Origin of the sequence: Enterobacter cloacae complex sp. IR5458 (genome assembly GCF_049238025.1) — a bacterium.
Lineage (GTDB): Bacteria > Pseudomonadota > Gammaproteobacteria > Enterobacterales > Enterobacteriaceae > Enterobacter > Enterobacter kobei.
The window spans coordinates 1-83,659 of sequence record NZ_JBMKIF010000025.1 but is presented as its reverse complement, the minus strand read 5'-3'; the positions used below and the strand labels follow the sequence as shown (position 1 = coordinate 83,659).

At 56.7% G+C, this 83,659-nt stretch carries 70 protein-coding genes and 1 riboswitch; of the genes, 32 read left to right on the top strand and 38 right to left on the bottom strand.

The window, feature by feature from the left end; all coding sequences use genetic code 11:
- From ACOTYN_RS19140 to fdnG, 7 genes are all read right to left on the bottom strand, one after another.
- On the bottom strand, positions 1-7,247 hold a 7,247-nt coding region (locus ACOTYN_RS19140; protein ID WP_421634770.1), incomplete at its 3' end, for a hemagglutinin repeat-containing protein.
- 13 nt (positions 7,248-7,260) lie between these two features.
- Positions 7,261-7,779, bottom strand: coding sequence for a toxin-activating lysine-acyltransferase (locus ACOTYN_RS19135; protein WP_023331620.1), 519 nt, complete (start codon positions 7,777-7,779; stop codon positions 7,261-7,263).
- Positions 7,780-7,781: 2 nt separating this feature from the next.
- A complete protein-coding gene (locus ACOTYN_RS19130; protein WP_250128352.1) occupies positions 7,782-9,476 on the bottom strand; it encodes a ShlB/FhaC/HecB family hemolysin secretion/activation protein in 1,695 nt (564 codons plus the stop codon).
- A gap of 171 nt (positions 9,477-9,647) precedes the next feature.
- Positions 9,648-10,577, bottom strand: a complete 930-nt coding sequence (fdhE, locus tag ACOTYN_RS19125) for a formate dehydrogenase accessory protein FdhE (RefSeq protein WP_014885738.1) — start codon at positions 10,575-10,577, stop codon at positions 9,648-9,650.
- Positions 10,574-11,209, bottom strand: a complete 636-nt coding sequence (gene fdoI, locus ACOTYN_RS19120; RefSeq protein WP_008501832.1) for a formate dehydrogenase cytochrome b556 subunit — start codon at positions 11,207-11,209, stop codon at positions 10,574-10,576. The genes fdhE and fdoI overlap by 4 nt, the downstream gene beginning before the upstream one ends.
- Entirely contained in the window at positions 11,206-12,108 is a 903-nt protein-coding gene (gene fdxH / locus ACOTYN_RS19115) for a formate dehydrogenase subunit beta (protein ID WP_008501831.1), read from the bottom strand. The genes fdoI and fdxH overlap by 4 nt, the downstream gene beginning before the upstream one ends.
- Before the next feature lie 12 nt (positions 12,109-12,120).
- Positions 12,121-15,171: a formate dehydrogenase-N subunit alpha gene (gene fdnG, locus ACOTYN_RS19110; RefSeq protein ID WP_086527813.1), complete on the bottom strand. Its 3,051-nt coding sequence runs from the start codon at positions 15,169-15,171 to the stop codon at positions 12,121-12,123.
- A 371-nt stretch (positions 15,172-15,542) separates the two neighbouring features.
- Here fdnG and fdhD point away from each other — a divergent pair, with 371 nt between their 5' ends.
- Together fdhD and ACOTYN_RS19100 are read left to right on the top strand one after the other, a co-directional pair.
- The gene (gene fdhD, locus ACOTYN_RS19105; protein WP_014885735.1) at positions 15,543-16,379 is read left to right on the top strand and encodes a formate dehydrogenase accessory sulfurtransferase FdhD; all 837 of its coding nucleotides are present in this window, start codon (positions 15,543-15,545) and stop codon (positions 16,377-16,379) included.
- 114 nt (positions 16,380-16,493) lie between these two features.
- The gene (locus tag ACOTYN_RS19100) at positions 16,494-16,706 is read left to right on the top strand and encodes a DUF1471 domain-containing protein (protein ID WP_014885733.1); all 213 of its coding nucleotides are present in this window, start codon (positions 16,494-16,496) and stop codon (positions 16,704-16,706) included.
- A gap of 40 nt (positions 16,707-16,746) precedes the next feature.
- Here the strand turns inward: ACOTYN_RS19100 and ACOTYN_RS19095 are convergent, their stop codons facing one another.
- The gene (locus tag ACOTYN_RS19095) at positions 16,747-17,712 is read right to left on the bottom strand and encodes a hypothetical protein (RefSeq protein ID WP_332958466.1); all 966 of its coding nucleotides are present in this window, start codon (positions 17,710-17,712) and stop codon (positions 16,747-16,749) included.
- Positions 17,713-17,917: 205 nt separating this feature from the next.
- Between ACOTYN_RS19095 and ACOTYN_RS19090 the strand changes: the two genes are divergently transcribed.
- Complete coding sequence (locus tag ACOTYN_RS19090) at positions 17,918-18,130, top strand: DUF1471 domain-containing protein (RefSeq protein ID WP_014885733.1); 213 nt, start codon at positions 17,918-17,920, stop codon at positions 18,128-18,130.
- A gap of 41 nt (positions 18,131-18,171) precedes the next feature.
- On the opposite strand, the gene ACOTYN_RS19085 is transcribed toward ACOTYN_RS19090, so the two are convergent.
- Positions 18,172-18,495, bottom strand: coding sequence for an AzlD domain-containing protein (locus ACOTYN_RS19085; protein WP_032635181.1), 324 nt, complete (start codon positions 18,493-18,495; stop codon positions 18,172-18,174).
- A complete protein-coding gene (locus ACOTYN_RS19080) occupies positions 18,495-19,154 on the bottom strand; it encodes an AzlC family ABC transporter permease (protein ID WP_014885731.1) in 660 nt (219 codons plus the stop codon). The genes ACOTYN_RS19085 and ACOTYN_RS19080 overlap by 1 nt, the downstream gene beginning before the upstream one ends.
- A 103-nt stretch (positions 19,155-19,257) precedes the next feature.
- On the opposite strand from ACOTYN_RS19080, the gene ACOTYN_RS19075 reads away from it, so the two are divergent.
- From ACOTYN_RS19075 to ACOTYN_RS19060, 4 genes are all read left to right on the top strand, one after another.
- Positions 19,258-19,806: a helix-turn-helix domain-containing protein gene (locus tag ACOTYN_RS19075; protein ID WP_014885730.1), complete on the top strand. Its 549-nt coding sequence runs from the start codon at positions 19,258-19,260 to the stop codon at positions 19,804-19,806.
- Positions 19,807-19,823: 17 nt separating this feature from the next.
- Entirely contained in the window at positions 19,824-20,819 is a 996-nt protein-coding gene (locus ACOTYN_RS19070; RefSeq protein WP_014885729.1) for a LacI family DNA-binding transcriptional regulator, read from the top strand.
- Between the two features lie 103 nt (positions 20,820-20,922).
- Positions 20,923-23,046, top strand: coding sequence for an alpha-galactosidase (locus ACOTYN_RS19065; protein WP_332958468.1), 2,124 nt, complete (start codon positions 20,923-20,925; stop codon positions 23,044-23,046).
- 44 nt (positions 23,047-23,090) lie between these two features.
- The gene (locus tag ACOTYN_RS19060; RefSeq protein ID WP_014885727.1) at positions 23,091-24,368 is read left to right on the top strand and encodes an MFS transporter; all 1,278 of its coding nucleotides are present in this window, start codon (positions 23,091-23,093) and stop codon (positions 24,366-24,368) included.
- Here the strand turns inward: ACOTYN_RS19060 and rhaM are convergent.
- The 4 genes from rhaM to rhaB all read right to left on the bottom strand — a co-directional run bounded on the left by rhaM (position 24,356) and on the right by rhaB (position 28,326).
- Positions 24,356-24,670, bottom strand: coding sequence for an L-rhamnose mutarotase (rhaM, locus tag ACOTYN_RS19055; RefSeq protein ID WP_045134867.1), 315 nt, complete (start codon positions 24,668-24,670; stop codon positions 24,356-24,358). The genes ACOTYN_RS19060 and rhaM overlap by 13 nt on opposite strands.
- 27 nt (positions 24,671-24,697) lie before the next feature.
- Entirely contained in the window at positions 24,698-25,528 is an 831-nt protein-coding gene (gene rhaD / locus ACOTYN_RS19050) for a rhamnulose-1-phosphate aldolase (protein ID WP_071922774.1), read from the bottom strand.
- A 72-nt stretch (positions 25,529-25,600) separates the two neighbouring features.
- Positions 25,601-26,860, bottom strand: coding sequence for an L-rhamnose isomerase (gene rhaA, locus ACOTYN_RS19045; protein ID WP_063614521.1), 1,260 nt, complete (start codon positions 26,858-26,860; stop codon positions 25,601-25,603).
- Positions 26,857-28,326, bottom strand: a complete 1,470-nt coding sequence (gene rhaB, locus ACOTYN_RS19040; RefSeq protein ID WP_332958472.1) for a rhamnulokinase — start codon at positions 28,324-28,326, stop codon at positions 26,857-26,859. Before rhaB ends, rhaA begins: the two co-directional genes overlap by 4 nt.
- 301 nt (positions 28,327-28,627) lie before the next feature.
- Between rhaB and rhaS the strand changes: the two genes are divergently transcribed.
- A complete protein-coding gene (gene rhaS, locus ACOTYN_RS19035; RefSeq protein ID WP_250128350.1) occupies positions 28,628-29,461 on the top strand; it encodes an HTH-type transcriptional activator RhaS in 834 nt (277 codons plus the stop codon).
- A gap of 72 nt (positions 29,462-29,533) precedes the next feature.
- A complete protein-coding gene (gene rhaR, locus ACOTYN_RS19030; RefSeq protein ID WP_332958476.1) occupies positions 29,534-30,382 on the top strand; it encodes an HTH-type transcriptional activator RhaR in 849 nt (282 codons plus the stop codon).
- Here rhaR and rhaT read toward each other — a convergent pair whose 3' ends face one another.
- Positions 30,383-31,417 carry an L-rhamnose/proton symporter RhaT gene (gene rhaT, locus ACOTYN_RS19025; protein ID WP_014885719.1) on the bottom strand — a complete coding sequence of 345 codons (1,035 nt, stop codon included), beginning with the start codon at positions 31,415-31,417 and terminating at the stop codon, positions 30,383-30,385. It lies immediately after the preceding gene.
- 289 nt (positions 31,418-31,706) lie between these two features.
- Here rhaT and sodA point away from each other — a divergent pair, with 289 nt between their 5' ends.
- Together sodA and yiiM are read left to right on the top strand one after the other, a co-directional pair.
- Entirely contained in the window at positions 31,707-32,327 is a 621-nt protein-coding gene (gene sodA, locus ACOTYN_RS19020) for a superoxide dismutase [Mn] (RefSeq protein ID WP_004203668.1), read from the top strand.
- Positions 32,328-32,398: 71 nt separating this feature from the next.
- Positions 32,399-33,073: a 6-hydroxyaminopurine reductase gene (gene yiiM, locus ACOTYN_RS19015; protein WP_014885718.1), complete on the top strand. Its 675-nt coding sequence runs from the start codon at positions 32,399-32,401 to the stop codon at positions 33,071-33,073.
- A gap of 53 nt (positions 33,074-33,126) precedes the next feature.
- Here yiiM and cpxA read toward each other — a convergent pair whose 3' ends face one another.
- Together cpxA and cpxR are read right to left on the bottom strand one after the other, a co-directional pair.
- Complete coding sequence (gene cpxA / locus ACOTYN_RS19010; RefSeq protein WP_014885717.1) at positions 33,127-34,500, bottom strand: envelope stress sensor histidine kinase CpxA; 1,374 nt, start codon at positions 34,498-34,500, stop codon at positions 33,127-33,129.
- On the bottom strand, positions 34,497-35,195 hold the full coding sequence (gene cpxR / locus ACOTYN_RS19005; RefSeq protein WP_006179159.1) for an envelope stress response regulator transcription factor CpxR: 699 nt from the start codon (positions 35,193-35,195) through the stop codon (positions 34,497-34,499). Before cpxR ends, cpxA begins: the two co-directional genes overlap by 4 nt.
- A gap of 150 nt (positions 35,196-35,345) precedes the next feature.
- Here cpxR and cpxP point away from each other — a divergent pair, with 150 nt between their 5' ends.
- The 6 genes from cpxP (at position 35,346) to ACOTYN_RS18975 (ending at position 41,484) form a co-directional block, all read left to right on the top strand.
- Positions 35,346-35,852, top strand: a complete 507-nt coding sequence (gene cpxP / locus ACOTYN_RS19000) for a cell-envelope stress modulator CpxP (protein WP_047027628.1) — start codon at positions 35,346-35,348, stop codon at positions 35,850-35,852.
- 153 nt (positions 35,853-36,005) lie between these two features.
- Positions 36,006-36,899, top strand: coding sequence for a CDF family cation-efflux transporter FieF (fieF, locus tag ACOTYN_RS18995; RefSeq protein WP_014885715.1), 894 nt, complete (start codon positions 36,006-36,008; stop codon positions 36,897-36,899).
- 174 nt (positions 36,900-37,073) lie between these two features.
- Positions 37,074-38,036, top strand: coding sequence for a 6-phosphofructokinase (gene pfkA, locus ACOTYN_RS18990; RefSeq protein ID WP_045268704.1), 963 nt, complete (start codon positions 37,074-37,076; stop codon positions 38,034-38,036).
- A gap of 229 nt (positions 38,037-38,265) precedes the next feature.
- Positions 38,266-39,255, top strand: coding sequence for a sulfate ABC transporter substrate-binding protein (locus ACOTYN_RS18985; protein ID WP_071922777.1), 990 nt, complete (start codon positions 38,266-38,268; stop codon positions 39,253-39,255).
- A 107-nt stretch (positions 39,256-39,362) separates the two neighbouring features.
- Positions 39,363-40,106 carry a CDP-diacylglycerol diphosphatase gene (locus ACOTYN_RS18980; protein WP_071922778.1) on the top strand — a complete coding sequence of 248 codons (744 nt, stop codon included), beginning with the start codon at positions 39,363-39,365 and terminating at the stop codon, positions 40,104-40,106.
- Between the two features lie 73 nt (positions 40,107-40,179).
- Complete coding sequence (locus tag ACOTYN_RS18975; protein ID WP_071922779.1) at positions 40,180-41,484, top strand: SLC13 family permease; 1,305 nt, start codon at positions 40,180-40,182, stop codon at positions 41,482-41,484.
- Positions 41,485-41,565: 81 nt separating this feature from the next.
- Here ACOTYN_RS18975 and tpiA read toward each other — a convergent pair whose 3' ends face one another.
- Together tpiA and ACOTYN_RS18965 are read right to left on the bottom strand one after the other, a co-directional pair.
- The gene (gene tpiA, locus ACOTYN_RS18970) at positions 41,566-42,333 is read right to left on the bottom strand and encodes a triose-phosphate isomerase (RefSeq protein WP_003862019.1); all 768 of its coding nucleotides are present in this window, start codon (positions 42,331-42,333) and stop codon (positions 41,566-41,568) included.
- A gap of 111 nt (positions 42,334-42,444) precedes the next feature.
- Entirely contained in the window at positions 42,445-43,041 is a 597-nt protein-coding gene (locus ACOTYN_RS18965; protein WP_014885710.1) for a DUF1454 family protein, read from the bottom strand.
- A gap of 112 nt (positions 43,042-43,153) precedes the next feature.
- Between ACOTYN_RS18965 and ACOTYN_RS18960 the strand changes: the two genes are divergently transcribed.
- The gene (locus ACOTYN_RS18960) at positions 43,154-43,573 is read left to right on the top strand and encodes a DUF805 domain-containing protein (RefSeq protein ID WP_023331602.1); all 420 of its coding nucleotides are present in this window, start codon (positions 43,154-43,156) and stop codon (positions 43,571-43,573) included.
- Here ACOTYN_RS18960 and fpr read toward each other — a convergent pair whose 3' ends face one another.
- From fpr to ACOTYN_RS18940, 4 genes are all read right to left on the bottom strand, one after another.
- Complete coding sequence (fpr, locus tag ACOTYN_RS18955) at positions 43,574-44,320, bottom strand: ferredoxin--NADP(+) reductase (RefSeq protein WP_014885708.1); 747 nt, start codon at positions 44,318-44,320, stop codon at positions 43,574-43,576.
- 96 nt (positions 44,321-44,416) lie between these two features.
- A complete protein-coding gene (gene glpX / locus ACOTYN_RS18950) occupies positions 44,417-45,427 on the bottom strand; it encodes a class II fructose-bisphosphatase (protein ID WP_023331601.1) in 1,011 nt (336 codons plus the stop codon).
- Between the two features lie 117 nt (positions 45,428-45,544).
- On the bottom strand, positions 45,545-47,053 hold the full coding sequence (gene glpK, locus ACOTYN_RS18945) for a glycerol kinase GlpK (protein WP_014885706.1): 1,509 nt from the start codon (positions 47,051-47,053) through the stop codon (positions 45,545-45,547).
- A 21-nt stretch (positions 47,054-47,074) separates the two neighbouring features.
- Positions 47,075-47,920, bottom strand: coding sequence for an MIP/aquaporin family protein (locus ACOTYN_RS18940; protein ID WP_014885705.1), 846 nt, complete (start codon positions 47,918-47,920; stop codon positions 47,075-47,077).
- Between the two features lie 399 nt (positions 47,921-48,319).
- Between ACOTYN_RS18940 and zapB the strand changes: the two genes are divergently transcribed.
- Entirely contained in the window at positions 48,320-48,559 is a 240-nt protein-coding gene (gene zapB / locus ACOTYN_RS18935) for a septal ring assembly protein ZapB (protein ID WP_008501806.1), read from the top strand.
- 584 nt (positions 48,560-49,143) lie between these two features.
- Here the strand turns inward: zapB and rraA are convergent.
- The 7 genes from rraA to priA all read right to left on the bottom strand — a co-directional run bounded on the left by rraA (position 49,144) and on the right by priA (position 57,106).
- On the bottom strand, positions 49,144-49,629 hold the full coding sequence (gene rraA, locus ACOTYN_RS18930; protein ID WP_014885702.1) for a ribonuclease E activity regulator RraA: 486 nt from the start codon (positions 49,627-49,629) through the stop codon (positions 49,144-49,146).
- A 92-nt stretch (positions 49,630-49,721) separates the two neighbouring features.
- Positions 49,722-50,642 (bottom strand): 1,4-dihydroxy-2-naphthoate polyprenyltransferase, encoded by a 921-nt coding sequence (gene menA / locus ACOTYN_RS18925; protein ID WP_071922781.1) that lies wholly within the window; start codon positions 50,640-50,642, stop codon positions 49,722-49,724.
- Between the two features lie 68 nt (positions 50,643-50,710).
- Positions 50,711-52,045 (bottom strand): HslU--HslV peptidase ATPase subunit, encoded by a 1,335-nt coding sequence (gene hslU, locus ACOTYN_RS18920; protein WP_010436948.1) that lies wholly within the window; start codon positions 52,043-52,045, stop codon positions 50,711-50,713.
- A gap of 9 nt (positions 52,046-52,054) precedes the next feature.
- On the bottom strand, positions 52,055-52,585 hold the full coding sequence (gene hslV / locus ACOTYN_RS18915) for an ATP-dependent protease subunit HslV (RefSeq protein WP_008501802.1): 531 nt from the start codon (positions 52,583-52,585) through the stop codon (positions 52,055-52,057).
- 94 nt (positions 52,586-52,679) lie between these two features.
- Positions 52,680-53,672 (bottom strand): cell division protein FtsN, encoded by a 993-nt coding sequence (ftsN, locus tag ACOTYN_RS18910; protein WP_332958484.1) that lies wholly within the window; start codon positions 53,670-53,672, stop codon positions 52,680-52,682.
- 93 nt (positions 53,673-53,765) lie between these two features.
- Complete coding sequence (gene cytR, locus ACOTYN_RS18905) at positions 53,766-54,791, bottom strand: DNA-binding transcriptional regulator CytR (RefSeq protein ID WP_014885699.1); 1,026 nt, start codon at positions 54,789-54,791, stop codon at positions 53,766-53,768.
- 119 nt (positions 54,792-54,910) lie between these two features.
- Positions 54,911-57,106 (bottom strand): primosomal protein N', encoded by a 2,196-nt coding sequence (gene priA, locus ACOTYN_RS18900; protein ID WP_023331599.1) that lies wholly within the window; start codon positions 57,104-57,106, stop codon positions 54,911-54,913.
- A 200-nt stretch (positions 57,107-57,306) separates the two neighbouring features.
- Here priA and rpmE point away from each other — a divergent pair, with 200 nt between their 5' ends.
- Entirely contained in the window at positions 57,307-57,519 is a 213-nt protein-coding gene (gene rpmE, locus ACOTYN_RS18895) for a 50S ribosomal protein L31 (RefSeq protein ID WP_003862040.1), read from the top strand.
- Between the two features lie 48 nt (positions 57,520-57,567).
- On the opposite strand, the gene metJ is transcribed toward rpmE, so the two are convergent.
- Positions 57,568-57,885 carry a met regulon transcriptional regulator MetJ gene (metJ, locus tag ACOTYN_RS18890; protein ID WP_006179183.1) on the bottom strand — a complete coding sequence of 106 codons (318 nt, stop codon included), beginning with the start codon at positions 57,883-57,885 and terminating at the stop codon, positions 57,568-57,570.
- A gap of 275 nt (positions 57,886-58,160) precedes the next feature.
- Between metJ and metB the strand changes: the two genes are divergently transcribed.
- The 4 genes from metB to katG all read left to right on the top strand — a co-directional run bounded on the left by metB (position 58,161) and on the right by katG (position 65,198).
- Entirely contained in the window at positions 58,161-59,321 is a 1,161-nt protein-coding gene (gene metB, locus ACOTYN_RS18885) for a cystathionine gamma-synthase (protein WP_014885697.1), read from the top strand.
- A gap of 2 nt (positions 59,322-59,323) precedes the next feature.
- Positions 59,324-61,756, top strand: a complete 2,433-nt coding sequence (locus ACOTYN_RS18880; RefSeq protein WP_023338878.1) for a bifunctional aspartate kinase/homoserine dehydrogenase II — start codon at positions 59,324-59,326, stop codon at positions 61,754-61,756.
- 225 nt (positions 61,757-61,981) lie between these two features.
- Positions 61,982-62,869: a methylenetetrahydrofolate reductase gene (metF, locus tag ACOTYN_RS18875; protein ID WP_023331596.1), complete on the top strand. Its 888-nt coding sequence runs from the start codon at positions 61,982-61,984 to the stop codon at positions 62,867-62,869.
- A 148-nt stretch (positions 62,870-63,017) separates the two neighbouring features.
- The gene (gene katG / locus ACOTYN_RS18870) at positions 63,018-65,198 is read left to right on the top strand and encodes a catalase/peroxidase HPI (protein ID WP_059373616.1); all 2,181 of its coding nucleotides are present in this window, start codon (positions 63,018-63,020) and stop codon (positions 65,196-65,198) included.
- Positions 65,199-65,290: 92 nt separating this feature from the next.
- Here the strand turns inward: katG and gldA are convergent, their stop codons facing one another.
- The 5 genes from gldA to argE form a co-directional block, all read right to left on the bottom strand.
- Entirely contained in the window at positions 65,291-66,394 is a 1,104-nt protein-coding gene (gene gldA, locus ACOTYN_RS18865; RefSeq protein WP_014885694.1) for a bifunctional L-1,2-propanediol dehydrogenase/glycerol dehydrogenase, read from the bottom strand.
- Between the two features lie 12 nt (positions 66,395-66,406).
- The gene (gene fsa, locus ACOTYN_RS18860) at positions 66,407-67,069 is read right to left on the bottom strand and encodes a fructose-6-phosphate aldolase (protein ID WP_071922783.1); all 663 of its coding nucleotides are present in this window, start codon (positions 67,067-67,069) and stop codon (positions 66,407-66,409) included.
- A 128-nt stretch (positions 67,070-67,197) separates the two neighbouring features.
- Positions 67,198-67,959 carry an AraC family transcriptional regulator gene (locus ACOTYN_RS18855; protein WP_063944104.1) on the bottom strand — a complete coding sequence of 254 codons (762 nt, stop codon included), beginning with the start codon at positions 67,957-67,959 and terminating at the stop codon, positions 67,198-67,200.
- Positions 67,960-68,014: 55 nt separating this feature from the next.
- Positions 68,015-70,666, bottom strand: coding sequence for a phosphoenolpyruvate carboxylase (ppc, locus tag ACOTYN_RS18850; protein WP_014885691.1), 2,652 nt, complete (start codon positions 70,664-70,666; stop codon positions 68,015-68,017).
- Between the two features lie 271 nt (positions 70,667-70,937).
- Complete coding sequence (gene argE, locus ACOTYN_RS18845) at positions 70,938-72,089, bottom strand: acetylornithine deacetylase (protein WP_014885690.1); 1,152 nt, start codon at positions 72,087-72,089, stop codon at positions 70,938-70,940.
- 88 nt (positions 72,090-72,177) lie between these two features.
- On the opposite strand from argE, the gene argC reads away from it, so the two are divergent.
- The 4 genes from argC to oxyR all read left to right on the top strand — a co-directional run bounded on the left by argC (position 72,178) and on the right by oxyR (position 76,659).
- Positions 72,178-73,182, top strand: coding sequence for an N-acetyl-gamma-glutamyl-phosphate reductase (gene argC / locus ACOTYN_RS18840; RefSeq protein WP_023331592.1), 1,005 nt, complete (start codon positions 72,178-72,180; stop codon positions 73,180-73,182).
- Between the two features lie 6 nt (positions 73,183-73,188).
- Positions 73,189-73,965 (top strand): acetylglutamate kinase, encoded by a 777-nt coding sequence (argB, locus tag ACOTYN_RS18835; protein WP_086527814.1) that lies wholly within the window; start codon positions 73,189-73,191, stop codon positions 73,963-73,965.
- Positions 73,966-74,042: 77 nt separating this feature from the next.
- Positions 74,043-75,416: an argininosuccinate lyase gene (argH, locus tag ACOTYN_RS18830; protein ID WP_014885687.1), complete on the top strand. Its 1,374-nt coding sequence runs from the start codon at positions 74,043-74,045 to the stop codon at positions 75,414-75,416.
- A 325-nt stretch (positions 75,417-75,741) separates the two neighbouring features.
- On the top strand, positions 75,742-76,659 hold the full coding sequence (gene oxyR, locus ACOTYN_RS18825) for a DNA-binding transcriptional regulator OxyR (protein WP_014885686.1): 918 nt from the start codon (positions 75,742-75,744) through the stop codon (positions 76,657-76,659).
- Here oxyR and sthA read toward each other — a convergent pair.
- On the bottom strand, positions 76,642-78,042 hold the full coding sequence (sthA, locus tag ACOTYN_RS18820) for a Si-specific NAD(P)(+) transhydrogenase (protein WP_014885685.1): 1,401 nt from the start codon (positions 78,040-78,042) through the stop codon (positions 76,642-76,644). The genes oxyR and sthA overlap by 18 nt on opposite strands.
- A 196-nt stretch (positions 78,043-78,238) precedes the next feature.
- Here sthA and fabR point away from each other — a divergent pair, with 196 nt between their 5' ends.
- Both fabR and ACOTYN_RS18810 read left to right on the top strand, forming a co-directional pair.
- Positions 78,239-78,877: an HTH-type transcriptional repressor FabR gene (fabR, locus tag ACOTYN_RS18815; RefSeq protein WP_008501784.1), complete on the top strand. Its 639-nt coding sequence runs from the start codon at positions 78,239-78,241 to the stop codon at positions 78,875-78,877.
- Between the two features lie 9 nt (positions 78,878-78,886).
- Positions 78,887-79,246, top strand: a complete 360-nt coding sequence (locus tag ACOTYN_RS18810; RefSeq protein ID WP_008501783.1) for a YijD family membrane protein — start codon at positions 78,887-78,889, stop codon at positions 79,244-79,246.
- 56 nt (positions 79,247-79,302) lie between these two features.
- Here the strand turns inward: ACOTYN_RS18810 and trmA are convergent, their stop codons facing one another.
- On the bottom strand, positions 79,303-80,403 hold the full coding sequence (gene trmA / locus ACOTYN_RS18805; RefSeq protein ID WP_071922784.1) for a tRNA (uridine(54)-C5)-methyltransferase TrmA: 1,101 nt from the start codon (positions 80,401-80,403) through the stop codon (positions 79,303-79,305).
- 104 nt (positions 80,404-80,507) lie between these two features.
- Positions 80,508-80,683, top strand: a riboswitch (cobalamin riboswitch).
- Between the two features lie 66 nt (positions 80,684-80,749).
- On the opposite strand from trmA, the gene btuB reads away from it, so the two are divergent.
- Together btuB and murI are read left to right on the top strand one after the other, a co-directional pair.
- Complete coding sequence (gene btuB, locus ACOTYN_RS18800) at positions 80,750-82,600, top strand: TonB-dependent vitamin B12 receptor BtuB (protein WP_071922785.1); 1,851 nt, start codon at positions 80,750-80,752, stop codon at positions 82,598-82,600.
- Complete coding sequence (murI, locus tag ACOTYN_RS18795) at positions 82,545-83,396, top strand: glutamate racemase (RefSeq protein WP_014885682.1); 852 nt, start codon at positions 82,545-82,547, stop codon at positions 83,394-83,396. The genes btuB and murI overlap by 56 nt, the downstream gene beginning before the upstream one ends.
- The last annotated feature ends 263 nt before the right edge of the window (positions 83,397-83,659 follow it).

Sequence of the window (83,659 nt, the reverse complement as noted above, 5' to 3'; positions counted from 1 at the left end):
TCCTTATCGCGAACCACCACCGTGCCGTTTTCAATGGCCGCACGCGTGGTGCCCTCCGCACTGCCGCTGCTGTCCGCCCCGACCAGCAGGTTGCTCGCCATATTCCCGGTGAACTGCCCCGCGATGCTGCCGCCGGTGCTGCCCCCGGTGCTGATGCCCGCGCTCTGGTGCTCCACCTCGTATTCAGCGGTGTTATGGATATCCCGCCAGCCGAGCGTCCCGGTGTCGAGGCGGTTATTATCCGCCGTGGCGGTGGAGGCGATAACCGCGCCGTCGAGCTGCGTGTGGCCGCCGACGGTGATGTCGAACCCGCCGGAGCCTGCGAAGATGCCGGTCTGCTCCTTCACGGAGGCATAGTCGCTGTTCATGCTGTCGCGGCTGTAATTAACGCTGGCCGAGCCGCTCATGGTGCCGAAGGTAAAGCTGCCGCCCGCGCTGGCGTTTTGCTGTTTGCTGTCGTAACGGTCGGTGTCCTGTTCACTGGTAATGGTCAGGTTACGCCCGATATCGGCCAGCACGCTCTCCCCGCTGACCTGCGCCCCGGTTAGATTCGTATCGCGGCCGCTGACGATTGTGAGCGTATCCCCTGCGTTAACCGTGGTTTCGGTGCGGGTGGTGCCGTTGCCGCGCTCGGTTCCTTTGCCGCTGTTCACGCTGGCGGAGACGGAGATGCCCGCGCCACCGGAGCCGTAGCCGATACCGATGCCCGCGCTGCCGCCGTGGCTCTCGTTTTTGCCGTCGAGCGTGGCGGTGTTCAGCGCGGATATCAGGTTCACGTCCCGGCTGGCCTGTAGCCACAGGTCGTTCTGCGCATCAAGCTGGCTGCCGTGAACCAGCAGGTCGCCGTCGGTTGCCACCACGGTGAGGTTATTCCCGGCGGTGAGGCTGCTACCTTTTGCGGTGGCCTGCGTGCTGGTCTGGGTGGATTTTGACGACTGGCTGCCGTAAGAGAGGCTGATGCCGACGGTGTTGTCGTTGCCCTTCTGGTTGCCGGTGGCCTGGTCGAGCATGACGGACTGCGCGCCCTGTCCGAGGGTCAGTGCGCCTTTCACCGCCTGCAGTGCGGCGAGGCGGTCGTTATCGGTCTCCCTGGCCTGCTTAAGGGTGCTCACGCTGCTGTCGAGAGCACCACCCGCCGCGCCGGAGATCGCAAGGGTCAGGCCGGAAGATTTTTGCTCCACGGTGTGGGTCTGCGTGCCGCTCTCCGTGGCGGCGGTGATGCTGACGTTTTTCCCGGCGAGCGTCATATCCTGCGCGGCAATCAGGTCCGAGCCGTGGACGCTCAGGTCATTGCCCGCGCTCAGCGTGACGCTGCCGTTCACGGATCCAATGGTGCTGCCGCGATGGGTGGTGTCCTGTGCGGTGTCGGTGACCTTCAGGCTCTGGCTGCCGTAGCTGACACCGATGCCGCCCGTGCCGGAGAAGCCGGATTTTTTCTCCTGCCGCTGATGACTCTCCTGGCTGTGCTCCTCCGCCGTAGTCACGGTCAGGCTGTTGCCTGCCGCCAGCCGGACATCGTTATCGCCCACGATATCGCTGCCGTGTACCCGCAGGTTATTGCCCGCCTGCAGGATGACGCTGTCGCCGCTGAACAGGGCTCCCTGTGCGGTCTCACTGTTCACCACATCGTGCGTGGTCACGGTTTTTTTCGACAGCGCGCCGCTGCTGCCGGTGGACTGATGGTGCGACTCAAACATGCTGCTGTCAGTGGCGGCGGTGACGGCGATGTCGCGCCCCGCGCTGACGGCTAGGCTGCTGCCCGCCTCCACGGTTGCGGCCTGCGCACTCACGTCGCGGCCGGCCATCATCAGAATATCGCCTCCGCCGGCCACCTCGCTGCCCGCCTGCTGGGTGACGGACTGCTTCAGCCAGTTATTTTTATCCCACGTCAGGTTATCGCTGGCGGAGGTAGTGACGGTGGTGAGGTTCAGATCCCGCCCGGCACTGAGCACCGTCTGGCTTCCACTGCCGCTGTTAACGACCTGCGCGCCGGTCAGGGTGAGATCGCGCCCGGCGTTCAGCACCAGCTTACCGTCATCGCCCTGGACGTAGATCCCCGCCACGCGCTCTACGGTGGTGCGCTCAAAACTGTTTTTCCCGCTGCTGCTCTGTGCGCTGCGGGTGGTGGTGGTGAGGCTGATGTCGCGCCCGGCCGTGGCCAGTACGGCATTTTTGCCCGAGATCGTGCCGCCGGTGTTGTTGATGTCCGTGCGGGCGAACAGGCTGACGTCAGCCCCCTGTATCGTTCCTGCTTTGTTGGTGATGTTGTCGGCACTGAGCTGCACCGCGTCACGCCCGTGCAGGGTGCCGCTGTTGACCAGGTCGCGGTTCAGGTTCATGACCAGATTCTGGCCCCCCATCAGCGCGCCGGAGCCGTCGATGTCGCCAGGCTGTACGCGCACATACACCTGCGGCACCATCACCGTCTGCCAGCTGCCGTCGGCAAGCTGAACGCGGGTGTTGACCAGCCAGACCATGTCCTCCGTCAGCAGGCTCATCTGTTCTGCGGTGAGCGCTACGCCCGGTACAAGCTGATGCGTCTGCCCGAAAGCAATGCCCGCATCCATCAGCGCCCTGAACTGGGTCTCATCGTCGCGGTAGTCGCCGAGGTAGCGGCCGCCGGTGAGGGCGATGATCTGCTCGCGTACCAGGCGCTGCTCGTAATAGCCGTCGCCAAGGCGCTTGTGCACGTTATCCGGATCTGTCGTGAACGCATTCTGCATATAATCACTGCCGAGCCACGTCTTGTTGTTGGTGAAGCGTGGATCGGTTTCGATCAGGTAATGCGCATCCGGATCCGGCAGGGTGTTAAACAGGCTGCTGTCCGGCAGACGGATGTCCGGCCCTGCGGCACGTACCACCACGCCCTGCGCATCGCTGGTGGGCGTTTCAATCCATTTGCCAGGCGCATTGCCGGAGGGCAGGGCAGCGGAACCCGGTGAGGTGGTGTCCACACCTACCGCCAGGCTACCCGTCCCGCTGAGCGTGGCATCTGTTTTGTGGGCGCTGGCGGGGGAAAGGGTCATGCCGCTGCCATCGGCCTGGCTGTTGCCTTCCATTTTGCCCGGCGACAGGGTGATCGACTGGATAACCACAGGCGGGGCGTAGTCCGAGGTGCTTTTTCCCTGCGAGTCGCCACCCTTTCTGGATTTACGGCTGTAGTGTGTAACCGAGCCTGCATCGGTGATCCATCGGCTGCCTTCCGGCATCACGTTATCCACCGAATCGGCGAAGATCCCGAGCGTTCCCCCCGCCACAATCTGGCTTTTATCGTTCAGAACCTGATTTGCCGTAATCAGCATATTGCCGCCGGCGAGGATTTTGCCCGGGTCACTTTCGGCAATCACCTCTTCTTCAATGGTACGGGTGTAGGTGTACTCGTAAAAGTTGTCGTTGTTGGCCCCGGTATCGTCCGGGGTGTTGAGGTTAAGCAGGTGGTCGGCCGAGTTGTGGTCGACGAACACGCCGTCAGCATCCGCATCCCAGCGGGTGGGCGATCCCTTTTGCTGGTACTCGTGGATCTGCTCCGTGGAGATGAGCGCCACTTCGGTGCTGAAATGGTCGTTGATGTTGTTGAGCTGGCCGACGGAGAGCGCCATGTCGCCCGCGGACTCAATGGTCGCGCTGTGGTTGTTGAGGGTTTGCGCCTGCCCGATGGCAAAGCCGTTGTCGTCCACGCGCCCGCCGATGGCCATCGCCCCGTCGCTGTAGATCAGCGCGTGGTCGCGGTTGTTGATTGTCTGTGCCCCGATGTCCACGCGCTGGCGTCCGGCGAGGGTCGCTGCCGTTCCGTCTTGGGCGAGGTTATTGAGCGTTATCGCCTGAATCGACAGATGATCGCCGTAGATGCGGCCGGTACCCGCGTTCGTTAAGGTTTCGGCACGCAGCCACGTCTGGCTGCCGTCGATAAGACCGTAATTACTCAGACTTGAGGAGAGGGTCAGCCAGGTCGCGCCGGCGGCAATCTCGCCGGACGCGGCATTGAACAGACTGGCGGCGCTGAGATCCAGTTTTGCGCCCGCCAGCAGGTTACCGCTGTTGGTCACGCTGCCCGGCGTGGTGAAGGTCATGCTGCCGTTGGCAATCACATCACCCGCGTTGTTAAAACTCTGCTGCGTGTGAATCGTCATATCGCCGAGCGACATAAGCTGACCGTCTCCGGTTAGCGCGTCGGCTTCAAGCGTGACGTTCTCCCCGCCAATAACGACCCCGTCAGCGTTGAGAAGCCGCAAAGCCGCGCCGCTCAGCGACAGCGCCCCCTCGGCGGACAGCTCACCCTGCGTGTTATCCAGGGTTCCGGCATTGGCGACCGATAACGTATTGCCTGCCCGCGTTGTTCCCAGAGCATTATCGAACTGCTGGCTGTTGATTTTCACATCCAGCCCTTCAATGCCCTTATCTTCAGCCTGCGTATTGCGATTGATCAGCGAGGCTGCGTTGAGCGTCACCGTTGCGCCACTGCGTATCAGGCCCAGCGTGTTGTCGATCGCCCCCGTTACGGCGTTCACCGCCAGTTCACCGAGAGACTGGATCTGCCCGTCCTGGTTATCAAGACGCTCGAGGTTGAGGGTCATCTCCTGCTCACCCACCAGACGCCCGCCGGAACGGTTATCCAGCGAGGTTGCCCGCAGCGTGAACTCCCCTTCTGCGCCCAGCGTGCCGTTCTGGTTGTTCAGCGCGGCGGTGGCGAGCTGCATTTCCGCCAGGCTGTAAATCGTCCCCTCGCGGTTATCCAGCTGCCAGCCGTGCGTATCAAGAACGAGCCCGCTTCCCTGAATGACCCCCTGACGGTTGTCGGTATCGCTGCGCGTGGCAAGCGTCAGCGTATCCAGGGCATACAGCGTCCCGGCGATGTTGCTAAAGCGCGCGGCGTCCAGCGTGGCCCGTTTTTCGGCGAGCAGTACGCCCGCATCATTTTGCAGATCGGTCGTGGTTATGCTCAGGTTTCCCTGGCTAACGATGCCGCCCGTGTCCCCGCTGTTGCGGTTGCTGATACCGTCAACGGCCAGCGTGAGATCCCCTCCGCTCTGGACCAGCCCGCAGCTGTCGTTATCCAGACGCTGTGCCGTGACGGCAAGATCGCCCTGGGCGACAATCATCCCTTTCTGGTTGTCTATCCGGGAGGCGTCTATCCGCGCATCGCCGCCGGATACCAGCGTGCCTTGCGTATTCTCCAGCGACCCCACATGCAGATTCAGCGAACCTGTGGCGCTCAGGGTACCGCTGCGGTTGTCCACGTCCGTGGCCGTTACGACGGTTTCTTTCGCGCTGGCCAGCATGCCGTGCTGATTGCTGATGCTGCCGGCGTTGACGTTCAGGGTGCCGAAGCTGACGATGCCGCCAGTCGTCAGGGTCGTGTTGTTTGACAGGCGGTTCCCGTGAGTGTCGACGATCATGTCCGCCCCGGACTGAATTAACCCTTCGTCGTTGTTCAACCCGGCGCTGTCGAGCGTCAGGGTATCGTGGGCGGCAATTGTCCCGCCGACGTTAGCCAGCGCGTTGCGGCTGGTTAGCCCGACGCGGCCGTGTTCCGCGCTGATAAAGCCGCTGCTGTTGTTCAGAGTGTCGGCGCTCAGGCTGATACTGCCTGCTGCTGCCAGTTCACCCTCGCGGTTGTCCGTCAGGCCAGCCGTTTTTATCGTCAGGGCGCTGCCGGTATCGGCGGCAACGATCTGGCCTTTACGGTTATCCAGCGACGCGGCGTTGACGCTTACCGTGGCGTTGGCGGCAATCATGCCTTCGCGGTTATCAATGCCGTCCTGATGGTTCAGCGTCAGACCCCGCGTGCCGCTCTGGCTTATCTGGCCTTTCTGATTTTGCAGGCGTTTTGCCGTGAGCGTGAGCTGGTCGGCGGCGAGCAGGCCGCTGCTGTTATCCAGCGTGCCGGTTGCCGTGACGCTGAGGGCGTCATTCGCGATGACTTCCGCACCGGCGGTGCTGAGGTCGCCTTGTCCGGCGTTAAGGGTAATGGCGTTGGCCTGCGTCACGCTGCCTGATGCATCCAACCCCTGTCCCGTGGACCTGATGTTGCCACCCGCCACATTCAGTCCATGCATCTCAAGTTTGCCGCTGGCGTTGAGCGTCAGATCGCCGTCGCGGCCCGTGGTGCCATCGGGCTGCACGCCTGCTGCCAGCGTGCCGGTGCTGGCAATCGTTTTGCCCGTCAGGCTGACGTTGCGCTGTGCAGCGAGGGAGCCGCTGTTTTGTATGGCGTCGGTGCCAGAAAGGGCGACGTCAGCGGAAGACCAGACCGTGCCGCTATTCTCAATACGCCCGTCGGCGGAGAGGGTGACTGTTCCGGCTTCTGCGCCAATATTGCCCGCGTTGCGCACGCCGACGCCTTTTTCCGTCCCGATCAGACGGATTTTCCCGGCGTACATGCCGCCGACCTGGGAGACATCCAGCGCCATGACGGGTTTTGCCGCACCGTTATCCGCAAGGGCGGTCACCTTTTCATGCGCCGCATCCACCGTGTTGCGCCCGGTAGTGACGCGTAAATCCTGCGCGTGAATCGCCGCATTCACCTGAACCGCCCGGGCGATGATATCGGTGTGCGCCTGCCCGGAGGTATCCAGCCCGTTGCCGTTCACGGTAATCTCACCGCGCTCCACCTGATACCCGGTTATCCGGCCATCCTGCATCTGCGCGGTACCGGTCGTCAGCGTGGCGCGCCCGGCGTTGATAAAGCCGCAGCCGTCACAGGTAATGCCCGACGGGCTGGCAATGATCACGTCGGCCTTTTGTCCAGCCACCTCAATGTAGCCGTTGAGCTGGCTCGGGTTGCGTGCGTTCACCTCGTTGAGGATGACTTTAGCCTCGCCTTTCGCCAGCCACGGGTTGGCGGTCACCATTCCGCCGAGTTCGGTTGAGGTATTTTTATGGGCGTTATTGAGGATGGCCCCGTCCCGGCCAACGTCGAACTGACTGTAGGTGTTGCGGGACACGCCGCCTGCAGACGGGGTCTGGATATTCACCTGCGTCGTGCCGTTAGCGGTGCTGATCACGGTGGGCTGCTGTTTACCGGGCGCGGAGGCGTCCGCCACAATCCCGGCGGCCTGCACCGTGACGGCACCAGAGGCCAGCCACAGCGCAAGGCTGAGTGCGCCGACGCGACAGACAAGACGCTGAAGCGCGTGCCCGATCCCGGAGGAAGACGATCCGCCCGAACAGCCGCGCGCCAGCTCGGAAACGACCATCAGCATGCCGCGGGCTTTATTAAAGACGATACGGTACAGACGTTTATTCATGGTGAAATCCTTTTTATTTTTGTCCGTGCAGCGGGTGCGTGTGTTTCCAGTTCAGCAGCGCTTCGCGCGTGACCTGCCTGCCATAAAACGTTTTGATACGACGGCCTTTCTCATTGCCGCGATGCCACAGAAAGCGCGCAACGTGATGCGGAAAAATCTCCTCGCGTACCAGGCGAAACAGGGCTTCCGCGTGCCCAAAGGGGGCAATAAAATCGCGAAACCACATCCGATCGCCGTTACACCAGTCTTCTTCCGGCAGGACGACCGTCTCCTGGGTGAGATAGCGGCGTTCGGCTTCTTCGCTCATCCATGCCCAGCTCAGGAAAAAGATCGGGCGTCCTTTCTCCTCTATCAGCACGTACTGCTGGCGTTTAATGATGGGCAAGAGCACCACGGGCAGGACGTGCAGCGGCGCGTCACGGTGGTTGAGGGAATGCATCCAGAGCCAGACCGACGCGCCCAGCACTTCGGCTTCACTTAGCGCGACGTCCTCGAGCTGCGGACAATGAACCGTCAATTCGCCATAGCGCATACTCAGAAATCCATGTTGAGGTTGAAGCCGAAGGTTGCCGGGCTGGTTTTAAAACCGTCCGGGTGGGAGAACGGCACGCCCGCGAAGGCGTCGTATCCCACTTTCCAGAGCGCACCGCGCAAGCCCGCCGCGCCACCCGCAAGATGGTTGCCCGCCAGGTATTCCGTACCGTTGCCAGCGACCTCGCCATAGTCGGCAGCCAGATAGAGCTCGGTTCCGGCAAGCGGGGTCTGCCAGGAGAGATCGTTTCGAACCAGCCAGCCGCGATCGGCGTTGAGCGTGCGTTCGCCGTCGAAGCCGCGCACCGTCCAGCGCCCGCCGATGGCGAACTGATCCTGTGAAGTGAGCGGCGTGTTGCTGGTCTGACGCTGCCAGGCTACGTCGTAACGCAAGTGCTGCGTGCTGAGTGCGAACGGCAGGCTCAGGCGTGCGTTGGTGCGAAGAATTCGGCCCAGCGCGGTGGCTTCATCGAACGTTTCTTCGGGGGCTGGCTGGGCGCCAAACCATCGCGTGCCGCGCTGGTAGCTGATGCCAGCATCAACCGTGGCGGGGCCGATATAGTGGCGATGCTGAAGCCCGGCCTTCCATGAAGAGACGTGGCGGCGCTGAACTTCCACTTCCGTGTCGTTGATGTAGTTTTTCGTTGTCCGGCTCTCCACGTCCCAGGTGAACGTGGTTTTTTGGGCGCTGCTGCGGTGCAGAACCCGGCTGGCCTGCGCCACCAGACTCTGGCTTTTGCCGCTGTACCGAATGTCGCCGTTTAGCCCCGCCACGGTCTGGTGATAGTGGTAATCGCTGCCGGTAACGGAAAATGCCCACCAGCCCACGGGAACAGACCAGTGGGCGCTGAGGTTTTGGTTGCCTTTTTCCGGCCCGGTTTGAAGGTCATGGTTAATGGAAAACCAGAAGAGATCGCTCAGCGCCAGCGGGTTATCCAGCGACAGCGTTAGCCCACCCTGATAGCGGCCCGTTGACGACGAGCCAGAATCATCAAGCGACAGGCCAAGCCGCCAGAATTTGCTCTGCTGGCGGGTAATCACGATATCGCTCTCACCCGGCTGTTCAGCCGGAACGATATCCATCTCAACCTGGACGGTGGGCAGACGCTGAAGGTTCTCCAGACCCTGCTCGATATCCCGCAGGTCGAGCAGATTACCGTCATGTGCCGGGAAGGCGCTGTAAAGCCATAACCCGCGACGGCTGTTATCGGTCAATGTGACGTGGCGTATTTTCCCCGGAATAACGGCCAGTGTTAAATGGCCGCTTTTTAAATCCTGAGCGGGAGCCAGCACGCGTGCGGTTGTCCAGCCGTGGGCGATCAGCCGGTTTTGCAGCAGGCTCATCACGTGGTTGATACCCCGTGCGCCGAGGCACTTCCCGACGGACTGATTCGCGATGCGCTGCAGCGGTACCCAGTGCGGGAGGGCGTTATGCCCCGTCAGCGTCACGTCATGGATGGTGAAGCAGGGCGTTTCGGCGGCAAATTCGCCGCTTTCGTTACGTGTTGCCGAAGATTGCAGCCGAACGTCAGGCGCCTGGGGCGTCAGTTGGGTTTCCAGCGCCTGCTGACGCTGCTGTTGCAGGATAAACGGTTCATCACCCGGTGCGGCGCTGGCACCCGATGAAAGGCTGAGAACAGCACAGATAAAAAAGCCGGTGCGCTTCGTTGCGACTGGTCGAAATTCCCTTTTCAACATTTTCCCTTACAAAATGTAATGTTTTATTGCAAGGGATCGTGACGAAGTCACAGCGACTTTTCTACGCGTAGCGGCTAAATAAAATCTGAAAGTGGGGGAAAGTACGGAAGCGGATTAAAGCGGGTATGACTGGCCGGGCAAGCTTGCGCCGCCCGGCACGGTTACGGGAGATTACTCCCCTTCACCCGGGAACAGGAACGGGTTGATTGAGCTGCGGGCGAAGCCCTCCTGCTCCATTTTGGCATCCAGAATCAGCGAGGCGAGATCGTCGGCTACCGCTTCGACTTTCGGGTCTTTTTCCTGATACAGAATCTTCAGGTAGGTCCCACAGTCGCCGCAGCTTTCAGCTTTCACTGCCGCTTCTTCATTTTCCAGCGACCAGTAGTTGAGATCGCGGGTCTGCTCGCAGTTGCTGCACTTCACGCGCACGACGTGCCATTCGGTTTCGCACAGGTTGCAGTGCAGGTAGCGCAGCCCCTGGGTGGTGCCAATCTGTACCATGCTGGAGACCGGCATGGAACCGCACACCGGGCAGAACTGGCGCGCTTCACCGTACTCGGCGCGGGCTTTGCCGGGGATCAGGCTTGCCATCTGCGCCCAGTAGAGCGACAGTGCCGCCCAGATAAACGGCGCTTTATCACTGCTGACCAGCGAGAAGTCGGAAGCAAACAGCGCACTCGCCATCTCTTCCAGCTCCTGTTCGGACGCTTTTTCCAGGTTCTCAATGACCGCCAGCGCAGTACCACTCATTTCGGGCTTCAGCTCGGCAATCAGCGAATGCAGCAGTTTGTGCCAGTGCTTGTCGCGCGGCAGGACGTGAATATCCAGCGGCGGCTTGCCCTGCTCATTGGCTTCTTTGATGCGCGCAGTCAGGTCCATTTGCAGTGGGTGGTCGTACAGCACCACTTCCTGCGCGTGGGCGACAAGCGCAGCAAAACGCAGAAAATCGCCCAGCGGGTTGTTCTCTGCCAGCTCGCGCAGACGCTCTGCGCGGCGGTTGTAGAGGTTCTTGAGTCTGGGGAATAACAACGGCGGAATATACTCCGCCGTACGTTTCTCGCTCGACCCCAGCTCATCTTGCGGGATTATGCGAATACTCATTCAGATGACTTTTCCTGTTTCTGGCGGACTTCACGGTACCAGCGCGGGTGATGTTTCTTCGCCCACGTACTGGTTACCCAGCCTTCCACCATCGCGGTAATGGTGCCTTTCACCCAGAGGGCGGCGTAAATATGCACCATGATAACCACAATTAGCGCCACTGCGGCAAATGAATGCAGCATCAGCGCGAATCGGATCACCGGGATTGAGAAAGCAGGCGCAAAATACGGACGCCAGATGATCACGCCGCTGACCAGCAACAGGACCAGGAAGATAATCGCCGCCCAGAATACGCATTTCTGACCGAAGTTATAACGCCCGGTATCACCTACTTCCTCGTTGACGACGATCTTACGAATATTCTTCGCCCAAAAGATATCATCCCGATTGATTAGGTTATGGTGCCAGTAGCGGAAAAACATGATGATGAACGACGCGAACATGATGACGCCAACAAACGGGTGCAGTATACGCGCCAGTTGTGGTGTCCCCATGATCTGCATCAGCCAGTTGAAGGAGGGGAAGAAGAACCCCAGCCCGCTTATCGCCGCCAGCATGAAGCAGAAGGCGGTGACCCAGTGGTTGATGCGTTCCGGCGCGGTGTAGCGCACGATGGTGTCACGTTTTCTCATTTGCGCACCTCGTCTTTCTCTTCATGCAGGTTGTCGTCTTCCTCTTCCGCACGGTTCGGACCGACGCCGACGTAGTGGAAGATGCTCGCTGCGAAGGTGGCAGCAAAACCTACCGCGGCCAGCGGTTTCCAGATGCCTTTCCAGAACTTCACGGTGGCGCTGATTTCCGGGTTCTCCGGCAGGCCGTGATACAGATTCGGCTTGTCGGCATGGTGCAGCACATACATCACATGCGTACCACCAACACCGGCCGGATCGTACAGGCCCGCATTGTCGTAACCACGGGTTTTCAGCTCGCCCACGCGCTCTGCCGCCAGCGTTTTCATATCCTCTTTAGAGCCAAAGTGGATAGCGCCGGTTGGGCAGGTCTTCACGCACGCGGGCTCCTGGCCGACAGTGACGCGGTCAACGCACAGCGTACATTTGTAGACGCGGTTGTCTTCCGGGTTCAGGCGCGGTACGTCGAACGGACAGCCCGCAATGCAGTAGCCGCAGCCGATGCACTGCTCGGACTGGAAGTCGACGATGCCGTTGGCATACTGAATGATAGCCCCTTCTGACGGACATGCCTTCAGGCAGCCCGGATCCGCGCAGTGCATACAGCCATCTTTGCGGATAAGCCATTCCAGTTTGTCGTTCTGCTCCACTTCCGAGAAACGCATCACCGTCCAGGACTTGGCGGTCAGGTCCGCAGGGTTGTCGTACACCCCAACGTTGTGACCCACTTCGTCACGCAGATCGTTCCACTCAGAGCAGGCCACCTGACAGGCTTTACAGCCGATACAGGTGGTCACGTCGATAAGTTTCGCCACTTCCTGCTGGTGGTCCCGCGCCTGAGGCGCGGGCGTGAAACCGTTAGTCGCGGAACGACGGATAATGTCTTGAGATTGATAAGCCATAAGTCGTCTCCGTTACACCTTTTCCACGTTCACGAGGAAGGCCTTAAACTCCGGCGTCTGCGTGTTCGCATCACCGACGAACGGCGTCAGAGTATTCGCAATGAACCCTTTCTTCGCCACGCCCTCATAACCCCAGTGAATTGGGATACCGATGGTATCCACCTGCTGACCATGAACGTTCAGCGTGCGAATACGCTTGGTCACCACCGCCTTGGCTTTAATGTAGCCGCGGTTAGAGGAGACCTTCACGGTATCGCCATGGGCGATGCCGAGCTTGTTCGCCAGCTTCTCGCCGATCTCCACAAACTGCTCCGGCTGCGCGATGGCGTTAAGCAGCGCGTGCTTGGTCCAGTAGTGGAAGTGCTCGGTCAGACGATAGGTGGTGCCCACGTACGGGAACTTGTCTTTTTTACCCAGCGCTTCAAAGTCGCCCTTGAAGATACGCGCTGCCGGGTTAGAGACCACGTTCGGGTGCAGCGGGTTAGTGCCCAGCGGCGTCTCAAACGGCTCGTAGTGTTCCGGGAATGGCCCTTCTGCCATCTTATCAATGGCAAACAGACGTCCCATCCCTTCAGGCTGCATGATAAAGGGTCCGACATCGCTGCCTGGTGCGGCAGTGCTGTAGTCCGGAATATCCACGCCGCCCCATTTCGCGCCGTCCCACTTCAGAAGCTGACGCTTCGGATCCCACGGGTTGCCCTGCGGGTCTGCGGAGGCACGGTTATAGAGGATGCGACGGTTAAGCGGCCACGCCCACGCCCAGCCCAGCGTATTGCCGAGGCCCGACGGGTCGGCGTTGTCGCGGTTGGCCATCTGGTTGCCTTTCGGCGTCCAGCTACCAGCGAAGATCCAACAGCCGCTTGACGTTGTACCGTCATCGCGCAGATGGGCGAAGGTACTGAGCTGATCGCCTTTCTTCGCCAGCACGGTGCCGGTGGTCGGGTCGATAACATCCGCCAGCGCCTTACCGTTGCTCTCCATCGCCACTTCTTCCGGCGCAGGATTTTCAGGCGTCGAGTAGTTCCAGGTCATGTTCAACACCGGTTCCGGGTTCGCGCCACCTTCAGCCGCGTACATCTTACGCAGGCGTAAGAAAATACCGGCCAGGATCTCGCCGTCGTTCATGGCGATGCCCGGGGCGTCCGCACCTTTCCAGTGCCACTGCAGCCAGCGGCCGGAGTTGACAATAGACCCGTTCTCTTCCGCGAAGCAGGTGGATGGCAGACGGAACACTTCAGTCTGAATCTTCGACGGATCGACGTCGTTCGATTCGCCGTGGTTCTGCCAGAAGGTCGAGGTTTCAGTATTGAGCGGGTCAATCGTCACCAGGAACTTCAGTTTCGACAGGGACTCAACAACCTTGTTCTTGTTCGGGAACGAGGCCACCGGGTTAAAGCCCTGGCAGATATAGCCGTTGACCTGACCCTGATGCATCATCTCGAAGTACTGAAGCACGTCGTAGCCTTTGTCCCACTTAGGCAGCCAGTCAAAGCCCCAGCTGTTTTCCGCCGTCGCCTTGTCGCCGTAGAAGGCTTTCATCAGCGAGACGAAGAACTTCGGATAGTTGCCCCAGTAGTTCACCTGGCCTTCGAGCAGCGGTTTTGGCGTGCTGGCCGTCAGGTAGGTTTGCAGGTCGGTTTGTTTCTCGCTTGGCAGGTTCATATAACCTGTCAGGCTTTGAGACAGCAGGCCGAGGTCGGTCAGACCCTGAATGTTGGAGTGACCGCGCAGGGCGTTCACGCCGCCGCCTGCCATGCCCATGTTGCCGAGCAGGAGCTGAACCATCGCCATGGTACGGATGTTCTGCGCACCGATGGAGTGTTGCGTCCAGCCGAGGGCGTAGAGGAACGACGCGGTTTTATCTTTCGCGCTGGTTTCGGCGATCAGCTCGCACACCTTCAGGAAGTCCGCCTTCGGCGTACCACAGATGTTTTCAACCACCTCCGGCGTATAGCGGGAGACGTGCTCTTTCAGCAGGTTCCACACGCACCGCGGGTGTTGCAGGGTGGTATCGCGTTTCGCAAAGCCTTTCTCATCCAGCTCGTAGTTCCAGCTGGTTTTGTCGTACTTGCGTTTTTCGGCGTCGTAACCGCTGAACAGGCCATCTTCGAAGTGGTAATCCTCACGCACGATCAGGCTGGCGTTGGTATAGGCTTCGGTGTATTCGCGGTTGTATTTTTCGTTGGTCATCAGGTACAGCAATACGCCTGACAGGAAAGTGATGTCAGTACCTGAACGAATAGGGGTGTAGAAATCCGCCACTGACGCTGTACGCGTGAAGCGGGGATCGATCACAATCAGTTTCGCACCGTTGTGGATTTTGGCTTCCATCGCCCAGCGGAACCCGACAGGGTGCGCTTCAGCGGCGTTACCGCCCATCACCACAATAAGGTTGGCGTTCTTGATGTCGACCCAGTGGTTGGTCATCGCACCGCGACCAAATGTTGGAGCAAGACTTGCTACCGTTGGTCCGTGTCAGACACGCGCCTGGTTGTCGACCGCGAGCATACCGAGTGCGCGCGTAAATTTCTGGGTTAAATAGCCGGTTTCATTACTGGACGCTGAAGCACACAGCATCCCGGTGGAGAGCCAGCGGTTGACCGTCACGCCGTCGGCGTTCTTCTCAATGAAGTTCGCATCACGGTCTTCTTTAATATGTTTAGCGATGCGGTCAAACGCCTCTTCCCAGCTGATTTGCTGCCATTTGTCGGAGCCAGGCGCACGATATTCAGGGAACTTCAGGCGGCTTTCAGAGTGGATAAAGTCCACCAGACCGGCCCCTTTCGGACACAGCGCGCCGCGGTTGACCGGGTGATCCGGGTCACCTTCGATATGGAAAATAGACGCTTTGGCGTTTTTAGCACCGTCGCCGAGGCTATACATTAACAGCCCGCAACCGACAGAGCAGTACGTACAGGTATTACGGGTTTCACGGGTGCGCAGCAGTTTATACTGCCGCGTTTCCGCCAGCGCGACGCCGGGCGCAAAGCCCAGTGCTGCTGCCGTTGTGCCTGCCATACCGCCAGCGCAGATCTTAAAGAACTGCCTTCTGCTGACCTGCATGGGTCACTCCTTGTTTCGACATTGCTTACATATGTAGTTTTGACTTCGCGGTTGAAGAATGACCGCAAAGGAAAAAATTTGCGTTAATCCCTCATTTCTCCGAGGGATATCATCAGAATACCACAATGTCGGTACACCTGTTCTAATGGCGTTAATACAAAGTGAACGTATTATCACCATGTTGATTATAAAGTGTGATACAGATCACGCTATTGCTTCTGCATGTTAAAGCGGTGTAGCGCTGGCCGGGTTGCACCCCTTCTAAATGAGTAGGAGAATGATTGTCGAAAAGTTGATCCATACTATGCGTAAGGCCTGTTGTTTATGCTGCAATAGCAGGCTCACCTCCGTGGTTGTTCAGGAATACCGCTGTGTCTAAACAAAACCGTGCTACCCACTCGTCGCCACTGCCTGCAGGCATTGTGGAACTGTCGGTACGCAGACCGCCCCACATTACCCACGCCACGCCCGATTTGCTGGCGGAAGAAGTGCCTGTTGCGCTTGTTTACAACGGTATTTCGCATGTGGTGATGATGGCTTCGCCGAAAGATCTCGACCTGTTCGCCATTGGCTTTTCTCTCTCGGAAGGCATTATTGCGCATCCGCAGGAGATCTACGGGATGGACGTGGTGAAGGCGTGTAACGGTCTTGAAGTGCAAATCGAACTCTCCAGCCGTCGCTTTATGGGGTTGAAAGAGCGCCGCCGCGCGCTGGCCGGACGCACCGGCTGCGGCGTGTGTGGCGTTGAGCAGCTCAATGATATCGGCAAGCCCGTTGCGCCATTGCCGTTTACCCAGACCTTCAATCTGGCACACCTTGATCATGCGCTTGAGCATCTCAACGACGTACAGCCCATCGGCCAGTTGAGCGGTTGTACGCATGCGGCGGCGTGGGTGTTGCCGTCGGGCGATATTGCCGGAGGGCATGAAGACGTGGGCCGCCATGTCGCGCTGGATAAGCTGCTGGGACGCCGGGCGCGAGAAAGCGAGGTCTGGCAACAGGGCGCGGCGCTTGTTTCCAGCCGTGCAAGTTATGAGATGGTGCAAAAGTCCGCAATGTGCGGTGTGGAAATCCTGTTTGCGGTATCGGCGGCCACAACGCTGGCGGTGGAAGTGGCGGAGCGCTGCAACCTGACGCTGGTCGGGTTCTGCAAGCCGGGAAGGGCAACAATCTATACCCATCCACAGCGATTAATAGTTGATCAATAATTTTGAATGTTTCAGGCAAAACCTTCCGCTTTTAGTTGTTCGGGATGAGGTCTAGTATTTATCTCATCAAGGCACGGTGCCTTATCAAAACAACTTAACGAAAGGGTTTATATCATGAAAAGCATCAAAACTTTTGTCGCTGTAATCGCTCTGGCTGCTTCTTTCGGTTCTTTCGCTGCACAGACTGTGACCGCAACCGCCTCTACCATTGACGGTGCAGAAGCTAAAATCGCGGCACAGGCTCAGGAAGCGGGTGCATCATCCTACAAAATTACCCAGGCATTCACGGGTAACCGCGTACACATGACTGCTGAACTGAATAAATAAGCCAGTCACACCGTCGAAAGAGCGCCCCCGGGGCGCTTTTTTATTTTTTCTCTTTTTTAACAATATCTTTTCTATCCTGAACCTCTACCAGGGAATAAAAAGGCGCGAAGTTTTTACAGGTCAGACGCCAGATCCCGTAATCCCGCTTTTTTGGCGTAAACACGCGATAATTACCTTCACCTACCATCATAAAGCGCGCATTGGGATAGTCGTTGAGAATTCGATATTCATTGTTACAGTAAAACGTATCCCGAGTGTCGTAATCGATTGTCACATTGAGGACGTATTCAAGCACCCGGTTGGTATTGACGTTATAGGCAATAAAGAAGATATAGCCAGCGCAGAAAAGGGGGGCAGAAATCGCCATGACGTTAAACTGAACCGATGAATTCTGCAACAAGGGAAGCGCCATCGTGAATAGCAGAAATACCATGGAAAAGAATAAGGTGCAGAAGATTAAAAAGAATCCAAACGACGTAATTTTATTGAAAGTCGCCTCGTAGGTGACATCCGTGACGTCCATAAAGACCTTTCGCGCCAGTATGTAGCAGATGAAGGAAATTAACAGCCATACACCACGTGTAAGGGTGAAAGCCTTTTTCGCAATTTTCTTTCTGTCATCATCCACGGCGTCCAGATAGAGGGTGATGGAATAGTAGATACATCCCACCGTCCCGATCGCGAGCGTGACGGGTAGCTCCAGGCCATTTCCGGCGAAATATTTAAATGCCACGCACGATGTTAAAAACAGCAGAGAAGACATCAGCGTCGAGCCCGCTATTTTTTTGTATTCACCCCATTCCATTTGGGACAGCTGCAACAGCGTGAGGGGTTTTATGCGTGAGGAAATGATGATAGCGCAGGCTATCAGCATGGCCATCCAGACGAAGACGGGCATCGCTTTACTGTTAAAGGGCGTTATGACAAAAATGGCGCCCGCATAAGCGATAAAATGGACGGCAGTACTATGTCTGATGAGGAATGAGGGTTGTTTTCTGCTTTGCATCGGCGTTTTTCTCCCTGAAAAAGGCTGACGTTCAGGACATCAGGAAACAGATATCAGCGCAATGCATAACGTTTTTTTTTGAGTTCAGTAATTTTGAATGATAATAGCAAATCCTTCCGCTTTTAGTTGTTCGCGATGAGGTCTAGTATTTATCTCATCAAGGCACAGTGCTTTACCTGAACAACTTAATGAAAGGGTTTATATCATGAAAAGCATCAAAACTTTTGTCGCTGTAATCGCTCTGGCTGCTTCTTTCGGTTCTTTCGCTGCACAGACTGTGACCGCAACCGCCTCTACCATCGACGGTGCAGAAGCTAAAATCGCGGCACAGGCTCAGGAAGCGGGTGCATCATCCTACAAAATTACCCAGGCATTCACGGGTAACCGCGTACACATGACTGCTGAACTGAATAAATAAGCCAGTCACACCGTCGAAAGAGCGCCCCCGGGGCGCTTTTTTTAGTTTATACCCGCCACGCGCAGTAGCGCCGTCACTACTGCCGCCGCGATGATCACCACAATCAATGGCATTTTTCGCCACGCCAGAAATACCGCAAACGCCACGCCCAGCACGCGCGCCATCCCGGCGAAATGTTCCCCTTCATAAAATGTGGTCGCCAGTGCCACAGAAAACAGCAACACCGTTGCCGCATCTGACAGCAGTGCCTGAGATCGTTCAGAGAGTGCCAGTCGGTTGCCGAGTTTTGCTCCGCCGAGACGCATCAAATAGGTTCCCGCAGACAAAATGGCGATGCCGAGAATAAAAATCGTCATATTTCCCATTATTTCTTCCTCGCAGCGAGACCGAGTAAAGAGAGCAGCACCGGTAATCCCACCGGGGCAAACGGTACGGCAGCCAGGGATAGCACGGCACCGCTACAGGCGCGGATTAACGTGGTACGGTTTTTAAACGCGGGAACCACTAACGCCAGCAGAATGGCCGGAAAGACCGCATCCAGCCCGATGGTTTCCGGGGCCGGGAGCAGCTTACCGACCATGGCGCCCAGCAAGGCGCCCACCGGCCAGATAATTGCAACGCCTAAACCACATAACCAGTACGCCGCCTTACGCTGCTCGGGCGTTTTTTGCGACAGGCCAAACACCACGCTTTCGTCATTCATAATGTGGCAGCCCAACAGGCTCAGGCCGCGCTTGCCTACCAGTTCACGCACCGTCACGCCAAACGGCACATGGCGTGCGTTGACCAGCAAACCGGCTGCCGCCGCCGCCAGAGGGTTACCGCCGCTGGCCACAATGCCGATAAACATAAATTCCGATGCGCCCGCGAGGACGGTGAGCGAGAGAACAAACGGCACCCAAAGCGGGAAACCGTAGGCCATCGCCAGTGAGCCGTAAGACATCCCGACCACGCCGACCGCGAGGCAAACCAGGATGATTGCTTTTATCGTGTCGCCTTTCAGGCAGGAGAGATGATGCTTCATACAATTTTAGCCATATCGAACGTGTATCCATTATAATGAACGCAACAGAACCGTTTTTCAAGACGAACGATTCGTTCGATTTATAGAACAAAAGGGCCGTTATATGACGCAGCCAATTAGCGTAATCGCCAAAAGCCTGGTGCGAGAACGCCTGCGAACCGGGCTTTCACTGGCGGAAATTGCCCGCCGTGCCGGGATCGCTAAATCCACGCTTTCCCAGCTGGAATCCGGCAACGGCAACCCCAGCCTGGAGACGCTGTGGTCGCTCTGCGTGGCGCTTGATATTCCCTTCGCCCGTTTGCTGGAGCCACAGTTGCCGAGCACGCAGGTGATCCGCCGTGGTGAAGGAACGAAAGTGGTTGCCGGACAGGCAAACTATGAAGCCATACTGCTGGCTGCGTGCCCGCCAGGCGCGCGACGGGATGTCTATCTCCTGATGACCCAGCCGGGTGCAGACCGCATTTCTCAGCCGCATTCGCCTGGCTCGGTAGAACATATTATCGTCATGCAGGGAAGGGCCCTGGTCGGCCTGCTGGATGCGGCAGAGGAGCTCGCCGCCGGGGATTACATCTGTTACCCCGCCGACCAGCCGCACATTTTTAAGGCGCTGGAGCCAGACACGCATGCGTTGCTGGTGGCGGAACAAAATTAACGTAGATACGGAAAATCATGTCGCTTAAAGCCATTGCCAAAGAGCTGGGACTCTCCATTACGACCGTCAGCCGCGCCCTCAACGGCTATGACGACGTCTCTGCTGAGACGCGCGCCCGCGTGGAAGCCGAGGCTCAGCGCCGTGGTTACCGACCTAACACCTTCGCCCGTCGCCTGAAGATGGGCAAAATTGACGCGGTCGGGCTGGTGTTTCCCGTACATCCTGTTCCGCTCAATAACAGCGTATTTATGGACATGGTCGGCGAAATTAGCCACGAACTGGCGCGACATGAGATCGACTTACTGCTCATTGCCGATGACGATCTGGCGGATAAGCACAGCTATATGCGCATGGTACAGAGCCGGCGCGTCGACGCGCTGATTGTGGCGCATACGCTGGATCGCGATCCGCGGCTTGAGCAGCTGCAGGCCGCTGGGTTCCCTTTCCTGGCGCTTGGGCGCAGCCAGCTGCCGCAGCCTTACGCGTGGTTTGATTTCGATAACTATGCCGGTACGTACAATGCTACCCGTTGGCTGATTGAGAAAGGCCATCAGCGTATTGCGCTGCTCGGCGAAAGCAATAATCAGGCATTTATCACCCAGCGCCGTCAGGGCTATCTGGACGCTCTGCGGGAAGCCGGGCTTTCCAGCGAATGGCTGCGCGCCATGCCGCCGTCGCGCCGCGTGGGATATGCCACCACGAAAGAACTGCTTGCCCTGCCGCAACCGCCCACGGCGATCATTACTGACTGCAACACCCACGGCGACGGGGCGGCGATGGCGCTCGAACAGCTGGGGCGTTTATCCGGCGACAACGCCGTGTCGCTGGTGGTCTACGACGGACTGCCGCAGGACAGTATCGTCGATACCGACGTGGCGTCGGTGATCCAGTCCACCCGTCAGGGTGTCGGAAAACAGATTGCCGACATGGTCCGCCGGCTAATTAACGGCGACGATATTGCGCAGCTTCAGGTGCTCTGGCAACCGGAATTCTCCCCCGGCCAGACGGCCTGAATATCTCCATTTTCTAAACCCGATCACAAATCCGAAACGTTTTGGTTTGTATCCGAAACGTTTCGGATCAAAACTCAAGGCATCCCATGACAGGAGATGTCTGATGCAAGATTCTATTTTACGACTTGAAAGCGCGACGGTAGATGTGGTGATAAAAACGCGCCCGTTTGCCGAAATTATTTACTGGGGGCCGCATCTTCAGCACTTTTTGCCGCAAAATGCTGAAACCCTTTCCCGGCCCGTTGCTAACGGCAGGCTGGATGTCGATTCTCCGGTTACGCTGATGGCTGAACTCGGGCATGGCCTGTTTGGCTCGCCGGGTATTGAGGGGCACCGACAGGGGCTGGACGGTTCCCCGGTATTCAGAACTACGCGGGTACAGCAGGAATTAAACACCCTGACGATTACCGCTGAAGATGACTATGCGGGCCTGCGTCTGACCAGCGAGCTGGCGCTGGACGACAGCGGCGTGCTGGTGGTTCGTCACGGTTTAATGAACCTGAAAGCACGTCCCTGGCAGGTTGACCGCTTTGCCGTCACGCTGCCGGTGGCCGAGCGCGCCCGGGAGGTGATGGCCTTCCACGGACGCTGGATCAGAGAGTTCCAGCCGCACCGCGTAAACCTTGAGCACGACAGCGTTGTGATTGAAAACCGCCGGGGTAAAACCTCCCACGAACACTTTCCTGCACTGATAGCCGGTACGCAATCGTTCAGCGAAATGCAGGGTGACGTCTGGGGCGTGCATCTGGGCTGGAGCGGGAACCATCGCCTGCGCGCGGAAGCGAAAACCGACGGTCGCCGTTATATTCAGGCCGAAGCGCTCTACCTGTCGGGGGAAATGGCGATAGAAGAGGGCGATACGCTCTGGACACCGCGCCTGTATGCCAGCTACTCCCCGCGGGGCCTGAACGGCATGAGCCAGTCTTTCCATCGCTACCTGCGCGACAACGTCATCCGCTTCCCGGAAAATAAACCGCGTCCGGTACACCTCAATACCTGGGAGGGGATCTACTTCAACCACGATCCGGATTACATCATGCGCATGGCCGACGAGGCCGCCACGCTGGGCGTGGAGCGCTTTATTATTGACGACGGCTGGTTCAAAGGCCGCAATGACGACCACGCCGCGCTGGGCGACTGGTATCTGGATGAGAAAAAATATCCGAATGGCCTGACGCCGGTGATTGACCACGTCAAACGGCTCGGCATGGAGTTTGGTATCTGGGTTGAGCCGGAGATGATCAACCCGGACTCCGATCTGTATCGCGCGCATCCTGACTGGGTGCTGGCGCTGCCGGGCTATGCCCAAGCGACCGGGCGTCATCAGCTGGTGCTCAACCTCAACATTCCGCAGGCTTTTGATTATCTTGTGGAACGCATGAGCTGGCTGCTGGGCGAGCATGCGATCGACTACGTGAAGTGGGACATGAACCGCGAGCTGGTGCAGCCGGGACACAACGGTAAAGCCGCCGCCGACGCCCAGACCCGTCAGTTTTACCGGCTGCTGGACGTGCTGGGCGAGCGCTTCCCGCATATTGAATTCGAATCCTGCTCTTCCGGCGGCGGGCGCATTGATTACGAAGTGCTGAGCCGGAGCCATCGCTTCTGGGCGTCCGACAACAACGACGCACTGGAGCGCAGCACCATCCAGCGTGGCATGAGCTATTTTTTCCCGCCGGAGGTGATGGGGGCGCATATCGGTCATCATAAATGCCACGCTACCTTCCGCCAGCACAGCATTGAATTCCGTGGCCTGACGGCGATGTTTGGCCATATGGGGCTGGAGCTGGATCCGCTCACCGTGGACGCGCAGGAGCGCGAGGGGTACCGACATTACGCCGCGCTGCACAAGCAGTGGCGAGAGGTGATCCACCACGGCACCCAATGGCGGATTGATATGCCGGACGCCACCACGCTGGCGCAGGGGATTGTGAGCGAAGACAAGGCGCAGGGGCTATTTATGGTCAGCCAGCTCGCGATGCCGGATTATAGCCTGATGATGCCGCTGCGCATGCCGGGGCTGGAGGCCAGCGCGCAGTACCGCGTCGCGCTGCTCGATCACCCGAATATTCAAATTACGGGCGAAGGCGGGCACACCATGCGCAAGCTGCCGGCGTGGATGGAAACACCGCAAACGGTGAGCGGTGAGTGGCTGATGCAGGCGGGCATTGCGCTGCCGATTCTCGATCCGGAAACCGCCATTCTGATTGGCGTGGAACGCGTGTAAAGGTGATGGGCCGGGAAACTGGCCCTCCGTTGAGGATAAAAATAATGAATACAACAACCTGTACCCACAAAGACAACCCCAATTTCTGGATCTTCGGGCTGTTCTTCTTTCTCTACTTCTTCATCATGGCCACCTGCTTTCCGTTCCTGCCGATCTGGCTGTCGGATATCATCGGCCTGAATAAAACCCATACCGGGATTGTTTTCTCCTGCATCTCGCTGTCGGCCATTGCGTTCCAGCCGGTGCTGGGGGTGATTTCGGACAAGCTGGGGCTGAAAAAACATCTGCTGTGGATAATCTCGGTGCTGTTATTCCTGTTCGCACCGTTCTTCCTGTACGTCTTCGCGCCCCTGCTGAAAACCAGTATCTGGCTGGGGGCGTTGAGCGGCGGGTTATATATCGGTTTTGTCTTCTCGGCGGGATCGGGCGCAATCGAGGCCTACATCGAACGCGTGAGCCGCAACAGTTTCTTCGAATACGGCAAGGCGCGCATGTTCGGCTGTCTCGGCTGGGGGCTATGCGCGTCTACGGGCGGCATCCTGTTCGGCATCGATCCGTCGTATGTATTCTGGATGGGATCAGGGGCCGCATTGCTGTTGATGCTGCTGCTGGTGGTCGCGAAGCCGAAGCCCAACCAGACGGCGCAGGTGATGAACGCCCTGGGAGCCAACCAGCCGCAGATCACTGCCAGAACCGTCTTTAAGCTGTTCCGCCAGCGCAGAATGTGGATGTTCATTCTGTACGTGATTGGCGTTGCCTGCGTGTATGACGTTTTCGATCAGCAGTTTGCCACCTTCTTTAAAACCTTCTTCGCCACGCCGCAGGAAGGCACTCGCGCCTTTGGCTTTGCCACCACGGCGGGGGAAATCTGTAACGCCATCATCATGTTCTGCTCGCCGTGGATCATTAACCGTATCGGCGCGAAAAATACGCTGCTGATCGCCGGGGTGATAATGGCGACGCGTATTATCGGCTCGTCGTTCGCCACCACCGCCGTGGAGGTGATTGCCCTGAAGATGCTGCACGCGCTGGAAGTCCCGTTCCTGCTGGTGGGCGCCTTTAAGTACATCACCGGGGTGTTTGATACCCGACTGTCGGCGACTATCTATCTGATCGGCTTCCAGTTTGCCAAACAGTCGGCGGCGATTTTCCTTTCTGCCTTTGCCGGAAATATGTATGACCGGATCGGTTTCCAGGAGACGTATTTGATGCTGGGCTGTTTCGTACTGGCAATTACGGTAGTGTCGGCGTTTACGTTGAGCAGCAGGCAGGAGATTGCTGCCGCCTCGGGGGCAGCAGCGTTAACACATCAGTCCAGGTAAAACACTTCGGTAAGCTCCGTACTCACCGGGCTGTTATCCGGGTTTGACGGCATAACGTCGCCCATATGTTCCCACCAGCGCTGGCAGACGTCGGTATTCGCTACCGCGCGCCAGCGCTCCTCCGATTCAATCTCCACGGTCGCAAACAGCAGGTTGCGTGCTTTGTCGAGATAAATGGCGTAGCGGTGCGCGCCGTGGTCTTTCAGCACCGCTTCAAGCTCGGGCCATATGGGGTTATGGCGACGCGCATACTCCTCGTGCGCGTCCGGGTTTACCTGCATCACAAACGCTTTGCGGATCATCATGCCTCCAGTCGCTTTCGCGGACGGCTATGGGTACAAATCCAGTGCCGACTGCATCGGCGTAACGCCAAAGCGTTTACCGAGTGCAATCAGCTCTTCCCGGGTAATGGTCTGCTTCATACCGCCCATGGAATAGACCTTCACCAGCACTTCAGCTGATTTTTCAGCGGTATCGATCAGGCCGAAAGTTTCATCCAGCGTCGGGCCGCTGCCGAAAACGCCGTGGAACGGCCACAGCACCAGAGAATGCTTTTGCATCTCTTTGGCGGTTGCCTGGCCGATCTCGTCGGTACCGGGCACCATCCACGGCAGAATGCCGACACCGTCCGGGAAGACCACCAGGCACTCGGTGCTGCCTTCCCACAGCTTGCGGGTGATGAGATCGGCGTTGTTTTCCAGCACGTAGGTCAGGGCAATCAAATTGGTGGCGTGGCAGTGCATGATGACGCGGTCTTTACCGTGGGTCGCCTTGATGCGCTGGCAGTGCGAGAGGAAGTGCGCTGGCAGTTCAGAGGTGGGCACTGCCTCGTCCGTGAGCCCCCAAAGAATGTGGTAGCCCGCGCCGTCGCTGTCCACCCTCACGACGCCGAGATTGGCCTGCGGGTCGAGCTGGACGTTGCGAAAGAACTTGCCGGATCCGGTGACGATAAACGGCGTGTTAGCGAGCAGCGGCATCGGCTGGCTCAGGGCGATATAGCGCGGTTTTTGATGGAAATCAGCGGTGTACGGCTCGATGTCGGCATCGTCCAGGCGCAGCGTCAGGTTGCCGCCGTTACGCTCATCCCACCCTTTCAACCAGGCGTCAGAGGTGGCTTTAATCATGCCCTGGACGAACCAGGAATGGGTGATGGTCTGCATACTGTGGTTCCTTTGAAAATGCCGGGTGGCGCTATGCTTACCCGGCCTACTTATACTGCGGGGAGGGTTGAATCACCCGCGTGTGCTCAACACGTCTTTCTCATACGCCCGCACGTTCTCCAGCCACTGGCTGCCTGTTGGTACGTCGTTGCGCTGACAGTACATTTCCCACACGGCCTGCCACGGCAGCGATTTCTGCTCTTCCAGCAGCGCCAGGCGGGCCGTGTAGTCACCTTCCTGCTCCAGCTGTTTCAGTGCTTCAGTGGGCTCCAGCAGGGCACGAAGCAGCGCTTTCTTCATGTTGCGGGTGCCGATAACCCACGCCGCGATGCGGTTGATGGAGGCGTCAAAGAAGTCGAGGCCAATATGAACGCGGTCGAACAGGTCGTGGCGAACGATCTCGCTGGCAATGGCCTGCGTTTCGTCATCCAGCAACACCACATGGTCGCTGTCCCAGCGCACCGGACGGCTGACGTGCAGCAGCAGGCGCGGCACGTAGAGCATGGCGGCAGAGATTTTGTCGGAGATGACCTCCGTCGGGTGGAAGTGCCCGGCATCCAGACACAGGGCAGTCTGGCGGCTGGTGGCGTAACCCATATAGAACTCGTTCGAGCCGACGGTATAACTCTCCGCGCCAATGCCGAACAGCTTGCTCTCCACGGCATCAATATGGTGGGCCGGGTTAAGCTTCTCGCTAATGGCTTCATCCAGTGCAGCCAGCAGGCGCTGGCGCGGGGCGAGGCGGTCAATGGTGACGTCCTTCATGCCGTCCGGGATCCAGATATTCATCACCGACGGGGTGCCAAGCTGTTCACCAAACCAGGCTGAAACGCGGCGGCAGGCCTTCACGTGGTCGATCCAGAACTGACGGATCTCGTGACTGGCATGGGCGAGGGTAAAGCCGTCAGCGCTGAGCGGGTGCGAGAAGCAGGACGGGTTGAAGTCCAGGCCCAGACCGTTGGCTTTTGCCCACGCCACCCAGTTTTTAAAGTGTTTCGGCTGGATTTCATTACGCGCGACCGGCTCGTCGGATTCCAGATAAATCGCGTGCAGGTTCAGGCGCTTCGGACCGGGTATCAGGCTGAGCGCCAGCGTCAGATCGGCGCGCAGTTCGGTCGCGTTGCGCGCTTTCCCGGGATAGTTACCGGTTGCCTGAATACCCCCCGTCAGGGAACCGCCTGGGTTTTCGAAGCCGGCGACGTCATCGCCCTGCCAGCAATGCATGGAGACCGGCAGACGGTCGAGCTGACGCAGTGCCGCTTCGACATCCACGCCGACGGCGGCGAAACGCTGTTTAGCCAGGTTCCAGGCTTGTTCAAGTTGAGTGGTCATGCGCAAAGCTCCTTAGTCAGTCGGTTTTGCTGAAACTGCGTCCGGTAGCGGGCAATTTCATGGCAGGGATCGGGAAGGAACGTGGTCAGGCTGCCGCTGGCGGTGACTACCGAGCGGAAATCGTCCACGCTGGCCAGTTCGTCAAGGGTCATCAGCTGAATGCCGATATTGCCGAGCGTGGAGGCCTCGACCGGGCCCGCCACCACGGTGATGCCGCAGGCATCGGCACAAAGCTGGTTTAACAGCGCGTTCTGGCAACCGCCGCCAACAATATGCAGCGTGTTGAACGGTCTGCCGCGAAGGCTGGCCAGCTCGCTCAGCACATCCGCATAAAGCAGGGCAAGGCTGTCAAAAATACAGCGCGCCAGTTCGGCCGGGCTTGATGGTACAGGCTGTCCGGCCTCGCGGCAGGCGGCCTGGATCTCGGTGCTCATGTGCGCCGGATTGATAAAGCGATCGTCATTGGGATGAATCAGGAACGTACAGGCTTTGCGCTTTTCGGTGTCGGCGATAAGCCCGGGCAGATCGGTAATTTTCTGCTCCTTAAGCACCCGCTGGAGCAGCCACAACCCCATAATGTTCTTTAACACCCGATAGCGCCCTTCGGCCCCGCCTTCGTTGGTGATATTTGCGGCCATTGCCTCCTCGCTGACGTAAGGCGTTTTGCTTTCAAAGCCCATCAGCGACCAGGTGCCGGAAGAGAGATAGGCGGCATCTTTACCGCAAAGCGGCGAGGCAATAACCGCGCTGGCGGTATCGTGGCTCGCCACGGCAACGACCGGGATCGCATTCCCCTGCGGGCACACCCACTGGCCGATGACGTTGCCGGGATGGGTCGGCGTACCGAACCACGCCGGGGATGCGCCCGTCCAGGCCAGCAGGTGCTCATCCCAGTTATCCGAGTTGATGTTGACCAGCTGGGTGGTGGTGGCGTTGGTATATTCCCAGTTCATGTTGCCGGTCAGGCGATAGCTCAGATAGTCCGGGATCAGCAGCACATGGGCAACGTCTGCTGCCAGCCCTGGCTGCTGCTCGACCAGCGCGCGCAGCTGATACAGCGTGTTAAACGGCAGAAACTGTATGCCGCTGCGCCCGTAGATATCATCCTTACCGAGCCGGGCGATGGCGTGCGCCATCAGGCCATCCGTGCGGCTGTCGCGGTAGGAGACGGGCAGGCCAACGCGAGCGCCGCTGCTGTCCAGCAAGACATAATCGACGCCCCAGGTATCTATGCCGATGCTGTCGATGAGGATCCCGCTATCGCAGACTTTTTTGAGCCCGGTACGGATCTCCGTCTCAAGTTCATCAATGTTCCAGGTATCAAAGCCGTCCTGTTTTTGCAGGCAGTTCGCAAAACGATGCATCTCGCGAAGGGAAAGGGTGTGCTGGTCGCAGTCCCAGGTGGCGAGCATTACACGGCCGCTGGATGCGCCTAAATCCACAGCGACACAATGGCGAAAGGTCATGGTCGGATCCTTCTTGAAATCATTAGCGCTGAGTGTAAAAAAGGGGCGAAAAGACCACCTTCTCGCCACTGACAGTCCGCAACCCGCGCTGGCAAGAAAGCAAAGATGAACGTGAGGGGGTTCACACTTTTCCGCGAAGGCGCGCCGTTCAGCCACTGTGACGTTGACCGCAATTCCGGATCTTTCCCGCTTATTCTTGAAAAACAGGCAGGTTTTGCGGCGTTTGCTGTCGAAAATTTAAGGTGAGGGTGAGAGGCCTTATTTACTATTTTGAGAACATTTCTCATTGGTGGGGGGCGTTATGACCATACTGCACAGCGTGGACTTTTTTCCGGCGGGTGGCTCGCCTGTGGCGATAGAGCCGCGGCTGCCGCAGGCGGCTTTCCCGGAGCATCATCATGATTTTCATGAAATCGTGATTGTTGAGCATGGCACGGGCATCCATGTCTTTAACGGTCAGCCCTACACCATCAGCGGCGGCACAGTCTGCTTTGTGCGCGACCACGATCGGCATCTGTATGAGCATACCGACAACCTGTGCCTGACGAACGTGCTCTATCGATCCCCGGACGCGTTCCAGTTTCTCGCGGGGCTTCATCAGCTACTGCCGCAGGAGAAGGAAGGACATTATCCGTCGCACTGGCGCGTGAATCAGGCCACGCTGCAGCAGGTTCGCCAGATTTTGCTCCAGATGGAGCAGAGTCAGGACGGACAGGAGATGCATGCGCTCGCCACGCGCGAGATGTTGTTTATGCAGCTGCTGGTGGCGTTGCGCCGCAGTAACCCGGTGGAGGGGGAGAGCAGCGAAGCCCGCCTGAACCAGCTGATGGCCTGGCTGGAGGAACATATTGCCGAGGATATCTGCTGGGAAATGCTGGCGAGTCATTTTTCACTCTCCCTGCGCACCCTGCACCGCCAGCTTAAGCAGCGAACCGGGCAGACGCCCCAGCGTTACCTTAACCGTCTGCGGCTGATAAAAGCGCGCCACCTGCTTCGCCACAGTGATGAAAGCGTCACGGATATCGCTTATCGCTGCGGTTTCGGCGACAGTAACCACTTTTCGACGCTGTTTCGTCGGGAATTCAGCTGGTCTCCGCGTGATATTCGCCAGGGGAGGGACACCTCACTACAGTAACGCGAGCCCAGTCAACGTTTTGCTGCCGTAAAGCGGGTAATAATGTCAGGTTTTCGCCGTTGAGGTGGTGATGTGGCCGCACCGTTAATTCTTCGCAAAGATGACTTTTTTGCCTCCGCTGAACAAGCTGTTGCGGTGGCGGATCGCTATCCGCAAAACGTCTTTGCTGAACACACGCACGAATTTTATGAGCTGGTGCTGGTGTGGCGCGGCAACGGTCTGCACATTCTCAACGATCGGCCTTACCGGATTACCCGGGGGGATCTGTTTTACATTCGTGCCGAAGATAAACACGCCTACGCCTCGGTGAATGACCTGGTGTTACAGAACGTTATCTACTGCCCCGATCAGCTCAGCCTTAACGTTGACTGGGCAGCATGCATTCCCGGCTTCAACGGTGCGAAAGGCTCGCCGCACTGGCGTTTAAGCAGCAGCGGCATGACTGCCATCCGTCAGGCCATTTCCCTCCTTGAACAGGAGAGCTATAAAATCGATCCGCTGGCTAACCCGATGGCGGAGATCCTCTTCGCACAGCTGGTGATGATGCTTAAACGGCATCGCTACGAGACGGATAACCCCTCCGCCACGCAGCAGGAGACCCTGCTCGATAAGCTGATTGCCACGCTGGCGGCCAGCCTGAATAAAAGCTTTGTTCTGGAAAAGTTCTGCGAGCAGGAGCAGTGCAGCGAACGTGCCCTGCGTCAGCAGTTCCGTACCCAGACGGGCATGACGGTAAATCACTATTTGCGCCAGCTGCGCATTTGCCACGCCCAGTATTTGCTCCAGCATACAGAGTTCATGGTCAGTGATGTGGCAATGCGCTGCGGCTTTGAGGACAGTAACTACTTTTCGGTGGTCTTTAATCGCGAGGTAGGGATGACGCCGGTGCAATGGCGTCATCACAGTCGCAGGGCGGCGTAATCAGTTCGCCATACCGAGGCCGACAATGTTGGCCGCAATGATAATCACCACGCAGCCCAGGCTCAGAACGCCCACCGGTCGGCGTCCGGCATTGTTCCACTCCCTCAGGATGAGACCCACCAGTCCGCCGCACAGCACGTAGAAGCTCATGTGCAGCATCCAGCTCATATAGTCATATTGTGCCGGGATGCTGGCGTGTCCCCAGGCGTAGAAAAAGAATTGCAGGTACCACATCAGTCCGCCGAGCGCCGAAAGCAGTACGTTGGTGATGATGACCCGTTTTGCCAGTGAGAAGTCGGCTTTTAGTGACAAACTCTCAACTTTTGCCAGACGAATTACGCAATAGCCGAGGTTAACCAGTGCACCGCCGCCCATGATCACCACGTAGCTGGGCAGCGCCACGTACAGCGGGTCGACGCCCAGCGCGGCTGCCGCCTCGTGCATCGGTTTGGCGGCGTTCATGGCAAACGACATTCCGGCGGAGAAGATGCCGCACATTACCGCCAGCAGCAGACCCTTTTTCAGGTTAAAGTCCTCGGCTTTAATGCCCATCTTGCGCTCTTTCAACTGGCCCGCGCGGGTCACTATTCCGACGCCAATAACCGCTACCAGCACGCCCAGCAGCGTCATTCTGCCGCCTTCGGTATTCAGTAACACGTCGAGGTTACCGTTGAGGATGGGCGTCATCAGAGTGCCGACAATCAGCGTGATGCCAATCGCGATGCCGATCCCCATCGACATGCCGAGATAGCGCATGGTGAGGCCATAGTTAATATTGCCGATGCCCCACATGGCACCAAACAGAAACACTGGCAGCAGAGTGGAGGCGTTAAAAGAGGAGAAGTAGCCCCAGAAATCCGGGAGTAGCATGGCGCTGATGGCCCAGGGAAGCAGGATCCAGGAGACCACACCGCCAACCGACCACATGGTTTCCCATGACCACTGCCTGACTTTTTTAAACGGAGCATAGAAGCAGGCTGCACTGGCCGCACCTATCAAATGCCAGAAAATACCCATCGTAATCGCATGATTCATGTTTACGTCCTCATCGTTTTTATCGGTCAATGGCATCCCACCGACCCGATGAGTGTAAAAATTAAGCAGAACGACCACCTTCGGGAGGCTGCCGCACTTTGGTTTTAAATGGCAATCAACGCGTTAAGCGCGTGAGCAGATTCACATTTTCACGCTTCATCAGAAAAGGAATGACCTTACAAAAACTACGGCATTGATAATCATTTTCAATATCATTTAATTAACTATAATGAACCAACTGCTTACGCGGCATTAACAGCTGTGCCGCCCGACAATAATGGAGAGGATTATGAGTTATACACTGCCATCCCTGCCGTATGCCTACGACGCACTGGAACCGCATTTCGACAAGCAGACGATGGAAATCCATCACACTAAACACCACCAGACCTATGTGAACAACGCGAATGCTGCGCTGGAAAGCCTGCCAGAGTTCGCTAACCTGTCTGCTGAAGAACTGATCACTAAACTGGACCAGCTGCCAGCGGACAAGAAAACCGTTCTGCGTAACAACGCGGGCGGCCACGCTAACCACAGCCTGTTCTGGAAAGGCCTGAAAACCGGTACCACCCTGCAGGGCGACCTGAAAGCGGCTATCGAGCGCGACTTCGGCTCCGTTGACAACTTCAAAGCGGAATTCGAAAAAGCCGCTGCAACCCGTTTCGGCTCTGGCTGGGCGTGGCTGGTTCTGAAAGGTGACAAACTGGCGGTGGTTTCCACTGCTAACCAGGACTCCCCGCTGATGGGTGAAGCGATCTCTGGCGCATCCGGCTTCCCGATCCTGGGTCTGGACGTGTGGGAACACGCTTACTACCTGAAGTTCCAGAACCGTCGCCCTGACTACATCAAAGCGTTCTGGGATGTGGTGAACTGGGACGAAGCAGCAGCGCGTTTCGCCGCTAAAAAATAAGGTTGCATTGACGCCTGTGAGAAGCGAGTCTGATGACTCGCTTTTTTTGTATCTGCGTAATGGAGGCAGCGATGCATTACCCGGTGAATGTGTTTACAGGCAAGGTAAGGGAGTACGACGGCAGCCGCCCGAGCGCCATCGCGAAAGTGCAGGTTGACGGTGAACTGACCTTAACCGACCTTGGGCTGGCAGGCGATGAGCAGGCCGAAAAGAAAATCCACGGCGGGCCGGATCGCGCGCTGTGTCACTATCCTCGCGAGCACTATCAGCACTGGAAAACCGAATTTCCTGACCAGGCGGACCTCTTCGTCGCGCCTGCATTTGGTGAGAATCTCTCGACGGAAGGGCTGACGGAAAAGAATGTGTTTATCGGCGATATTTATCGCTGGGGCGACGCCCTGATTCAGGTGACGCAGCCTCGCTCGCCGTGCTTCAAGCTCAACTACCACTTCGGCATTCAGGATATGTCGGCCCAGCTACAAAGCGCGGGTAAAACCGGCTGGCTGTACCGTGTGGTGCTGGCCGGGCAGGTTTCGGCGGATGCGCCGCTTGAGCTGGCTTCGCGCCTGAGCGACGTGTCGGTGTATGACGCCTGCGCCATCGCCTGGCATATGCCGTTTGATGATGAACAATATCATCGGTTGCTGTCTGCGGCGGGGTTATCGACCAGCTGGACCAGAACGATGCAGAAGCGGCGGTTAAGCAACAAGATCGAAGATAATTCGCGGAGATTGTGGGGAAAATAGTGCTCCGCAGAAAGTAGGCCGGGTAAGGCGAAGCCGCCACCCGGCACATACCGTTACGAACGCTTATACAACGGCAGCCACAGCGTTAACCGCAACCCGCCCAGCGGGCTGTCGTCAGCTTTCACCCAGCCGCGATGCTGTTGCATGGCGGTTTCAACAATTGCCAGACCCAAACCTGTACCGCCGGATTCACGGTCGCGCGCTTCGTCAGTACGGTAGAACGGACGGAAAATCTGCTCCCGATCTTCAGGGCTGACGCCAGGACCGTCGTCATCCACGATAACGGTGATCCCGTCTTTATCTACCGAGAACGCCACCTCAATCTTGGTATGCGAGTAGCGCAGAGCATTACGCACAATATTCTCCAGCGCGCTTTCCAGCGTGTTGGGGTTGCCGTACAGCGGCCATGGACCCGGCGGGAAGTTGACGGTGAACGATTTGCCCATCTGTTCCGCTTCGAACGCCGCGTTGTCCAGCACCTCATGCCACAGGTGATTGGCTTTCACCGTTTCGCTGACCAGCGCGTTTTTCTGCTGGTTGCGTGACATCACCAGCAGGTCATTGATCATGCTGTCCAGGCGGTGAGCTTCCGTTTCAATACGTTCCAGCTCTTTACTTTCCCCACTGCGGCGGCGCAACAGCGCGGTGCCAAGCTGCAAACGCGTAAGCGGGGTGCGCAGCTCGTGCGAGATGTCCGATAACAGACGCTGCTGTGCGGTCATCATTCGATCGAGCGCGCTGACCATCTGGTTAAAACTGGTCCCGGCGGCAAGGAATTCCTGTGGCCCCGCTTCCAGCTCAGGGTGTTGTCGCAGGTTACCCTGCGCCACTTCATCGGCGGCGTTTTTCAGCTTACGTGCGGGTTTTGCCAGACTCCACGCCAGCCATAACAGCAGCGGCGAGCTGACCAGCATGGTAACAATCAGCAGCAGGAGCGGACGGTCAAACAGCAGGTTGATGAAATCGGACTGGGAACTGCTCGCAGGGCGAATCAAATAGAGCTGGTAATTGTCTTCCCCATCCCGTACCGAGAAAGGACCGACCATCTCTACCCGACCATATTTCTTTTTCTGTGGGTGATCGGCATTATCCGCCTGGCCAATAAAGTTACGGATAATCTGCATTTCATTGCGATCGGCCCCAATGACGCGGCCTTCGCTGGTGACCAGCAAAAGGCGTTGCCCGGGCGGCGCCCACTTGTCGATAGCGCGAAACAGCCTGCGCCACCACATCAAATCGTTCGGCGGATCGTTTGCCAGCTCCGCTTCAACATGCTGCTCGATCATCACGCCCTGACGTTGCTCGCTGTCAAGAAGCTCCGTCATCTGGCGTGAGTCGAGTTTTGGCAACATCAACACGAGCATTAAAACCAGGGCCAGCGTCAGCCAGAAGATGGCAAAGATGCGGGCGGTTAAGCTGCCTATCATGAAGCGGAAACCATCAGATAGCCGCGACCACGCAGGGTTTTAAACCATGGGTGACCGTCTTTACGCTCCGGCAGCTTGCGGCGCAGGTTAGAGATGTGCATGTCGATGGCGCGGTCAAACGGGGTAAGACGTTTGCCCAGCACTTCCTGACTCAGGTGTTCACGCGATACCACCTGGCCGAGGTGCTGCGCCAGCAGATAAAGCAGGGTGAACTCTGTGCCGGTCAACTCCAGGGTCTGACCGTCGAAGCTCGCTTCCTGACGACCTGGGTTCAGGCTAAGGGAGTCCACTTCCAGCGTGGGTGAGCTGTTGTCGGTATTCTGCTGCTGCTCGCTCCAGTGGGAACGGCGCAGGATAGCGCGAATACGGGCCACCAGTTCACGATCGTTGAACGGTTTCGGTAAATAGTCATCCGCACCCAGCTCAAGGCCGAGAACGCGGTCAAGTTCGCTGCCGCGGGCGGTCAGCATGATAACGGGGGTCTGGTGTGTCTGGCGAAGCTCTTTCAGCGTATCAATACCGTTTTTCTTCGGCATCATGACGTCGAGCAAAAGTAAATCGATGCTGTCGTCAAGGAGACTCAGCGCCTGCTCGCCATCATGGGCAACCAGGACGTTGAAACCTTCCATGTCGAGCAACTCCTTTAAAAGGGATGTGAGCTCTCGGTCATCATCAACTAACAGGATTTTATTCATTGTTTAAATACCTCCGAGGCAGAAATTACGACATCAAGGCTATCTAATCCATGACTTTACGTTGTTTTACACCCCCTGACGCATGTTTGCAGCCTGAATCGTAGACTGTCTCTCGTTGAATCGCGACACGAAAGATTTTGGGAGCAAGTGATGCGCAAAGTTACCGCTGCCGTCATGGCCTCAACGCTGGCGTTCAGTGCGTTTAGCCAGGCCGCTGTAGCTATCAACGGCGATACCGGTCCCTCACCAGAGGGCGCAACGCAGCTCAGTAGCCAAAGCCATATGTTTGACGGCATAAGTTTAACCGAACATCAGCGTCAACAGATGCGAGATCTGATGCAGAGGGCACGACACGACCAGCCCCCTGTTAATGTTAGCGAAATGGAGACAATGCACCGCCTTGTCACCGCAGAAAATTTTGACGAAAGCGCTGTACGCGCTCAGGCCGAAAAAATGGCAGAGGAACAGGTTGCCCGCCAGGTAGAGATGGCGAAGGTCCGTAACCAGATGTTCCACCTGCTAACGCCCGAGCAGCAAGCGGTTTTGAACACCCGACATCAGCAACGAATGGACCAGTTGCGTGAGGTTGCACGGATGCAGCGAAGCCTGGATGCGACGCTTTTCAGTAGCAATAGCAGTACCCGTAGTAACCAGTAAACCCTGTTTTCCTTGCCATAGACACCATCCCTGTCTTCCCCCACATGATGTGGGGGTTTTTTTTGCCCCGCATTCTGATTTGTTAACCGTTTATTCATCCTCCGTCCCCCTATGCTTCCGTTATACTAGCGGCAAGACATGACAGGAGCGTTTATGAATCAATCCTATGGAAGGCTGGTAAGCCGGGCCGCTATTGCGGCAACCGTTGTGGCGTCTGGCCTGTTACTGATTAAAATCTTTGCCTGGTGGTATACCGGTTCGGTCAGTATTCTGGCGGCGCTGGTGGATTCGCTAATGGATATTGCCGCCTCGCTAACCAACCTGCTGGTGGTGCGCTATTCACTGCAGCCCGCGGATGAAGAGCACACGTTTGGGCACGGTAAAGCGGAGTCGCTGGCCGCGCTGGCGCAAAGCATGTTTATTTCCGGTTCTGCACTGTTCCTGTTTTTGACCGGCATTCAGCATCTCGTCTCGCCGACACCGATGAACGATCCCGGCGTGGGCGTAGTGGTGACGGTCGTTGCACTTATAAGCACACTTGTTCTGGTAACGTTCCAGCGCTGGGTGGTTCGCAAAACGCAAAGCCAGGCTGTACGGGCGGATATGCTTCATTATCAATCTGATGTTATGATGAATGGGGCAATTCTTATTGCGCTGGGCCTGGCCTGGTATGGCTGGCACAGGGCCGATGCGCTATTTGCGTTAGGTATCGGCATCTATATTTTGTATAGCGCCTTACGGATGGGGTATGACGCGGTGCAATCGTTGCTTGACCGGGCCCTTCCGGACGCAGAACGCAATGAAATTTTTTCTCTTGTGACCTCCTGGCCTGGCGTCAGCGGTGCACACGATCTTCGAACGCGGCAGTCAGGGCCGACCCGCTTTATTCAGATTCATATTGAAATGGAAGACAACCTGCCACTGGTACAGGCTCACGTGATTGCTGAGCAGGTCGAGCAGGCAATTTTGCAGCGTTTTCCTGGTTCAGACGTCATTATTCACCAGGATCCCTGCTCGGTTGTACCCGGACACGTGGGGCTTTCGTAATTGGTTGTAAAAAAGTGAGCCAGGCCAGCATTTTGTGTATAAATTACCGCCATTTGGTCTGACCTGAATCAATTCAGCTGGAAGGGATTGATATACTATTTGCAGTATTCGTTGGTCGATAAGTTTCTTCCGGCAACAGATTTCAATTTTGCATTCCTAAGTTCAGAGGTAGTCATGATTAAGAAAATCGGTGTGTTGACAAGCGGCGGTGATGCGCCGGGCATGAACGCGGCAATTCGTGGTGTTGTCCGTGCAGCGCTGACGGAAGGTCTGGAAGTTTTTGGTATCTATGATGGTTACCTGGGTCTGTATGAAGATCGTATGGTTCAGCTCGACCGTTACAGCGTGTCCGACATGATTAACCGTGGCGGTACCTTCCTTGGGTCTGCGCGCTTCCCGGAATTCCGTGACGAACACATCCGTGAAGTGGCTATCGAGAACATGAAAAAACGCGGTCTGGACGCGCTGGTGGTTATCGGCGGTGACGGCTCTTACATGGGTGCAAAACGTCTGACCGAAATGGGTTTCCCGTGCATCGGTCTGCCGGGCACCATCGACAACGACATCAAAGGTACTGACTACACTATCGGCTTCTTTACTGCACTGGGTACCGTTGTTGAAGCGATCGACCGTCTGCGCGATACCTCGTCTTCTCACCAGCGTATCTCTATCGTTGAAGTGATGGGGCGTTACTGCGGTGACCTGACCCTGGCCGCGGCGATTGCCGGTGGTTGTGAGTTCGTGGTGGTCCCGGAAGTGGAATTCAGCCGTGAAGATCTGGTCGCTGAAATCAAAGCCGGCATCGCGAAAGGTAAAAAACACGCGATCGTGGCTATCACCGAGCACATCTGTGACGTTGACGAGCTGGCGAAGTACATCGAAACCGAAACCAAACGCGAAACGCGCGCGACGGTTCTGGGCCACATTCAGCGTGGCGGTTCCCCTGGCCCTTATGACCGTATTCTGGCGTCCCGCATGGGTGCATACGCTATCGAGCTGCTGCTGCAGGGCCACGGCGGCCGTTGCGTCGGTATTCAGAACGAAAAACTGGTTCACCATGACATCATCGACGCGATTGAAAACATGAAGCGTCCGTTCAAAGGTGACTGGCTGGACTGCGCGAAAAAACTGTACTGATCGGCTCTGTTGCCCGGTGGCAAGGTAAATGCAAAACGGTAACCCTTGGGTTACCGTTTTTTATGTTTGCTCCCTCTCCCGTGGGAGAGGGTTGGGGTGAGGGCATCTGGCTGCTCACATTCTTCTTTTTATTCCTCTACGTTATAGCCAATCTTTTTTTATTCTTTAATCATCGAATCGCTTTCTGGCACGCTGCATTCATCAAAACACTACACAAGAGAGCCGGGCGATGAATAAATGGGGCGTGGGTTTAACATTATTGCTGGCATCGGCCAGCGTTCTGGCGAAGGACATCCAGTTACTGAACGTGTCTTACGACCCGACGCGTGAGCTGTACGAGCAGTACAACAAAGCATTTGCGGCGCACTGGAAACAGGAAACTGGCGACAATGTCGTGGTTCGCCAGTCTCACGGCGGCTCCGGTAAACAGGCGACCTCCGTCATCAACGGTATCGAAGCCGACGTGGTGACCCTTGCGTTGGCCTACGATGTCGACGCCATTGCCGAGCGTGGTCGTATCGACAAAAACTGGATCAAACGCCTGCCGGATAACTCTGCGCCATACACCTCGACCATCGTCTTCCTGGTACGTAAAGGCAACCCGAAACAGATTAAAGACTGGAACGACCTGGTAAAACCGGGCGTGTCAGTGATTACACCAAACCCGAAAAGCTCCGGCGGCGCTCGCTGGAACTACCTGGCGGCCTGGGGTTACGCGCTGCATCACAACAACGGTGACCAGGCCAAAGCGCAGGAGTTCGTGAAAGCGCTGTACAAAAACGTCGAAGTGCTGGACTCCGGCGCGCGTGGCGCCACCAACACCTTCGTCGAGCGCGGTATCGGCGACGTGCTGATCGCATGGGAAAACGAAGCCCTGCTGGCCACCCACGAGCTGGGCAAAGACAAGTTCGAGATCGTCACCCCCAGCGAATCCATCCTGGCAGAGCCGACCGTTTCCGTGGTCGACAAAGTGGTTGATAAGAAAGGGACAAAAGCGGTGGCGGAAGCCTACCTGAAATATCTCTACTCGCCTGAAGGCCAGGAAATTGCGGCGAAAAACTTCTATCGTCCACGCGATGCGGCTGTTGCGAAGAAATACAATGGTGAATTCCCGAAACTGAAGCTCTTCACCATTGATGATGTGTTCGGCGGCTGGACCAAAGCGCAGAAAGAGCACTTCTCTAACGGTGGCACTTTCGACCAGATTAGCCAGCGCTAAGTGTTATCAAACGGCACGGTGACCCGGTGTGAGAAATCCACCGGGTTTTTTATTTGGTCATCATTTTGCGTTACTCTTTCGCCTCTATCGAAAACAGGGAACGCGTTGTGAAAAAAATTATCTTATTGATCCTTATTATCATCGCCCTTGCCGCTGGCGGCGTGTACTGGATAAAAGCGGGTAATCCGAATGCGTTGCGTCATATCGTTCTCGATCAGTGCCTGCCTAATCAACTGCAACACCGTAACCCGGCACCCTGCGCACAGGTGAAGCCTGATGCGGGCTATGTCGTATTTAAAGACCGCAACGGGCCGTTGCAGTATCTGCTGATGCCGACATACCGCATTAATGGAACCGAAAGCCCGCTCCTGACCGAGCCTCACACGCCAAACTTTTTCTGGCTGGCGTGGCAGTCGCGCAACTTTATGACCCTGAAGCGGGGAGCTGAGGTGCCAGACAGCGCCATTTCACTGACGATTAACTCGCCGACTGGCCGTACGCAGAACCATTTCCATATTCATATCTCCTGTCTGCGCCCGGACGTACGTGAGAAACTCAATGCGGCACAGGGCGACATTAGCACCCAGTGGCTACCTCTGCCCGGTGGGCTGGAGGGGCACGAGTATCTTGCCCGACGGGTAACGGAGAATGAACTGGTCCAGCGCAGCCCGTTTATGATGCTGGCGGAAGAGCTACCCGAAGCGCGCGACCACATGGGGCGCTTTGCGCTGGCGATGGCGCAGCAGTCGGATGGTTCGTTTGTTTTGCTGGCGACCGAGCGAAACCTGCTCATGCTTAACCGCGCCTCGGCTGAGGAATTGCAGGATCATCAATGCACTATCCTGAAGTGACCCCACCATAAATAGCGTTTACTCGTTCTGCCTGTCGCCGTAGACTTGCTGAAAAAATCTACAGGAGACAGGTATGTCGCTCTGGTTATCTCATCCTCTGCTGCTGCCTTCGTTGATTGTTGGCGTCACCATCGTGCTATGGGCGACGTCGCTATTGCCAGAATTTATCACCGCGCTGCTGTTTTTCACGGCAGCGATGGCCGCCAGAATCGCCCCGCCGGAAGTCATTTTCGGCGGCTTTGCCTCGTCGGCTTTCTGGCTGGTATTCAGCGGTTTTGTACTGGGGGTGGCGATCCGTAAAACCGGTCTGGCTGACAGGGCCGCCCGGGCGCTGTCAGCAAAGCTTACCGATTCCTGGATATTGATGGTGGCGAGTGTGGTGCTGCTGAGCTATGCGTTGGCGTTTGTGATGCCGTCAAATATGGGGCGTATTGCGCTGCTGATGCCGATTGTTGCGGCGATGGCGAAACGTGCCGGCATCCCTGACGGTTCCCGCGCCTGGTTTGGTCTGGCGCTGGCTGTGGGGTTCGGCACTTTCCAGCTCTCGGCAACTATCCTGCCTGCTAACGTCCCTAACCTGGTGATGAGCGGTGCGGCGGAAGGCTCGTACGGCATCCACCTGAACTATGTTCCGTATCTGCTGCTGCACACCCCGGTGCTGGGCATTCTCAAAGGGCTGATCCTGATTGGCCTCATCTGCTGGTTATTCCCCGGCAGCCCAAAACCGCCAAAGGATCTGGCGCCATCTGAACCCATGGGGCAGGATGAAAAGCGCCTCGCCTGGCTGCTGGCGGTGGTGCTGGTGATGTGGGTCACGGAGAGCTGGCATGGTATTGGGCCGGCATGGACTGGGCTGGCGGCGTCCGTCATCGTTATGCTGCCGCGCGTTGGTTTTATCACCGGGGAAGAGTTTTCTGCGGGGGTGAATATGCGTACCTGTCTCTATGTTGCAGGTATTCTTGGGCTGGCCATCGTGGTGACGCAAACCGGTATCGGTACGGCGGTGGGCGAAGCGTTGCTCCGCATTATGCCGCTGGACTCAGACAAACCGTTCACCAGTTTCCTGGCGCTGACCGGTATCACCACCGCGCTCAACTTCATTATGACTGCCAACGGCGTTCCGGCGCTGTATACCACCCTGGCACAGAGCTTCTCAGATGCCACCGGCTTCCCGCTGCTGTCGGTGATTATGATTCAGGTACTGGGTTATTCCACGCCGCTGCTGCCGTATCAGGCGTCGCCGATTGTTGTGGCGATGGGGCTAGGGAAGGTGCCTGCAAAGGCGGGGATGATGCTCTGTCTGGCGCTGGCCGTTGCGACGTACCTGGTGCTGCTGCCGCTGAATTATCTGTGGTTTAGCTTGCTGGGGAAAGTGTAGTCCGCCCAACCCTCTCCCGAAGGGAGAGGGAGGAGAAGAGCGTAGGGCGGGTTAGCGAAGCGCCACCCGCCGCAAAGGCAATTACGCCTGTTTAGCCGCTTCTGCCGCTTTAACGATCACCGCGAAAGCGTCAGCCTTCAGGGATGCACCGCCAACCAGTGCGCCATCGATGTCTGGCTGGGTGAACAGCTCAGCAGCGTTGGAGGCGTTTACGGAACCGCCGTACTGGATAATCACTTGCTCAGCCACTTTCGCATCAGCTTTAGCAATGTGGTCACGGATGAATTTGTGCACGGCCTGAGCCTGCGCTGGCGTTGCAGATTTGCCGGTACCGATCGCCCAGACTGGCTCGTAAGCAATGACTGCACCTTCGAACGCTGCTGCGCCCTGCGTTTTCAGAACCGCGTCGATCTGACGTGCGCACACTTCTTCGGTTTTGCCCGCTTCGTTTTCTGCTTCGGTTTCACCGATGCACAGAACCGGGATCAGACCCTGCTCTTTCAGCACAGCGAATTTCTTCGCGATGAACTCGTCGGATTCTTTGTGGTAGGTGCGACGCTCTGAGTGGCCGATGATGATGTATTTTGCGCCGATATCTTTCAGCATTTCAGCGGAAGTTTCACCGGTGAACGCGCCAGACAGGTTAACGTCAACGTTCTGTGCACCCAGAATGATGTGGCTGCCGTCAGCGGCGCGTTTAGCCAGATCCAGGTACATATCCGGCGGAGCGATAGCAACCGCGCAGCCCGTTACGCCAGCCAGCTCTTTACGCAGGTTCGCAACCAGTTCGTTTACCATGTGGCGGCTGCCGTTCAGTTTCCAGTTACCCATCACTAAAGGATGTCGCATTTCAATTCTCCACGCTAAATAAGCGAATTAAGGAATATGGCCGCCCTGTCGGGCAGCATGGTCTGTGAATCAGTATAGAGATTTTCCCTCGAAAGGCTTTGCTTTTTGTCATTAATTCGCCCCGCCGAGGGTGTCAGATAGCGCCAGCTTAATCGGTTCAACTGCGAAGGTCAGTCCTTTTTCGCCGTTATCCGCCACCACATAGCGAATTGCCCCTTCAGTTGTGGCGTAGTACCGCTTGTTTTTACCCGCGGCCAGCAGCTTTTGCAGCTTTTGCTGGCTTTGCTTTTTCGTCAGCGCGGGCGTAAACGCCTGTAATACCGCGCTCATGTACTCCTGCGCCTTCGTTTTTGCCGCTTTCTGCTCTGGGCCCTGGATCGGTAGCCAGGTGATTTGCATGCTTTTGATTTTTAACGTCCCACGCTCCAGCGCCGTGGAGGCATACAAGTTTTCGTTTATCTTGCTCGCCGCGCGGGTCAGGGTTGGGGTATCACGAGAGCTATCAATTGCGCGAAACTCATCCAGCGGCAACGTAGGGTTGGTCTGATTGAAGGTTTCACGAAACTGACTGATGGATTGATCGAACGACGGCGCGCCTGCCAGCAAATAGGGTGCCGTGGTAGGGGCCGACGTGTCGGCGGCGTGCAGCGGAAAACCCGCGCCAAGCATCGCTATACACAGGAAGAGAGTGTGTGCCGAACTTTTCATCAACATTGCCCCTGGCCGTAAGTGCTCATGATTAAAACGATATCTGCCCGGCTTGTCAAAAGGTCACAACTCCAGGGTAAAATGCGGACTAAATGATAATAAGGAACCTTACATGACCATACAGCAGTGGCTGTTTTCATTCAAAGGGCGTATCGGACGCCGTGATTTCTGGGTCTGGATGGTGACGTGGGTTGTCGCCATGCTGCTTCTGTTTTTCGTTGCGTACAATGCCTGGTTGAGCACGCAAACGGCGGCTTTTGCGCTGGTCTGTTTGCTGTGGCCAACGGCGGCCGTGGTGGTGAAACGTCTTCACGATCGTGGCCGTTCCGGCGCGTGGGCCTTTCTGATTATTCTGGCGTGGATGCTGGTCGCAGGGAACTGGGGGATGCTGCCGTCCATTCTTCCCTGGGTGGTGGGCAGGCTGCTGCCGTCCGTTATCTTCGTGATGATGATTGTCGATCTGGGCGCGTTTATCGGCACCCAGAGCGAAAATAAATACGGTAAAGACACCCTTGAGGTGAAGTACCGCTGATCACCAGTAGTGTTCGGCAGTCATATGACCCGGTCGGCGGCGAAGATGTTTCGTCATCTGCCGGGTATCCTTCAGAAGCTGTTGCGTATCCCGAACCATCTGCGGGTTACCACACAGCATGACGTGGCTGGTGTCTGCAGTCATCGGCAAACCCACTGCGTTTTCCAGCACACCACTCTCAATTAACGCCGGCACGCGACCGGTCAGCGTACCTGCTACGGTTTCGCGGCTGACGACGGTCTGAATTTTCAGCTTCCCGCCATATCGCTGTTCCAGCGCCTGCATCTGCGGCAAGTAGCTCAGGTCTGCGGCGTAGCGCGCAGCATGCACCAGCACGATGTTTTTAAAGCGCTCAAGGTCTTTGCCATATTGCAGAATGGAGAGGTAGGGGCCAATGGCCGTGCCGGTTGCCAGCATCCAGAGCGTGTCACAATCAGGGATCTCTTCGAGTACAAAGAAACCTGCAGCTTCACTCACAATTTGCACATCGTCGCCGGGCTTAAGGGCGGCAAGGCGCGGGCTGAGTTTGCCGTCCGGGACGGTCACCAGATAGAACTCAAGATCCGGATTATCCGGCGCGTTAACGTAAGAGTAGGCGCGCTGCACGCGTTCGCCGTCGACATCCAGCCCCAGCTTCGCAAATTGCCCGGCCTTAAACGGGTGAACGGGAGCATGCAGGGTGAGACTAAATAGCGCATCGGTCCAGAACTCTATCTTTGTGACTTTACCTGTTACCCAGTCCGCCATGATCTTCTCCTGTGCTGTTTCTCTGTTCTATCTTCCGTACTTGTGGGAAACATTTCCAGCCCCTTCGGGCCGGAAAGCTCTATCGATCAAACGGTTTTACAGAATGTGCGTCTGTACGTCCGGGTCTTTACGATCGAGATAGTGGATGGACTGAATGCGGCGAATGGTGCGCGATTTACCGCGGATCAGCAGCGTTTCGGTGGTCGCCATATTGCCCTTGCGGGTGATGCCGTCCAGCAGGTCACCTTTGGTGATGCCGGTGGCGGAGAAGACAACGTTGTCGCTGCGTGCCATTTCATTCAGCGCGAGAACCTTATTGGCTTCGATACCCATTGCTTCGCAGCGTGCCAGCTCGTTTTCACCGATACGGCGGTTCTCGTCGCTGTCGCCTTTCACCTCATGGCGGGGCAGCAGGCGCGCCTGCATATCGCCGTCCAGCGCGCGGATCACCGCCGCCGAGACCACGCCTTCCGGCGCACCGCCGATGCCGTACAGCACGTCTACTTCGCTGTCCGGCATGCAGGTCAGAATTGAGGCGGCAACATCGCCATCCGGAATGGCAAACACGCGCACGCCGAGCTTTTGCATCTGCGCGATGGTGGCGTCGTGGCGCGGTTTTGCCAGAATCGTCACGGTCAGTTCACTCAGGGGTTTGCCCAAAGCTCTGGCGATGTTGCGCAGGTTCTCTTCCAGCGGCAGGCTGAGGTCGATTGCGCCCTTCGCACCAGGACCGACTATCAGCTTTTCCATGTACATATCCGGTGCGTTAAGGAAGCAGCCTTTATCGCCCACGGCCAGAACCGCAAGCGCGTTGGCCTGGCCCATCGCCGTCATGCGGGTGCCTTCAATCGGGTCTACGGCGATATCCACCGCATCCCCTTTGCCGGTACCGACTTTTTCACCGATATAGAGCATTGGCGCTTCGTCGATCTCGCCTTCGCCGATGACGATAGTGCCGTCGATGTTGACCTGGTTAAGTACAATGCGCATGGCATGGACAGCAGCACCGTCCGCGGTATTTTTGTCGCCACGCCCCAGCCATTTATAGCCTGCGAGGGCGGCCGCTTCGGTGACGCGGGAAAACTCGATAGCAAGTTCACGTTTCATGAGGTACTCGTGCAATCAAAAGGAATTGCACGAAGTTTATCACAGAGTGGGGAGGGGAGAGGGGACCGGTGCTGTCTGGGCCCCTCTCCCTCTCCTCATGGGAGAGGGAATATAGGATTACTCGTCGTGCTCTTCCCACGCCAGGGCGCGCTTCACTGCTTTCTTCCAGCCGCTGTAGCGGAAGTTGCGCTCGGTGGTTTCGATGCCCGGGCGGAACTCGCGTTCGATAACCGCTTTTTCCTGCAGCTCGTCCAGGTTCTGCCAGAAGCCTACCGCCAGACCGGCAAGATACGCCGCACCCAGCGCCGTGACTTCACGCACTTCAGGGCGCTCAACGCGGGTACCCAGAATGTCGGACTGGAACTGCATCAGGAAGTTATTCGCTACCGCGCCGCCGTCCACGCGCAGGGCGTGCAGACGAATGCCCGAGTCTGCCTGCATCGCTTCCAGCACGTCGCGCGTCTGGTAGGCAATGGATTCCAGAGTGGCGCGAATAATGTGGTTCGAGTTCACACCACGCGTCAGACCGAAAATCGCACCGCGTGCATAGGGATCCCAGTACGGTGCGCCCAGGCCGGTGAACGCTGGCACCACGTACACACCGTTGGTGTCCTTCACTTTGGTCGCAAAGTATTCGGAGTCGAAGGCATCGCTAATCAGCTTCATCTCGTCACGCAGCCACTGAATAGATGCACCCGCCATAAACACCGCACCTTCCAGGGCGTAGTTCACTTCACCGCGAGGGCCGCAGGCGATGGTGGTCAGCAGGCCGTTTTCTGATTTCACCGCTTTCTCACCGGTATTCATCAGCATAAAGCAGCCGGTGCCGTAGGTGTTCTTCGCCATCCCTTCTTTGACGCACAACTGGCCGAACAGTGCCGCCTGCTGGTCACCGGCGATACCGGCGATAGGAATACGGGTGCCGCCTTTACCGCCGATGTTGGTCTGACCGTAGACTTCTGAAGACTTGCGCACTTCAGGCAGCATCGCGCGTGGGATATCCAGCGCGTCCAGCATCTTGTCATCCCACTCCAGGGTGTTGATGTTGAACAGCATGGTACGCGAGGCGTTGGTGTAGTCGGTGACGTGAACACGTCCCTGGGTCATCTTCCAGATAAGCCAGGTATCAACGGTTCCGAACAGCAGCTCGCCGCGTTTTGCTCGTTCGCGTGAACCTTCCACGTGGTCGAGGATCCACTTCACTTTGGTGCCGGAGAAGTACGGGTCAACCACCAGACCGGTGGCGCTGCGCACGTACTCTTCCATCCCGTCACGCTTCAGCTGTTCACAGATTTCTGAGGTACGGCGGCACTGCCAGACAATAGCGTTGTAGATAGGCTTACCGGTTTCGCGTTCCCAGACAATCGTCGTTTCACGCTGGTTGGTAATACCGATAGCGGCAATCTCGTCGGAACTGATATCGGCTTTCGCCAGTACTTCAACCAGCGTTGAGCTTTGTGAAGCCCAGATCTCCATTGGGTCATGTTCTACCCAGCCTGGACGAGGGTAAATTTGCTCAAATTCACGTTGAGACACGCTGACAATGTTCGCGTCATGATCCATTACGACAGCGCGGGAGCTGGTAGTGCCCTGGTCGAGCGCAACGATATATTTTTTTTCGGTCATGGTATGTGTCCCGTAGTCAGATTACAGCGAAGCTTTTTGTTGTGCGGTAGAAGTCGTTTCCTTCTCCTCTTCCACACAGGTGTCGCACGGTAAGTGGCGACCAATTAATTTGCGGTAGCTAAACGCGCCCAGCGCAGCCCCAACTACCGGCGCAAACAGCGGTACCAGGAAGTAAGGGATATCTTTCCCGCCAGTAAAGGCCACGTCGCCCCATCCCGCGATAAACGCGAAGGCTTTCGGTCCGATATCACGCGCCGGGTTCATCGCAAACCCGGTCAGCGGGCCCATGGATGCGCCGATCACCGCAATCAGCAGACCAATCAGCAAGGGGGCCAGCGGGCCACGCGGAATGCCGTTTCCGTCGTCGGTCAGCGCCAGGATAACGCCCATCAGAATAGCGGTAATCACCATTTCAACTGCGAACGCCTGCACAAAATTGATATGCGGGTTTGGATAGGTTGAGAAGATGCCTGCCAGATCCAGACTTTCGACGCTGCCGCGCACCATATGATGCGTCTGTTCGAAGTCGATGAAAAGATTGTAATAAAGCCCGTAAACTAACGCCGCTGCACAAAACGCGCCGGCAAACTGAGAAAGAATGAAGGGAACAACTTTGCGTCCGTCGAAGCACGCGAACAGCCACAGTGCGATAGTCACCGCCGGGTTAAGATGTGCACCAGAAACCCCTGCAGTCAGGTAGATGGCCATCGCCACGCCCAGACCCCAGATGATACTGATTTCCCACTGACCAAAACTGGCACCCGCCACTTTCAGTGCAGCGACACAGCCCACTCCGAAGAATATCAACAACCCGGTACCAAGGAACTCGGCAATGCACTGGCCTTTTAAGGTTGATGTCTGACTCATAATCGGAATCCTGAAGAAATTGATGTTTATTGTTAGCGTGGTCGCCCGTGACAGCCACGATGCCCTGTAGACATAGTGTTAATTTATCGTTAACGAGCAAAAACGAGAAATATCGAAATCAAAATGTGTGGTCTGCGTCAATAAAATGAGCGTTTTCGCGCCATAAAGCGCGTTTTTGCATCAGAAATGAAATGTGAGCTGAATCATTTCATTAACGAATGAGTTAACAACTTAGTGGTATATGCCGCGAACGCACCAGGACGAGACCGAAAAGTGTTGCAAACCGCGATCTGCGCGGCGTGTCGCTGGACACAGAGCGCCGCGCTCCATACAATCGATGGAATATGTCGTGCGCGTTTACGTTAAAGCGTCGCCTTGCAATTCAGGAGAGGTAGCATCATGTCTTTAGAAGTGTTTGAGAAACTGGAATCGAAAGTACAGCAGGCGATTGACACCATCACGCTGCTGCAAATGGAAATTGAAGAGCTGAAAGAGAAAAACAACAGCCTGGCGCAGGAAGTGCAGAACGCGCAGCACAGCCGCGAAGAACTGGAGCGTGAAAACAACCAGCTGCGCGAACAGCAGAACGGCTGGCAGGATCGCCTGCAGGCGCTGCTGGGACGTATGGAAGAGGTCTGATTCCCATTGGGATTAACTGACCAGGCCGGGTAAGGCGACGCCGCCACCCGGCTTTTTTATGGTTTCTGCTCACTGACATCAAACCATAAAAAAGGCCGCCATCGGCGGCCTTAACGCTACTTGTCCTGCGCTGTCATAGCAAAAGCGACAAATCCACTCGGTTCATCACTCTTTACAACGAGTACGCTGGCGACAATGAACGCGATACATAAATAGCGTTTCATCATGCGGTCCCTGCAGCTAACCGCTCCACCGTTCACCACCGGTGATAAGTCGGTGGACACAAGCCCGGTTAAAGGTTGCTTTACGGTTGTGAATACACCTTTCCCTGGACCGATGCCCATGTGCGAGATGGCGGAAAGGAACGATGCATCATAATGAGCAACAGCAGTGTAGTTAAGGTCTTCAGCGGAAATTAGGAATTTATAAAGGGTCGACGGGGGTTACCGGAGGGATGAACCAGGGTAAGATAAAAATCCTGGTTAAAGGTTGCAAGATAATCCAACGGACCGCGAATCCCGAGGGACAAAAAAACCGCCACATTGTTATTGGCGGTTTTTTTATGATTTACGCTTACTGTTTTATTACTCGATATCCAGCGGATCTTCCGAAAGAATAATCCCGGTGTTATCAGCGTACAGATGGTCGCCGGAGAAGAAGGTCACGCCGCCAAAATTGACGCGGACGTCGCTTTCACCGATACCGTCACCTGCTGCGCCTACCGGAATGGCCGCAATCGCCTGAATCCCGATATCCAGGTCTTCGAGATCGTCCACCTGGCGCACGGAACCGTACACCACAATGCCTTCCCACTCGTTCTGCACGGCAATGCCGGCCAGCTCTGCATCTATCAGAGCGCGACGCACGGAACCGCCGCCATCGACGACCAAAACGCGGCCACGACCGTTCTGTTCGAGCAGATCGTACAGCAACCCGTTGTCCTCGAAACATTTCACCGTGACGATTTGTCCGCCAAACGACGACCGTCCACCAAAGTTGGAGAACAGCGGTTCAACGACGTTGACATCTTCCTGGTAGATGTCACAAAGCTCGGAGGTATCGTATTTCATAGGTTTACCGCTCAGTTGCTGCGAATGTGTTCAGTATATCGTGCTAAATGCGTTGTTGGCAAAATCATCAATTGTTAATTGATATTTGTCAGCTAACTGAGCGTCTGGCTTAAGACAATCCCAATGACGAACAACAGGTTAGTCAGCAGGGCGCCTTTTACCGTTCGTTCCAGCATCGGCGGCATCGCGGCCGGGCTAAGTTCACGCATGACGAAGCGGGCCTGCTTAATCAGCAGCGGCGCGGCGAGTATAAACAGCCAGCCCCATACGCTGTGCAGCGAGATCAGATTAAACAGTGCCAGACAAACCAGGGCACCAATCAGCAGGCAGGCATGATAGCGGCGCGCATTGACCGGCCCCAGACGTACCGCGAGCGTATTTTTACCGTTCTCACGGTCGCTGTCGATATCGCGCAGGTTATTGATGTTGAGTACCGCCGTCGCCAGCAGACCGCAGGCGGTTGCGGGCAGGAAAAGGGCAGGGATAACGGTATGCACCTGCAGGTACCAACTCCCCATCACGCTCAGCCAGCCGAAGAACACCAGCACGGAGATATCCCCGAGGCCAATATACCCGTAAGGACGCGTACCGACGGTGTAGGTAATGGCCGCGATAATTGCGAGCAAGCCCAGCACCAGGAAGCCGATGAAGTCGCTGGTGGTTTTCGAGGCGACCGTCACCAGTGTCAGACCCGATAAACAAATCAGTACCACGGTGATAATCAGCGCGCGCTTCATCTGTGCCTGGGTAATCACCCCTTTCTGCATCCCGCGCAGCGGTCCGATACGGTCAGGTTTGTCACTGCCTTTCACCGCATCACCGTAGTCGTTAGCGAGATTGGAGAGAATTTGCAGCAGCCCTGCGGTAATCAATGCCAGCGCAGCGACCAGAGGATCAAAATAACCTTGCCACCAGGCAAGTGCCGTGCCGACGATAATGGCGGCAAAGGCCAGAGGAAGCGTTTTAGGGCGTAGACTTTCGAGCCACGCCTGAGTACGGCTGATATCAGTCATAAGTAATTAGCCAATAAAAATGGGGGCATTAGCCCCCATTAACGGTGATGAGAATGCAATAACCGCGATTATAGGATAAAACGGCTAAGATCTTCATCTGCCACTAACGCATCAAGATGTTTGCTCACATATTCAGCGTCAATGGTAATGGTTTGACCGTTAAGGTCGCTCGCATCATAAGAGATATCCTCCACCAGGCGTTCCAGCACGGTATGCAGACGACGCGCACCGATGTTTTCGGTGGTTTCGTTAACCTGCCACGCGGCCTGGGCGATACGTTTGATACCGTCTTCGGTGAACTCCAGGTTCACGCCTTCGGTCGCCATCAGCGCTTTGTACTGTACGGTCGCAGAGGCGTTTGGCTCGGTCAGGATGCGTTCGAAATCTTCGGTGGTCAGCGCCTGCAGTTCAACGCGGATCGGCAGACGACCCTGCAGTTCCGGGATCAGGTCAGACGGGCTGGCAACCTGGAACGCGCCGGAAGCGATAAACAGGATGTGGTCCGTTTTCACCATACCGTGCTTGGTGGAGACGGTGCAGCCTTCAACCAGCGGCAGCAGGTCGCGCTGAACGCCTTCACGGGACACGTCCGGGCCGGAGCTGTTGCCGCCGCGCTTACAAATCTTGTCGATTTCGTCGATGAACACGATGCCGTGCTGCTCAACCGCGTCGATAGCATCCTGCTTCAGCTCTTCCGGGTTTACCAGCTTCGCCGCTTCTTCTTCAATCAGCAGCTTCATCGCGTCTTTGATTTTCAGCTTACGTGCTTTCTGCTTCTGGCCGCCCAGGTTCTGGAACATGGACTGCAGCTGGCTGGTCATCTCTTCCATGCCAGGAGGTGCCATGATTTCTACACCCATTGGCGCGGCAGCAAGATCGATCTCAATCTCTTTATCATCCAGCTGGCCTTCACGCAGTTTTTTGCGGAATGCCTGACGCGCGGCAGACGGTTCAGCCTGCTGCTCAGCCTGGCCCCAGTTGTTTTTCGCTGGTGGGATCAGCACGTCGAGAATGCGCTCTTCGGCCATCTCTTCCGCGCGATAGCGGTTTTTCTCAATCGCCTGGACGCGCACCATTTTGATTGCCGAGTCGGTCAGATCGCGGATGATGGAGTCCACTTCTTTACCCACATAGCCCACTTCGGTGAACTTGGTAGCTTCGACTTTGATGAAAGGCGCGTTCGCCAGCTTCGCCAGACGACGGGCAATTTCGGTTTTACCGACACCGGTTGGGCCGATCATCAGAATGTTTTTCGGCGTCACTTCATGGCGCAGCTCTTCGTCAAGCTGCATACGACGCCAGCGGTTACGCAGAGCGATAGCCACGGAGCGCTTGGCGTTATCCTGGCCGATAATGTGTTTGTTCAGTTCGCTGACAATTTCGCGTGGGGTCATTTCAGACATGGGAGATCCTTACGCTTTGGAGGTCAATTCTTCGATGGTGTGGTTATGGTTGGTATAGATGCAGATATCACCTGCAATATCCAACGCCTTCACCGCGATATCACGTGCGTTCATGTCGGTATTTTCCAACAGCGCGCGGGCTGCAGCCTGGGCATAAGGGCCGCCAGAGCCGATGGCAATCAGGTCATTCTCCGGCTGAATAACGTCACCGTTACCGGTGATGATCAGCGAAGCGGTTTCATCGGCTACCGCCAGCAGCGCTTCGAGCTTGCGCAGCATACGGTCGGTACGCCAGTCTTTTGCCAGCTCAACGGCCGCTTTCACCAGATGACCCTGGTGCATTTCAAGCTTGCGTTCAAACAGTTCAAACAGCGTGAAGGCATCAGCAGTACCGCCTGCAAAACCGGCGATCACTTTGTCGTTATAGAGACGACGGACTTTCTTCACGTTGCCTTTCATGACGGTATTACCCAGCGTGGCCTGGCCATCACCGGCGATTACCACATGGCCGTTACGGCGTACACTTACTATTGTTGTCACGAGCAGACCCCCTGGTTACAAATTCGGGAAACAGAAGCCCTGAGCCTGTGCTCAGGGCTGAATTAAATGATAGATGGGGGAGATTTTGGGGGTTTCAACCCCCGGAGGCGAGTCGAATGCAGTTTGTGTGGCCGGCCACTTTCAAACGAGAAAGGGTGCCATCGGCGTTTTCTTTGCCTTTGACCGGGCCAATCACCACGCGATTCCAGCCGTTATTGGTGGTAATGCGTGAATCAAACCCTTCAAATGCCAGCTGAGCACGCACGGTTTCGGCCTGCTCCGCACCTTTAAACGAACCGCACTGTACCATCCAGCGACGTTCGTCTTTTTTCTCCGCCGTCTGCTTCGGCGCTTCGGTCTCTTTGGTGACCGGCGCGGCCTGCTGCGTTTTCGGCTGCTGCGCGGTGGTATGCGCTGGTGTCTGGAGCAGATCCTGGTATGGCTGTGCCGCCTGTTTTTGCGGCTGTGCTTTCGGCTGTTGAACAGGCTGTGATTGTACCGTCCGCGCCTGCTGCTGCGGCTGCTGGTATGGCTGTGCCTTTGGCTGCTGTACCGGCTGAGTTTGCGTCCACTGCTGCTGCTGTTGCTGTTGCTGCTGAATTTGAGCCTGGCGCTGACGCTGCAGCTGCAACGTCTGCTGACGCTGCGCTGGCGTTTGTTCATTCCACGGCACTTCGTTCAACTGCGTCGGCTGCTGGCGCATATCGGCCTGCATTTGTGCCAGCAACTGGCGCTGCTCGTCCGTCAGCTGATCGGCATTCTTCACTTCGCCACCGGCAGAGGGCTCGGTAGGCGCACGCACGCCAGGCTGGCGGCTTTCCAGCTCTTTGATATAGCGCCAGCGCTCTTCAGGCTTCGGAGGAAGGCCATTTCCGGCCACTTTGCTGGCCTGAAGCGCCTCGGACTCTTCCTTTTTATGGTGCGTGATGAAGTACAGACCACCAATAAAGGCGACGACAACAGCCGCAGCAATAGCGACCATTGCTGGCGAGACAGCAGGCAGGCTACGTTGCTTTTTCCTTGAGCTACTCTTTTTGCGTCGCGAAGGTGCCGGCTGGCCGCGACGTACATAATCTCGTTGTGCCACTATCGTTTCGCTGTATTTATTCGTTCGTCAGCCCGCCATGTTACTTAAGCGGCGGGGCTTTGACCAGATAAGGGTGTCCTAAAGACGTTTACGTTAAGTCAATGCCTGGGTAGAGCCCCGGACTATCAGTTCGCAGTCCAGCAACCGCGAGCCGCTGCTAACTGTTTGACCGTGAAGCTGATCCAGCAGAAGCAGCATCGCTTCGCGACCGATTTGATAGCGCGGTTGCGCGACCGTTGAGAGCGGCGGATCGCAAAATTCTGAAAGCGAAATATTATCGAATCCGATGATGGATAAATCTTTCGGTATGCGCAGGCCGCGGCGTTTGGCGTATGATAACGCGCCCAGCGCCATCACGTCGCTGTGACAAAATACGGCGGTTGGCGGTTCAGGCAGGTCCAGAAGCTTCTCCAGCGCCTGGCCACCGGCTGCGAAGGTAAAATCACCGCGGGCAATGTAGTGCGGATCGACGGTAACGCCAGTACGGCGCAGTGCCTGAACGTAACCCTGCAGGCGGTAGTGGCACAGCGGCATCTCTTCTGGCCCGGCAATACAGCCAATGCGCTTATGCCCCAGCTCCTGAAGATAGTTCACCGCGTTGAATGCGGCGGTGAGGTTATCGATATGGACCGTCGGCAGCTCCAGTTCAGGGGCAAACTCGTTAGCCATGACCATCGGCGGTAAATTACGCTGCTCTTCAATGCTGGCGTCAAACGGCAGGCGCGAGCCAAGCAGCAGCATGCCATCGATCTGCTTGGTGATAATAAGGTCGATAAAGGTCTTTTCCTGCTGGTTCTGATGGGCGCAGTCGCCAATCAGAACGAGGTAGCCTTGTTCCGCCGCCGTCACTTCGATACCGCGGATAATCTCACTGAAGAAGGGATCGCAGATGTCCGGCACAATCACAAGGATTGTGCGTGATTCATTGCGTTTGACGTTGCGCCCCATCGCCTGTGGGAAATAACCCACTTCAAGCGCAGCCTGCTCTACCCGGTTGCGGGTCGCCTGGGAGACTTTATCCGGGTTCATTAATGCGCGGGACACGGTTGCCGTTGAGACTTGTGCTTTCTCGGCAACGTCTTTCATGGTCGCCGTGGCAACCTCTTTCCTGGACTTCAACGTCTTCTCCTCGCCTGAACACCGAACTTCTGACATCACCATTTTTACAGATAGTTAATGGAATCGGTTACAGAATTTTCATAAAAAGTGTGAGGAGCGTTAAATTTTTCGATCCGTCTTCAGCCTTCGATGGGATCGACGTCCAGCACCCACTTCACTTTACGTGCTTCAGGCAGGGTGTTGATCAGCGCCAGCGTGCCGCTAACAATGTGCTGTAAACGGATCCGCGAAGGATGCTGGAGCAAAATTTGCCAGCGGAAACGTCCGCCGCGTTTCGGCGCCAGCGCCGGTACTGGCCCCAGGATCCACAGCTGATTATCCACCAGGGGGCTGGCCTGCAGGAGATTTCTCAGCTGCTGCAGGAAAAGCGGTGCCTGCTGGTTGTTATGATCTTCCGCGCGGATGATGACGTGGCTGGTCCACGGTGGTAGCTGCATGGTCTGTCGTTCGGCCAGCGCCTGCTCGGCAAAAGCGTCATAGCCTTTGTGCAGCAGGGTTTGCAGCAGCGGGTGCTCAGGGTGGTGCGTCTGCAGAACCACTTCGCCCTGTTTGCCTGCGCGCCCTGCCCGTCCGGCCACCTGGGTATAAAGCTGGGCAAAACGCTCGGCCGCGCGGAAATCCGCAGAGAACAGCGCGCCGTCCACGTCCAGCAGGGCGACCAGCGTGACGTCCGGGAAGTGGTGCCCTTTTGCCAGCATTTGGGTACCAATCAGAATGCGCGCTCCGCCGCGATGTACTTCCGCGAGCTGCTGTTCCAGCGCGCCCTTGCGGCTGGTGGTGTCTCTGTCGATACGAGAGATTGGAACGTCAGGGAAGAAGGGCGCCAGCGCCTGCTCAAGCTGTTCCGTTCCTAGTCCGACCGGCACGATATGCGTTGACCCGCACGATGGACACTGGCGCGGCACCGGACGCTGGCTGTCGCAGTGGTGACAACGCAGGTGGCGCTGTGCCTGATGGAAGGTGTAGTAGTGGTCACAGCGTGGGCATTCCGCAATCCAGCCGCAGTCGTGGCACAGCAGGGCGGGTGCAAATCCGCGGCGGTTGAGAAACAGAATCACCTGGTTGCCCGCCTGCAAATGCTGACGCATGCGGGTAATCAATGCGGGTGCTAGCCCGGCCTGAACCTGCTGACCTTTTAGATCGAGTACGTGCTGAATGGCCGGACGGGCATTCCCGGCACGACGCGTCAGACGCAGCATATGATATTTGCGCTGGCGCACGTTGTGCAGGGTTTCGAGCGCAGGGGTGGCGGAGCCGAGAATGATCGGAATTTGCTCGCTGTGGGCGCGATAAACTGCCAGATCGCGGGCATGGTAGCGCCAGCCTTCCTGTTGCTTATAGGAGCTGTCGTGCTCTTCGTCGATCACGATCACGCCAAGATTTTTAAACGGCGTAAACAGCGACGAGCGGGTGCCGATCACAATCGCCGCTTCGCCATTTTTCGCTTTCAGCCAGGCGCTGAGGCGTTCGCTGTCGTTCAGACCGGAGTGCAGGACCTCAACCGGCGCGTTAAAGCGCTCGCGGAATCGAGCGATGGTTTGAGGGGTTAAGCCAATTTCCGGCACCATGACCAGCGCCTGTTTGCCCTGCGCGAGCACGTTTTCCAGCACGCTCAGATACACTTCGGTCTTACCGGAACCGGTGACGCCCGCCAGCAGCCAGGCAGAAAAATGGTCCGAGGCGCTGTGAATGGCGCCGACCGCGGTGGCCTGCTCGGTATTCAGGCGCAGACGATCCCCTGAAACGGAGAAGCCGTCGCGCCAGTCGTGAAGGGCTGGGGCCTGGCTTGCCAGCTCGCTCAGACCTTTCTTTCTCAGGGCCTGTAAAGCGGCTTCGCTCACCTCAAGTTCGTCGACCTGATGCCGCCAGATGTTACCCTGGCGCAGAGCGGCCAGCGCCTGCTGCTGTTTCTGCGATCGTTTGAGGCTATTAATGTCTACGGCCTGCCCTTGCTCGGTGGCAAACCAGTACCACATCGGCGCATGGCTGGCGCTCTTACCCTGGCGCAGCAGGATAGGCAGGGCGTGGAACAGGACATCCCCAATCGGATGATGGTAGTAATCAGCCGCCCACAGTAGCAGTCGCCAGGTGCTGGTGGAGTAAACCGGTTCGCTGTCCAGTACCTCAATGACCGATTTCAGCTCATTAAGGGGGAGTTCGCTTTTATCGCTGACGGAAACAACGATCCCCACACGCTGTTGTTTGCCAAACGGCACGGTCACGCGACAGCCCGCTTTGGCGCTCATGCTGTCGGGCAGCAGGTAGTCAAAGGTGCGGGGAAGCGGAACGGGCAGGGCAACGTGAGCGACGGGCATCGAATCTTCCTGACTTGAAAAGTGGCGCGTTAGTATACACATTAGTGAAAGCGGCGTGCGGATCAGTTTGCATACGTTGGTCAAATTCTGTATGATTCGCCGCCTTTGGTGTACTTTACGCCAAAGAACTTACATTCAACATCGCGTGGTGTCTGGCGTTAGGGCTGGAAGAGCGACGCGGCCTTAACTGAGGTTCTCCCATGAAAAAAGATATTCACCCGAAATACGAAATGATTACTGCAAACTGTTCTTGCGGTAACTCTATCCAGATCCGCTCCACCGTGGGTCACGATCTGAACCTGGACGTGTGCGGCAAATGCCACCCGTTCTACACTGGTAAGCAGCGTGATGTTGCAACCGGTGGCCGTGTTGACCGCTTCAACAAGCGTTTCAGCATCCCGGGCGCTAAATAAGTTTCCCGAAAAAAAGGCACCGCAAGGTGCCTTTTTTGTATCCGCTTCTCAGTATTCCCACGTATCCGGGTCAATACCCAGTTCACGCATGATCACCTTCGCCTCTTCCGGGATTTCGTCGCTACGCTCTTTGCGCAGATCGTCATCGTTCGGCAACGGTTGACCGGTAAACGCATGCAGGAACGCTTCGCACAGCAGTTCGCTATTGGTCGCGTGACGCAGGTTGTTCACCTGACGACGCGTACGTTCATCGGTGAGGATCTTCAACACCTTCAGAGGAATGGAAACCGTAATTTTCTTTACTTGCTCACTCTTCTTACCGTGCTCAGCGTATGGGCTGATATATTCGCCGCTCCATTCAGCCATGAGATACCTTTAATCCTCTCAGTCATTAATCTAAAGGTGCAAACCGGTCACTGCCCGTTTTGAACCGTAATCTTGCGTAGTTTACCGTAGAGACGATACCGTGGCACGGATATTGCCGCTGCAGCGTGCACTAAAGCATATAATTTTAACGGCTATTTGCGCATTGCTCAATCTATACGCAAAGAAGTTTAGATGTCCAGATGTATTGACGTCCATAATTTGAATGTTTACTCTGGTGCCTGACTTTTCACCTCATTCGCCAGGAAGCCCTCACCATGACGCGTAAACAGGCCACTATTGCAGTGCGTAGCGGATTAAATGATGACGAGCAGTACGGCTGCGTTGTCCCGCCGATTCATCTTTCCAGTACCTACAATTTCACCGGATTTAATGAACCCCGCGCGCACGACTACTCGCGTCGTGGCAACCCTACGCGTGATGTGACCCAGCGTGCGCTGGCCGAGCTGGAAGGGGGCGCAGGGGCCGTATTGACCAACACCGGGATGTCTGCGATTCACCTGGTGACGACCGTGTTCCTGAAGCCGGGCGACCTGCTGGTGGCACCGCACGACTGCTATGGCGGCAGCTATCGTCTGTTTGACAGCCTCGCAAAACGCGGCTGTTATCGCGTGCTGTTTGTCGATCAAAACGACGAACAGGCGCTGAAACAGGCGCTGGCAGAGAAACCAAAGCTCGTTCTGGTGGAAAGTCCAAGCAATCCATTGTTGCGCGTTGTCGATATTGCGAAAATTTGTCAGCTCGCAAGGGATGCGGGAGCGATAAGTGTAGTGGATAATACGTTCCTCAGTCCGGCCCTTCAGAACCCACTCGCACTGGGTGCTGATCTGGTATTGCATTCATGCACTAAATATCTGAACGGCCACTCTGACGTGGTAGCGGGCGTGGTGATTGCAAAAGATCCCGACGTTGTCACGGAACTGGCATGGTGGGCCAATAATATTGGCGTCACCGCCGGGGCGTTCGACAGCTACCTGCTGTTGCGCGGCATCCGTACGCTTTCTCCGCGTATGGAAGTGGCGCAGCGCAATGCCCAGGCCATTGTCGATTTCCTGAAAACCCAGCCGCTGGTGAAGAAGCTTTATCACCCGTCGCTGCCGGAAAACCAGGGGCACGAGATTGCCGCGCGCCAGCAGAAAGGGTTTGGCGCGATGTTAAGTTTTGAACTGGACGGCGACGAGCAAACGCTGCGTCGCTTCCTGAGCGGGCTGTCATTGTTTACGCTGGCGGAATCATTAGGTGGGGTTGAAAGCTTGATCTCCCACGCCGCAACCATGACGCACGCCGGTATGGCACCGGAAGCACGTGCCGCCGCCGGGATTTCCGAGACGCTGCTGCGTATCTCGACCGGTATTGAAGATTCTGAAGATTTAATTGCCGATCTGGAAAATGGCTTCCGGGTCGCAGCCAAGGGGTAATCATGAGTGTGATAGCGCAGGCAGGGGCGAAGGGTCGTCAGCTGCACAAGTTTGGTGGTAGTAGTCTTGCTGATGTGAAATGTTATCTGCGCGTTGCAGGGATCATGACGGAGTATTCACAGCCGGGTGACATGATGGTTGTCTCCGCGGCGGGCAGCACCACCAACCAGTTGATTAGCTGGCTGAAACTGAGCCAGACCGATCGCCTTTCTGCGCATCAGGTGCAACAGTCCTTACGCCGTTATCAGAGCGAACTGATTGCTGGCCTGCTGCCAGCGGACGTTGCCGACGGGCTGATCAGCGCTTTTACGCACGATCTTGAACGTCTGGCGGCCCTGCTGGACAGCGGGATCACCGACGCGGTGTATGCCGAAGTGGTGGGCCACGGTGAAGTGTGGTCTGCACGTCTGATGGCTGCCGTGCTGCAACATCTGGGTGTGGATGCCGCCTGGCTCGACGCCCGTGATTTCCTCCGCGCCGAACGCGCCGCACAGCCGCAGGTGGATGAAGGGTTATCCTATCCGCTGCTGCAACAGCTCCTGGTGCAGCATCCCGGCAAACGTATTGTTGTCACCGGCTTTATCAGCCGCAGCAACGCGGGCGAAACCGTGCTGCTGGGCCGTAACGGTTCTGACTATTCGGCAACGCAAATCGGTGCGCTGGCGGGCGTGTCCCGCGTGACCATCTGGAGCGATGTGGCCGGCGTTTACAGCGCGGACCCACGCAAGGTGAAAGATGCCTGCCTGCTGCCATTGCTGCGTCTGGACGAAGCCAGCGAGCTCGCTCGCCTGGCCGCGCCCGTGCTGCACGCCCGCACGCTGCAGCCGGTGTCCGGCAGCGATATCGACCTGCAGCTGCGCTGTAGCTATACCCCGGATCAAGGCTCTACGCGTATCGAGCGCGTGCTGGCGTCCGGTACGGGCGCGCGTATTGTCACCAGCCACGACGACATCTGTCTGATTGAGTTCCAGGTGCCCGCGGGCCAGGATTTCAAGCTGGCGCATAAAGATATCGACCTGGTGTTAAAGCGTGCCCAGGTGCGTCCGCTGGCCGTTGGCGTGCATAACGACCGCCAGCTGCTGCAGTTCTGCTATACCGCTGAAGTGGCGGACAGCGCCCTGAAGATTCTGGATGAAGCGGGCCTGCCGGGCGAGCTTCGCCTGCGTCAGGGGCTGGCGCTGGTGGCGATGGTGGGGGCGGGCGTCACCCGTAACCCGCTGCATTGCCACCGCTTCTGGCAGCAGCTGAAAGGCCAGCCGGTTGAATTTACCTGGCAGTCAGAAGAGGGCATCAGCCTGGTCGCCGTGCTGCGTAAAGGGCCAACCGAAAGCCTGATTCAGGGTTTGCACACCTCCCTGTTCCGCGCGGAAAAACGCATCGGCCTGGTGCTGTTTGGTAAAGGCAACATCGGTTCCCGCTGGCTGGAGCTGTTCGCCCGTGAGCAGGTGACGCTTTCGGCACGTACCGGGTTTGAATTCATTCTCGCAGGCGTGGTGGACAGCCGCCGCAGCCTGCTGAATTACGAAGGGCTGGATGCCAGCCGGGCGCTGGCCTTCTTTAACGATGAGGCCGTCGAGCAGGATGAAGAGTCGCTGTTCCTGTGGATGCGCGCGCACCCGTATGACGATCTGGTGGTGCTGGACGTCACCGCCAGCGAACAGCTTGCCGATCAGTACCTTGATTTCGCCAGCCACGGTTTCCACGTTATCAGTGCGAACAAGCTGGCGGGGGCGAGCAGCACGGATAAATATCGTCAGATCCACGACGCGTTTGAAAAAACAGGCCGCCACTGGCTGTATAACGCCACCGTTGGCGCGGGCCTGCCGGTTAACCACACCGTGCGTGACCTGATTGAAAGCGGCGACAGCATTCTGGCGCTGAGCGGGATCTTCTCCGGCACGCTCTCCTGGCTGTTCCTGCAGTTTGACGGCACCGTACCGTTTACCGACCTGGTGGATCAGGCGTGGCAGCAGGGCTTAACCGAGCCTGACCCGCGTGTTGACCTCTCCGGTAAAGACGTGATGCGTAAGCTGGTGATTCTGGCGCGCGAAGCGGGTTACGACATCGAACCGGATGCCGTCCGCGTCGAGTCCCTGGTGCCTGCTGGCTGTGAAGAAGGGTCAGTGGACCATTTCTTTGAAAATGGTGAAGAGCTTAACGAGCAGATGGTGCAGCGTCTGGAAGCGGCGAACGAGATGGGACTGGTGCTGCGCTATGTGGCGCGTTTTGAGGCCAACGGTAAAGCCCGTGTCGGCGTCGAGGCGGTGCGACCTGACCATCCGCTGGCGGCGCTGCTGCCGTGCGATAATGTCTTCGCGATCGAAAGCCGCTGGTACCGCGATAATCCGCTGGTGATCCGTGGCCCGGGCGCGGGGCGCGATGTCACCGCCGGAGCGATCCAGTCCGACATCAACCGTCTGGCTAAGCTGCTGTAACGTCTACATTTCCCTCTCCCTGTGGGAGAGGGCCAGGGTGAGGGCATCGGACCGCGCTCACCCTATCATGAATTTCCTTCATCTTCCCTGAGCAAACCTCACCGTTATTGTTGATTATTTATGTTGACGTCCCTCCGCTTTTCCGTCATTTTTACATCTGGACGTCTAAACGTATAGAAGTTCACAATACAACAAACAATGACACGCGACAGATAGAGGTAAGGTATGAGCTTTTTTCACGCCAACCAGCGGGAAGCACTGAATCAGAGCCTGGCCGAAGTAAACGGCCAGATTAACGTCTCTTTTGAATTTTTCCCGCCGCGCACCAGTGAAATGGAGCAAACCCTGTGGAGCTCTATCGATCGCCTGAGCAGCCTGAAGCCAAAGTTTGTCTCCGTGACCTACGGTGCGAACTCCGGCGAGCGCGACCGCACGCACAGCATCATCAAAGGCATTAAAGACCGTACCGGTCTGGAAGCTGCGCCGCACCTCACCTGTATCGACGCCACCCGTGACGAGTTACGTGCCATTGCCCAGGACTACTGGAACAACGGTATCCGTCATATTGTCGCCCTGCGCGGCGATCTGCCACCGGGAAGCGGTAAGCCGGAAATGTATGCCGCCGACCTGGTCGCGCTGCTGAAAGACGTGGCCGACTTTGATATCTCCGTCGCCGCGTATCCTGAAGTTCATCCGGAAGCGAAAAGCGCCCAGGCGGACCTGCTCAACCTGAAGCGTAAAGTGGATGCGGGTGCCAATCGCGCGATTACGCAGTTCTTCTTTGATGTGGAGAGCTACCTGCGTTTCCGTGACCGCTGTGTGTCCGCGGGCATCGACGTTGAAATTATCCCGGGGATCCTGCCGGTCTCTAACTTCAAACAGGCGAAGAAATTTGCTGATATGACCAACGTGCGCATTCCGCTGTGGATGTCCAAAATGTATGAAGGGCTGGACGATGACCCGGAGACCCGCAAGCTGGTGGGCGCTAACATCGCGATGGACATGGTGAAGATCTTAAGCCGCGAAGGGGTGAAGGATTTCCACTTCTACACGCTCAACCGCGCGGAAATGAGCTATGCCATCTGTCACACCCTGGGCGTTCGTCCGGCATAAAAAAATAGAAAGCCCTTATAAAATGAGGGCTTTTTAATCAAACAGATAGTTAAAAGGTATTAACTATCGAATCTGTGGATTATTTCAACTATATCTTATTGCTAGTGGTGTATATCGTAACGGTAACACTGTACAAGGGAGCATAGCGATGAGCACGTCAGACGAGACCAATAACGCAGCATCAGCCGGCAAATGCCCGTTCCATCACGGCGGCGCCGATCACAGCGCGGGAGCTGGTACAAGCAGCCGTGACTGGTGGCCAAAGCAACTCCGCATTGACCTTCTTAACCAACATTCCAACCGTTCTAACCCGCTGGGTGAAGACTTCGACTACCGCAAAGAATTTAGCAAACTCGACTACTCTGCCCTCAAAGGCGATCTCAAAGCGCTTTTAACCGACTCTCAGCCGTGGTGGCCTGCTGACTGGGGCAGCTATGCTGGCCTGTTTATTCGCATGGCGTGGCACGGCGCGGGTACTTATCGCTCCGTTGATGGACGCGGCGGGGCAGGACGCGGCCAACAGCGTTTTGCACCGCTGAACTCCTGGCCCGATAACGTCAGTCTGGATAAAGCGCGTCGTCTGCTGTGGCCCATCAAGCAAAAATACGGGCAAAAAATTTCCTGGGCTGACCTGTTCATCCTGGCGGGGAACGTGGCGCTGGAAAACTCCGGTTTCCGCACCTTTGGTTTCGGTGCCGGTCGTGAAGACGTCTGGGAACCGGATCTGGACGTGAACTGGGGCGATGAAAAAGCCTGGCTGACCCACCGTGACCCGGAAGCGCTGGCGAAGCGTCCTCTGGCCGCAACCGAAATGGGCCTGATCTACGTTAACCCGGAAGGGCCAAACGCCAGCGGTGAACCACTGTCCGCGGCGGCAGCCATCCGCGCGACCTTTGGCAATATGGGCATGAACGACGAAGAGACCGTGGCGCTGATCGCCGGTGGTCATACCCTCGGTAAAACCCATGGCGCAGGTGAAGCCACACATGTGGGCACCGACCCTGAAGCCTCACCGATTGAAGCGCAGGGCCTGGGCTGGGCGAGTACGCACGGTACAGGCGTTGGTGCAGATGCCATTACGTCCGGTCTGGAAGTTATCTGGTCACAAACTCCGACCCAGTGGAGCAACTACTTCTTCGAGAACCTGTTCAAATATGAGTGGGTCCAGACCCGCAGCCCGGCAGGTGCCATTCAGTTTGAAGCCGTGGATGCGCCAGAAATTATGCCGGACCCATTCGACCCGTCGAAAAAACGCAAACCAACGATGCTGGTCACCGACCTGACGCTGCGTTTTGATCCGGAATTCGAGAAAATTTCTCGCCGCTTCCTGAACGATCCGCAGGCTTTCAACGAAGCCTTTGCGCGCGCGTGGTTCAAACTGACTCACCGCGATATGGGGCCAAAAGCGCGGTACATTGGTCCGGAAGTGCCGAAAGAAGATCTGATCTGGCAGGATCCGCTGCCTCAGCCGGTGTTCAATCCTTCGAAAGATGACATTGAAAGCCTGAAAGCGGAAATCATTGCCTCGGGTCTCTCCGTGAGTGAGCTGGTTTCCGTTGCCTGGGCGTCTGCATCGACCTTCCGCGGTGGCGACAAGCGTGGCGGCGCCAACGGTGCGCGTCTGGCGCTGGCGCCTCAGCGCGACTGGGATGTTAACGCCGCTGCCGTACGTGCATTACCGGCTCTGGAAGCCATCCAGCGCACCACCAATAAAGCCTCCCTGGCCGATATCATCGTGCTGGCGGGCGTGGTAGGCGTTGAGCAGGCGGCAAAAGCGGCGGGCGTTTACGTTACTGTACCGTTCACGCCGGGCCGCGTGGATGCGCGCCAGGACCAGACGGATATCGAGATGTTTAACCTGCTCGAGCCGATTGCCGATGGCTTCCGCAACTACCGTGCGCAGGTGGATACGTCAACCACCGAATCACTGCTGATCGACAAAGCGCAGCAGCTGACGCTGACCGCACCCGAACTGACGGTTTTGGTCGGCGGTCTGCGCGTACTCGGGGCAAACTTCGATGGCAGCAAGAATGGCGTGTTCACCGACCGTGAGGGCGTGCTGAGCAATGACTTCTTCGTGAACCTGCTGGATATGAATACCCAGTGGAAGGCGACCGACGACTCAAACGAGCTGTTTGCCGGTAGCGATCGCGCCAGTGGCGAAGTGAAATACACCGCGACCCGCGCGGACCTGGTGTTTGGTTCAAACGCCGTCCTGCGCGCGCTGGCTGAAGTCTACGCCAGCAGCGATGCACACGAGAAGTTTGTGCGTGATTTTGTTGCCGCCTGGGCGAGAGTGATGGATTTGGATCGGTTTGACGTGAAGTAACCAGTGTGCCGGGTGGCGGCTACGCCTTACCCGGCTTGCAAAAGCATGTCATTCGTAGGCCGGGTAAGCGTAGCGCCACCCGGCTTTTTTTATTACTCCCACTCCTGCAGGAACCGCTGTCCATACTGGTCAGCCACCAGCAGCGCCGCATACACCTGATCTGGCGTTACTCCGCCCGGCATGTTGTGAATAGTTTCCCCTTCTGCACAGGACGCTTCTGCGATCAGCCGCATTTTGGCCGGAATATCCTCTTTAATATTCAGCTGCGCCAGCGTGATCGGCAGTCCCACGCTGTGGCAAAGCGCCGCGACGGTCTCTATTTCTTCTACCGGCGCATTTTCGAGCACCAGCTGCGTCAGCGTACCAAACGCTACTTTTTCACCGTGATAGAAGTGATGCGCATCCGGCACCGCCGTCATACCGTTATGAATCGCATGTGCCGCAGCCAGTCCACCGCTTTCAAAACCTACGCCGCTGAGATAGGTGTTGGCTTCGATAATGCGTTCCAGCGCAGGCGTTACGACATGCTGTTCCGCCGCCAGCATGGCTTTCTCACCCTCTTCAAGCAGCGTGTTATAGCACAGCTCCGCCAGCGCGAGTGCCGCCTGCGTGCATTTACCGCCCGCCATCGTCGTGGCACCGCTACGCGAGCAGGCGCGCGCTTCAAACCAGGTCGCCAGCGCATCGCCAATCCCCGCGGCAAGCAGACGAGCCGGTGCACCCGCGACGACTTTGGTATCCACAATCACCATGTTCGGGTTGTGCGGCAGCATCAGGTAGCGATCGAACTCGCCGCTGTCGGTATAGATTACGGAAAGTGCGCTGCACGGTGCATCGGTGGAGGCAATGGTCGGGGCAATCGCAACCGGCACGTCCATAAAGTGTGCCAGCGCTTTGGCGGTGTCCAGCGTCTTCCCGCCGCCGATACCCAGCACGGCCAGACAGTCGGCGCTATCGGCCAGTTTTTTCAGACGATCGATTTCATTTTGTGAACATTCGCCACCAAACGGTGCGATTTCTGCATGCAGCTCTGCGTTTTTAAAGCTCTGGCGCAAGGTTTCTTCAGCAAAACCCAGCACAAATTTATCGCCGACAACCAGCCAACGCGTTGCCAGCGGTTTCAGGTAGTCGCCGAGACGGGTAAGCACATCAGCGCCCTGGATATATTTTCCCGGCGATTGAATGATACGGTCCATAACATTTCTCCCTTAGAGGTTGAGGTTACCAAACGCGTTTTTCCAGTCCTGCTCGAACTTCTCTATGGCTGACTCTACCGCCGGCGTGCCGAGCATTTGTTGCGCTACATCTAAAGGAAGCGTGATTGCGTCGCATCCGGCCAGCAGGCAGTCCAGCGCCTGACGTGGCGTTTTGAAGCTGGCGGCCAGCACCTTGCTCTCAGGGACATGCATTTCCAGAAGAGACTGCAGCTCCTGGACCATGCGGATACCATCACCGCCCTGGGCATCGACGCGGTTCACATACGGTGCGACATACGACGCGCCCGCCAGTGCAGCCAGCAGACCCTGTGCGGCGCTGTATACGGCCGTCCCGAGTGTAGTGATCCCCTCGTTTTTCAATGCCTTAATCGCTACAAGTCCTTCTGCCGTTACCGGAATTTTCACCACGATATCCGGCAGGGCATTACTGAGACGTTTGGCTTCCGCCACCATTCCCCCGGCGTCACGGCTCATGGTCTGGGCAAACAGAGTGCCCCGGGGACCGATGGCTTTTTGCAGGCGCGGCAGCACGCTCCAGATGGACTCCCGGCTGGCGGCAATAATGCTCGGGTTAGTGGTCACACCCGCGATCGGGAATACCCGCGCCAGACGCTCAACTTCCGCCACGTTGGCGGTGTCCAGGTACAGTTCCATTATTTTTCCTTAAGTCAGAAAGGTTGAATAAAGGATAAGGCGCGGCAGAGTACGGCGGATACAGGTCAATTTTGCCAAATACTGGACAAATGTAATGTCCTTAGTGAAGTGAGAGAACGATCACAATGCTATTTTTTGGCGATCAGCTGGCTGTGATACTGACGACGATATTCGGAAGGGGAGCGCTCGGTGTGCTTACGAAAGAGACGGCAAAAGTAGTTGCTGTCGGTAAATCCGCAGCGTGCGGCGATATCTTTAATTTTGAGGTCATAGCCTTTCAGCAGCTGGCGGGCGTGTTCCAGACGGGTCTGCGTCAGGTATTCATTGAACCCGACGTTCCCGGTCTTCTGAAAAAGGTGAGAGAGATAGTTAGGGGAAATATAAAATGCCCCGGCAACGGAATCCCGGGTCAGCGCCGAGGCATGGTTTTCATCAATAAAGCGACGAACGGCTTCGAATAATGCGCGGCTGCGGCTATCAGTGTGGATATCACTGCCAAGCAGATCGCGGCAGTGGCTGAGCAGACTTAATATCACCAGCCTGGCCGTGTCCTGCTCAGTTGGCTGCATCTGCAGCTCATTGAGCGTTTGCAGGAGAAACGCGCCCGTCCGGGGTCCTCTTCTGGCAATCTGCTGCTGTTGTATAAGAGCGTTACCCCGGTAGAGCTGAAGCGTCAGCTGCTGTTTGCCGAAGCTTATTCTGAGCGAGTTTGAAGAATGCAGTGGGACGTTCCCGGATGCGGAAAAGAAGGCTTCGCAGCGGATTTCCAGGATAACTGAGAGACAAGGTGATGTGCGGTTATTCTCGGCAGGCGTGACAAAATGCACTTGATCCAGGGGGAATGCGCCTTTAATCAGAGCCGTGAGGATGTGCGTAATATCGTGGAACATGTTTTGGATACCGGGGTATTGCCGGGTGGGCGCAAGCCCCCCCCGGCATAGCGGATTAGCCCGTGTTACGCATACCCGCCGCAACGCCCGCAATCGTCACCATCAGCGCCTGCTCAACGCGAGGATCCGGCTCTTTACCTTCTTCTTCCGCCAGACGAGAACGGTGCAGCAGCTCTGCCTGCAGGACGTTCAGCGGGTCGGTGTAGATGTTACGCAGCTGGATAGACTCGGCGATCCACGGCAGGTCTGCCATCAGGTGTGAGTCGTTGGCGATATCCAGCACCACTTTGATGTCGCCTTCCAGCAGTTCGCGCAGCTCTTTACCCAGCGCCCACAGCTCAGGCTTAACCAGACGCTGATCGTAGTATTCCGCCAGCCACAGGTCAGCTTTCGAGAAGACCATCTCCAGCATACCCAGACGGGTAGAGAAGAATGGCCAGTCGCGGCACATGGTTTCCAGTTCGTTCTGTTTACCGTCTTCCACCACTTTCTGCAGCGCGGCACCGGCACCCAGCCAGGCAGGCAGCATCAAACGGTTCTGCGTCCAGGCGAAAATCCATGGAATCGCGCGCAGTGACTCTACGCCGCCGGTCGGGCGACGCTTCGCCGGACGCGAGCCCAGCGGCAGTTTACCCAGTTCCTGCTCAGGAGTTGCCGAGCGGAAGTAAGGCACAAAATCTTTATTTTCACGCACGTAGCCACGGTAAAGATCGCAGGAGATCGCCGACAGTTCGTCCATGATATGGCACCAGGACGCTTTCGGCTCCGGCGGTGGCAGCAGGTTTGCTTCCAGAATGGCGCTGGTATAAAGCGACAGACTGCTGATGGTCACTTCCGGCAGGCCGTATTTGAAGCGGATCATCTCACCTTGCTCGGTCACGCGCAGGCCGCCTTTCAGGCTGCCTGGCGGCTGCGACAGCAGTGCCGCGTGTGCAGGTGCGCCGCCGCGGCCGATTGAGCCACCGCGTCCGTGGAACAGCGTCAGCTCAATACCGGCTTTCTCGCAGGTTTTAATCAGTGCATCCTGCGCCTGATACTGCGCCCAGGATGCCGCCATCACGCCCGCATCTTTGGCGGAGTCGGAATAGCCAATCATCACCATCTGCTTGCCCTGAATAAAGCCGCGATACCAGTCGATGTTCAGCAACTGGGTCATCACGTCGTTGGCGTTGTTCAGGTCATCGAGGGTTTCAAACAGCGGCGCCACCGGCAGGGCATAGTCGATGCCCGCTTCTTTCAGAAGCAGATGAACGGCCAGCACGTCGGACGGGGTCTTCGCCATGGAGATCACATAGGCGGCCACCGATCCTTTCGGTGCGTCCACGATCGCTTTACAGGTGTTGAGCACCTCGCGGGTTTCGTTGCTTGGCTCCCAGTTGCGCGGCAACAGAGGGCGCTTGGAGTTGAGTTCGCGGATCAGGAATGCCTGTTTGTCGGCTTCGGACCAGCTTTCATAGTCGCCGATGCCGAGATAGCGGGTCAGTTCACCCAGCGCTTCGGTATGGCGGGTACTTTCCTGACGTACGTCGATACGCACCAGCGGCACACCGAAACATTTCACGCGGCGCAGGGTGTCGAGCAATTCGCCGTTAGCGATGATGCCCATCCCGCAGGCCTGGAGTGATTTATAACAGGCGTACAGCGGTTCCCAGAGCTGTTCGTTCTGGCTGAGCAGGCCTTCCGGCTTCGGCAGACGCTGGCCTTTCAGGCGCGCTTCCAGCCAGGCCTGAGTCGCCATCAGCTGACCGCGCAGTTTTTTCATCAGGAAACGGTACGGCTCGCTGGCGCCTTCTTCACCGGCCAGCGCGCGCAGTTCCGGCGTCGCTTCGACCATAGACAGTTCGGAAATCAGCACCTGAATATCTTTCAGGAACAAATCGGTCGCTTTCCAGCGGCTCAGCAACAGAACGTGACGGGTGATTTCCGCAGTGACGTTCGGGTTGCCGTCGCGGTCGCCGCCCATCCAGGAGGTGAAGCGTACCGGCACAAAGTCGACCGGCAGGCGGTAGCCGAGGTTCTCTTCCAGCTGTTCGTTCAGCTCGCGCAGGTAGTTCGGCACCCCTTCCCACAGGCTGTTTTCCACCACCGCAAAGCCCCATTTGGCTTCGTCGACCGGGCTGGGGCGTTGCTTACGAATTTCATCGGTGTGCCAGGACTGAGCAATCAGCTGGCGCAGACGGCGCATCAGCTGGTTGCGTTCATAGTCGGCGATGTCTTTGTTATCCAGCTGCTTGAGGCAGTTGTTCACTTCCACCATTTTGTGGATCAGGGTACGACGGGTGATCTCGGTTGGGTGAGCGGTCAGAACCAGCTCCAGCGAGAGAGACTCCACCGCTTTTTTGATGGTGGCTTCGGTGAGATCGGGCTGGTCTTTCAGTTTACGCAGCGTACGGGCAATCACTTCCGGGTTGCTGGCAGCTTCGCCATTAGGCGAAATGCTGTGGTATTGCTCAGCGGTGTTGGCCAGGTTCAGGAACTGGCTGAAGGCACGGGCAACGGGCAGCAGCTCATCGTTGGAGAGGTTCTGCAAGGTGGTGAGCAGTTCCTGACGGCTGGCCTCGTTACCGGCACGGGAAGATTTAGACAGCTTGCGGATGGTTTCAACGCGTTCGAGGATGTTTTCCCCCAACGCATCTTTGATGGTATCTCCAAGCACTTTGCCGAGCATACTGACATTACTACGCAACGCGGAATATTGTTCGTTCATAAAAACCCAGTCACCCCATCATTTTTGTTTATGCCCATGCGAAAATCTGCTGGACAATATTTTGTCATCTCCCTTTATAAAGCCACGTAAAACCCCCGTCGTCAATTGCTGCGAAAACGGTTCAGCAAACGAATAAATGCGGGCAATTTACGAAATTTAATTCGCATTGCGTCAGATAAGAGATGCTTATGGGAATGTGACGGAGATCATGCGATTTGTTGCCCTCACTCTAACCCTCTCCCACCGGGAGAGGGTTAGAGTCGGTGCGGTTTTAATGCCAGCAGAAGTGGTGCACAACCTGGGTAATCAACTCGCGAGTGGGCTTGATGAAGCGGGTTTCCAGATACTCATCCGGCTGGTGCGCCTGGTTAATGGAGCCAGGGCCAAGGACCAGCGTCGGACACAGCGTCTGAATGAACGGCGCTTCGGTGCAGTAGTTCACCACGTCGGTTTTTTCACCAAGCAGTTTTTCCACCACTTCAACCAGCTGGTGATCCGGAGGGCACTCATAACCCGGGATCGGCGGATGCAGTTCGGAGACCGTCAGGCGGCCCGGCCAGCGCTCGCTCACCGGGGCCAGTGCTTCATTCAGCAAGCCGTCGAGATCGCTCAGCGTCATACCCGGCAGCGGGCGGATATCCATATGCAGTTCGCAGCAGGCGCAGATACGGTTGGAGGCATCGCCGCCGTGCAGGCTGCCGAGGTTTAGGGTCGGATACGGCACGGTGAATGCGTCATAGTGATAACGTTCTTTCAGCGAGTCGCGCAGGGTCATGATGCGCCCGATGGCGTCATGCATCAGCTCAATCGCATTTACGCCGCGCGCCGGATCGCTGGAATGACCGGACTGGCCCAGCACGCGCACGGCCGTCGAGATATGACCTTTGTGCGCGCGAATCGGTTGCAGTGACGTCGGCTCGCCGATAATGGCGCAATCCGGGCGAATCGACGTGTTTTCAGAGAAGTAGCGCGCGCCCGCCATGCTGGTCTCTTCGTCGGCGGTCGCCAGAATGTAGAGCGGCTTTTTCAGTTTTGTCACGTCCACGTCACGCAGCGCGTCGAGGATAAAGGCGAAGAAGCCTTTCATGTCGGCGGTGCCGAGACCATAGAGTTTGTTGTCGTGCTCGGTCAGGGTGAACGGATCGCGGGTCCAGCGGCCATCGTCAAACGGCACGGTGTCGGTATGACCGGCAAGCAGCAGGCCGCCCGCACCGGTTCCGGTGCTGGCCAGCAGGTTAAATTTATGACGGGTTCCGGGGACGGGCTGTACCTCAACGTTAAACCCAAGATCGCTAAACCAACCCGCCAGCAGATTGATTAAAGACTCATTGCTTTGATCCAGCGCTTCTTCCGTTGCACTGATGGACGGTGTGGCAATCAGGGCGCGGTAGATCTCGATAAATGGCGGTAAGTTCATTTTCATTGTTGACACACCTTAGGTCGTGATAGTATCAATATTCATGCAATAAATGTGAATAAAAATACATTAACGTTGAGCATAAAGGAACCCGATGTTGAATACGCTGATTGTAGGCGCTAGCGGTTATGCGGGCGCAGAGCTTGTAAGCTACGTGAATCGCCATCCACATATGACCATAACCGCTTTGACCGTGTCAGCGCAAAGCAATGATGCAGGAAAGTTAATTTCCGATTTGCATCCGTGGCTTTTGGGCATTGTCGATCTGCCGCTGCAGCCGATGTCTGACATCAGTGAGTTCACCGACGGCGTTGACGTGGTGTTTTTAGCCACTGCGCACGAAGTCAGTCATGACCTGGCACCGCAGTTCCTGGCAGCCGGCTGCGTGGTGTTCGATCTCTCCGGCGCGTTCCGCGTTAACGACGGCGCGTTCTACGAAAAATATTACGGTTTCACCCATCAGCACCCCGATCTGCTTGAAAAAGCGGTTTACGGCCTGGCGGAGTGGAGCACAGACAAACTCAAAGAAGCGGATCTGATTGCCGTGCCGGGCTGCTACCCGACGGCGGCGCAACTTTCCCTGAAACCGCTGATCGACGCAGGTCTGCTGGATCTGAACCAGTGGCCGGTGATCAATGCCACCAGCGGCGTGAGCGGAGCAGGGCGCAAAGCGGCGATCTCTAATAGCTTCTGCGAAGTGAGCCTTCAGCCGTATGGCGTGTTTAATCACCGCCATCACCCTGAAATCACGACGCATCTGGGTACGGACGTCATTTTCACGCCGCATCTGGGCAGCTTCCCGCGCGGGATCCTTGAAACCATCACCTGCCGCCTGAAACCGGGCGTGACCAAAGAGCAGGTGAGCGAGGTCTTCACGCAGGCGTATGCGGATAAACCGCTGGTGCGTCTGTATGACAAAGGCGTGCCGGCGCTGAAAAATGTGGTCGGGCTGCCATTCTGCGACATCGGCTTTGCCGTACAGGGCGAGCACCTGATTGTGGTCGCTGCAGAAGATAACTTACTCAAAGGCGCTGCCGCACAGGCAATGCAGTGTGCAAATATTCGTTTCGGCTTCCCTGAAACGCAGGCTCTTATTTAAGGTGTGATGATGAACCCATTAATTATCAAACTCGGTGGTGTACTGCTGGACAGCGAAGAAGCGCTGGAGCGTCTGTTTACCGCGCTGGTGAACTATCGTGAATCACACCAACGTCCGCTGGTGATTGTGCACGGCGGCGGCTGCGTGGTAGATGAGCTGATGAAAGGGCTCAACCTGCCGGTGAAAAAGAAAAACGGCCTGCGCGTCACGCCCGCTGACCAGATTGACATCATTACCGGCGCGCTGGCGGGAACGGCGAACAAAACGCTGCTGGCATGGGCGAAGAAACATCACATTGCCTCCGTGGGCCTCTGTCTGGGGGATGGCGACAGCGTAAAAGTGACCCAGCTCGATGAAGAGCTCGGCCACGTTGGACTGGCGCAGCCGGGTTCGCCTAAGCTGATTAACACGCTGTTGGAAGGTGGTTTCCTGCCAGTGGTGAGCTCTATCGGCGTGACCGAAGAGGGCGAGCTGATGAACGTTAACGCGGATCAGGCGGCAACGGCTCTGGCGGCTACGCTGGGCGCAGACCTGATCCTGCTTTCCGACGTGAGCGGCATTCTGGACGGCAAAGGCCAGCGCATCGCGGAAATGACCGCGGCCAAAGCCGAACAGCTGATCGCGCAGGGCATCATTACTGACGGCATGATCGTCAAAGTGAACGCCGCGCTGGATGCCGCTCGCACGCTGGGTCGCCCGGTGGATATCGCCTCCTGGCGTCACGCGGAACAACTGCCGGCGCTGTTTAACGGCACGCCGATTGGCACGCGTATTTTAGCGTAATCGATTTAATGTTTTGTAGGCCCGGTAAGCGCAGCGCCACCGGGCAATGAAATTCAAAGATATTAAGGAAGCATGTTATGGCACTTTGGGGTGGGCGTTTTACACAGGCAGCGGATCAGCGGTTCAAACAGTTCAATGACTCTTTGCGCTTCGACTACCGCCTGGCCGAACAGGATATTGTCGGCTCTGTGGCCTGGTCCAAAGCGCTGGTGACCGTTGGCGTGCTGACCGCAGAGGAGCAGCTACAACTGGAAGAGGCGCTGAATAACCTTCTGGAAGAGGTGCGTCTGGATCCGCAGCAAATCCTGCAGAGCGATGCCGAGGATATTCACAGCTGGGTGGAAGGCAAACTTATCGACAAAGTCGGTCAGTTGGGTAAAAAGCTACACACCGGCCGTAGCCGTAACGACCAGGTTGCGACCGACCTGAAGCTGTGGTGTAAAGAGACCGTTGGCGAGCTGCTGGCAGCTAACCGTCAGCTGCAGAGCGCGCTGGTAGAGACCGCGCAGAACAACCAGGACGCCGTGATGCCGGGCTATACCCACCTGCAGCGCGCGCAGCCGGTGACCTTTGCCCACTGGTGTCTGGCCTATGTTGAGATGCTGGCGCGTGACGAAAGCCGTCTGCAGGACACCCTGAAACGTCTGGACGTCAGCCCGCTGGGCAGCGGCGCGCTGGCCGGTACCGCGTATGAAATCGACCGTGAACAGCTCGCAGGCTGGCTGGGCTTTGCGTCCGCCACCCGTAACAGCCTGGACAGCGTCTCTGACCGTGACCATGTACTGGAGCTGCTCTCCAATGCGTCTATCGGGATGGTGCATCTGTCGCGCTTTGCCGAAGACCTGATCTTCTTTAACTCCGGTGAAGCCGGTTTTGTGGAGCTGTCCGACCGCGTGACGTCCGGATCTTCCCTGATGCCGCAGAAGAAAAACCCGGACGCGCTGGAGCTGATTCGCGGCAAGTGTGGCCGTGTGCAGGGCGCACTGACCGGTATGATGATGACCCTGAAAGGGTTGCCACTGGCGTACAACAAAGATATGCAGGAAGACAAAGAAGGGCTGTTCGACGCGCTCGACACCTGGCTGGACTGTCTGCATATGGGCGCCCTGGTGCTGGACGGCATTCAGGTGAAACGTCCGCGCTGCCAGGAAGCGGCGCAGCAAGGCTATGCGAACTCTACCGAACTGGCGGATTACCTGGTCGCGAAGGGCGTACCGTTCCGTGAAGCGCACCATATTGTGGGCGAAGCGGTGGTGGAGGCGATTCGTCAGGGTAAACCGCTGGAAGACCTGGCGCTTGCTGACCTGCAGAAGTTCAGTGCGGCTATCGGGGAGGATGTCTATCCGATTCTGGCGCTGCAATCCTGCCTGGATAAGCGTGCCGCGAAAGGCGGCGTGTCGCCGAAGCAGGTCGCTCAGGCGATTATGGATGCGAAAAACCGGTTGGTTTGATCGGTGCGGGTGGGTGCCCTCACCCCGGCCCTCTCCCATAGGGAGAGGGAGCAAACACTAAAAATGGCAACTTCGGTTGCCATTTTGCGTTTACCTCGGGCTTTTTTGTGCAAAAAAAAGCGGACCACGGGGTCCGCAAAAGTTCACGTTGGCTTTAGTTGTTCGAGTTTTGAGAGAAACTCGATGACGGTGCGGGGACGTCAAGGGTCAAACACGTGCCGCCTCGTCTATGTGGTGTATTATTCAACAGAAAGCTTGATAGGGATAATCGTTCGTTGCTATGCTATCTATCGCCATGAACTATCGTGGCGACGGAGGATGAATAATGAATATTCGTGATCTTGAATACCTGGTAGCGCTAGCCGAGCACCGCCATTTTCGCCGTGCTGCAGATTCCTGCCACGTCAGCCAGCCGACGCTGAGCGGTCAGATCCGCAAGCTGGAAGATGAGCTGGGCGTGATGCTGCTGGAGCGCACCAGTCGTAAGGTACTGTTCACCCAGGCCGGTTTGTTGCTGGTGGATCAGGCGCGCACCGTGCTGCGCGAGGTCAAAGTGCTCAAGGAAATGGCAAGCCAGCAGGGGGAAGCGATGTCCGGCCCACTGCATATTGGCCTGATCCCAACCGTTGGCCCGTATCTTTTGCCGCACATCATTCCAATGTTGCACCAGACTTTCCCAAAACTCGAAATGTACCTGCATGAAGCGCAAACCCATCAACTGCTGGCGCAGTTAGATAGCGGCAAGCTTGACTGCGCTATTCTGGCGCTGGTGAAAGAGAGCGAAGCGTTTATTGAAGTGCCGCTGTTCGATGAGCCAATGATGCTGGCGATCTATGAAGATCACCCGTGGGCGAACCGCGATCGCGTGCCGATGGCCGATCTGGCCGGTGAAAAGCTGCTGATGCTGGAAGATGGCCACTGTCTGCGCGATCAGGCAATGGGCTTTTGCTTTGAAGCGGGTGCCGACGAAGATACCCATTTCCGCGCAACCAGCCTGGAAACGCTGCGTAATATGGTGGCGGCGGGAAGCGGGATTACGCTGCTGCCTGCGCTGGCCGTGCCGCGCGAGCGTAAGCGTGATGGCGTGGTTTATCTGCCGTGCATTAAGCCGGAACCGCGTCGCACGATCGGCCTTGTTTATCGTCCGGGGTCACCGCTGCGCAGCCGCTATGAGCAGCTGGCAGAGGCCATCCGCGGTGCGATGGATGGCCATTTCGATAACGCGTTAAAACAGGCGGTTTAAGCCGTTCAGCGCGGCGACCCGATAGGCTTCCGCCATAGTCGGGTAGTTAAAGGTGGTGTTAACGAAGTACTCAATGGTGTTACCGCCGCCTTTTTGCTCCATAATCGCCTGGCCGATGTGAATGATTTCCGCCGCGCGTTCACCAAAGCAGTGAATGCCGAGGATCTCTTTCGTCTCGCGATGGAACAGGATTTTCAGCGTCCCCACGCTCATTCCGACAATTTGCGCCCGCGCCAGATGTTTAAACTGCGCGCGACCCACCTCATATGGCACTTTCATTGACGTCAGCTGCTGCTCGGTTTTCCCTACGGAACTGATTTCCGGAATGGTATAGATGCCGGTCGGGATATCTTCGATCAGATGCGCCGTCGCTTCACCTTTCACCAGCGCCTGTGCGGCAATACGGCCCTGGTCATAAGCGGCAGAGGCCAGGCTTGGGTAACCAATCACGTCGCCGACCGCGTAAACGTGCGGCAGGGCAGTCTGGTACATGCTGTTGACCTTCAGCTGACCGCGGCTGTCGGTCTCAAGTCCGATATTCTCCAGCTGCAGGGAATCGGTGTTGCCGGTACGACCGTTGGCGTACAGCAGGCAGTCCGCTTTCAGCTTCTTACCGGACTTGAGGTGCATGATCACACCGTCGTCGCAACCTTCAATCTTCTCGTACTCTTCGTTGTGGCGAATCACCACGCCGCTGTTCCAGAAGTGGTAGGAGAGAGAGTCTGACATCTCCTGATCGAGGAATGCCAGCAGGCGGTCGCGCGTGTTGATGAGATCAACTTTGACATCCATTCCGCGGAAGATCGACGCATATTCGCAGCCAATGACCCCTGCGCCATAGATAATGACGTGGCGGGGTTCATGGTGCAGGCTCAGAATCGAGTCGCTGTCGTAAACGCGCGGGTGCGAGAAGTCGACGTCGGCCGGGTGGTAAGGGCGCGATCCGCAGGCAATCACAAATTTTTCGGCGGTGAGTGTCTCAACCGAACCGTCGTGGCATTCAAGTGCCAGGGTGTGTTCATCCACAAAATGCGCGTTGCCCTGCAAAATCTCACAGTGGTTACGCTCATAAAACCCCTGGCGCATGCGCGTCTGCTGGTTAATGACGGTATCCGCATGATTCAGGATGTCGGCAAAGGAGGAACGAAGAAGTCGGGAGTGGTCGCTGTAAAGAGGGTTCTGGTTAAATTCGATAATGCGGCTAACGGCGTGGCGGAGGGCTTTTGAAGGGATGGTGCCCCAGTGGGTGCAACCGCCGCCGACATTATGGTAGCGCTCAATGACCGCTACTCTGGCTCCCTGTTTCACCAGACCCATAGCAGCGCCTTCGCCGCCGGGGCCGGAACCAATAACTATTGCGTCGTAATCGTAGGAATGTGGCATGGTAAGGCTTACCTGTTCTTATACATAAAAGCAACAGAATCATAACATCATTGCCAGGGTAACCCAATTATCGTTGTGCTTTTTTCCGGCAGTGGAGCACAAACCGCACGTAAACAATCATTCACAAAGCCAGGCAAACAGATTAATTTTATTCTCTGGTATAGTGCCAGCAGGCCTTTGGAAGGATTCAACTATCGTGATGGGCGTAAGAGCACAACAAAAAGAGAAAACCCGGCGTTCGCTGGTGGAAGCCGCATTCAGTCAACTGAGTGCCGAGCGGAGTTTTGCCAGTTTGAGCCTGCGCGAAGTCGCACGCGAGGCCGGAATTGCGCCAACGTCCTTCTATCGTCATTTCCGTGATGTGGATGAACTGGGCCTGACCATGGTCGATGAAAGCGGTCTGATGCTGCGCCAGCTGATGCGCCAGGCACGTCAGCGTATCGCCAAAGGGGGGAGCGTGATACGCACCTCCGTGTCGACCTTTATGGAATTTATTGGCAATAACCCCAACGCGTTTCGTCTGCTTTTGCGCGAGCGTTCGGGCACATCGGCGGCGTTTCGTGCCGCCGTCGCGCGTGAAATTCAGCACTTCATCGCGGAACTTGCCGACTATCTTGAACTCGAAAACCATATGCCGCGTGCGTTTACTGAAGCACAGGCTGAGGCGATGGTGACGATTGTTTTCAGCGCGGGTGCCGAAGCGCTGGATGTCAGCATTGAACAACGCAAACAGCTCGAAGAGCGACTGGTATTGCAGCTCAGGATGATCTCCAAAGGCGCGTACTACTGGTATCGCCGTGAACAAGAGAAACTGGCACATCAAACCGAAGAGTGAAGGTGAGTAATGAAACAGTCAGGTCAGGATAAAGGGACGCTGTTGCTGGCATTGATCGCTGGCTTATCCATTAATGGGACGTTTGCCGCTATTTTTAGCTCAATTGTTCCGTTTTCGATTTTCCCGCTTATTGCGCTGGTGCTGACGGTGTACTGCCTGCATCAACGTTACCTGAACCGCACCATGCCGGTGGGGTTACCGGGGCTGGCCGCTGCCTGCTTTATTCTCGGCGTATTGCTGTATAGCACCGTGGTGCGTGCGGAGTACCCGGATATCGGATCTAACTTCTTCCCTGCGGTACTGTCTGTGGCGCTGGTATTCTGGATTGGCTCGCGCATGCGTAGCCGTAAGAGCCAGTTACCAGAGTAATGAATTATTTGTAGGGCAGGTAAGCGAAGCGCCACCTGCCAAAAACGGCCTACAGATTACCGTGCGGTAAGTAAAACGCCGCACTCCATATGGTGCGTATACGGGAACTGATCGAACAGCGCCAGACGTTCAACGTTGTGCGTCTGGCTTAATGTTTCGAGGTTCTTGCACAGCGTCTCCGGGTTACAGGAGATGTACAAAATGCGCGGGTACGCCTGCACCATCTTTTCGGTTTCGCTGTCCAGGCCACTGCGCGGCGGGTCGACAAAAATCGTCTCACACTGGTAGCTCTTCAGGTCGATCCCTTCCAGGCGGTTAAACGCCCGCACGCCGTTCATGGCCTGCGTAAACTCTTCTGCGGCCATACGAATGATCTGCACGTTGTCGATATGGTTAGCGGCAATGTTGTACTGCGCGGCGGCAACTGACGGCTTGGCAATTTCGGTTGCCAGAACGCGATCAAAGTTACGTGCCAGGGCCAGGGAGAAGTTGCCGTTACCGCAGTACAGCTCAAGCAGGTCGCCTTTAGATCCTTCCGTCGCCTTGAGCGCCCACTCCAGCATCTGCACGTTCATCGCGGCGTTCGGCTGAGTGAAGCTGTTCTCGACCTGACGATAAATCATCTCTTTACCCGCCACCGGCAAACGCTCATCGACGTAATCCTGATCCAGCATGATTTTGGTTTTGGTCGCGCGGCCAATCAGGTGGACATTGATGTTCTGCGCACGCAGCGCATCGCGCAGGGCTTCTGCCTGTTCGCGCCATTCGTCGGTCAGCGCTTTGTGGTAGAGCAGAGAGACAATCGCCTGATTGCTTTGCGTGGTCAGATAGTCAATCTGGAACAGCTTATGACGCAGCACCGGATTATCGCGCACACCGTCAATGATTAGGGTCATCAGCTGGTTGATGAGCTCACTCGCCGCCGGGAAGCTGTCCACGCGAATGCGGGATTTTGTCTGCTGATCGAAAATGATGTGGTACAGGTCATTTCCGTCGTGCCAGATGCGGAACTCGGCGCGCATGCGGTAGTGGCTGACGGGAGAGCGGAACACCTCGGGAACGGGCGCGTTGAACGGCGTCATCATACTTTGCAGGCGGACGACTTTCTCTGCCAGCTGCGCGTCGTACTGTTCTGTCGGGAGGTGTTCTGGGGTCATGATGCGTCCTGAGTGATAAAGAATTACGCGGGGATTGTAGGCATTGTGCAGGGGATGTCCAGATTTAATGGCTCATAGCTGTCTGGACATCTATACGTGTCTAATTGTAGCATTCTGTTTCCGGTCTCCTGAGAGTGAAAAGGGAATCCAGTGTAATTCTGGAGCTGACGCGCAGCGGTAAAGACTGGCGGGATGAACGTTGTAGACACTGTGAAAATGGGAAGTCTTCATCCGTATAACGCCACCTAGCCCGAAGACCTGCCGGGATCACGTCGCATTTGGTTTCATCATCGCGTGCTATCGATGGGGCCTGCGGCATCCTTCTTATATTGTGGATGCTTTAACAATGATTAAAAAAGTATCGCTGTTGACGGCGCTGTCCGTCACGGCATTTTCGGGCTGGGCGCAGGATAGCGCCGACTCGTTGGTGGTGACGGCAAATCGTTTTGAACAACCGGCAAAAACCGTTCTGGCGCCGACGTCCGTTGTGACGCGAGAAGATATTGAACGCTGGCAGGCAAAGAGTGTTGTGGAAATCATGTCGCGCTTGCCGGGAGTGGACATCGCGCAAAGTGGTGGCCTGGGTGCGACCTCTTCTACTTTTATTCGTGGTACTGAGTCCCGTCACGTTCTGGTTCTGATTGACGGTGTACCGCTGAACAATGCCGGGATCAGCAACGTTCCCGATCTTAGCCAAATCCCCACCTCGCTGATTCAGCGCATTGAGTACATCCGCGGCCCGCGTTCTGCGCTGTATGGCTCCGACGCGATTGGCGGTGTGATCAACATTATCACCGGGCGCGATAAACCGGGCGCGGAAATTTCTGCCGGAGTGGGTTCTAAGGGTTATCAAACTTATGACGGTTCTTTCCAGCAGGTTCTGGATAAAACCAAAATCACCATGGCGGGTAATTACACTTATACCCGTGGTTTCGATATCGGTGCGAAAGATGCTCCGCGTCAGCCGGATCGTGACGGTTTTATGAGTAAGTCACTTTACGGTTCTGTGGAACAGCAAATTACCGATAGCATAAGTGGTTTTTTCCGCGGCTTTGGTTACGACAATCGCACTGCGTATGACGGCTATGACCATTACGATGCTAATTTTGTTGTTGATGGACGACCGGATACGCGCCAACTCTACAGTCAAAATTGGGATACTGGCCTGCGCTACAGTCAGGGGATATTTAAATCGCAGTTGGCCATAGGTTATGGTCGCAGCAAAGATCAGAACTATGACCCGAAGAAAGGGCGTTATTCAGATTCCGCAACGACGGACGATGTGAAGCAGTACACCACACAGTGGTTAAATTCCCTTGAAGTAGGTCATGGTAATATCGGTGCGGGCCTGGACTGGCAGAAACAAAAAACTCAGGCTGGTTCTAGCACTATGGATAACGGCTATGAGCAGCGCAATACGGGCGTCTTCCTCTCGGCGATGCAGCAATTTGACAGCATCACGTTAGAAGCTGCGGCACGTAACGATGATAACTCGAATTTTGGCAATCATGCTACGTGGCAAACCAGTGCTGCGTGGGAGTTTATCGATGGTTACCGGATTATTGGTTCATATGGCACGGCTTATAAAGCACCGACGATGAGCCAGATTCACAGTGAGAAATATGGCAATCCTGACCTTAAGCCTGAAGAGAGCAAACAGTGGGAAGGAGGCTTTGAAGGTCTGACGGGGCCGGTTAACTGGCGCGTAACGGGTTATCGTAACGACATTGATAACCTAATTGGCTACGACGCAAACTACCGTTACTACAATGTGGACGAAGCCCGTATCAAAGGGATTGAAGCCACTGCGCAGTTTGATACCGGTCCGGTAGGGCACCAAATTTCCTATGACTATGTTGACCCACGTAATACTAAAACCAATGAAGTTCTGGCGCGCCGTTCTAAGCAGCAGGTTAAGTATCAGCTTGACTGGCAGGTATGGGTTCTCGACTGGAATGTTTCCTATCGTTATTTGGGTACACGCTATGACGTTGCGGTCGATCCGAATACCTATTCTACAGAACGTGTGAAAATGGGTGGTGTCAGCCTGTGGGATGTCGCAGTTTCGTATCCTGTCACCTCACACCTCACAGTTCGTGGTAAAATAGCCAACCTGTTCGATAAAGATTACGAGACAGTTTATGGCTACCAAACTGCAGGACGGGAATACACCTTGTCTGGCAGCTACACCTTCTAATCCGCGTCCCACCGTGCTGGTATTTGATTCCGGCGTCGGTGGGCTTTCGGTCTATGATGAGATTCGGCATCTCCTGCCGGATCTCCATTACATTTACGCTTTCGATAACGTCGCGTTCCCGTACGGGGAAAAGAGTGAGGACTTTATCGTCGAGCGCGTGGTTGAAATCGTCACCGCAGTGCAAAAGCGCTATCCCCTTGCACTGGCCGTCATCGCCTGTAATACGGCGAGCACCGTTTCCCTTCCCGCCCTGCGTGAAAAATTCCCGTTCCCGGTTGTGGGCGTCGTGCCTGCAATCAAGCCTGCGGCACGTTTGACGGCGAATGGCATTGTGGGATTGCTGGCCACGCGAGGTACGGTAAAGCGTCCTTATACCCGCGAGCTGATCGAGCGTTTTGCTAACGAATGCCAGATTGCGATGCTCGGTTCGGCAGAGCTGGTGGAGATGGCCGAAGCGAAATTGCATGGACAGGCGGTATCACTCGACGAGCTGCGTCGTATTCTTCGTCCATGGTTGCGGATGCCCGAACCCCCGGATACGGTTGTGCTCGGCTGCACCCACTTCCCGCTACTACAGGAAGAGCTGTTAGAGGTACTGCCGGAGGGAACACGGCTGGTGGATTCCGGTGCGGCTATCGCGCGTCGTACGGCCTGGCTGCTGGAACATGAAGCGCCTGATGCGAAATCAGCCGATGCGAATATTGCTTTTTGTATGGCAATTACGAAAGAGACTGAGCAACTTTTACCCGTTTTACGCCGTTATGGCTTTCAAACGCTCGAAAAACTGGCGCTATAGCACGGTTTTGAGCAAAAAAGAGACGGTTGAAAGTTTTTTTTAAAAGAGGGGTTGTCAACGTCTGAGAACTCCCTATAATGCGCCTCCACTGACACGGAACAACGGCTTACAGGCCGCCGGGTTAGCGGGGTTCAGAGATGAACGCCAACAGAGAAAAGCAAAAATAATCGCTTGACTCTGAATGAGGAAAACGTAATATACGGGACCTCGCAACGGTGAGCTGAAAGCCGCGTTGCAACTGCTCTTTAACAATTTATCAGACA

Excerpts from the sequence above, each read along its gene's own strand:
- ACOTYN_RS19135 (WP_023331620.1), bottom strand. The coding sequence starts at position 7,779 with ATGCGCTATGGCGAATTGACGGTTCATTGTCCGCAGCTCGAGGACGTC.
- ACOTYN_RS19130 (WP_250128352.1), bottom strand. The coding sequence starts at position 9,476 with ATGTTGAAAAGGGAATTTCGACCAGTCGCAACGAAGCGCACCGGCTTT.
- fdhE (WP_014885738.1), bottom strand. The coding sequence starts at position 10,577 with ATGAGTATTCGCATAATCCCGCAAGATGAGCTGGGGTCGAGCGAGAAA.
- fdoI (WP_008501832.1), bottom strand. The coding sequence starts at position 11,209 with ATGAGAAAACGTGACACCATCGTGCGCTACACCGCGCCGGAACGCATC.
- fdxH (WP_008501831.1), bottom strand. The coding sequence starts at position 12,108 with ATGGCTTATCAATCTCAAGACATTATCCGTCGTTCCGCGACTAACGGT.
- ACOTYN_RS19100 (WP_014885733.1), top strand. The coding sequence starts at position 16,494 with ATGAAAAGCATCAAAACTTTTGTCGCTGTAATCGCTCTGGCTGCTTCT.
- ACOTYN_RS19095 (WP_332958466.1), bottom strand. The coding sequence starts at position 17,712 with ATGCAAAGCAGAAAACAACCCTCATTCCTCATCAGACATAGTACTGCC.
- ACOTYN_RS19090 (WP_014885733.1), top strand. The coding sequence starts at position 17,918 with ATGAAAAGCATCAAAACTTTTGTCGCTGTAATCGCTCTGGCTGCTTCT.
- ACOTYN_RS19085 (WP_032635181.1), bottom strand. The coding sequence starts at position 18,495 with ATGGGAAATATGACGATTTTTATTCTCGGCATCGCCATTTTGTCTGCG.
- ACOTYN_RS19080 (WP_014885731.1), bottom strand. The coding sequence starts at position 19,154 with ATGAAGCATCATCTCTCCTGCCTGAAAGGCGACACGATAAAAGCAATC.
- ACOTYN_RS19075 (WP_014885730.1), top strand. The coding sequence starts at position 19,258 with ATGACGCAGCCAATTAGCGTAATCGCCAAAAGCCTGGTGCGAGAACGC.
- ACOTYN_RS19070 (WP_014885729.1), top strand. The coding sequence starts at position 19,824 with ATGTCGCTTAAAGCCATTGCCAAAGAGCTGGGACTCTCCATTACGACC.
- ACOTYN_RS19065 (WP_332958468.1), top strand. The coding sequence starts at position 20,923 with ATGCAAGATTCTATTTTACGACTTGAAAGCGCGACGGTAGATGTGGTG.
- ACOTYN_RS19060 (WP_014885727.1), top strand. The coding sequence starts at position 23,091 with ATGAATACAACAACCTGTACCCACAAAGACAACCCCAATTTCTGGATC.
- rhaM (WP_045134867.1), bottom strand. The coding sequence starts at position 24,670 with ATGATCCGCAAAGCGTTTGTGATGCAGGTAAACCCGGACGCGCACGAG.
- rhaD (WP_071922774.1), bottom strand. The coding sequence starts at position 25,528 with ATGCAGACCATCACCCATTCCTGGTTCGTCCAGGGCATGATTAAAGCC.
- rhaA (WP_063614521.1), bottom strand. The coding sequence starts at position 26,860 with ATGACCACTCAACTTGAACAAGCCTGGAACCTGGCTAAACAGCGTTTC.
- rhaB (WP_332958472.1), bottom strand. The coding sequence starts at position 28,326 with ATGACCTTTCGCCATTGTGTCGCTGTGGATTTAGGCGCATCCAGCGGC.
- rhaS (WP_250128350.1), top strand. The coding sequence starts at position 28,628 with ATGACCATACTGCACAGCGTGGACTTTTTTCCGGCGGGTGGCTCGCCT.
- rhaT (WP_014885719.1), bottom strand. The coding sequence starts at position 31,417 with ATGAATCATGCGATTACGATGGGTATTTTCTGGCATTTGATAGGTGCG.
- sodA (WP_004203668.1), top strand. The coding sequence starts at position 31,707 with ATGAGTTATACACTGCCATCCCTGCCGTATGCCTACGACGCACTGGAA.
- yiiM (WP_014885718.1), top strand. The coding sequence starts at position 32,399 with ATGCATTACCCGGTGAATGTGTTTACAGGCAAGGTAAGGGAGTACGAC.
- cpxA (WP_014885717.1), bottom strand. The coding sequence starts at position 34,500 with ATGATAGGCAGCTTAACCGCCCGCATCTTTGCCATCTTCTGGCTGACG.
- cpxR (WP_006179159.1), bottom strand. The coding sequence starts at position 35,195 with ATGAATAAAATCCTGTTAGTTGATGATGACCGAGAGCTCACATCCCTT.
- cpxP (WP_047027628.1), top strand. The coding sequence starts at position 35,346 with ATGCGCAAAGTTACCGCTGCCGTCATGGCCTCAACGCTGGCGTTCAGT.
- fieF (WP_014885715.1), top strand. The coding sequence starts at position 36,006 with ATGAATCAATCCTATGGAAGGCTGGTAAGCCGGGCCGCTATTGCGGCA.
- pfkA (WP_045268704.1), top strand. The coding sequence starts at position 37,074 with ATGATTAAGAAAATCGGTGTGTTGACAAGCGGCGGTGATGCGCCGGGC.
- ACOTYN_RS18985 (WP_071922777.1), top strand. The coding sequence starts at position 38,266 with ATGAATAAATGGGGCGTGGGTTTAACATTATTGCTGGCATCGGCCAGC.
- ACOTYN_RS18975 (WP_071922779.1), top strand. The coding sequence starts at position 40,180 with ATGTCGCTCTGGTTATCTCATCCTCTGCTGCTGCCTTCGTTGATTGTT.
- tpiA (WP_003862019.1), bottom strand. The coding sequence starts at position 42,333 with ATGCGACATCCTTTAGTGATGGGTAACTGGAAACTGAACGGCAGCCGC.
- ACOTYN_RS18965 (WP_014885710.1), bottom strand. The coding sequence starts at position 43,041 with ATGAAAAGTTCGGCACACACTCTCTTCCTGTGTATAGCGATGCTTGGC.
- ACOTYN_RS18960 (WP_023331602.1), top strand. The coding sequence starts at position 43,154 with ATGACCATACAGCAGTGGCTGTTTTCATTCAAAGGGCGTATCGGACGC.
- fpr (WP_014885708.1), bottom strand. The coding sequence starts at position 44,320 with ATGGCGGACTGGGTAACAGGTAAAGTCACAAAGATAGAGTTCTGGACC.
- glpX (WP_023331601.1), bottom strand. The coding sequence starts at position 45,427 with ATGAAACGTGAACTTGCTATCGAGTTTTCCCGCGTCACCGAAGCGGCC.
- glpK (WP_014885706.1), bottom strand. The coding sequence starts at position 47,053 with ATGACCGAAAAAAAATATATCGTTGCGCTCGACCAGGGCACTACCAGC.
- ACOTYN_RS18940 (WP_014885705.1), bottom strand. The coding sequence starts at position 47,920 with ATGAGTCAGACATCAACCTTAAAAGGCCAGTGCATTGCCGAGTTCCTT.
- zapB (WP_008501806.1), top strand. The coding sequence starts at position 48,320 with ATGTCTTTAGAAGTGTTTGAGAAACTGGAATCGAAAGTACAGCAGGCG.
- rraA (WP_014885702.1), bottom strand. The coding sequence starts at position 49,629 with ATGAAATACGATACCTCCGAGCTTTGTGACATCTACCAGGAAGATGTC.
- menA (WP_071922781.1), bottom strand. The coding sequence starts at position 50,642 with ATGACTGATATCAGCCGTACTCAGGCGTGGCTCGAAAGTCTACGCCCT.
- hslU (WP_010436948.1), bottom strand. The coding sequence starts at position 52,045 with ATGTCTGAAATGACCCCACGCGAAATTGTCAGCGAACTGAACAAACAC.
- priA (WP_023331599.1), bottom strand. The coding sequence starts at position 57,106 with ATGCCCGTCGCTCACGTTGCCCTGCCCGTTCCGCTTCCCCGCACCTTT.
- rpmE (WP_003862040.1), top strand. The coding sequence starts at position 57,307 with ATGAAAAAAGATATTCACCCGAAATACGAAATGATTACTGCAAACTGT.
- metJ (WP_006179183.1), bottom strand. The coding sequence starts at position 57,885 with ATGGCTGAATGGAGCGGCGAATATATCAGCCCATACGCTGAGCACGGT.
- metB (WP_014885697.1), top strand. The coding sequence starts at position 58,161 with ATGACGCGTAAACAGGCCACTATTGCAGTGCGTAGCGGATTAAATGAT.
- ACOTYN_RS18880 (WP_023338878.1), top strand. The coding sequence starts at position 59,324 with ATGAGTGTGATAGCGCAGGCAGGGGCGAAGGGTCGTCAGCTGCACAAG.
- metF (WP_023331596.1), top strand. The coding sequence starts at position 61,982 with ATGAGCTTTTTTCACGCCAACCAGCGGGAAGCACTGAATCAGAGCCTG.
- katG (WP_059373616.1), top strand. The coding sequence starts at position 63,018 with ATGAGCACGTCAGACGAGACCAATAACGCAGCATCAGCCGGCAAATGC.
- gldA (WP_014885694.1), bottom strand. The coding sequence starts at position 66,394 with ATGGACCGTATCATTCAATCGCCGGGAAAATATATCCAGGGCGCTGAT.
- fsa (WP_071922783.1), bottom strand. The coding sequence starts at position 67,069 with ATGGAACTGTACCTGGACACCGCCAACGTGGCGGAAGTTGAGCGTCTG.
- ACOTYN_RS18855 (WP_063944104.1), bottom strand. The coding sequence starts at position 67,959 with ATGTTCCACGATATTACGCACATCCTCACGGCTCTGATTAAAGGCGCA.
- ppc (WP_014885691.1), bottom strand. The coding sequence starts at position 70,666 with ATGAACGAACAATATTCCGCGTTGCGTAGTAATGTCAGTATGCTCGGC.
- argE (WP_014885690.1), bottom strand. The coding sequence starts at position 72,089 with ATGAAAATGAACTTACCGCCATTTATCGAGATCTACCGCGCCCTGATT.
- argC (WP_023331592.1), top strand. The coding sequence starts at position 72,178 with ATGTTGAATACGCTGATTGTAGGCGCTAGCGGTTATGCGGGCGCAGAG.
- argB (WP_086527814.1), top strand. The coding sequence starts at position 73,189 with ATGATGAACCCATTAATTATCAAACTCGGTGGTGTACTGCTGGACAGC.
- argH (WP_014885687.1), top strand. The coding sequence starts at position 74,043 with ATGGCACTTTGGGGTGGGCGTTTTACACAGGCAGCGGATCAGCGGTTC.
- oxyR (WP_014885686.1), top strand. The coding sequence starts at position 75,742 with ATGAATATTCGTGATCTTGAATACCTGGTAGCGCTAGCCGAGCACCGC.
- sthA (WP_014885685.1), bottom strand. The coding sequence starts at position 78,042 with ATGCCACATTCCTACGATTACGACGCAATAGTTATTGGTTCCGGCCCC.
- ACOTYN_RS18810 (WP_008501783.1), top strand. The coding sequence starts at position 78,887 with ATGAAACAGTCAGGTCAGGATAAAGGGACGCTGTTGCTGGCATTGATC.
- trmA (WP_071922784.1), bottom strand. The coding sequence starts at position 80,403 with ATGACCCCAGAACACCTCCCGACAGAACAGTACGACGCGCAGCTGGCA.
- btuB (WP_071922785.1), top strand. The coding sequence starts at position 80,750 with ATGATTAAAAAAGTATCGCTGTTGACGGCGCTGTCCGTCACGGCATTT.
- murI (WP_014885682.1), top strand. The coding sequence starts at position 82,545 with ATGGCTACCAAACTGCAGGACGGGAATACACCTTGTCTGGCAGCTACA.